General features: G+C 71.9%; 98 protein-coding genes, 1 tRNA gene and 2 pseudogenes (1 of these 101 only partly in view). 48 read left to right on the top strand and 53 right to left on the bottom strand.

Annotated elements, in window-relative coordinates:
* The 6 genes from MF605_RS01385 to MF605_RS01360 form a co-directional block, all read left to right on the top strand.
* Positions 1–375 carry the final stretch of an acetyl-CoA C-acetyltransferase gene (locus tag MF605_RS01385; protein WP_036336657.1) on the top strand. Its footprint begins 840 nt before the window's first position, so only the last 375 of its 1,215 coding nucleotides appear in the window; its start codon lies beyond the left edge, outside the window; the stop codon is at positions 373–375.
* Between the two features lie 46 nt (positions 376–421).
* Positions 422–2,599 (top strand): 3-hydroxyacyl-CoA dehydrogenase NAD-binding domain-containing protein, encoded by a 2,178-nt coding sequence (locus tag MF605_RS01380; protein ID WP_049147533.1) that lies wholly within the window; start codon positions 422–424, stop codon positions 2,597–2,599.
* On the top strand, positions 2,596–3,447 hold the full coding sequence (locus MF605_RS01375; RefSeq protein WP_044658735.1) for a CoA transferase: 852 nt from the start codon (positions 2,596–2,598) through the stop codon (positions 3,445–3,447). The genes MF605_RS01380 and MF605_RS01375 overlap by 4 nt, the downstream gene beginning before the upstream one ends.
* Positions 3,448–3,493: 46 nt before the next feature.
* A complete protein-coding gene (locus MF605_RS01370; RefSeq protein ID WP_134415994.1) occupies positions 3,494–4,675 on the top strand; it encodes an acyl-CoA dehydrogenase family protein in 1,182 nt (393 codons plus the stop codon).
* A gap of 40 nt (positions 4,676–4,715) precedes the next feature.
* Positions 4,716–6,296, top strand: a complete 1,581-nt coding sequence (locus MF605_RS01365; protein ID WP_242821223.1) for a long-chain-fatty-acid--CoA ligase — start codon at positions 4,716–4,718, stop codon at positions 6,294–6,296.
* A gap of 85 nt (positions 6,297–6,381) precedes the next feature.
* Positions 6,382–7,476 carry a S66 family peptidase gene (locus tag MF605_RS01360; RefSeq protein WP_134415996.1) on the top strand — a complete coding sequence of 365 codons (1,095 nt, stop codon included), beginning with the start codon at positions 6,382–6,384 and terminating at the stop codon, positions 7,474–7,476.
* 46 nt (positions 7,477–7,522) lie between these two features.
* Here the strand turns inward: MF605_RS01360 and MF605_RS01355 are convergent, their stop codons facing one another.
* The 6 genes from MF605_RS01355 to MF605_RS01330 form a co-directional block, all read right to left on the bottom strand.
* On the bottom strand, positions 7,523–10,639 hold the full coding sequence (locus MF605_RS01355) for a Z1 domain-containing protein (protein ID WP_134415998.1): 3,117 nt from the start codon (positions 10,637–10,639) through the stop codon (positions 7,523–7,525).
* Entirely contained in the window at positions 10,636–11,610 is a 975-nt protein-coding gene (locus MF605_RS01350) for a PD-(D/E)XK motif protein (protein ID WP_166795240.1), read from the bottom strand. Before MF605_RS01350 ends, MF605_RS01355 begins: the two co-directional genes overlap by 4 nt.
* 12 nt (positions 11,611–11,622) lie before the next feature.
* Positions 11,623–13,131, bottom strand: coding sequence for an ATP-binding protein (locus MF605_RS01345; protein ID WP_134416001.1), 1,509 nt, complete (start codon positions 13,129–13,131; stop codon positions 11,623–11,625).
* 6 nt (positions 13,132–13,137) lie between these two features.
* Positions 13,138–16,611 (bottom strand): DUF499 family protein, encoded by a 3,474-nt coding sequence (locus MF605_RS01340; protein WP_134416003.1) that lies wholly within the window; start codon positions 16,609–16,611, stop codon positions 13,138–13,140.
* Entirely contained in the window at positions 16,611–19,457 is a 2,847-nt protein-coding gene (locus MF605_RS01335; protein ID WP_134416005.1) for a DUF1156 domain-containing protein, read from the bottom strand. The genes MF605_RS01340 and MF605_RS01335 overlap by 1 nt, the downstream gene beginning before the upstream one ends.
* A 99-nt stretch (positions 19,458–19,556) precedes the next feature.
* Positions 19,557–20,678, bottom strand: coding sequence for a DNA cytosine methyltransferase (locus MF605_RS01330; RefSeq protein WP_134416007.1), 1,122 nt, complete (start codon positions 20,676–20,678; stop codon positions 19,557–19,559).
* A 105-nt stretch (positions 20,679–20,783) separates the two neighbouring features.
* On the opposite strand from MF605_RS01330, the gene MF605_RS01325 reads away from it, so the two are divergent.
* Positions 20,784–21,176: a very short patch repair endonuclease gene (locus MF605_RS01325; RefSeq protein ID WP_339328583.1), complete on the top strand. Its 393-nt coding sequence runs from the start codon at positions 20,784–20,786 to the stop codon at positions 21,174–21,176.
* Positions 21,177–21,187: 11 nt separating this feature from the next.
* Here the strand turns inward: MF605_RS01325 and MF605_RS01320 are convergent, their stop codons facing one another.
* From MF605_RS01320 to purB, 5 genes are all read right to left on the bottom strand, one after another.
* Positions 21,188–21,547 (bottom strand): hypothetical protein, encoded by a 360-nt coding sequence (locus MF605_RS01320; protein WP_134416011.1) that lies wholly within the window; start codon positions 21,545–21,547, stop codon positions 21,188–21,190.
* A 314-nt stretch (positions 21,548–21,861) separates the two neighbouring features.
* Positions 21,862–23,418 (bottom strand): DUF1846 domain-containing protein, encoded by a 1,557-nt coding sequence (locus MF605_RS01315; protein ID WP_002858124.1) that lies wholly within the window; start codon positions 23,416–23,418, stop codon positions 21,862–21,864.
* Positions 23,419–23,479: 61 nt separating this feature from the next.
* On the bottom strand, positions 23,480–24,493 hold the full coding sequence (locus MF605_RS01310; RefSeq protein ID WP_134416013.1) for a trimeric intracellular cation channel family protein: 1,014 nt from the start codon (positions 24,491–24,493) through the stop codon (positions 23,480–23,482).
* Positions 24,494–24,565: 72 nt separating this feature from the next.
* The gene (locus tag MF605_RS01305; RefSeq protein WP_134416015.1) at positions 24,566–25,465 is read right to left on the bottom strand and encodes a trimeric intracellular cation channel family protein; all 900 of its coding nucleotides are present in this window, start codon (positions 25,463–25,465) and stop codon (positions 24,566–24,568) included.
* A gap of 31 nt (positions 25,466–25,496) precedes the next feature.
* On the bottom strand, positions 25,497–26,930 hold the full coding sequence (purB, locus tag MF605_RS01300; protein ID WP_134416017.1) for an adenylosuccinate lyase: 1,434 nt from the start codon (positions 26,928–26,930) through the stop codon (positions 25,497–25,499).
* A 196-nt stretch (positions 26,931–27,126) separates the two neighbouring features.
* Here purB and MF605_RS01295 point away from each other — a divergent pair, with 196 nt between their 5' ends.
* Positions 27,127–28,707: an AMP-binding protein gene (locus MF605_RS01295; protein WP_134416019.1), complete on the top strand. Its 1,581-nt coding sequence runs from the start codon at positions 27,127–27,129 to the stop codon at positions 28,705–28,707.
* Position 28,708: 1 nt separating this feature from the next.
* On the opposite strand, the gene MF605_RS01290 is transcribed toward MF605_RS01295, so the two are convergent.
* Positions 28,709–32,251 carry a TM0106 family RecB-like putative nuclease gene (locus MF605_RS01290; protein ID WP_134416021.1) on the bottom strand — a complete coding sequence of 1,181 codons (3,543 nt, stop codon included), beginning with the start codon at positions 32,249–32,251 and terminating at the stop codon, positions 28,709–28,711.
* 210 nt (positions 32,252–32,461) lie between these two features.
* Between MF605_RS01290 and MF605_RS01285 the strand changes: the two genes are divergently transcribed.
* The 3 genes from MF605_RS01285 (at position 32,462) to MF605_RS01275 (ending at position 35,009) form a co-directional block, all read left to right on the top strand.
* Positions 32,462–32,878 carry a PaaI family thioesterase gene (locus MF605_RS01285; protein WP_134416023.1) on the top strand — a complete coding sequence of 139 codons (417 nt, stop codon included), beginning with the start codon at positions 32,462–32,464 and terminating at the stop codon, positions 32,876–32,878.
* A 71-nt stretch (positions 32,879–32,949) separates the two neighbouring features.
* Complete coding sequence (locus MF605_RS01280; RefSeq protein ID WP_134416025.1) at positions 32,950–34,299, top strand: phenylacetate--CoA ligase family protein; 1,350 nt, start codon at positions 32,950–32,952, stop codon at positions 34,297–34,299.
* Between the two features lie 98 nt (positions 34,300–34,397).
* A complete protein-coding gene (locus MF605_RS01275; RefSeq protein WP_069941100.1) occupies positions 34,398–35,009 on the top strand; it encodes a TetR/AcrR family transcriptional regulator in 612 nt (203 codons plus the stop codon).
* Between the two features lie 13 nt (positions 35,010–35,022).
* On the opposite strand, the gene MF605_RS01270 is transcribed toward MF605_RS01275, so the two are convergent.
* The 3 genes from MF605_RS01270 to paaZ form a co-directional block, all read right to left on the bottom strand.
* Positions 35,023–35,958 carry a hypothetical protein gene (locus MF605_RS01270; RefSeq protein WP_036313913.1) on the bottom strand — a complete coding sequence of 312 codons (936 nt, stop codon included), beginning with the start codon at positions 35,956–35,958 and terminating at the stop codon, positions 35,023–35,025.
* 115 nt (positions 35,959–36,073) lie between these two features.
* On the bottom strand, positions 36,074–37,006 hold the full coding sequence (locus tag MF605_RS01265; protein WP_010080087.1) for a 3-hydroxyacyl-CoA dehydrogenase: 933 nt from the start codon (positions 37,004–37,006) through the stop codon (positions 36,074–36,076).
* A gap of 138 nt (positions 37,007–37,144) precedes the next feature.
* On the bottom strand, positions 37,145–39,265 hold the full coding sequence (gene paaZ, locus MF605_RS01260; RefSeq protein WP_134416027.1) for a phenylacetic acid degradation bifunctional protein PaaZ: 2,121 nt from the start codon (positions 39,263–39,265) through the stop codon (positions 37,145–37,147).
* Positions 39,266–39,542: 277 nt separating this feature from the next.
* Between paaZ and MF605_RS01255 the strand changes: the two genes are divergently transcribed.
* Both MF605_RS01255 and panD read left to right on the top strand, forming a co-directional pair.
* Positions 39,543–40,535: a DUF559 domain-containing protein gene (locus tag MF605_RS01255; protein ID WP_134416029.1), complete on the top strand. Its 993-nt coding sequence runs from the start codon at positions 39,543–39,545 to the stop codon at positions 40,533–40,535.
* A gap of 184 nt (positions 40,536–40,719) precedes the next feature.
* The gene (gene panD / locus MF605_RS01250; RefSeq protein ID WP_036340758.1) at positions 40,720–41,157 is read left to right on the top strand and encodes an aspartate 1-decarboxylase; all 438 of its coding nucleotides are present in this window, start codon (positions 40,720–40,722) and stop codon (positions 41,155–41,157) included.
* A gap of 36 nt (positions 41,158–41,193) precedes the next feature.
* On the opposite strand, the gene MF605_RS01245 is transcribed toward panD, so the two are convergent.
* From MF605_RS01245 to paaA, 12 genes and pseudogenes are all read right to left on the bottom strand, one after another.
* Entirely contained in the window at positions 41,194–41,673 is a 480-nt protein-coding gene (locus MF605_RS01245) for an SRPBCC family protein (RefSeq protein ID WP_134416031.1), read from the bottom strand.
* Positions 41,673–41,801 (bottom strand): hypothetical protein, encoded by a 129-nt coding sequence (locus tag MF605_RS11940; protein ID WP_255502815.1) that lies wholly within the window; start codon positions 41,799–41,801, stop codon positions 41,673–41,675. Before MF605_RS11940 ends, MF605_RS01245 begins: the two co-directional genes overlap by 1 nt.
* A 115-nt stretch (positions 41,802–41,916) precedes the next feature.
* The gene (locus MF605_RS01240; RefSeq protein ID WP_134416033.1) at positions 41,917–42,804 is read right to left on the bottom strand and encodes a 3-hydroxyacyl-CoA dehydrogenase family protein; all 888 of its coding nucleotides are present in this window, start codon (positions 42,802–42,804) and stop codon (positions 41,917–41,919) included.
* An 8-nt stretch (positions 42,805–42,812) separates the two neighbouring features.
* Complete coding sequence (locus tag MF605_RS01235) at positions 42,813–43,598, bottom strand: enoyl-CoA hydratase/isomerase family protein (RefSeq protein ID WP_044658762.1); 786 nt, start codon at positions 43,596–43,598, stop codon at positions 42,813–42,815.
* A 4-nt stretch (positions 43,599–43,602) separates the two neighbouring features.
* Positions 43,603–44,820, bottom strand: a complete 1,218-nt coding sequence (locus MF605_RS01230; protein ID WP_134416035.1) for a thiolase family protein — start codon at positions 44,818–44,820, stop codon at positions 43,603–43,605.
* Between the two features lie 347 nt (positions 44,821–45,167).
* Positions 45,168–46,527: pseudogene (locus tag MF605_RS01225) on the bottom strand (MFS transporter).
* A 231-nt stretch (positions 46,528–46,758) separates the two neighbouring features.
* Positions 46,759–47,544 (bottom strand): enoyl-CoA hydratase/isomerase family protein, encoded by a 786-nt coding sequence (locus MF605_RS01220; RefSeq protein WP_041102594.1) that lies wholly within the window; start codon positions 47,542–47,544, stop codon positions 46,759–46,761.
* Between the two features lie 31 nt (positions 47,545–47,575).
* The gene (gene paaE / locus MF605_RS01215) at positions 47,576–48,745 is read right to left on the bottom strand and encodes a 1,2-phenylacetyl-CoA epoxidase subunit PaaE (RefSeq protein ID WP_134416037.1); all 1,170 of its coding nucleotides are present in this window, start codon (positions 48,743–48,745) and stop codon (positions 47,576–47,578) included.
* On the bottom strand, positions 48,745–49,254 hold the full coding sequence (gene paaD / locus MF605_RS01210; RefSeq protein WP_044658766.1) for a 1,2-phenylacetyl-CoA epoxidase subunit PaaD: 510 nt from the start codon (positions 49,252–49,254) through the stop codon (positions 48,745–48,747). Before paaD ends, paaE begins: the two co-directional genes overlap by 1 nt.
* Positions 49,251–50,084: a 1,2-phenylacetyl-CoA epoxidase subunit PaaC gene (gene paaC / locus MF605_RS01205; protein WP_134377425.1), complete on the bottom strand. Its 834-nt coding sequence runs from the start codon at positions 50,082–50,084 to the stop codon at positions 49,251–49,253. Before paaC ends, paaD begins: the two co-directional genes overlap by 4 nt.
* Positions 50,081–50,383 (bottom strand): 1,2-phenylacetyl-CoA epoxidase subunit PaaB, encoded by a 303-nt coding sequence (gene paaB / locus MF605_RS01200; RefSeq protein WP_020624884.1) that lies wholly within the window; start codon positions 50,381–50,383, stop codon positions 50,081–50,083. The genes paaC and paaB overlap by 4 nt, the downstream gene beginning before the upstream one ends.
* A 3-nt stretch (positions 50,384–50,386) precedes the next feature.
* A complete protein-coding gene (paaA, locus tag MF605_RS01195; RefSeq protein ID WP_041102601.1) occupies positions 50,387–51,394 on the bottom strand; it encodes a 1,2-phenylacetyl-CoA epoxidase subunit PaaA in 1,008 nt (335 codons plus the stop codon).
* A gap of 259 nt (positions 51,395–51,653) precedes the next feature.
* Between paaA and MF605_RS01190 the strand changes: the two genes are divergently transcribed.
* Positions 51,654–52,091, top strand: a complete 438-nt coding sequence (locus MF605_RS01190) for a hypothetical protein (protein WP_041102602.1) — start codon at positions 51,654–51,656, stop codon at positions 52,089–52,091.
* Positions 52,092–52,120: 29 nt separating this feature from the next.
* Positions 52,121–53,620 carry a hypothetical protein gene (locus tag MF605_RS01185; protein WP_223247474.1) on the top strand — a complete coding sequence of 500 codons (1,500 nt, stop codon included), beginning with the start codon at positions 52,121–52,123 and terminating at the stop codon, positions 53,618–53,620.
* 30 nt (positions 53,621–53,650) lie between these two features.
* Here the strand turns inward: MF605_RS01185 and MF605_RS01180 are convergent, their stop codons facing one another.
* Positions 53,651–55,564: an FAD-binding monooxygenase gene (locus MF605_RS01180; RefSeq protein WP_060973454.1), complete on the bottom strand. Its 1,914-nt coding sequence runs from the start codon at positions 55,562–55,564 to the stop codon at positions 53,651–53,653.
* A gap of 198 nt (positions 55,565–55,762) precedes the next feature.
* Here MF605_RS01180 and MF605_RS01175 point away from each other — a divergent pair, with 198 nt between their 5' ends.
* On the top strand, positions 55,763–56,491 hold the full coding sequence (locus tag MF605_RS01175; RefSeq protein ID WP_020624880.1) for an IclR family transcriptional regulator: 729 nt from the start codon (positions 55,763–55,765) through the stop codon (positions 56,489–56,491).
* A gap of 56 nt (positions 56,492–56,547) precedes the next feature.
* Positions 56,548–57,678, top strand: a complete 1,131-nt coding sequence (locus MF605_RS01170) for a histidinol-phosphate transaminase (RefSeq protein WP_181743472.1) — start codon at positions 56,548–56,550, stop codon at positions 57,676–57,678.
* 16 nt (positions 57,679–57,694) lie between these two features.
* Here the strand turns inward: MF605_RS01170 and MF605_RS01165 are convergent, their stop codons facing one another.
* Positions 57,695–58,216: an HPP family protein gene (locus tag MF605_RS01165; protein WP_063188632.1), complete on the bottom strand. Its 522-nt coding sequence runs from the start codon at positions 58,214–58,216 to the stop codon at positions 57,695–57,697.
* 286 nt (positions 58,217–58,502) lie between these two features.
* On the bottom strand, positions 58,503–60,566 hold the full coding sequence (locus MF605_RS01160; RefSeq protein WP_063188630.1) for a LysM peptidoglycan-binding domain-containing protein: 2,064 nt from the start codon (positions 60,564–60,566) through the stop codon (positions 58,503–58,505).
* A gap of 320 nt (positions 60,567–60,886) precedes the next feature.
* On the opposite strand from MF605_RS01160, the gene MF605_RS01155 reads away from it, so the two are divergent.
* Together MF605_RS01155 and MF605_RS01150 are read left to right on the top strand one after the other, a co-directional pair.
* Positions 60,887–61,216 (top strand): bifunctional 3-phenylpropionate/cinnamic acid dioxygenase ferredoxin subunit, encoded by a 330-nt coding sequence (locus MF605_RS01155; RefSeq protein ID WP_002857882.1) that lies wholly within the window; start codon positions 60,887–60,889, stop codon positions 61,214–61,216.
* Positions 61,213–62,502 (top strand): NAD(P)/FAD-dependent oxidoreductase, encoded by a 1,290-nt coding sequence (locus MF605_RS01150; protein ID WP_063188628.1) that lies wholly within the window; start codon positions 61,213–61,215, stop codon positions 62,500–62,502. The genes MF605_RS01155 and MF605_RS01150 overlap by 4 nt, the downstream gene beginning before the upstream one ends.
* Before the next feature lie 27 nt (positions 62,503–62,529).
* Here MF605_RS01150 and MF605_RS01145 read toward each other — a convergent pair whose 3' ends face one another.
* The 8 genes from MF605_RS01145 to MF605_RS01110 form a co-directional block, all read right to left on the bottom strand.
* Complete coding sequence (locus tag MF605_RS01145) at positions 62,530–64,026, bottom strand: protein adenylyltransferase SelO (protein ID WP_063188626.1); 1,497 nt, start codon at positions 64,024–64,026, stop codon at positions 62,530–62,532.
* Positions 64,027–64,198: 172 nt separating this feature from the next.
* Positions 64,199–65,149, bottom strand: coding sequence for a hypothetical protein (locus MF605_RS01140; RefSeq protein ID WP_063188624.1), 951 nt, complete (start codon positions 65,147–65,149; stop codon positions 64,199–64,201).
* A gap of 209 nt (positions 65,150–65,358) precedes the next feature.
* Positions 65,359–66,219: an HpcH/HpaI aldolase family protein gene (locus tag MF605_RS01135; RefSeq protein WP_063188622.1), complete on the bottom strand. Its 861-nt coding sequence runs from the start codon at positions 66,217–66,219 to the stop codon at positions 65,359–65,361.
* A gap of 132 nt (positions 66,220–66,351) precedes the next feature.
* A complete protein-coding gene (locus tag MF605_RS01130; RefSeq protein ID WP_063188620.1) occupies positions 66,352–67,137 on the bottom strand; it encodes a fumarylacetoacetate hydrolase family protein in 786 nt (261 codons plus the stop codon).
* A gap of 394 nt (positions 67,138–67,531) precedes the next feature.
* Complete coding sequence (hpaD, locus tag MF605_RS01125; RefSeq protein WP_134416039.1) at positions 67,532–68,698, bottom strand: 3,4-dihydroxyphenylacetate 2,3-dioxygenase; 1,167 nt, start codon at positions 68,696–68,698, stop codon at positions 67,532–67,534.
* A 260-nt stretch (positions 68,699–68,958) separates the two neighbouring features.
* Positions 68,959–70,503: a 5-carboxymethyl-2-hydroxymuconate semialdehyde dehydrogenase gene (gene hpaE / locus MF605_RS01120; protein ID WP_134416041.1), complete on the bottom strand. Its 1,545-nt coding sequence runs from the start codon at positions 70,501–70,503 to the stop codon at positions 68,959–68,961.
* An 80-nt stretch (positions 70,504–70,583) separates the two neighbouring features.
* Positions 70,584–71,285 (bottom strand): GntR family transcriptional regulator, encoded by a 702-nt coding sequence (locus tag MF605_RS01115; RefSeq protein WP_036383628.1) that lies wholly within the window; start codon positions 71,283–71,285, stop codon positions 70,584–70,586.
* A gap of 2 nt (positions 71,286–71,287) precedes the next feature.
* Complete coding sequence (locus tag MF605_RS01110; protein ID WP_134416043.1) at positions 71,288–72,880, bottom strand: fumarylacetoacetate hydrolase family protein; 1,593 nt, start codon at positions 72,878–72,880, stop codon at positions 71,288–71,290.
* Between the two features lie 353 nt (positions 72,881–73,233).
* On the opposite strand from MF605_RS01110, the gene fucP reads away from it, so the two are divergent.
* Positions 73,234–74,532: an L-fucose:H+ symporter permease gene (gene fucP, locus MF605_RS01105; RefSeq protein WP_102708696.1), complete on the top strand. Its 1,299-nt coding sequence runs from the start codon at positions 73,234–73,236 to the stop codon at positions 74,530–74,532.
* Positions 74,533–74,644: 112 nt separating this feature from the next.
* Here fucP and MF605_RS01100 read toward each other — a convergent pair whose 3' ends face one another.
* The gene (locus MF605_RS01100; RefSeq protein WP_134416045.1) at positions 74,645–75,400 is read right to left on the bottom strand and encodes a FadR/GntR family transcriptional regulator; all 756 of its coding nucleotides are present in this window, start codon (positions 75,398–75,400) and stop codon (positions 74,645–74,647) included.
* Positions 75,401–75,496: 96 nt separating this feature from the next.
* Here MF605_RS01100 and MF605_RS01095 point away from each other — a divergent pair, with 96 nt between their 5' ends.
* The 8 genes from MF605_RS01095 to MF605_RS01060 all read left to right on the top strand — a co-directional run bounded on the left by MF605_RS01095 (position 75,497) and on the right by MF605_RS01060 (position 81,916).
* Positions 75,497–76,819, top strand: coding sequence for an enolase C-terminal domain-like protein (locus MF605_RS01095; protein ID WP_119217768.1), 1,323 nt, complete (start codon positions 75,497–75,499; stop codon positions 76,817–76,819).
* Positions 76,786–77,250, top strand: coding sequence for an RbsD/FucU family protein (locus MF605_RS01090; RefSeq protein WP_102708678.1), 465 nt, complete (start codon positions 76,786–76,788; stop codon positions 77,248–77,250). Before MF605_RS01095 ends, MF605_RS01090 begins: the two co-directional genes overlap by 34 nt.
* Positions 77,247–77,582, top strand: a complete 336-nt coding sequence (locus MF605_RS01085; protein WP_242821222.1) for a hypothetical protein — start codon at positions 77,247–77,249, stop codon at positions 77,580–77,582. Before MF605_RS01090 ends, MF605_RS01085 begins: the two co-directional genes overlap by 4 nt.
* A gap of 67 nt (positions 77,583–77,649) precedes the next feature.
* Positions 77,650–78,657, top strand: coding sequence for an IS481 family transposase (locus MF605_RS01080; protein ID WP_134416049.1), 1,008 nt, complete (start codon positions 77,650–77,652; stop codon positions 78,655–78,657).
* Positions 78,549–79,232, top strand: coding sequence for an amidohydrolase family protein (locus MF605_RS01075; protein WP_134416051.1), 684 nt, complete (start codon positions 78,549–78,551; stop codon positions 79,230–79,232). Before MF605_RS01080 ends, MF605_RS01075 begins: the two co-directional genes overlap by 109 nt.
* Complete coding sequence (locus MF605_RS01070; protein WP_134416053.1) at positions 79,229–80,266, top strand: aldo/keto reductase; 1,038 nt, start codon at positions 79,229–79,231, stop codon at positions 80,264–80,266. Before MF605_RS01075 ends, MF605_RS01070 begins: the two co-directional genes overlap by 4 nt.
* A 46-nt stretch (positions 80,267–80,312) precedes the next feature.
* Positions 80,313–81,167, top strand: coding sequence for a fumarylacetoacetate hydrolase family protein (locus MF605_RS01065; protein WP_134416055.1), 855 nt, complete (start codon positions 80,313–80,315; stop codon positions 81,165–81,167).
* A complete protein-coding gene (locus MF605_RS01060) occupies positions 81,167–81,916 on the top strand; it encodes an SDR family NAD(P)-dependent oxidoreductase (RefSeq protein ID WP_134416057.1) in 750 nt (249 codons plus the stop codon). Before MF605_RS01065 ends, MF605_RS01060 begins: the two co-directional genes overlap by 1 nt.
* A gap of 298 nt (positions 81,917–82,214) precedes the next feature.
* Here MF605_RS01060 and MF605_RS01055 read toward each other — a convergent pair whose 3' ends face one another.
* Together MF605_RS01055 and MF605_RS01050 are read right to left on the bottom strand one after the other, a co-directional pair.
* A complete protein-coding gene (locus tag MF605_RS01055; RefSeq protein WP_134416059.1) occupies positions 82,215–83,429 on the bottom strand; it encodes an aminotransferase-like domain-containing protein in 1,215 nt (404 codons plus the stop codon).
* A 72-nt stretch (positions 83,430–83,501) separates the two neighbouring features.
* Positions 83,502–84,299 (bottom strand): GerMN domain-containing protein, encoded by a 798-nt coding sequence (locus MF605_RS01050; RefSeq protein ID WP_134416061.1) that lies wholly within the window; start codon positions 84,297–84,299, stop codon positions 83,502–83,504.
* Between the two features lie 158 nt (positions 84,300–84,457).
* Here MF605_RS01050 and MF605_RS01045 point away from each other — a divergent pair, with 158 nt between their 5' ends.
* The 4 genes from MF605_RS01045 (at position 84,458) to pdxT (ending at position 87,529) form a co-directional block, all read left to right on the top strand.
* Positions 84,458–85,303: an HpcH/HpaI aldolase/citrate lyase family protein gene (locus MF605_RS01045; RefSeq protein WP_113914326.1), complete on the top strand. Its 846-nt coding sequence runs from the start codon at positions 84,458–84,460 to the stop codon at positions 85,301–85,303.
* Positions 85,304–85,354: 51 nt separating this feature from the next.
* Positions 85,355–85,840: a DedA family protein gene (locus tag MF605_RS01040; RefSeq protein ID WP_041102620.1), complete on the top strand. Its 486-nt coding sequence runs from the start codon at positions 85,355–85,357 to the stop codon at positions 85,838–85,840.
* Positions 85,841–85,955: 115 nt separating this feature from the next.
* Positions 85,956–86,900, top strand: a complete 945-nt coding sequence (pdxS, locus tag MF605_RS01035; protein ID WP_044658791.1) for a pyridoxal 5'-phosphate synthase lyase subunit PdxS — start codon at positions 85,956–85,958, stop codon at positions 86,898–86,900.
* On the top strand, positions 86,897–87,529 hold the full coding sequence (gene pdxT / locus MF605_RS01030; RefSeq protein WP_200891082.1) for a pyridoxal 5'-phosphate synthase glutaminase subunit PdxT: 633 nt from the start codon (positions 86,897–86,899) through the stop codon (positions 87,527–87,529). Before pdxS ends, pdxT begins: the two co-directional genes overlap by 4 nt.
* A gap of 36 nt (positions 87,530–87,565) precedes the next feature.
* Here the strand turns inward: pdxT and ald are convergent, their stop codons facing one another.
* The gene (ald, locus tag MF605_RS01025; protein WP_044658793.1) at positions 87,566–88,708 is read right to left on the bottom strand and encodes an alanine dehydrogenase; all 1,143 of its coding nucleotides are present in this window, start codon (positions 88,706–88,708) and stop codon (positions 87,566–87,568) included.
* 105 nt (positions 88,709–88,813) lie between these two features.
* Between ald and MF605_RS01020 the strand changes: the two genes are divergently transcribed.
* The gene (locus MF605_RS01020; protein WP_044658794.1) at positions 88,814–89,311 is read left to right on the top strand and encodes a DUF456 domain-containing protein; all 498 of its coding nucleotides are present in this window, start codon (positions 88,814–88,816) and stop codon (positions 89,309–89,311) included.
* 55 nt (positions 89,312–89,366) lie between these two features.
* Here the strand turns inward: MF605_RS01020 and MF605_RS01015 are convergent, their stop codons facing one another.
* Both MF605_RS01015 and MF605_RS01010 read right to left on the bottom strand, forming a co-directional pair.
* On the bottom strand, positions 89,367–90,095 hold the full coding sequence (locus tag MF605_RS01015; RefSeq protein WP_002857917.1) for a FadR/GntR family transcriptional regulator: 729 nt from the start codon (positions 90,093–90,095) through the stop codon (positions 89,367–89,369).
* A gap of 100 nt (positions 90,096–90,195) precedes the next feature.
* Entirely contained in the window at positions 90,196–91,857 is a 1,662-nt protein-coding gene (locus MF605_RS01010) for an L-lactate permease (RefSeq protein ID WP_122054690.1), read from the bottom strand.
* Positions 91,858–92,058: 201 nt separating this feature from the next.
* Here MF605_RS01010 and MF605_RS01005 point away from each other — a divergent pair, with 201 nt between their 5' ends.
* The 3 genes from MF605_RS01005 to MF605_RS00995 are packed head-to-tail and all read left to right on the top strand — an operon-like array spanning position 92,059 to position 95,251.
* Complete coding sequence (locus MF605_RS01005) at positions 92,059–92,922, top strand: (Fe-S)-binding protein (protein ID WP_122054688.1); 864 nt, start codon at positions 92,059–92,061, stop codon at positions 92,920–92,922.
* Positions 92,919–94,559, top strand: coding sequence for a LutB/LldF family L-lactate oxidation iron-sulfur protein (locus MF605_RS01000; protein ID WP_122054686.1), 1,641 nt, complete (start codon positions 92,919–92,921; stop codon positions 94,557–94,559). The genes MF605_RS01005 and MF605_RS01000 overlap by 4 nt, the downstream gene beginning before the upstream one ends.
* Complete coding sequence (locus MF605_RS00995) at positions 94,556–95,251, top strand: LutC/YkgG family protein (protein WP_044658796.1); 696 nt, start codon at positions 94,556–94,558, stop codon at positions 95,249–95,251. Before MF605_RS01000 ends, MF605_RS00995 begins: the two co-directional genes overlap by 4 nt.
* A gap of 32 nt (positions 95,252–95,283) precedes the next feature.
* Here the strand turns inward: MF605_RS00995 and MF605_RS00990 are convergent, their stop codons facing one another.
* The 3 genes from MF605_RS00990 to MF605_RS00980 are packed head-to-tail and all read right to left on the bottom strand — an operon-like array spanning position 95,284 to position 97,375.
* Positions 95,284–95,493, bottom strand: a complete 210-nt coding sequence (locus MF605_RS00990) for a hypothetical protein (RefSeq protein WP_020624127.1) — start codon at positions 95,491–95,493, stop codon at positions 95,284–95,286.
* A 21-nt stretch (positions 95,494–95,514) separates the two neighbouring features.
* Positions 95,515–95,643 carry a putative transporter small subunit gene (locus tag MF605_RS00985; protein ID WP_208857705.1) on the bottom strand — a complete coding sequence of 43 codons (129 nt, stop codon included), beginning with the start codon at positions 95,641–95,643 and terminating at the stop codon, positions 95,515–95,517.
* Positions 95,644–95,677: 34 nt separating this feature from the next.
* Complete coding sequence (locus MF605_RS00980) at positions 95,678–97,375, bottom strand: sodium:solute symporter family protein (RefSeq protein WP_122054683.1); 1,698 nt, start codon at positions 97,373–97,375, stop codon at positions 95,678–95,680.
* A gap of 352 nt (positions 97,376–97,727) precedes the next feature.
* Between MF605_RS00980 and MF605_RS00975 the strand changes: the two genes are divergently transcribed.
* The 4 genes from MF605_RS00975 to MF605_RS00960 all read left to right on the top strand — a co-directional run bounded on the left by MF605_RS00975 (position 97,728) and on the right by MF605_RS00960 (position 100,707).
* The gene (locus tag MF605_RS00975; protein WP_122054681.1) at positions 97,728–98,138 is read left to right on the top strand and encodes a VanZ family protein; all 411 of its coding nucleotides are present in this window, start codon (positions 97,728–97,730) and stop codon (positions 98,136–98,138) included.
* Between the two features lie 34 nt (positions 98,139–98,172).
* A tRNA-Ala gene (locus MF605_RS00970) sits at positions 98,173–98,245 on the top strand.
* A 243-nt stretch (positions 98,246–98,488) separates the two neighbouring features.
* Positions 98,489–99,616, top strand: a complete 1,128-nt coding sequence (locus MF605_RS00965; RefSeq protein WP_122054678.1) for a glycosyltransferase — start codon at positions 98,489–98,491, stop codon at positions 99,614–99,616.
* Entirely contained in the window at positions 99,616–100,707 is a 1,092-nt protein-coding gene (locus MF605_RS00960; RefSeq protein ID WP_122054675.1) for a glycosyl transferase, read from the top strand. The genes MF605_RS00965 and MF605_RS00960 overlap by 1 nt, the downstream gene beginning before the upstream one ends.
* Positions 100,708–100,735: 28 nt before the next feature.
* Here MF605_RS00960 and MF605_RS00955 read toward each other — a convergent pair whose 3' ends face one another.
* Entirely contained in the window at positions 100,736–102,742 is a 2,007-nt protein-coding gene (locus MF605_RS00955) for a glycosyltransferase (protein WP_134416063.1), read from the bottom strand.
* Positions 102,743–102,907: 165 nt separating this feature from the next.
* Here MF605_RS00955 and MF605_RS00950 point away from each other — a divergent pair, with 165 nt between their 5' ends.
* From MF605_RS00950 to MF605_RS00935, 4 genes are all read left to right on the top strand, one after another.
* On the top strand, positions 102,908–104,020 hold the full coding sequence (locus MF605_RS00950; protein ID WP_134416065.1) for a glycosyltransferase family protein: 1,113 nt from the start codon (positions 102,908–102,910) through the stop codon (positions 104,018–104,020).
* Positions 104,017–105,396 carry a glycosyltransferase gene (locus tag MF605_RS00945; RefSeq protein ID WP_230282006.1) on the top strand — a complete coding sequence of 460 codons (1,380 nt, stop codon included), beginning with the start codon at positions 104,017–104,019 and terminating at the stop codon, positions 105,394–105,396. The genes MF605_RS00950 and MF605_RS00945 overlap by 4 nt, the downstream gene beginning before the upstream one ends.
* A 183-nt stretch (positions 105,397–105,579) precedes the next feature.
* The gene (locus MF605_RS00940) at positions 105,580–106,533 is read left to right on the top strand and encodes a WcbI family polysaccharide biosynthesis putative acetyltransferase (protein WP_134416069.1); all 954 of its coding nucleotides are present in this window, start codon (positions 105,580–105,582) and stop codon (positions 106,531–106,533) included.
* A 112-nt stretch (positions 106,534–106,645) separates the two neighbouring features.
* Complete coding sequence (locus tag MF605_RS00935) at positions 106,646–107,827, top strand: NAD(P)/FAD-dependent oxidoreductase (protein WP_134416071.1); 1,182 nt, start codon at positions 106,646–106,648, stop codon at positions 107,825–107,827.
* Positions 107,828–107,997: 170 nt separating this feature from the next.
* Here MF605_RS00935 and MF605_RS00930 read toward each other — a convergent pair whose 3' ends face one another.
* Positions 107,998–108,759, bottom strand: coding sequence for an OBAP family protein (locus MF605_RS00930; RefSeq protein ID WP_044658517.1), 762 nt, complete (start codon positions 108,757–108,759; stop codon positions 107,998–108,000).
* 327 nt (positions 108,760–109,086) lie between these two features.
* Here MF605_RS00930 and MF605_RS00925 point away from each other — a divergent pair, with 327 nt between their 5' ends.
* A complete protein-coding gene (locus MF605_RS00925; protein ID WP_041102637.1) occupies positions 109,087–109,362 on the top strand; it encodes a DUF1540 domain-containing protein in 276 nt (91 codons plus the stop codon).
* Positions 109,363–109,371: 9 nt separating this feature from the next.
* Here the strand turns inward: MF605_RS00925 and MF605_RS00920 are convergent, their stop codons facing one another.
* Positions 109,372–110,199 carry a hypothetical protein gene (locus MF605_RS00920; protein WP_134416073.1) on the bottom strand — a complete coding sequence of 276 codons (828 nt, stop codon included), beginning with the start codon at positions 110,197–110,199 and terminating at the stop codon, positions 109,372–109,374.
* A 160-nt stretch (positions 110,200–110,359) separates the two neighbouring features.
* Here MF605_RS00920 and MF605_RS00915 point away from each other — a divergent pair, with 160 nt between their 5' ends.
* Entirely contained in the window at positions 110,360–111,217 is an 858-nt protein-coding gene (locus tag MF605_RS00915; RefSeq protein ID WP_134416075.1) for a transporter substrate-binding domain-containing protein, read from the top strand.
* 90 nt (positions 111,218–111,307) lie between these two features.
* Here MF605_RS00915 and MF605_RS00910 read toward each other — a convergent pair whose 3' ends face one another.
* Positions 111,308–111,535, bottom strand: a complete 228-nt coding sequence (locus MF605_RS00910; RefSeq protein WP_242821221.1) for a type II toxin-antitoxin system RelB family anti-toxin — start codon at positions 111,533–111,535, stop codon at positions 111,308–111,310.
* Between the two features lie 258 nt (positions 111,536–111,793).
* Between MF605_RS00910 and MF605_RS00905 the strand changes: the two genes are divergently transcribed.
* Positions 111,794–112,009, top strand: coding sequence for a type I restriction-modification system subunit M N-terminal domain-containing protein (locus MF605_RS00905; RefSeq protein ID WP_145950689.1), 216 nt, complete (start codon positions 111,794–111,796; stop codon positions 112,007–112,009).
* A gap of 496 nt (positions 112,010–112,505) precedes the next feature.
* Entirely contained in the window at positions 112,506–113,378 is an 873-nt protein-coding gene (locus MF605_RS00900) for an Ltp family lipoprotein (RefSeq protein WP_242821220.1), read from the top strand.
* A 171-nt stretch (positions 113,379–113,549) separates the two neighbouring features.
* Here MF605_RS00900 and MF605_RS00895 read toward each other — a convergent pair whose 3' ends face one another.
* Together MF605_RS00895 and MF605_RS00890 are read right to left on the bottom strand one after the other, a co-directional pair.
* The gene (locus MF605_RS00895; RefSeq protein ID WP_242821219.1) at positions 113,550–113,888 is read right to left on the bottom strand and encodes a DUF3800 domain-containing protein; all 339 of its coding nucleotides are present in this window, start codon (positions 113,886–113,888) and stop codon (positions 113,550–113,552) included.
* A gap of 77 nt (positions 113,889–113,965) precedes the next feature.
* Positions 113,966–114,171: pseudogene (locus tag MF605_RS00890) on the bottom strand (IS256 family transposase); the annotation flags it as partial.

Below are 114,171 nucleotides of genomic sequence, written 5' to 3'. Positions count from 1 at the left end.
ATGAGTCCGCGGGCCCGGATCGTCTCCGCCGCCGTCGTCGGCTCCGAGCCCACCATCATGCTCACCGGCCCCACCCCGGCGTGCCGCAAGGCCCTCGAGGTGGCCGGCATGACCGCCGCGGACATCGACCTCGTGGAGATCAACGAGGCGTTCGCGGCCGTGCCGCTGCTGCTGATGAAGGAGATGGGCTGGACCGAGGAGCAGACCAACGTCAACGGCGGCGCGATCGCCATGGGCCACCCCCTGGGGGCCACCGGCGCCATGATCCTCGGCACCCTCGTGGACGAACTCGAGCGGCGCGACCTGCGGACCGGCATCGCCACGCTCTGCATCGGCGCCGGCATGGGCGTCGCCACGATCGTCGAGCGCGTCTGAGCGCCCCACCCACCCGACCGACCAGCACGGCAGGAAGAGCACCGGCATGAGTGAGCACATGATCACCTGGGACCAGGACGCCGACGGCGTCGTCACGCTGACCATGGACGACCCGCAGGCGCGGGTCAACACGATGAACGAGCGGTACCAGGACGCGATGGACGCCGTCGTGGACCGCCTGGAGGCGGAGCGGGACACGGTGACCGGCGTCGTCCTGACCAGCGCGAAGAAGACCTTCTTCGCCGGCGGCGACCTGGACTCCCTGGCCCAGGCCGGCCCCGAGGACGTGGAGTCCGTGTTCGCGCTGACGCAGCGGGTCAAGGGCCAGCTGCGCCGCCTCGAGACCCTCGGCCGCCCCGTGGTCGCCGCGATCAACGGCACGGCGCTCGGCGGCGGCCTGGAGATCGCCCTGGCCTGCCACCGGCGCATCGCCGTGGACGACCCGGGGCTGAAGGTCGGCCTCCCGGAGGTCACCCTGGGCCTGCTGCCCGGAGGCGGCGGCATCACCCGCCTGGTGCGCATGGTGGGCGTGGAGCGCGCCCTGATGGAGTGGCTGCTGCAGGGCACCGCCCGCGACGCCCGGGCCGCGATGGAGAAGGGGATCATCGACGAGGTCGTGACCGACCCCGCGGACCTGGTGCCCGCCGCCAAGCGCTGGATCCTGGAGCACCGCGACGACGCCGACGCCGCCGCGAAGCCCTGGGACGTCAAGGGCTTCAGGATCCCCGGCGGCACCCCCGCCCAGGCCTCCTTCGCCTCCCGCCTGCCCGCGTTCGCCGCCACCCTGCGCCGGCAGCTCCACGGCGCGGACCTGCCCGCCCCGAAGGCGATCCTCAGCGCCGCGGTGGAGGGCTCGCAGGTGGACTTCGACACCGCCTCGCGCATCGAGACCCGGTACTTCGTGTCCCTCGTGACGGGCCACACCTCCTCCGCCATGATCCAGGCGTTCCACTCGGACATGCAGGCGCTGCGCTCCGGCGCGGCCCTGGGCGGTCCCTCCCGCGAGCGCAGCACGATCACCACGGCGGCGGTGCTGGGCGCCGGGATGATGGGCGTGGGCATCGCCCACGCGCTCGCGCTCAACGGCGTGGACGTGATGCTCAAGGACGTCAGCCTGGAGGCCGCCGAGCGCGGCCGTGAGCGGGTGGGCGCCCTCCTCGAGGGGCGCGTGGCGAAGGGGCGCATGAGCCGCGAGGACGCCGACGCCGTCCTGGCCCGCGTGCAGCCCACCGAGGACTATCAGGACCTCGCGCACGTGGACGCGGTGATCGAGGCCGTGTTCGAGGACGTCGAGCTCAAGGACTCGGTGTTCGCCGAGGTGGAGAAGGTGGTCGGCCCGGACACCCTGCTGTGCAGCAACACCTCCACGCTGCCGATCACCCTGCTGCAGGGCCCGCGGGAGCGCTCCCAGGACTTCATCGGCCTGCACTTCTTCTCCCCGGTGGACCGGATGAAGCTCGTGGAGATCATCCGTGGTGAGCAGACCTCCCCGCGCACGGTGGAGCGCGCCTACGACCTGGTGCAGCAGATCCGCAAGCTGCCCATCCTGGTCAACGACGGGCGCGGCTTCTACACCTCCCGCGTCTACGGCACGCTCGTGCTCGAGGCCGCGGCCCTCGTGGAGGAGGGCGTGGACGCGCAGCGGATCGAGCGGGCGGCCCGCCACGCCGGCTTCCCGGCCTCCCCGCTGGCCATGATGGACGAGGTCTCCCTGACCCTGATCCAGCACATCCGCCGCGAGGAGGAGAAGGCCGTCGCCGAGGCCGGCGGTGAGCGTCCGGTGCGTCCGGGCGAGCGCGTGGTGGAGCGCATGGTGGACGAGTTCGGCCGCCCGGGCCGCGCTCAGGGCGCCGGCTTCTACGAGTACCCGGAACAGGGCCCCAAGCACCTGTGGCCAGGCCTGGCCGAGCACTTCGCCACCGGGGCGGACGTGCCCGAGCAGGACCTGCAGGACCGCCTGCTGTACCGCATGGCCATCGAGACGGCCCGCTGCTTCGACGACGGCGTCCTCACCGACGCCCCCTCGGCGAACCTCGGCGGCGTGTTCGGCATCGGCTTCCCGCCGCACACCGGTGGGCCAGTGACGTTCATGACGCACCGCGAGGGCGGACCGGCCGCGTTCGTGGCCCGCGCCGACGAGCTGGCCGACCGCTACGGCGAGCGGTTCCGTCCCGGCGACACCCTCCGGCAGCTGGCCGAGCGAGGCGAGGGGCCGGGCCGATGAGCGCCGCACCGCTGGCCGGGGTGCGCGTGGTGACCATCGCGCTGAACCTGCCCGGGCCCGTCGCCGCGGCCCGCCTGCAGGAGCTGGGCGCCGACATCGTCACGGTGCTCCCGCCCAGCGGGGACCCCGTGGCCACCCTGGTGCCGGCCCTCTACGAGGAGCTGCACCGCGGGCAGTCGGTGCGCACCGTGGACATGAAGTCCCAGGCCGGGGCTGCCGAGATGGAGCAGATCCTGGCCGAGGCGGACGTGTTCCTCACCTCCCACCGCTCCGGGGCGCTGCGCCGGCTGGGCCTGGACGCCGACGCCGTCCGCGCCCGCCACCGGCGGATCTGCCAGGTGGACATCACCGGATACGACGGGGACCGCACGGACGTGCCAGGCCATGACATCAACTACCAGGCCGCGGCGGGCCTGCTGGCGCCGGGGGCTCCACCGCGGATCCTCGCGGCGGATCTGCACGGTGCCGAGCGGGCCGTCTCCGCCGCGCTGGCCCTGCTGTGGGCCCGCGGCGCGGACGGGGACGGCGGGCATGCCACGGTGGCGCTCGCCGATGCGGCGCACGCCCTGGCCCTGCCCAACCGGCACCGCATGACGGGCCCGCGCAGCCCCCTGGGCGGGGCCCTGCCCCACTACGGGGTGTATCCGGCGGCCGAGGGCCATGTGGCCGTCGGCGCGCTCGAGCCGCACTTCGCGGCCGCGCTTGTCGAGGGCCTCGGGCTGGACGCGGACGGGGACGTCCGCGCGCAGCTCACCGAGGCCCTCTCCCGGCACGACGCCGCCCACTGGCAGGCATGGGGGGAGGAGCGGGGCATCCCGCTCACCGCCCTGGCCAGCCCCACCGCCTGACCCCCACGACTCAGCACCCCCCTCGAACGACCTCCAGGAGCCCCTCATGACCACCACGGATTCCCGCACCCGCTCGCTGATCGACGTCGACGTCCTCGAGTACCACCGCCTCCTGACGCCCGAGCAGCAGGAGGAGCTCACGGAGATCCGCGCCGCCCTGGCCGAGATCGTCACCCCGCACGTGGCGGAGGCCTGGAGCCGGGACGAGTTCCCGCACGAGATCGCCCGCCGCGTCGGGGAGCTGGGCTACAACCACATCAGCGGCATGACCGAGGACCCGTTGTTCCGCGGGCACCTGATGGCCGAGCTGGCCCGCGCGGACATCTCCCTCAGCGTTTACTTCGCCCTGCACAACGACCTCGTCGGGGCCACCCTGGAGGCCCTGGGCTCGGCGGAGCAGAAGCAGACGTGGCTGCCGGGCCTGTACGCGATGGAGTACACCGGCTGCTTCGCGCTGACCGAGCCGGAGCACGGCTCCGACGTCGCCGGCGGCATGGCCACCACGGCCCGCCGGGAGGGGGACGAGTGGGTGATCAACGGGGCCAAGCGGTGGATCGGCAACGGCACCATGTCCCGCATCGCGATCGTGTGGGCCCGGGACGAGGAGGACGACCAGGTCAAGGGCTTCATCGTGGAGACCGACACCCCCGGCTATGAGGCCACCAAGATCGAGCACAAGACCGCGGTGAAGATCGTCCAGAACGCGGACATCACCTTCACGGACGTGCGCATCCCGGCGGAGAACAAGCTGGAGAAGGCCAACACCTTCGCGGACACCAACGTGATCCTGCTGGGCTCCCGCAACGGCCTGGGCTGGCAGGCCGTGGGCGCGCAGCAGGGCATCCTCGACGCCGCCCGCCGCTACGCGCTGGAGCGCACCCAGTTCGGCCGCCCGATCGCCGGGCACCAGCTGGTGCAGTCCCTGCTCGTGCAGATCGCGGCCAACCTGGCGGCCACCCTGGGCATGGCGCACCGGGCGGTGCAGCTGGAGGCCGCCGGCGAGGTGTCCATGACGCAGGCCTCCCTGGTGAAGCTGAAGACCTCCCAGATGTGCCGCGAGTCGGCCGCGCTGGGCCGGCAGATGATGGGCGGCAACGGCATCCTCGCCGACGTCGGGCTCGGCCGGTTCTTCTGCGACGTCGAGGCGATCTTCACGTACGAGGGCACCTACGAGGTGAACTCGCTGATCGTGGGCCGCGGCCTCACCGGTCACTCCGCCTTCCTCTGAACCCCCTCCGACGACCATCCCCACCAGATCAGGAGCCACCGTGACCACCTCCGAGACCCCCGACACCTCCGCGACCACCCAAGGCCGGCCCACCGAGCGCCGGGGCCATGTGGCCGAGCTGCTCTCGGCCACCGTGGCCCGGCAGTCGGATGCCGTGGCCCTGCGGATCGGCGAGGCCAGCATGACCTACCGCGAACTGGACCAGGTCACGGCCGCGACGGCCGGCTGGCTGCGCCACCGCGGGGTGGGCCCGGGGGACCGGGTGGCCGTGCTGCTGCCCAACGTCCCGGCCTTCGTGGCGGTCTACGAGGCGCTCATGCGTCTGGGTGCGGTGATGGTGCCGCTCAACCCGCTGTTCACCGCCCGTGAGCTGGGGTACTTCCTCGAGGACTCCGGGGCGCGCATGCTCTGGGCCATGCCCGGGCTGCCGGCCGTGGACGAGGTGGCCGGGAACGTCGACGTCGAGGTGGTCACCCTGGACTTGGAGGCGGTCGGGCGGGAGTGCGCCGCCGAGGGCATCGCCCCGGTCACGGAGATCACCCCGCGCGACCCCGACGACGACGCCGTGCTGCTCTACACCTCGGGCACCACGGGGCGACCCAAGGGTGCCCGACTGACACACACGAACCTGCGTTCCAACGCCATGGCGACGGCGACCGGCCTGGGCCGGCTCGGCCCGGACGACGTCGTGTTCGCGGCGCTGCCGATGTTCCACGTGTTCGGGCTCTCGGTGGTGCTCAACGGCGCGGTGTTCGCCGGGTCCACCCTGTCCCTGATGCCGCGGTTCGAGCCGGCGGCCGCCTACGACCAGCTGCAGGACCACGGTGTCACGTTCCTGCCCGGCGTGCCCACCATGCACGGGGCGTTCCTCGCAGTGGCCCGGGCCCGCCGTGAGGCCGGGGCCGAGCCGGCGGACTTCTCGAGGCTGCGCATGCCCCTCTCCGGCGGTGCGAGCCTGCCGGTGGAGACGCTGCGCGCGGCGGAGAAGCTGTACGGCGTGCCCGTGTTGGAGGGCTACGGGCTGTCCGAGAACGCGGGTGCGTGCTTCTTCAACCCCGTGGACGCGCCGACCCGCCCGGGCACCGTGGGCCGGCCGGTGGACGGCTTCGAGTTCCGGATCGTCGCGATGGACGGCACCGAGGTGCCGGAGGAGGACCGCGAGACCTCCGGTGAGCTGCGCATCCGGGGTGAGGGCATCATGGCCGGCTACTGGGGCCGCCCGGAGGACACGGAGGCGGCGTTCGACGAGGACGGCTGGTTCCGCACCGGGGACATCGCCCGCCGGGACGAGGCCGGGTACGTGATGATCGTGGACCGGCTCAAGGACGTGATCATCCGCGGCGGCATGAACGTGTACCCCCGCGAGGTGGAGGAGGTCCTCTACGAGCACCCGGACGTGGTCGAGGCGGCTGTGGTGGGTATGCCGGACGAGCGGCTGGGCGAGGAGATCGCCGCCTTCGTCTCGCTGGCCCCGGGCAGCGCCGTCACGGGGGAGCAGCTCCAGGCGTTCGCGGCCGAGCGGCTGGCCCGCTACAAGCAGCCGCGGGAGGTGACCGTCCTGGACGGGTTGCCGAAGAACGCCACGGGCAAGATCCTGCGCCGCGAGCTGCGTCAGGGGTGAGGGGCGTGCCGGGCGGTCTGGGCGCGGGTGGTCTGGTCTGAGTGAGAGGAACGACGGACAGATGGCCTCTCGCTACGCTCCCGGTATGACTCAGCCGCTCGTCCACCCGCCCAAGGCCCAGCCGGGCGACAGGATCGCCGTCGTCTCGCCGTCGTTCGCGGCTCCCGGCTTCGCGCCCGCGGTGCACGAGCAGGCGATGCGCCGCCTGGCCGAGATGACCGGACTGGAGCCGGTCGAGTACCCCACCACCCGGCAGCTCGGGGCGAGCGCCGAGGACCGGGCGCGGGACCTGAACGCGGCGTTCGCGGACCCCCAGATCCGTGCGGTGATCGCCACGGTGGGCGGGGAGGACCAGATCACCGTGATCGGTCACCTGGACGCGGACGCCGTGCGCGCGGACCCCAAGCCGTTCCTCGGCTACAGCGACAACACCAACCTGCACCAGTGGCTGTGGGCGAACGGCGTGGCGAGCTTCTACGGCGGCTCCACCCAGGTGCACCTGGGGCCGGGGCCGGCTGTGGATGAGGTGCACGCCGCGTCCCTGCGGGTCGCCCTGCTGACGGGAGGGCGGCTGGAGATCACGGAGCCGGGAGAGTCGGAGGACCATGGCGTCGACTGGCTGGACCCGCGGGCGCTCACCGAGTTCGGGACGCGCGAGCCGGTGCCGGGCCCGCACGACGACGGCGCGCGCGGCGTCGGCGAGGGCGCCTCACCCTGGCGCTGGGCCGGGCCGCGGCGCGCGGTGACCGGCCGGACGTGGGGCGGCTGCCTCGAGGTGCTGCCGTGGGTGATGGCGGCCGGCCGCGGGCCTGCGGACATGGCGGTGCTCGAGGGCGGTGTGCTGCTCATCGAGACCAGCGAGGAGCTGCCGAGCGCCGGCGAGGTGCGGCGGCTGCTGCGGATCCTGGGGGAGCGCGGCGTGCTCGGCGCCGTGGACGCCGTGCTGGCGGCCCGCCCGCCGACGAGTTCCTTCGAAGCGCCGCGGGGTGCGGAGGAGCGGGCGCGGCTGCGCGCGGAGCAGGGTGATGTGGTGCTGGAGGAGGTCGGGCGCTACAATCCGGACGCGGTGGTGTGCGTGGGCGTCCCGTTCGGCCACACGCGGCCGCAGTGGGTGCTGCCGCATGGCGGCATGATGACCGTGGACGGGGTCGAGCGGCGGGTGTGGGCGGAGTACGGGTGAGCGGGCCACCTCACGATGACCCGCTCCCGAAGGGCACGTGGAGTCGTCAGAGGCCCGTGTCTTCTTCACCCTCCTTGTAAGTGGCCTTACCGTCGTCCCCCTTCACCTTCGCGGTGAAGGCGATGCGCCCGCTTGGCGCGGACTTGTACGGCATGGCCAGGGAGAACAGGGATGCGATGTCGCCCGCGGGCACCGGGTCCGGCAGATCCTTCGGCTCGGTTCCGGCCCCGTCGTCGGCTGCGAACGTCAGTAGGAGCGCCCCACGCGTGCCGGCGCCCGAGATCAGCTCGTGCTTCATGAAGGCGAATTCGCTATGGGTCTTCAGCAGTTCCTTCACCTGGTTCCGCCGTGAGTGCGTCGGGGCCATCGCTCCTCCGGAGATGATCTCCAAAGCGAGGCGCTGGCGAGGGGACGAGCCGGAGAACATGTCGTCGCGCTCTTCCCGGCGCGTACGGCGTAGGACGTCGACCTTGCGACCGTCGACATATCTGGTCGCCACCGATGTGTTCCCGGGGCTGGCCAAGTCGGGGACGATCACGGCCCAGTCCTGCAGTGTCTCCTCCGCCATGGCGTGCTGGATGAAGTCCAGCGTCGGTTCGAAGGAGAAGTTCTTGCCCCAGGAGAACATGGCCAGGATCTGCAGCATCGTCTCGGTGTCGACGATGCCGTAGCGACCGGACCATCGGCTGACTCGATCGGTGGCGGATGCTGTGGGCTTCGGTGGATTGATGGTGAAGAAGGTCCCGCGGGCCACGGCCGCGTCCAGCAGAGGGGACACGGCGTGGAAGTGACGCGCGTTGATGTCGGGGTCGCGTCGCGGGTGCTGGAAGAAGTCACGCACCTTCCCGCCTTCGCCCTTCCTCGTCAGCTCGGCGTTGAACATCTTGTTCCGGCCGGTCGGGGTCAGCCAAGGCAGGCTCTGGAAGACCAAAGGTGGGACGTCGATCGGGCGGACACGGGGCCGGCCGTCGGCGTCGAGCCCCCGATATTGCCTGAGCTGCTCCCGGAAGTCCTCCTCGTCCCGCACGACGGCCTCGAAAGCCTTGTACAGGTCCACTGTCGTCCCCTTCCTCGGCCCGGGGACGTTGCGACCGATGTACAACCGGACGAGGTCACCGTAACCCGGCCGATAGCCGAACCAGCGACCCATCTGCATCAACGTGTCCGCAGTCGTGGTGCGTCGGGTGTAGTACGTCGTGGTCAGGCCCTCCACGGTGAACCCGCGGCTCAACTTGGCGCCTCCCACAAGGACTTTCCAGACGTCGTCCGCTTGGAAGTCGAGGTCAGGCTGCGTGTAGTCCTTCTCAGCGGCACCGTTGACGATGATCACGGGGCGGGTTCCGCCGTTGATCCGGGTGACGGATTCCCCAATGAATGGAAGGAGTTCCCTGAAGTCCGCCGGCGTCGGTGCCTGGGACGCACGGGCCGCCGTCACAGGGGCGAAATCGTCCTTGTACAGCTGGTGGAGGCGGCGCATTCCTTCGGGTGTCGAGTAGCCCGCGGACTTCCACACGTCTTCGACGGTGTCCGCGAGCTCCTTGTGGTCCTGCTGCCGGACGGACTCGTGGACGAGCATCGTGTGGTGTCGATAGTCACCGGGATGCCCGACCGAACGTCGGTGGAGCTTCATCGCACCGCTCAGGACGAAGGAGTCCAAGGCGGAGCGGAGTTCGTCGCGTCGCTTCTGGTGGTCATTGTCGAGGTCGGCGGTCAGGTCCCTGATGTAGGCGCGTTCGTTGGACAGCGCCAAGCTGTTCTCCGGAGCCGAGACATCGACCTCGTCGAGGCCGTCGGGATCCCGATCCAAGTCGTGGAATGCCTTCCCACCCATGTATGCCGTCGGCGGCTCGAGGCTGACGATGAAGTCCTTCGGGAAAATGTCATCCACATCGTCCGGGTCGACGAAGACATTGGCGAACGGTGTCGCGGTGTAGGCGACGTATTGTGCCCGCGGCAGTTCATGGAGCAGTTCCGCGATCAACTTGTTGATGGTGGTCCTCGTCCGGTCTTCAGGCGACTTCTTCCGGTTGTCCTTGGTGTTGACCGAGGCCTGGTCGGCCTCGTCGTCGATGATCAAGGTGGGGATCTCGGCGAGTTTTACGCGCGTCGCCTTCAGGTCCTTGATCAGCTTCTCCAGGACGTTCTTCTGCTTCTTGACGACTGCCAGCCGGATGTCCGTGCCGAAGAGGTTCGAGGAGTCGTGAAGCGGTAGCTCCGGATGCACCAGGTGGTCACTGTCCCGGAAATCCAGGTACCCGAGGCCGTTCCTGAGGCTCTTGTAGTCTCCCTTGGCATTGGTGAGCCTGCGGATGCCGGGCTTGCCGAGGTCCTTCGGGTGCTTGCCATGACGGAGGAACTTCCCGTCACGCCAGTCCTTGTCCCCGATCCCGGCGTAGTCGACGTCCTGGATCTGCTCGGGGTCGTCCTTGTCCCGTCCCCCGAGGATGTTCTCCTCACCCACCAGTTCCATGTCGATACGCCGCTGGGTCTGTCCCCGCAGGAGCTCGATGGTGCCGGTCAAGACGATGACGAGGCGGTACCCGGCGTCGACGGCCTTCGCCAAGACTCCTGTGAAGTTGGCCGTCTTACCGGACTGGACGTGACCGACGACCAGGCCCTTGGACTGGTACGGCTCCTTGCGAGTGGGATCCGCCAGCCGACGGACGACCTCATAGGTCACGCGGTCCAGTTCATTGGTGGCCGCGCCGCCGATCTTCTTCTCGACGACCTTCCGGTAGGCGGTCCAGTAGAACGCCCGTTCCGCGGCGACCTCTTCGGTGTACCAGGGGTCCCACTCCGCCGCCTTGGCGATCACCACCGCACCGACGTCGAGAGGATAGGCGGTGTCGATGCGTGCACGGGATTCCTCACCCAGCCCCAGCAGAGACATGATCAGGGCCCTCCGCTGCTCACCGTAGGGAGCAGTGCCGTCGACCCAGTTTTCGTCGTCGGAGGCGTCCCATCGACTGAGTTGCACGTGGAACGCGAGTCGGGCCTTGTCGTTCGGATCTGCGACGGTCACCATCTCGACCAGTTCCGACTCGGATACAGACTGGCCCGTCCTGCGCAGGTAGTGGTCCACGTCCTCCAGCAGCGGGGAGGGGCCGAACCCCTCCATCGCCCGCAGGGTCCTGACGATCGCCTCGGTGTAGCTGTCGTTCATCGCTCGATGCCTTCGATCTGGAGGAATGAATGGAGTTCGCGGCCCGGGTCGCCTGCAGTTCGATCGGAGACGTCAACCCGGTAGGTGATGTCACTGATCAGCTCCGGATGGGGGACGCCGGAACGGACCCGTTCGCTGGTGATGGCGGGGAAGTCGTCGTCCACGAGATAGGCCCTGGGCGTGGACCGGAGCATGTGGCCGCGGGTGTAGAGGTCTGCGTCCTCGTCCCGCCAGCCCACTTCCCGCAGCGCGGCGAGCAGCCGGTCGTCACCGGACGCGAGGCTGCGGACGCGGGCGACGAGCTCGGCGAGGGTGCGCCCTTCCGCTCCGCCGGCCCGGGTGACTTGGATGGAGACGAGCCAGAGGGGGCGCCCCGGGTTGGGCTTCAGCTGGTCGACCCCGGAGATGGTATGGCGTCGCTTCTCGGCGCTGGTGGTCTTCACCTCCAGGTCATAGGAGGGGCAGGCGAAGTCGTGTTGCTCAGCTGCCGGGCCCAGCCACCACTCGAGGGCCGTTGGCCCGTGCTCCAGCAGCAGCCGCTCCAGCAGGAGCAGTTCGCCCAGGAGCCCGCGCTGCTGTTCCTCACTCAGCCGCGTGCGGGCAGCCAGGAGATTGCGGAGGTTGGCGACCGCGGCGTTGACGGCACCTGCGAACGAGGCCCCGCCTCTGAGGGCGTCGACCACCGACATGGTGACGCCGTATGCCTCGTAACGCATCTCAAGCGTGTCGATGTGGACCAGGGACCACGTGGTGCCGTCCTCGTGGTCCTCCACATCCACCGACACGTGGCGGAGTTCCCGGAGGTCCGGGACGGACCCGTCGGCCGGCGTGCGTAGTGTGAAGCGCTCGGCGGCCGGGTCGATGGTGAGGACCACCTCCGGATCCGTGCATTGGAGGTGCTGGCTTGGGACACCCGTGGCGAAGTACTCGTCCAGGGACTCTTGGCTCAGCCTGTCGTCGTTGAGGGCCATGCTGTCCTTCCGTCAGGCTTCGGCCGTCGGCTCAGGCAGTGTCCGCACCGCGGCCACGAGGATCGTCTGCCAGGCGGCCTGTAGACGGCGCTCTCGTGCACCCGTCACGCTACCTGAGAGATGGCTGTTCAGCAGCAGGAAGAGGAGTGACTTCACGAGCGCGGCGTCCCCGGGGTCCATGCTCTTCGTCCGCCCGACGACGACGGACCGGTACCTCAAGTTCAGGGTGAGACACCGTCCTTCGAGGTCGACCTCGAAGAACTCGTCCTCCGGTAGGGAGCGCCACCGGATGTCGAACGGGTCGGCGTGTTCGATGAAGCCGGTGGCCTCTTCGAACGCCTGGTGCACCGTGGCGGGCAGACCTCCGCGAGGCTCGACCACGGAGATGGGGCGGGGTCTCCTGCTGCGGGTGTCCTGTGCATGGCCGCTGGCAGCGTCGAGGAAGTCCTGGATGCTGCGGCCTTCCGAGTCCTGGGCTGCCAGCATGGCGTCGGCCAGTGTCGCGTCAAGGACGATGCCGGTCTTCTCCGGGTTGATGGCCGTGTGTGAGGCGAGGGGGCCGTCGACGTCCACTGAGATCCGGGCATAGGCGAGGTCCGGGTCTGCCCGGACGAGGTCACACCAGCCGCCGGCTTGAAGCAGCCGGTCGTGGCGGTAGACGTACAGCCCCTGCGTCTCGAGGGGGCCGCCGCCGTCGAGTACGAACTGTCGCAACGAGGCCCCCGTCGACGGCCAGACATGGGCGCGTATCGAGGCGTGGCCTCCCGGGACGGTCAGAGCGAAGTCGGAGGGGAAGCCCGGAGCTCCGGTGTTCGGGTAATCGAAGGGGTCGAGGGCGTGAACGGGCCGGGGGGCGCCCGACGTGCCGCCTTCTGCGACTTCCACCGTGATGTCCACCGTGCCCCGTTCGAGGAGACGATGGAAGACCACCCCGAGGTGGCGGAGGACCGCCTCCACGGTCTTCTCGAGCCACTTGGTCTGCTCGGTCGGGTCGTCGTCGTGGAGGAAGGTGCGCACGTCCTCCCATTCGACGAGCGTCCCGCTTCGGGAGTCGGAAAGGGCGTCCGTCGACGAGAGCCTGCGCTCGGCATCCTGTGTGGAGAAGGACTCGACGACCGGTCCAGAGTCCAACGTGGACCGGCGGAGCCGTCTGCCGACCGCGGGGGCCCCGAACCGTCGGGACCAGACCAGGAGGGTCTCCGCCTGGCTGAGGGAGGCGGCCTTGAGACCCACTCCGAAGTGGCCCAGCGCGGACTCGGCACGCTCGTGGCGATGGGCATATCGCATGGCGTCGTCGACACCCATGGTGTCCATGCCGCAGCCGTCGTCCAACACCTGCAGGCCGGCGGCCACGCCGCCCTCGAGCACGAACCGGACCTGAACAGTCCGAGCCCCTGCGTCGATGCTGTTGTCCACCAGGTCCGCGATCGCCGTCTCCAACGAGTGGTGGCGGCCGATCGCCGAGGTGATGGCCGGGTCGGGCGGCACTCGGATGCTGGAGACGGGGACGGCCGCGCGCACGTCGGTTCAGCCGTCCAGGAAGTGGGTCTTGATGAACCCCAGCTGTCGGGCGTTCTCCCCGACGGTGCGGGACGTCGCGGTGCTGAACCCAGAGAACTTCTCTGCCTGGACCTCCACCAGGATCTCGAGGGTGTCGGGGTCGGCGTTCTGGAGATGGGACAGCACCTCGTCGATGAGGGTCTGGAAGGTGGACGACAGGTCCGCGTCCCCTGCGATCTCCACCCGCCCGGAGTAGCGCGCATTGGACACAGTCCGGGCAGCGGACGTCTGAGTCTCCGGACGGGGCGCCCCGCCTGGCCCGGCGGGTGACGGTCCCCCCGTGGGGGAGGGCTGAACGCCGGGGCTTTGGCCCGGGGCGCCCGTCGGGGTTTCGCTGCGGTGTCGCCTCTCCCTCTCACGCTGGGCGACGGCCAGGTCCGGGCGCACCAACAACGTGCCGTCGAGGATCTCGCCGAATTCCAGGTCCTCCAGAGGGACGGCGAGCCCCGAGTAGAGGCCGGTCTCCTCGTCGTACCCGGTGGCCAGGGCGAAGCCTTGCTGCATGAACGCCGCGTCGTAGAGGACCGAGGCGACGGCCTTCGCCAGCACGTCCCGGTCCCGGAGTCGGGACATGTAGGGGAAGCGGGTGTGGATGTCCCACAGCTCACCGAAGCGGATGTGCCCGCTGTTCCACCGCGGGAGCAGGAACTCCTGCACATCCATGCGGACCAACGCCCCCGCCGACTCCACCCGCAGCAGATCCTCCTTCACGAACTTCCCACCCGTGCGCTCGGCGAGGGACTTCTTCATCTGCCCGTCGCATTTGACGTGTGCCACGTCGAAGGGGAGACGCGGGTCGGGCTGGACGGCGTGGAGCCCCCAGATCCAGGTCGCCGTGATCTGGTCCTCTATCGTCCTGTTGGTGGTCTCCACCTGACGCTGGGCCTGGGCCTCGTTCGTCGGAGTGAGGTCCAGTGCGGTCCGCTCCTCGTGGATCGAACGCCACGCCAGATGGGACCGGACGGTCGACTCGAGGTCCTTCCAGCGCCCGGCGTCACCGGCCAGCATGATCAGCGTGTTCGGCATGGCCCGTGCCGAGGATCCCCGGGAGGTCAGCAGCTGCCGGGAGAACTCCGTGGCGGGGCTCGACGTGTCCTTGGCCTGGTGTAGATGTTCGGGGTGCAAGACGACGAGGCGGACGGAGTCGTCCTCCGGAGCGTCCGCGGTGGAACGTGGGGCGACCACGACCGCGCCGAACTCGGGGGTGTTCCGCGGACTGGACCGTTTCAGCCGCGCGACGACCTCGTCCCAGACGAGGCCGATGTCCAGCTGCCTTGCCCGATCGGCCGCGGCCCGGTTGAGGGACGGCTGCGTGTCGTACCAGAAGCGGTCGTCGGCGGAGTAGAAGTACGAAGATGCGTCGTGCAGGGCGTTCAGCGCCGAGGACACGTTGCCCACTACGTCCTTCGGCATGGCCAGGGACAGCAGGAGCTGCTTTCTGGGCACACCCTTGTGGGTGGTCGTCACGGTCGGGGCGGACTCGATCAGCACTGCTCGGGAGACGCGCACGGTGAGGGACCGGTTCCCGAGGTTCGGGCGTTCCCGGTCCACGCGGCGGGCCACGGACTCGTCGCCGTCCACGTCGTTCTGGACGACCGGGTCCCATCCGTGGGGGAGGTACTGCACCAGTTCGCGGCGGACGACGGCCGAGTCCAGCGGGACCGTGCCGGCGGTGATCAGCGGTGAGGGGTCCTCGGCCGTCCACAGCTGGTGGACCACCGTGCTCATCAGGCGGAGCACGCCCCGGGTGCGCTGGAACTTCTCCAACGTCGACCACTCGGCGTACAGGCGGTCCAGGAGCTCGGGGTGGACGGGGTAGGAGGCGCGGATCCGGGCCTCGTAGGCGCCGTCCAGGACGTTGGACGGGAACTCCCCGGGATGGCGCCTGTAGAACTCGCGGAAGGTCCTGGCGGTGGCGGCGATCTGCTCCAGCTGGTCCGCCGTCGGCTGCTCGAAGAGCCGGCGACGCACGATCTCGTAGGACTCGTCCCGGGCCGCGGGGGCCCATTGGTAGGCGACGCGACGGACCACGTTGTCGAGACGGGAGAGCGCCTCATGGCCGAAGTCGCCACCCACCTCGAGATCCGAGGCGTGGGAGACGTCGTCCTCCGTGCCGTCCTCCCTCCGGGTGCTCGCGGGGATGGAAACCAGGAGAAGGATGCCCGGCACGGCCGCCGCGGCCTGGGTCAGCGCCTGGGCGAAGGTGAACTGCGTCTCGAAGTCGCCGGCCGGCAGGGGGGAGCGGGTGCCGTCCTCGTCGATCCGGTGGGTGTTGAGCTGTCGCGCGTAGGCCACCCACTCGTCGATCAGGATGACGGCGGGGCCGTAGGCGGCGAAGAGGTCACGGAGCGCGCCTCCGGGGTTGGTGCCGCTGCGATCCGCGTCGGCCACATGGGCGTAGGCCGCGGCGCCGTCCCCGGTGGCGTCTCCCAGCTGCCAGGCGATCTCGCCCCACAGCGTGCTGACCACCGTGCCGTCCGGCTTGGTGACCGGCTGCCCCGGAGAGATCTCGTTGCCCACGATGGTCACCCGGCGGATCGGGGCACCGACGGCCTCGTCATGGTGACCGGCCAGGACGTCTTGGACGTCTTGGGGGAACTCGTGCAGCGGGCGTCCGGAGAACAGGTGCCACACGGCCAGCATGGAGTGGGTCTTGCCCCCGCCGAAGGTGGTCTGAAGGTTGATGACGGCGTCCGCGTTCCTGTCCCCGGCCAGTCGGGCGGCTGCCCGCTGCAGGAGCTCGCGCAGCCCTTCGGTGAGATAGGTGCGCCGGAAGAACTCGACGGCGTCGGTGTACTCGGTCGCCGGTTCGTCGGCGGCCCCACGGGTGTCCTTGACGGCCACCCGGTACAGGTCGGCCGCGAACTCGGCGGAGGCGAAGTCCCCGCTGCGGACGTCCGGGTGGGGGCGGAGCACCTCACGCCACGGGCGGAGACCCGTGTCGTCGGTCCGCACCAGGGTGGAGCGGGCGCGGGTGGCCTGCCGGGTCTCCTTCTCGAACTCCGCCCGTTCGATCTCCCGCCGGATGAGGCGCACCCGGTCCGCCTCCGGGGCTGCGCCGACCGCGCGGAGCAGCAGTTCCACGGTCTCCAGCGCCCGACGCGCCTGGTCCGCGGTGAACGGCTTATGGTGGGCGACGGCGTTGCGCACCTCCCGCAGCTCTCCCGCATATCCCTGTTCGGTCCGGGAGAGGACGCCGTTGAAGGCGTAACCGAGCCCGGGGAGGGACTCCGTGAGGACACGGAACTGGCTCTGAGGGTCAGTGCGTTCGTGGATCGCGCCCGTCCGGCCGTTCTCCGCGTCCTTGGCGGTCAGGACGACGGTCCAGTCCTTCGCCCCGGCGGGGAGCTTGGTCATGAGCACCTTGGCGATGAAGGGGTCCAGGACGCCGGCGAGGACGCCGAGGGCCGTGTCGACGTGTTCCCGGTTGCTGGTGGCCATCATTCTCCTCCGAAATCGAACGTCCCCTGGGACGGGGTGGTGGGGACGGTGCGTGCTTCGTCCTGGATCTCCGTCCAGGTGCCACCCAGGGCGTTGAAGAGGCGGGCGTCCTCAGGGCGTCTGTCCTGCGTCAGTTCGTAGAGGCGGTAGGCGAGGAGTTGGACCGCGTCCATGTCCACATCCCCGCGGTCCTGGACGACGGCGCTGAGTCGGGCGGCGGCTGTGACGCCGCCGTCCTCAGCGGAGAGGACCCGCGCGAGGTGGCACGTGACCTCCCAGACGGAGATGCGGTCGTCCTCCGCCGGGTTCCAGGTCTGGGGGAGCGCCGACGGCCGCACCAACGCCACCTTCCCCGATCCCGAGGTCAGGACGCCGGCGGAGCGCAGCCCGTCCACGGAGGTGTTGATGGCCGTGGCCAGGACGTCCGCGGCCCCGTAGGGGGCCGCATCCCAGCCGTACTGGAGGTACCACTTGAGACAGAAGCGGCTATCCGCGTCCAGGTCACCGTCGTTCTCCGAGAGGACCTCGTCCAAGACCTGGTTGATGAGACCGAGGGCGGTCTTCACGCTCATGGGAGTGCCGTCGTTCTCCAACACGGAGCTGTACCGGGAGAAGATCGCCATTCCCGGGCCGATGGTGGACTGGGCCAGGTCTACAGGGGCGATGGCCCCCTGCTGCATCTCCGACAAAGCGGTAGGCAGTTCCGACTTGAGGGCGGAGACGAAGCCGCGGCGGCTGGCCGGTGCGGCGGTGACCGCACGGGGGCGGAGCGAGAGCACGATGGACGACGCGAGGGCGTTGGTCCCCACGCTGATCATCCGGCCGGCCCGTTCCGAGCGCACGGGCCAGGTGGCGGTGATGGTCCAGCCTGCTCCGATCATGCCCTCGAGGAGGGTGGCCCAGCCGGTGGAGGTCACGCCTTCGGACGCCAATTCCTGCTGCTTGAATGCGTAGTAGACCGCGATGGGGAAGGCCTCCGAGGCGCTCTCGCGGGCGCGCGCGAAGACGCGCTGGAAGCCCTCCTCGAAGAACTTCGACGCCCCTTCCTTCCCGGCATGGCGGTAGGGGTTCGCCACGAGCTCCTCTGCTTTAGGAACCAGCATGGTCGCGAAGAGGTCGGGATGGACGTCCCGGAGTGATCGGCGCAGCCAGACGTAGAAGAAGTCTGAGAGATCGGAGTAGCCGATGTTGTCGTAATACGGGGGGTCTGTCGCCACCAGAAGTCCAGCGTATGAGCGTTCCGATGCATCTGCCTGAACCGCTTCCGAGAACTTTTTGCCCGTGAAAGTGTCCAGCACTCGGGCGATTCCGCGAATCATGAAGCCGAAATTCCCTGAGCTCTCGCTGAACGGATTTACCTCAGCAAAATCCCACGTCATGGGGATTGCTTGACGAGCGAATGTGTTTCGGATTCCCTCGTTCTTAGGGTCCGGCATCCAAGTCGAAATCGAGGAGCTGTAATCGGAGAGCCTGCCGACTGACATGCCCAGATAGGTGGCTATGGCATCGGCATAGGCGGCTGCGCCAGAACCGCCGTCGGTGAGTCGGTCACCCTGAGGCAGCCCGCTCGCCAGTGCATCTGCGAGCACCTGTTCACGTGCTTCGGCGACAAGATCGCTGAACGTGGTCAGCGCGACCAGCTGGCGATTGGTGAACAGGTCCGCATGCTTCGTCATGCCGTAGGCCTGCACGCGGAAGCTGGGCGCCTGTGGCGGCATCGGGGTGTTCGGGGCTGACGAGGGAGCCGCCTGATGAGCAGCTCGTGCGTGTTCTTCGGACGGAGACGTGTAAGTGCGCCTGCGTGCTCCCTCGGCAACGACAGCCATCAGCGCGGTCCCGAGGCGGCCGGATCGGCCCTCCTCCCGGACGTACTTGAGAGGGACGGCCGTCCCGCACGCGATGCATTCGGCTCCGGTTCGTCCTACCGTTCCATCGGTCTCCGGCGCCGTGCTCAGATCGTGGCCGATGGAGAAGCGCACGCTGCGGCCCGTGGGGGCGTCGGGGTCCTCCAAGACCTCGGGAACCACATACGCCTCCTTCCCCTTCTTCTTGCCCAGCCACCAGGACCGGACGAGGGGCATCTCGATGCCGCAGGCGGGGTTGAGACAGGTGACCGTCCGCGCCCAGATCCATGCGATGGCCGTGGCCTCAGCCGCCGCCCCCGTGCGCTCGTCGCTGACCGTGACCGTGGGGTAGAGATGCCCGATGCGTTCCAGCGCGCGGTCGCGCATCCACGCGCCGTAGCGGCGTACGTCCTCCGCCAGGCCGCCGGCCCCAGGCCAGTCGCTTAGACGTTCCTCGGCGGCGCCGGGATAGACGGGGGGAAGGCCGGCGAACTTTGGGGGGATCTCGATCTGGGCCTTGTTGATCAGGACGGCCACGGGGTTGAGGTCGCTCGCATGGGCCTTGAGGCCCAGCCGCTGCGCCTCGAGCGGGATCGTCCCGCCGCCAGCGAAGGGATCCAGGATGGCCGGCGGGTTCCCGTCTGTGGAGGCCAGGATCTCGGCGTGGGCCTCGGCGAGGAGGCGCTCGTCGTCGATGTTCTCCCACACCACGAGCCGCCGGATGATGTCATGGAGCCGTTCCCGTTCCCGCCGCTGGTCCTCCTCGGTGGGGAAGCGGTCAGGGTGGGAGGAGGGGTCGTCCACGAGTTGGGCGAACAGCACCGCGCGGGCGGATGCCAACGGGCGCCGGGCCCACCAGAGGTGGAGCGTGGACGGGTGACCGTGACGGATCGACTTCTCGCGGGCGGACTCTCGGTTGATGTCCTCGAGAGGGAGGGAGACCTCGATGAGCTTCCGCCGCGGGATGGCTCCTGCTCCAGCGGGGGACGTGTCCGTGGTCATCCAAGGGCTCCAGACGAATCGTGCTCAGACGCCGCCGGTCGGCGACGCTCCGAACACTATAGAAGCCCTGTGCCGGGCTTCCGCGGGGTGGACCGGACGTCAGCGATCGGCCCAGTGCGGCAGGAGCAGCCTGCCGATCGCGGCTCCGAGCGGGATCGGCACGGCGTTGCCGATCTGCTTCACGATCTGCGTCACTGACCCCACGAAGAGATACTCCTCCGTGAATCCCTGGAGCAACGCCCCCTCCCGCGGCGTGATGGCCCTGTCGAGCACGGGGTGGAGATAACGACCCTTCTCCGGTTTGGTGAACTCGGTCCGGATGGTCACCGAGGGCTGGTCCCAGTGGAGGCGGCCCATGACGTCACCGCTGCCCGTGGTGTGTTTCTTCCAGGCCTCGCACTTGAGGTCTTCGGGCAGGTCGAAGCGATTCCCGCCTAGGGGGATCTTCTTGAAGCGATCCAGGGACCGCTGAGTGTAGGTGCGGTCTACATGCAGCTCGGAGGTCTGGAAGGGACCGCGGAGGGACTTCCCCTCGAACTCATAGATCCGGTTCTCGGGGAGGATCGTCGTCGGGGGGAGGCCGCCAATGACGTTCCGGACGGTCCTGTACATGGCCCGCGTGGTGGGGCCGTGCGTCACGAGCGGCCGTCCAGGGTCCCCCACGTCCTTCCTATATCCGATGACGATGGCGCGACGCCGCTTCTGTGCAGCCCCGTAGTCGGCGGCGTTCACGACCTCCGCCGTGAAGTCGTACTCCTTCAGTGGGCCATCCTCCTCCACTAGCTCCTTGAACAACGCATACTCCGGGGAGGTCATGAACTGGGGGACGTTCTCCATGACGAAGAAGCGGGGCCTCGCCGCGGCGACCGCCGCGGCGTAGTGACGCCACATCGAGTTCCGCTCATCGTCGAGCGCCTGTTTCCCCAGCGCGGAGAACCCCTGGCACGGTGGCCCCCCGACCACCAAGTCGACGTGGGGGACATCCTCCTCCTGCAGCCAGTCCTCGATGCGGCCGCAGTGGACGTGCGCGCCAGGGTGGTTGGCCTGGAACGTCGCGGCAGCCCGCGGCTCCATCTCCACGGCGGTGACGGTCCGGAACCGCTTGGACGCCGACTGGAGACCCGCGCTCAGCCCTCCGGCGCCAGCGAAGAGATCCAGGACCGTGATGATGTTCCCCTCCTCCGGAGTGGGTGAGGAGACGGAGGAAGGGGCGGCAGGCATGCCGAACACCTTAGCCGGCCTGCGGCGTGTGGCGGACCACCTGGCACGGCCATCGCGGCGTCTACCATCACCTGCATGGCGTCGTCATGGGCATCTACTCCCGGCGTGCGGGCCTCCATGCGGGCGAACAAGGGCCGTGACACGAAGCCTGAACTGGCCGTGCGTCGACTCGTCCACGCCTCCGGTCTTCGCTACCGGGTGAACGCCACACCGGAGAAGGAGCTGCGACGTACTGCCGACTTGCTTTTCCGCCCGTCCCGGGTCGCCGTGTTCATCGACGGTTGCTACTGGCATGGCTGCCCAGAGCACTACACCGCGCCGAAGGCCAACGGTGGGTTCTGGGCGAACAAGGTGGCGCGGAACAGGGAGCGCGATGCGGAGACTACCTTGGTCCTGGAGGAGCGTGGTTGGGAGGTCCTCCGCTTCTGGGAACACGAGGATCCGGCGGAGGTGGCGTCGATCATCATCGAGGTGGTCTGCCGTCGTCGTGACGGCTGACAGGCAGCGGGTCAGGCCTCGGGGTAGGTCTGGCCGTATGCCCGAAGGATCCCCTTTGCCTGACGGAGCATCGCAGGCTGGTCCGCGAGGAACCGCTTTGTCACCTCGGCCTCCATCGCGGTGACTCTGAGTCCGACACCGTCGTAGTCCGGTCGCGCGGACCGGAGGCTGTTGATCTTCCGCCCCACGCTGCCGACGGAACGGAAATCCCCACGGCGGTCGGTAAGAGGGTGGATGGGCAGCGCCTGCAGGACATCCGAGAGCTCCAGGACAATCGGCGAGCGCATGTTCACGCCCCGCCACTCGTTGCGGGCCGCAGCCCAGCCGGCGAGGACGGTCTCCTCCCAGGTCCATGCCAGTCGCTTGCTCATCCCCCTACCGTAGCCTCGAGGGCAGCCCGAAGCCCGTCGGCGTGCATGCGTCCCGCTCATGCGCGGACGGTTCCCAGCGCCCCCGAGGCTCACCGCCAAAGTACCGGCTGGGTCCTTTTAGGGGGGCGCCGCAGCGTTTCATCTGCCTCTTGCCGTGCTTATCTACCGCCTTACTACGAGAGGAGGCCCCGGCGCACCGCCGGGGCCTCCTGAGCGGGCCGCGACCCACGCGCGGCCCGCTCCCACTTCTCGAACGAAAACGCCTCGAGGTCGCCCGTTTCGTCAACGAAAGCGACCGCCCGGATCGCCCCGCCTCACCGCTTCCGGTACAGCCCCTTCTTCTGGAACTTCGGCTCGCTCGTCACGAGCATCCCCAGGGACCGGAAGATGCCCTCGTCCACGGAGCCGAGGATCGTCGTCGTGTGCACGTCGCAGCCCTCGAGGCTCGCCAGCTGCTCGACGGCCGCCTTCGCGTTCTCGTCGGTCGCCGCGGACACGGACAGCGCGATCAGCACCTCATCCGTGTGCAGCCGCGGGTTCTTGGAGCCCAGATGCACGGTCTTGAGTGTCTGGATCGGCTCGATCGAGGCGGGGGAGAGCAGGTGCACGTCGTCCTCGATGCCGGCCAGCACCTTGAGGGCGTTGAGCAGCACCGCGGCGGAGCAGCCCAGCAGCTCCGAGGTCTTGCCGGTCACCAGGGTGCCGTCCGCCAGCTGCACGGCCGCGCCGGGCTCACCGGTGCGCTCGGCCACCAGCTGCGCGGCACCCACCACCGGGCGGTCCTCCGAGCTCAGGCCCAGCTTGGACATCACCAGGGCCACACGCTCGGACTCGGTGTCGTCCGCGCCCTCCAGGGCCTCGTTGACCTGAGCCTTGTAGTAGCGCCGGATGATCTCCTGCTTCGCGGCCTCCTGGCACACCTCGTCGTCCACGATCGCCGCGCCGGCCATGTTCACGCCCATGTCCGTGGGGGACTTGTACGGGGTGGTGCCCGTGACCTTCTCCAGCAGCGCGGACAGCAGCGGGAACACCTCGACGTCGCGGTTGTAGCTGGTCACCCGCTCGCCGTACTCGGCCAGATGGAACGGGTCGATCAGGTTGATGTCGTCCAGGTCCACGGTGGCGGCCTCGTAGGCGGCGTTCACCGGGTGCTCGAGCGGCAGGTTCCAGATGGGGAACGTCTCGAACTTCGCGTAGCCGGCCGGGATGCCCCGCTGCCGATCGTTGTACACCTGGCTCAGGCACGTCGCCAGCTTGCCGGAGCCCGGGCCGGGGGCCGTCACGACGACGAGGTCCCGCGTGGTCTCGGACCACTCGTTGGCGCCGAAGCCCTGCTCCGAGACGATCGTGGACATGGCGTGCGGGTAGCCGGGGATCACGCGGTGGCGGGCCACCTTCAGGCCGAGGCGTTCGAGCTTCTCGAGGAACGCCAGCGCGCGGTGGTTGGCGTCCTCCAGCTGCGTGACCACCACGTGCTCCACCAGGAACCCGCGCTCCCGGAACACGTCCACGAGGCGCAGGACGTCGTCCTCGTACGTGATGCCCAGGTCCGCGCGGACCTTGTTCCGCTCGAGGTCCTTGGCGTTGAAGCACACCAGGATCTCGGTCTCGTCCTTGATGCGGTCGAGCATCGCGATCTTGTTGTCCGGGGTGAAGCCGGGCAGGACGCGGGAGGCGTGCAGGTCGTCGAAGAGCTTGCCGCCCATCTCCAGGTACAGCTTCCCGCCGATCTGGCGGCGGCGCTCCTGGATGTGCTGGGACTGGAGCTCGATGTACTTCGCGCGGTCGAATCCGACGCGGTGGAGGGGGCCGGAGGCCGCGGCCTCCGTGGTCGTGCTGGCGGGGCGGGCGGTCTCATGCGTGCCGGTCATGGACTCTCAGCATAGACCTGTTCGCGGGGTGCGCGGCCCGGCGTCGGGCCCACCGCATCCCTCAGTCCCTCGGGTCCTCCGGGTCGTCCGCGATCCAGTCGTGTTCGGGGTCGTCGAAGCTGCGCGTGCGCCCGGTGCGCAGGTCGGTGACGTCCATGACACCGGTGCCGCGGTCCAGGCGCACCTGCTGGTGTGAGGCGGGGTCGATGACGGTGATCGTCTGGGTCTGCGGGTCGTAGTCGTCCACCCGCACCTGGTCCTCGTATTCCTCCCGCGGTCCGTAGGATCCGTGCGTGTCGTCGTCGGGGAAGGCGGGGGCGCCGGGGGAGCGCAGCCGGCGTTCGAGGGTGCGCTCCACCCGGCGTGCGGCCGCCTCCTGCGCCTGCGTGGCCAGGCGCCGCAGACGTTCGAGGGACTCCTTGTCCTGGGAGATCTCCGCGCCGAAGAACCGCCACTGGTAGCGGTAGGCGATCATCCGCACCGCGAAGATCAGGAACGCGATGAGGAAGCCCGTGAACGCGTTGAGCGCGCCGTTCATCGCCACCACGGTCGCCAGCACCGCGCCCAGGAACGTGGGGAGCACGTAGACGCCGCGGGGGTCGAAGATGGACGGGACCTCGTTGGCGACGATGTCCCGCAGCACGCCGCCACCCAGCGCCGTGACCATCGCGATCACGACTGTGGACACCGGGTGCACGCCCATCGAGTGCGCCAGCAGCACACCGGACACCGTGAACAGGGCGAGCCCGGCGGCGTCGAACAGGGTGATGGTCAGGTTCAGCCGATTCGGGTGGATCACCTTGACGTACACGAGCAGGGACACCAGCACGGGCGGGGCCAGGTAGACCGGGTTCTCCAGGGACGCGGGCAGACCGCGGTCCAGCAGGATGTCCCGCGTGAAGCCGCCGCCCAGGCCCGCCAGCAGGGACAGCGCCAGCGAGCCCACCAGGTCGAACTGCTTGCGTGCCGCCAGCAGTGCCCCCGAGGTGGCGAAGAAGAAGATCCCGATCAGGTCCAGGGTCGTGAGCAGCCACGGGACGTCGGTGAGGGTGGCGAAGAACTGCTGCACGTCCACGGCGGCTCCTTCCGTTGGGTCCGGGGATTCACCGGCCATTGTCCCGGGCGGCCCGCGCAGTGGCTCGTTTGTTCACCCGGGTGTCCCCGGAGGTGTGACGTCTTCGTCGGTTCCGGGCGTCTCCTCGTTCGCCGGGGGGCCGTCCTCGCCGGGGTCGGCGGGCGGCCCGTCCCTGCCCTTGCGGTCGCGGATGTCCGGCACGGGCGGCTCGTCGTGCGGATCCAGGCGCTGGCGCTGGGTCTCCCCCGAGATCTCGGCCCCCGGGGCGAGCCACTCCCTGCGCAGCGACACCACGCGCAGCACGAGCACGAGCACCATCACCGCCGCCGAGGTCAGCGGGCCGAGGAGCTCCGCCTGGCCGAGGGCCGCCGTCGTGCCCGCGCCGAGGATGGCCGGCAGCGCGTACCAGCCGCGCCCGCCGAACACGGCGGGCGGTTCCCCGGCGACGACGTCGCGCAGGATGCCGCCGCCGACGGCGGTCACCAGGCCCAGCACCGCGGCGGCGACCGGGCTCAGGCCGGCGAGCAGGGCGATGCGCGTGCCCACCACGCAGTACACGGCCAGGCCGATGGCGTCGAAGGCCATGACGGCGTGGTGGCCGCGCTCGCCGTCGAAGATGCGGAGGAACACCGCTAGCGACGCGACCGCCGGCAGGATCAGGTACCAGGGGTTGTCGAAGGCCGCGGGCACGTCCCGGCCGACCACGAGGTCCCGGACGACACCGCCGCCCGTGCCCACCATGAGGGCCAGCAGCAGGGAGCCGACGATGTCGTAGCCCTTGCGCACGGCGAGGACGGCACCCGAGATCGCGAAGAAGAACACGCCCACGAGGTCCACGGCGGTGATCGCCGCGGTGATCGCGTCGGCGAGCTCGCCGTGCGCGTCGATCGGCTCGGGCACGTCCCGTTCGAGTTCGGCGGGGTCCTTGGGGGCGGCGGACAGCAGCCACACGGGGAGAAGTGGAAGCAGCACCCGCCCATCGTCCCCCGTCAGGCGGCCCGGGTCAGTCCTGCGCGGGGCCGAACTCCTTGGCCAGCTCCGCCGCCACGCCGGTGTACCCGGCCGGGGTCAGCTCCAGCAGGCGCGCCTGGGCCGCCTCCGACAGGCCGAGGCCCTGCACGAACTCGCGCATGCGCGCCCCGTCCACGCGGTGGCCGCGGGTCAGCTCCTTGAGGCGCTCGTAGGGGTTGTCCATGCCCTCGACGCCGGCGATCGCCTCGGCACGCATCACGGTCTGGACGGCCTCGCCGAGCACCTCCCAGTTCGTGTCGAGGTCCTCCGCCAGTACGGGCGCGGCGACCTGGAGCTGGCCCATGCCCTTGGTGATGTTGGTCAGGGCGAGCACCGAGTGGCCGAGGGCCACGCCGATGTTGCGCTGCGACGTCGAGTCCGTGAGGTCGCGCTGCCAACGGGACTCCACGAGGGTGGCGCCCAGCGAGTCGAGCAGGGCGCAGGAGAGCTCGAGGTTGGCCTCCGCGTTCTCGAAGCGGATCGGGTTCACCTTGTGCGGCATGGTGGAGGAGCCGGTCGCGCCGGCCACGGGGATCTGCGCGAAGTAGCCGATGGAGATGTAGCTCCACACGTCCACGCAGAAGCCGTGGAGGATCCGGTTGAAGCGCGCGACGTCGGCGTACAGCTCCGCCTGCCAGTCGTGGGACTCGATCTGGGTGGTCAGCGGGTTCCAGGTGAGGCCGAGGTGCTCCACGAAGGACCGGGACAGGGCCGGCCAGTCCGCGTCCGGGGCGGCGGCGAGGTGGGCGGCGTAGGTGCCGGTGGCGCCGTTGATCTTGCCCAGGTACTCCTGGCCGGCGATGCGCCGGGTCTGGCGGGTCAGACGGTGCACGAACACGGCCATCTCCTTGCCCAGCGTGGTGGGCGTGGCCGGCTGGCCGTGCGTGCGGGAGAGCATGGGGGTCTCGGCGGCCTCGGCGGCCATCGCGGAGACGGTGGCCACGGCGGCGCGGGCGGCCGGCAGCCAGACCTGCTCGACGGCGTCGCGCACGCCCACCGCGTAGGCGAGGTTGTTGATGTCCTCGGAGGTGCACGCGAAGTGCACGAGCGGCTTCAGCCGGCCCAGACCCAGCCCCTCGAGGCGGTCGGCGATGAAGTACTCGACGGCCTTCACGTCGTGCACCGTGACCTTCTCGGTGGCCGCCAGCTCGGCCACGGACTCCGCGTCGAAGTCCGTGACGATCGCCCGCAGGCCCGCCTGCTGCTCGGCCGTGAGGGGCGTCAGACCCGGCAGCACACGGTGCTCGGCCAGGTGGATGAACCACTCGACCTCCACGTGGATGCGGTTGCGGTTCAGCGCCGCCTCGGACAGGTGCTCCACGAGCGGCTCCACCGCCGCACGGTAGCGGCCGTCCAGGGGGCCGAGGGCGATGCCGGCCTCGGCGAGGGAACGGCGGTGGGCGGTGGACGCGGGCTGTGAGGTCATGGCCCCCATTCTGGCAGGCGCCGCGGACGCCCGACGAAGGCGACGACCGGGTCCGTCCTCGACCGCGACGGGGTGGCGAGTGCAACATCGAGTGCAACATGCGGACGCGCCCGGTGGCCCGGGGCGCGGTGGACCTACCGTGGCTGACGTCGCCGTCGCCCGGCGTCGGCGTGCCGAGAGGGATGAGGAGACCGAGATGACGGAACGGACCGGGCAGGCCAGCGAGGCCGGGACGATCGACCGGCTGATGGCCGGGTGGGTCGCCGACGTCGAGGCCCCGGACGCCTGCGCCGCCCACCTGCTCTGCGACCGCTGGCCGGCCGACGCGGTGGCGTTCCGGTTCGTGGCGGAGGACATGTCCGCCGTCGACCTCACCTTCGGCGAGCTGGCCGACCGCTCCCGCCGCCTCGCCACCGGCCTCGCCGCCCGCGGCGTCACGCGCGGCGACCGCGTGCCCGTGATGATGTCCAAACGGGAGGAGCTCGTCATCACGCTGCTGGCCCTCTGGCGGCTCGGCGCCGTGCACGTGCCGCTGTTCACCGCGTTCGCAGAGGGCGCCGCACGGATGCGCATCGAGGGCGCGGCGGCGCGGCTCGTCGTCGCCGAGCCCCGCCAGGCCGAGAAGCTCACGGACATCCCGGGCATCGAGATCATCCGCACCGGCCCGGAGTGGGACGCGCTCGCGGACTCCGCGCCGCTGGCCGAGGACGTCGCCGTCGGCGGGGACGGGCCGATCGCCCTGCTGTTCACCTCCGGCACCACCGGCCGCCCCAAGGGGGTGCCTGTGCCGCTGCGCGCGGCCGCCGCGTTCGCCGTCTACCTCACGTGCGCGGTGGACCTGCGCCCCGAGGACCTGTTCTGGAACGCGGCCGACCACGGCTGGGCGTACGGGCTGTACTACGGGATCGTCGGCACGCTGATGCTCGGGGCGACCTCGGTCCAGTACCGCGGCGCCTTCTCCCCGGCGACCATGGTCGAGGTGATCCGCTCGCAGGGCATCACGAACCTCGCCGGCGCCCCCACGATGTTCCGCGCGCTGGCCAAGGCCGGGGAGGTCACCGAGGACGCCCCGCTGCGGCTGCGGCGCGTGTCCACGGCGGGGGAGCCGCTGCCGCCGTCCGTGCTCGAGTGGGGCCGGTCGGCCCTCGGCACGGAGATCCGCGACCACTACGGCCAGACCGAGCTGGGCATGGTCATCTGCACCCCCGCGCACCCCGAGCTGGCCGCGCCGCCCCGCCCGGGTTCGATGGGTGTGCCCCTGCCGGGGATCGCCGCGGAGATCCGGGACGGGCAGATCGCGATCGACGCGGCCTCGCCCCTGTTCTGGTTCCCCGGCTACCTCGGGGAGCCGGAGAAGACCGCGGAGCGCTTCACCCCGGACGGGCGCTGGTACCTGACCGGGGACACCGCCCGGCAGGACGACGACGGCTGGTTCTTCTTCTCCTCCCGGGACGACGACGTGATCCTCGCCGCCGGGTACCGGATCGGCCCGTTCGATGTGGAGTCCGTGCTCATCGACCACCCGCGGGTGCAGGAGGTCGCCGTCGTCGGCCTGCCGGACCCGGAGGGGGTGCGCGGCGAGGAGGTCGTGGCGTTCGTGGTGCCCGCCGGGGCCGTCGCGGACCCGGACGCCCTGGCGGCCGAGCTGCAGGCGAAGGTCCGCGACGAGTACTCCAAGCACGCCTACCCGCGCCGGGTGCACTTCGTGGACCGGCTGCCCAAGACCCCCTCCGGCAAGCTGCAGCGGTTCCTGCTGCGCCAGGGCGCCACCGACTGAGTCAGCGGTGCACGAGCCGCAGGAACGCGCCGATCATCGGCAGGTCCTCGGGGCTGGTGGGCAGCGCGTCCGCGAGGGCGGGGGAGTGGACGAGGTAGGCGGCCCACTGTCCGCGCGAGATCGACACGTTGAGCCGGTTCCGGTTCAGGAGGAAGTCCAGCCCGCGCGGCACCTCCTGCGGTGAGGACGCCGCCATCGTCAGGATCGCGACGGCGGCCTCCCGGCCCTGGAACTTGTCCACGGTGCCGACGGCGGTGCCCTCGAGACCGGCGGCATCGAGCGCCTCCCGGACCGCGGCGACCTGCGCGTTGTACGGGGCCACCACGATCACGTCGGACGGCTCGAGCGGTCGGCCGGGGTCGTCCGGGCCGGTGGACCAGGTGCGGCCGAGCAGTGACCGGATGATCTCGACGACGGCCGCGGCCTCCTCCGGCGAGGACACCGCGTTGCCCGTGTGGGAGACCGGCCACGGGTGCAGCCCGGGCTCCACGCCGTCGAGCCGGCGGGCGTCCGTGCGCGGGGTGTGCGAGCGCAGGCGGCCGGCGTAGGAGAGCTCGGAGACCGCGTGGGTGAGCGTCGAGTGCATGCGCCACGAGGTGTCCAGGAAGAAGCCGCGGTCGGCGCGGAGGGTGGCCTGCCCCTCAATCAGCCAGTCCAGGGCGGCATCACCCACCGGTTCCGGGTGGATGCCCTGGGTGACCTGGGGGAGCTGGCGGGGATCGCCGAGCAGGAGCAGCGTCTCGGCCGCGGATCCGGCGGCGAGGGTGTGCGCGAGGGAGAACTGGCCCGCCTCATCGATCACGAGCAGGTCGACGCCGGGGAACGTGCCGTGCGCGAACGTCCAGGGGGTGCCCCCGACGACGCGGCCGGGGCCGGCGAGGCCACCGGCGTCTTTGTTGTGGACCTCCTCCCACGGGGCGTCCGGGTTCGGCCTCGCCCGGCTGGAGATCGCCTTGACGACGCGTTCGGCGGGCACCCCGATCGAGAGGAGCTTCTGCAGGAAGTTCTCCACGACCGCGTGGGACTGCGCGGTGACGCCCACGCTCCAGCCGCGCTCGAGGAGCGCCTTCACGGCGTGACTGCCCACGTGCGTCTTGCCTGTGCCGGGAGGGCCCTGCACCGCCACGTAGGAGCCGCGGGCGGACTCGAGGGCCTCTACGAGCAGCGCGGTGCGGTCGAGCTCGCCCTCCGCGTCGGCGACGATCTCCGGCAGGGGGCGGCCCGTCGTCGCGGGGGTGCGTCGGGCGAGGATGTCCACGCACGCGGACGCGCCGGGTGCGGGCAGTGCGCCCACCGCGTCCGTGGCAACCGCGAGCTCGCGGATGCGCGCCTCGAGGCTGTCCGTGGGGACCTTCGCGTAGTGGAAGGCCGCCATGGGCAGCTGGTCGAACGGCTCGGCGCCGCGGGTCAGCTTCTCACGCAGCCGCAACACGGAGCGCCCGTCCGGCAGATCCTCCACCTCCTCCACGTCCATGTTCAGGCCGATCCAGCGCACCGCGTTCGGCTGCAGCTCGGCGTGAACCGGAAGGTCCTCGTAGACGGACTTCACGGTGGCGCCCGGCACGAACAGGGTGCCGGGCTCGAGGGAACCGGTCACCCGGAGCACCCGCTGCAGGGCGTGCCGGCTGGTCGGCCGGTTCCAGTCCTCCACGACGTCGACCCGGTCCACGACCACGTTGGCACGGGGCTCCTGCCACTCGTCCACGGGGGAGACGCCCCGGTCGAAGTACGCCCACCACATGGGCTTTTCCTCGCGACGGTAGAACCCGAGGCCGGCCGCGAGCAGGGCGACGCCGCGCTCCTCCGGCCCAGGCAATGCCTCCGCGCCCGGCGCGGGCACCAACGCGAGCAACGCGGCCGTGAGGTCCTGCTCGGGCTCCGGGGCTGGCTCGACCAGCGGGGTCTCCGGCTCCGCCGCGGCTCCCTGCGGCGACCTCGGGGCATCCGGATCCTGTTCGACCTGCGCCAGCAGCCAGTCCCGCAGCCGCGCCGTGGAGACGCAGTCGTACCGGTTGTAGTCCTCGATGTCGGCGCGGATCGCCCTCGCGACCTCGGTGTCCCCGGCCTCCATCGCGGCGACGTACCGGTGGTACTCGGTGACGCTGTCCGCCGCCGTCGTGACGCCGTCCTCCGCCCGGTGCTCCGCCCCCATGTAGAGGGGCTCCAGCTTCTTGATGGAGTAGCTCGGCACACCGGCCCGCAGGGCGGCGCGGACCGTGGAGTAGAGGTCCACGAACAGCCCCGCGCGCAGCCAGTCGTCCAGCTCGCGCTCGCCCACGCCGTGGCGCACGGTCAGGCGTCTCAGCGCGGTGACCTCGTACGCGGCGTAGTGGTAGATCCGCATCCCCGGGTGGGCCGCGCGCCGCGCCTCCACGAACGCCACGAACTGCTCGAGCGCCGCCCGCTCGGCGGCACGGGTGTCCGCCCACAGGCCCGTGAACCGGAAGTCGGCCGAGGCGGTGCGCGCGGTGTCCCCGCCCGGCGCCTCGACCCAGCCCCACAGGTATTCGAGGCCCTCCATGCTCCCGTCCGCGGAGACCCACAGCGGGTCCCCCTCGAAGTCGAAGAAGACGTCTCCGGCGTCCGGCGCCGGCAGCCCCGTCACGGCGCGCGGGTCCACGATCCGATGCGGCGGCACCCCGCCCGCCCCGGCCGGCTCCAGCTGGATCGCCGCCTGTTCCCGCAGCGCCTCCCACGTGCGGCGGGCCATGCCCTCCGGCGGTGCGACGGACGCCGCGAGCTGCTCGATGGTCGTGATGCCGGCCTCGCGCAGCCGGGTGCGCTGCAACCGCGTGGCCCCCGCCGTGAGCAGCACGTCCCGGTGCTCGGCGACGGCCTCCTCGCACGCCTCGCATGCGCCGCAGACGCTCAGGCGGTCGTCGCCCCAGCGGGCGGGCTCCCCGGCGGCCACGTGATCCTGCAGCAGCGCCTCCAGCCGGGCGCGCTGGTGCCGGTACACCGGGATCACCTCGTCCAGGTCCGCGACGTGCCGGGAACCGTCCCCGAGCCACAGGCTGCCCCGCCGCGCCCGCGGCACGCCCATGCCGTCCAGCAGGTCCGCGTACGCGGCGATCTGCAGCAGCGCCGTCACCCGCGCATGCCGGGCCAGCTTCGTGTCCACCACCTCGTACGCACCCTCGGGGTGCTCCTCGTCCGTGCGGAGCACGAGGAAGTCGGCCAGGCCGCCGAACGCGCCGTCGTGCAGCATCCCCTGGAACACGACGGCGGGACGCGCGGCCAACGCCGCCGCGGTGCGCTCGCGGGCGGCCCGCACGCCCTCGGGCGTGTAGCGCTCCGGGCGGGCGAGCCGGACCACCTGGTCTGCGCCCTGCTCCGCCTCAAGTCGCGCGAGCACGCGGGACTCGTGTTCGTCCCCGAGGCGGGAGACCCGCTCGAGGAACGCGTCCGCCACGCCGATCCGCGGGGCGCGCCCGAGCGCGGGGTCCACCGTCCCGCGCAGCCACCCGTACGTGCACGTCGCGGCGGCGGTGATGTCCGAGGGGCTGAGCATGAAGGAGGCGCGGTCCGGCGCGAAGGTCACCATGCCGTCACCCTAGACAGGAGTCGCGGACGCGATGGGCAGGGCCCGCGCACAGGGTCCCGGTGCGCCTCGCCCCGGCGGCGGCGGGGGCGGCGAGCGTCACACACCGGACCGGACTTGACGTGGATCACATCCAGAGAGTTACCTAATGATCGTTCAGTAATTCTCTGCGCCGCCGCGCCGGCGCGCCCGTGCCGGCAGGGAGGCCCGCCCATGACCGAGACCGCCCACCACCCCATGCTCGCGGAGGACCGCGTGGCGCGGTGGCTCGGCGTCACCCTCGAGGCCGCCGAGAAGGACCACACGCGCATTCGGATGACGCTCACCGAGGACCAGCACAACGGCTTCGGCCTGGCCCACGGCGGCGCCGTCTTCGCGTTCGCGGACACGTGCTTCGCGCTGACCTGCAACGACCCCGCCTCGGACGGCTCCACCCTCACCGTGGCCTCCGGCGTGGACGTCAACTTCCTCGCGGCCACCCGCGCCGGGCAGACCCTCGTCGCCGAGGGCCGCCTGGTCACCGCCGCCGGCCGCTCGGCCGTCTACGACATCACCGTCACCACCGACGACGGCACCCCGGTGGCCGCCTTCCGCGGCCGCTCCCGCACCATCCCCGCCCCCGGACGCTGACCGACGGGCGCACCCGCCGGTGCGCCGCCGTCGTCGACCGCCGCCCGCCCCCGCATCCCCAGGAGGACGCCATGCTCGAGGCCTCGATCCCCAACCCGTACACGCCGGCACCCCTGCCCGCCCCCGCCGACCGCGGGGCCCCGGACCCCGAGGAGATGATGAGCCGGGACCAGATCGAGGCGCTTCAGTTCGAACGCCTCCGCTGGACCCTGCACCACGCCTACGAGAACGTGCCCGCGTATCGGGAGCACTTCGACGCGCACGGCGTCCACCCCTCGGACTTCAGGGAGCTCGGGGACCTCGCCAAGTTCCCGTACACGGACAAGGAGTTCCTGCGGAAGAGCTACCCGTTCGGCGCGTTCGCCGCCACGGGCCCCGAGCTGCGCCGCATCCACGCCTCCTCCGGCACCACCGGCCAGCCCACCGTGGTCGGCTACACCGACGACGACCTGGCCACGTGGACCACCCTCGTCGCCCGCTGCTTCCGCGCCGGCGGCATCCGCCCCGGTGACCGCGTGCACAACGCGTACGGCTACGGCCTGTTCACCGGCGGCCTCGGCGCCCACTACGGCGCCGAGCGCATCGGGGCGGCCGTGATCCCGATGTCCGGCGGGCAGACGGAGAAGCAGGTGCAGCTGATCACCGACTTCCAGCCGCGCGCCATCCTCTCCACGCCCACCTACCTGCTGACCATCGCGGACGGCTTCAAGAAGCTCGGCCTGGACCCCCGCGAGTCCTCCCTCGAGGTCGCGATCCTCGGCGCCGAGCCGTGGACCGAGGAGATGCGCCGCGAGATCGAGCAGACCTTCGACCTCGACGCCCTGGACATCTACGGCCTCTCCGAGGTCATGGGCCCGGGCGTGGCCGGCGAGTCCGCGGCCACCAAGGACGGCTCCCACATCTGGGAGGACCACTTCCGCCCCGAGATCATCGACCCGCTCACGGACGAGGTCCTCGAGACCGGCCGCCACGGCGAGCTCGTCTTCACCTCGCTCACCAAGCAGGCGCTGCCGATCATCCGGTACCGCACCCACGACCTCACCCGCCTGCTGCCGGGCACCACGCACCCGGGCCACCGCCGCATGGGCCGCATCACCGGCCGCTCGGACGACATGATCATCCTGCGCGGTGTGAACCTGTTCCCGTCGCAGATCGAGGAGCTGGCCCTCAAGGAGCCGGCCCTGTCGCCGCACTTCACCCTCGAGATCACCCGCCCGGACCGCATGGACCAGATGGCCGTGAACATCGAGCGCCGCGATCATGCGACCCTCGAGGAGGCCCAGGCCTGCGCCGCGCACCTGCGCATGGAGATCAAGACGAAGATCGGCTCCTCGTGCGTGATCAACGTGGTGGAGCCGGAGACCCTCGCCCGCTCCTCCGGCAAGCTCAAGCGCATCTACGACCTGCGCGACCAGGCCTGATCCCGCCCCCGCGGCCGAACCCGACGCCGGCGTGCCCGGTAGAGTGGACCGGTGCACCGTCGTCGTCGTCGGCGTCCGCCCGCCCCCGAAGGAGCCCCGTGCCCCAGAGCAGCCCCACCCCGCGCCGCGGCCGGCCCGGCTATGACCGGCAGACGCTGCTGGCCGAGTGCGTCGAGCTTTTCAACCGGCACGGCTACGAGGCGACCTCCATGGGCATGCTCGCCACCCACCTGGGCATCTCCAAGTCCGCGATCTACCACCACGTGGAGTCCAAGGAGGCGATCCTCGACCACGCGGTGACGGAGGCGCTCGACGCCCTCGAGGCGTGCCTGGACGATGTGGTGGCCAGCGGGGTCGACGCCGGCGCGCAGGTCGAGGCGGCCATCCGCGGCACGCTCGGGGTGCTGGCGGAGAAGCAGCCCGAGGTGACCCTGCTGCTGCGCCTGCGCGGGAACTCGGCGGTCGAGGTGGCCGCCGTCGAGCGCCGTCGTGAGATCACCCGGCGCTTCGGTGACCTGCTCGAGGCCGCCCAGGCCGCGGGTGCGGTGCGCTCCGACGTGACCCCGCGCAACCTCGCCCGTCTGGCGCTCGGGATGATCAACTCGATCGTCGACTGGTACCGGCCGGATCGCGGCGTCCCCGGCCAGGAGGGACCGGGCCAGATGATCGACGCCGTCACGGGCGTGGTGCTCGGGGGCCTGCGGGGCTGAGGGCCCGCTGTCCTCAGCCCTCGCCGTCCAGCGCGGCGAGCACGTCGGCCACGATCGAGGCCGCGCGGTCCTCCGCGTCCGCGGGCACCCCGCCGTCCGCGTCGGCCTGGGCCACGGCCACGGTGCGGGCGCCGTCCTGCACGGCCGTCAGGTGAGAGTAGACGGACCCCCCGGGGGCCGGGAGCGCCGTGTACGCGGTGCCGCCCTCGTGCTCGGTCCGCGTCACGCTCTCCACGTCGAGCCCGGCCAGGTCCACCCCGGTGCAGGCCTGCGCCGCCGCTCGGGCGTCCTCCAGGGCGGCGCGGGCGGCCTCCTCCGTGGGGTACACGGTGACGCGCACGCCGAGCGGAGTGACCTCGGCGTCGGGGGACGCCGTGAAGGAGGGCGCCGGTGTCGTGGTGGGCCCGCCGCCGGTCGTGGCGGCCGTCTCCGGCTGGGCCGTGAGCCCCAGGTCCGCCGCCCCGGCCTCGGCGTCCCGCTCCAGATCGGAGCGGGTGGCGTCCAGGCAGGCCTGCTGTTCCGCGCTGCGGGTGGAAGCCGGGCTCGCACCGGCGTCGACCGCCTGCTCCAGGCCGGCGGCCCGCTGGCGCAGCTCCGTCTGCCGCTCCAGCGGCGAGGCGGCGCTCAGCCCCACCTCGGACCCCGGCCCCGCGGCCCGTTGGACGGCGGCCTGCACGGCCAGGGTCCGCTGCCCGTCCAGCGCGGGGGGCATCTCGAGGGACAGGCTGCCCGAGGCGGAGGCGCCGGCCGTGCTCTCCGCCGCGCCCGTGCTCTCCGTGGAGCTGCTGGCCGCGGGCGACGTGGGGGCGGACGAGGCCGCCGTCGTCGTGGACGACGCCGACGAGGGGGCGGGGGAGGAGGGCTCCGCGCCGCCGCCGCCCGCGCACCCGGCGAGGGCGAGCGCGCCCACGGCGAGGGCGCCGAGCAGGGGGAGTCGGGAGGTCGTCATGGCCCGACTCTACGTGCGCTGTGACGGATGCCACAAGGAAGCGGCGGGGGCACGCAACGGGGCCGCCCGATGCGTGGTGCGCACCGGACGGCCCCTGATCCGTCAGCGGAGGAGGTCAGCCGAGCGGGGTGTCCTTGTCGCCCAGGTTCCAGTCCTCCACCGGGCCGAGGTTCTCCCCGTCCGGCCCGTAGCGGTAGAACCCCTGGCCGTCGGCCACGCCGCTGTGGCCCTCGGCGATGCTCTTCTCGAGCAGCTCAGCGAAGCCGAGCTGCCAGTCGACGCCCGTGTTGCGGGAGACGTTGGCGGCCACGTGGAAGCCCACGATGTCATAGGTCTGGAACGGGCCGCGCTCGTTGCCGGTGGCCACGCGCCAGGTGCGGTCGATGTCCGCCGGGTTGCCCACTCCGTGCATGTACAGCTTGGAGCCGGCCTGCAGCCACGGGATGAGCAGGGAGTTGAGGAAGTAGCCCGGGATCTCCTTGCGCACGTGCACGGGGACCATGCCGGTCTCCTCGGCGAACTGCAGGGCTCCCGCGACGGCCTCCGGCGAGGTCGCGGCGGTGCCCATGACCTCGGCGGTGTTCTGCGCCCAGATGCGGTTGGCGTAGTGCAGGGCCAGGAAGCGCTCCGGATGGCCGCTGGCGTCGGCGAAGTCCGAGGGCAGCAGGGAGGAGGTGTTCGTGGCGAACAGGGTCGTGGCGGGGGCGAGCTCGCCCACCTGGGCCCACACCTTGCGCTTGAGCTCCAGGTTCTCCGGGACGGCCTCGATCACGATGTCCGCATCCGCCAGGGCCTCGCCGAGGTCCGAGGTCGGCGTGATGCGGGCGATGGCCTCGTCGAAGCGCTGCGGGTCGTAGCCCTCCCCGAGGTCTGCTTCGTAGCCTTGGCGGATCCACGCCCAGCGGCGCTCGATCCCCTCGAGGGCGGCGGGCACGGCGTCGTAGGCCATCACCTTCTTGCCGTGGTACGCCGCCTGCATGATGATCTGCGAACCCAGCACGCCGGTGCCCAGCACGGCGACCTGCTCGAAACGGGTGAACTCGGACATGTGTGTCGACCTTCTTCTCTCGCGGTCCGAATGGGACGTACAGGTGAACGCCCCGGGCACGCTCCTTGTTCCCGGGGACGACGACGGGCCGCCCGGCGCGCAGCGGGCGCACGGGACGGCCCGTCGAAGCAGGGGGGCTCAGCCCTGGGAGGTCTCGGACGGGGCCATCGGCCAGGTCTTGGCCACGAGCGTCAGCACGTCGTACTGGGCGCAGAGCTCGTCCTTCTGGTTGTGGATCCGGCAGTCCCAGGCCACCTCGCCGTACTCGTCGCTCACGCGCGGGGTGATGCGCTTGGCCGTCAGGGTCACGCGGATGGCGTCGTCGTAGGTCACCGGCGTGATGAAGCGCAGGTTCTCCAGGCCGTAGTTGGCCAGCACCGGGCCCGGATCCGGGGCCACGAACAGCCCCGCGGCCCACGAGACCAGCAGGTAGCCGTGGGCCACCCGGCGCGGGAAGAACGGGTTGGCCATGGCGGCCTCCTCGTCCGTGTGGGCGTAGAACCTGTCCCCGGTCTCCTCCGCGAAGGCGGTGATGTCCTCCAGGGTGACGGTGCGCAGGCCGGAGGCGAACTGGTCGCCCACCGTCAGCTCGGCCAGGGACTTGTAGAACGGGTGCACGGCCGTGCCGGCCTCCACGTCCTCGCGCGTCACCGTGTGGGCCGCGGCGCCCTGATGCCACACGCCGGTGATGGCCGTGAGCATGTCCGGGGAGCCCTGGATCGCCGTGCGCTGCATGTAGTGCTTCACGGCGCGGACCCCGCCGAGCTCCTCGCCGCCGCCGGCGCGGCCGGGGCCGCCGTGGATCAGCACCGGCACGGGGGCGCCGTGACCGGTGGTGGTCGTGGCGGTCTGGCGGTTCAGGACGTGCACGCGGCCGTGGTGGGCGCCGATCCCGGCGGCGAACGCGCGGGCGGTCTCACCGTCGTTCGTGGCGACCGTGGCCACGAGCGATCCCGAGCCCAGGGCCGCCAGGGCCACGGCGTCGGCCACGTCCGTGTAGCCGATCACCGAGGTGACCGGACCGAACGCCTCGATGCTGTGCACCTCGGGGGTGCGCGCGTCCTCGAAGGTGAGCACCGTGGGGGCGAAGAACGCGCCGGACTCGGCGTCGGCGTCGCCGGTCGAGCCCTCGGGGCCGCCGAGGCGGACCTGACCGCCGGCGTCGACCAGGCGCTGCACCGCGCCGCGGACCTCGCCTTGCTGCTCCTTCGAGGCCAGGGCGCCCATGGTGGTGCCCTCGACGCGCGGGTCGCCCAGGACGACCTTCGCGGCCAGGCGCTCGGTGAGGGCGGCGGTCACGGCCTCGACGCGGTCCTGCGGGACGATCACCCGGCGGATGGCGGTGCACTTCTGGCCGGCCTTGACCGTCATCTCCTGGAAGACGGCCTTCACGAACGCCTCGAACTCGGGGGACTCCGGGTCCGCGTCCGGGCCGAGGATGGCGGCGTTGAGGGAGTCGGTCTCCGCGGTGAAGCGGACGCCGCCCTCCTGCACGTTCGGGTGCTTCTTCAGCGTGGCCGCGGTGGCGGCGGAGCCGGTGAACGCGACGTGGTCGCGGTAGTCCAGGTGGTCCAGCAGGTCGCGGGCGGAGCCGGAGATCAGCTGGATCGAGCCCTCGGGCAGCACGCCGGACTCGAGCATCAGCTCGACGCACTTCTGCGTGACGTAGCCGGTGGGGGTGGCCGGCTTGACCACGGTCGGCACGCCGGCGACGAAGGCCGGGGCGAACTTCTCCAGCATGCCCCACACAGGGAAGTTGAACGCGTTGATCTGCACGGCCACGCCCGGGATGCGCTGGTAGATGTGCTCGCCGATGAAGGAGCCGTCGCGGGAGAGGGGCTCCACGTCCCCGTCGATGATCACGGTGGAGTTCGGCAGCTCGCGGCGGCCCTTGCCGGAGAACGTGAAGAGGGTGCCGATGCCGCCGTCGACGTCGAAGGCGTGGTCGCGCTGCGTGGCGCCGGTGGCGAAGGAGACGTCGTAGAGCTCCTGAACGCGGGAGTTCAGGTAGAGCGCGAGCTCCTTGAGCTTGAGGGCGCGCTCGTGGATGGTCAGCTCGCCCAGGGCCTGCTGGCCGACGGTGCGGGCGTGCTCGATGGCGGCGGCCGTGTCGAGGCCGTCGGTGGAGACGCCGGTCAGGCGCGCGCCGGTGTTCGCGTCCGTCACGTCGGTGACCTTGGACGGGTGCGACGGCGTCCACCAGCTGCCGGCGACGTAGCTGGGGAGGATCTCCGGGAGGGAGGGGGCGGTGACGGTCACGGGGGCTCCTGGTGTCGGGGGCGCGGGCGGGTCCCGACCGATCGGTCGGTTATTGCTCCTCACCCTAGCCGAGACGTGCATCACGCGGGAGGGGGAGCCGGGCGGGTGACGCCGTCGTCGTGGGGAGGGCCTGGCGGCGCGGCCCGTGGCGCCGAAGCCCGCAGACGCGCCGCTACGGCCAGGACGTAGCGGCGTGTCTGCGGGCCTCGGTGGGGCGTCGTCCACAGATCCCGGCGGACGACGACGGCGGCGCGCCCGGATCGGGCACGCTCGGCCCATGCCCCGCTCGCCCGCGCCCCTGCCCCCGATGCGCTGCGGACTGGACGGCCTCCTCCGCGCTCCGACGGTGTTCTCGACCCCGGCCGCGCGCGAGGCGGGGGTGCGCGCGGCCCGGCTGCGGCGCGGGGACGTGGTCTCCCTCGGCTGGGGGCTCTGGGGCCTGCGCGGCGTCGAACCGGACCCCATGGACCATCTGCGGGCGCTGCAGGATCTGCACCCCGAGGGCGTGTTCAGCCACGTCACGGCCGCCCGGGTGCTCGGCCTGTGGCTGACCGGGCCGCTCGCCGCCGACCGGGCCGTGCACATCGCGACCCCGCGCGGCCACGGCACCGCGTCGAGCCGGGCCGGGATCCGCTCACACCGCCTCCGCGCCGACGCCCCGGTGCGGATCGTGGACGGGGTGCGCGTGACCGCGCCGGGGTGGATCTTCGTGGACCTCGCCGCGCACGCCGGGCCGCTCGACCATCTCGTCGCGCTGGGGGACAGCATGGTTCGGACCGCCCCGACGGAGGCCCGCCGCCGTCGGCTGCCTCCCGGGGTGACGGACGTGGCCGAGCTGCGCGCCGCCGTCGAGGAACGCGGACGGGTGCGCGGGATCCGCGCGGCCCGGGAGGCGCTGGAGCTCGTCCGCCCCGGGGCCGACTCGCCGCAGGAGAGCCGACTGCGGGCGCGGCTCGTCCTGGACGGCGTCCCCGAGCCCGCAGTGAACCCGTGCATCCGGCTCGCCACGGGACAGCGGCTCCGCGTGGATCTGGTGTGGGCGGACGCCAAGGTGGCCGTCGAGTACGACGGCGATCAGCACCGCACGGATCGCCGGCAGTGGCGTGAGGACCGCGAGCGGGACGCGGCCCTGCGCGCGGAGGGGTGGGAGGTGATCCGGGTGACCGCCGACGTGTTCCGGCCGGGGCACTGGGAGCTCTTCGTACGGCAGCTGCGGGGCCTGGTGGCTGCGCGGACGATGCCGGGCCGAGTGCCGCCGTCGTGGATCTGACCCGCCCAGGCCCGCAGACGCGCCGCTTCCGCCGGGACGTGGCGGCGCGTCTGCGGGCCTCGGCGAGAGGGGCGGGAGCCTCGGGCCGGCGCCGACCCCCTGCCCCTCGTCTCCGGACCGGCGTAGAATCGGGCACCGGTCCCCTCGGACCCGCCCCACCCCCTCATCCGGAGAGTTCTGCCGCATGCTGCGCACCATGTTCCACGCCAAGATCCACCGGGCCACCGTGACCCAGGCGGACCTGCACTACGTGGGCTCCGTGACCGTGGACCAGGACCTGCTGGACGCCGCGGACATCCTCCCCGGCGAGCTCGTGTCCATCGTGGACGTCACCAACGGCGCGCGACTGGAGACCTACACCATCGCGGGCGAACGGGGCTCCGGCGTGCTCGGCATCAACGGCGCCGCCGCCCACCTGGTGCATCCGGGGGACATCGTCATCCTCATCGCCTACGGGCAGATGGACGACGACGAGGCCCGCCACTTCCAGCCCAAGGTCGTCCACGTGGACGCGGACAACAGGATCGTGGAGCTCGGCGTCGACCCCGCCGACGGCCTCCTCGACGGCCTCTCCCGCCCGCCGCTGTCCCGCGAGTGGAACGAGGCCCAGGCCGAGCTCTGAGCCGGCCGACGCGCCGGGCCGTCATGGACGAGCCGTTCAAGCGGGATCAGCGGTCGCCGCGGCCTTCGCCCCGAGTGCCCGACGCGCGGAGCGCATCGCGGCCGCGTGGCTGAGGCCCATCGCGGCGCGGGCGCCCGGCACACGGGCCACGGCGCGCATCCACGGCGAGGTCAGCACCACTTCCTGCTCCCACGCCACGATGCAGCGCGGCGCGTGTCCGGCCGGGGCGCCGTCGTCGTGGACGGTGACCCGCACGGTGCCCGTCAGGTCCCCGCTCAGGCGGGCGACCAGAAGGCCGCGGGCGCGGTCGTCGATGAGACGCTCCATCGTCAGACGCACCGGCACGAACCCGCGCAGCCGGACGGCGGCGCGGCCGGGGCCCAGGTGACGGACGCGCGGGACGGCCGGCCACCAGCGTGGGTAGCCGGCCGGGTCGGCGAGCAGGGCCAGCACGGACCGGGCGTCCGCGGGGACGGCCCAGCGGTGGGTGAAGCGGAAGGGGCGGTCGGCCGACATCAGGCCCGGCCGAAGGTCTCGGGGTCCACGGGGCGCGCGGCCCGGCTGAGCCAGAGCCGCTGGTCCAGGTGATGGCCGGGCGTGTTCGCCACGGGCAGGGCCGTGCGCAGCAGCGTGGGCTCGTCCATGCCAGTCACGTTAGCTGCGCCGGCCCCGCACTTTCGAACGTGATATCGGGGGAATGGGCGCTTTCGAACGGGAGATAGGCCCTATCTCACGTTCGAAAGCGCTCGCCCCGGGGGCTCAGCGGTAATCGAAGAAGCCCTTGCCGGACTTCCGGCCGAGCTCGCCGCGGGCCACCATGTCCCGCATGAGCTGCGGCGGGGCGAAGCGCTCACCCAGCTGGGACTCGAGGTACTCGGCGATGCCCAGGCGCACGTCCAGGCCCACGATGTCGGTCAGGGCCAGCGGGCCGACCGGGAACTTGTAGCCGAGCACCATGGCGGCGTCGATGTCCTCGGGGGAGGCCACGCCCTCCTCGACCATGCGGATGGCCTCGAGCGCGATCGCCACGCCCAGGCGCGACGAGGCGAAGCCCGGGGCGTCCTTGACGACGACCGGGGTCTTGCCGAGCCCGCGGACCCACTCGGTGGACAGGGCCTGGAGCTCCGCACCGGTCTGCTCGCCGATCACGACCTCCACGAGCTTCGAGGCGGGCACCGGGTTGAAGTAGTGCAGGCCGCAGAAGCGCTCGGGGCGCTGCAGATGCGTGGCGATCTCGTCGATGGACAGGGAGGAGGTGTTGCTGGCGAGCCACGCGTCCTCGCGCAGGTGGGCCTCGACGTCGGTGAGCGCGTCGATCTTCACTTGCATGTCCTCGAACACGGCCTCGACCACGAGGTCGCAGCGGGCGAAGTCGGCACGGTCCACGGAGACGGTCAGGCGCTGCGCCCATTCGTCCAGGTCGCCGTCGATCTTGCCGCGCTCGAGGGAGGCGGCCAAGTCGGCCTCGATGCGTTCCTTGGCCGCCTCGGCCGACTGCGGGTCGCGCTCGGCGACGACCACATCGGACGATCCGGAGACGAGGAACGCGTGGGCGATGCCGCCGCCCATCCGGCCGCCGCCGAGGACGCCGACGACGGCGGGCACGGAGGACGGAACGGTATCAGGGGTGTGCTGCTGGTCGGTCATGTCGGTCCTCACTTCTTCTTGCGGTCCAGGAACGCCTGCATGCGCTCGAACTTGGCGTCGGACTCGAACAGGATGGCCTGCGCGATCTCGTCCACGTGGGGGTGGGCCTCGCGAGGGAGGTGGAAGACGCGCTTGGACAGCCGCACCGCCAGCGGGTCCTGCTGCGCGATGCGGTCGGCGAGGGCGTCGGCGGCGTCGAGGAGGGCGTCCGGCTCGTGCAGCTCGGTGACGAGCTTGAGCTCGAGGGCCTCCTGCGCGTCCAGGATCCGTCCGGCGAGCAACAGCTCGAGGGCCACCGGCTCACCCACCAGCTCCTTGAGCCGCCACTGGGCGCCCGCAGCGGCCGTGATCCCCAGACTCGTCTCGGGCTGGCCCATCTTCAGTGCCGGGGTGGCGATGCGGAAGTCGGCCGCGTAGGCCAGTTCCGCGCCGCCGCCGAGGGCGAAGCCGTCGATCGCCGCGATCACGGGCATGGGCAGCCGGTGGATGCGGTCGAAGACCTGCGAGTTCACGCCGCGCAGGGCGTCGTCGCGGCGGCGCTCGCGCAGCTGTCCGATGTCCGCGCCGGAGGCGAAGATGCCGGAGAACCTCCCCGGTTCGCGCGTCGACTCCACCTGCGTGCCCGAGATGATCAGGATCTTCGGCTCGCGTTCGAGGTGGGCGCAGAGCTCGTGGAACTCGTCGACCATGGTCTGGTCGATCGCGTTGCGCACGCCCGGGCGGTCCATGCGCGCGTGGACGCGGTCCTCGCGCTCCTCGACGCGCAGTGCCGTGAAGTGGTCGAAGTCGGTCATCCGCTCAGACCCTCTCGACGAGCATCGCGGCGCCCTGGCCCACGCCCACGCACATCGTGGCCAGGCCCCTGTCCGCGCCCTCACGCTCCATCCGACCGAGCAGCGTGACCACGAGACGCGACCCCGAGGAGCCCAGCGGATGGCCCAGGGCGATCGCGCCGCCGTCGGCGTTGACGGTCTCCGGGTCCAGGCCGAGGCGCCGCATCGAGGCCAGGGACTGGGTGGCGAAGGCCTCGTTGAGCTCGACGGCGCCCAGGTCCGCCACGGACCAGCCGGAGCGCGCGAGGGCCTTCTCGGTGGCCGGGACGGGGCCCAGGCCCATGATCTCGGGGGCCAGGCCCGCCGAGGTGGACTCCACGACGCGGGCGCGCGGGGTCAGGCCGTACTTCTGCGCGGCCCGCTCGGAGACGACGAGGATCGCCGAGGCGCCGTCGTTGAGGGAGGAGGAGTTGCCGGCGGTGACCACGCCGTCCTTCTTGATGATCGGGCGCAGGCCGGCGAGCACCTCGGGGGTGGAGCCGGGACGGGGGCCCTCGTCCGTGTCCACGATCGTCTCGGCGCCCTTGCGGCCCGTGACGACGACGGGCACGATCTCGTCCGCGAAGCGGCCGGCCTCGATGGCGGCCAGCGCACGCTCGTGCGAGCGGGCGGCGAAGGCGTCGGCGTCCTCGCGGGTGATGCCGTCCACCTCGCCGACCTCCTCGGCGGTCTCCGGCATGGAGAAGGTGAACTTCTCCCCGAACTCGCCGTCCGCGAAGCGCGGGTTCACGAAGCGCCAGCCGATCGCGGTGTCGAAGGCCGCGCCGGGCTTGGCGAACGCCGTCGTCGGCTTCTCCATCACCCAGGGGGCGCGGGACATGGACTCCACGCCTCCGGCCACGACGACGTCGGCCATCCCGGAGCGCACCATCGCGGTGGCGATGCCGATCGCGGACATGCCGGAGGCGCAGAGGCGGTTCACGGTGATGCCCGGGACGGTGTCCGGGAAGCCGGCCAGCAGCCAGGCCATGCGGGCGACGTTGCGGTTCTCCTCGCCGGCGCCGTTGGCGTTGCCGAGGATGACGTCGTCCACGACCGACGGGTCGATGCCGGCGTCCTCGATCACGGCCTTGATGGTCGGGGCGGCGAGGTCGTCGGGGCGGACGGAGGAGAGGGCGCCGCCGTACTTGCCGACGGGCGTGCGGCGACCGCCGACGAGCAGGGCCTGGGACTGTGCGGACATGGAGACTCCTTGAGTGACCGACGACGGGGCGGGGCGGGCGCGGCGAATTACCGACCGTGCGTTCAGGTTCAGTATTCCGGGCCGGTGTGACGGGGGTCAACTGCGGGGGCGGGGTGTGACGGGGTGGAGACGGAGCCGGGCGGCTGCGCCGAGGCCAAGTCGATCGGCGTCTGACCCGGCGCACCCCGCGCCAAGGCCCGCAGACGCGCCGTTACGTCCCCGAGGTAGCGGCGTGTCTGCGGGCCTCGGCGCCGGTCCGGTCGCCCACGACGACGGCGCGCCCTTCCGGAGGAGGACGCGCCGTCGTCGTGGGGTGGGGACGGGCGGAGCCCGTCAGGCGGGCCGGATCAGGCCGGGGCCACCGGGTGGGAGCGGGTGGCGACGACCTGCTCGTCGTGCAGCTCGCGGTCCTGGATGCTCTTGGGGACGAACAGGACGGCGATGAGCGAGACCGCGGAGATCGCGATGATGTACCAGGCCACGTTCTCCCAGCCGGTCTTCACGAGCTGGTCGGCGATCAGCGGGGCGAAGGCGCCGCCGATGATGGTGCCGAGCGCGTAGCCGATGGAGACGCCGGAGAAGCGGACGCGCGCCGGGAACATCTCGGCGTACATCGCCGACTGCGGGCCGTAGGACGGACCCAGGCCGAGCGTCAGGACGAACAGGCCCAGCGAGAACAGCGGCAGAGACGCGGTGTTCAGCAGCCCGAACAGCGGGAAGGCCCAGACGATCAGGAACCCGTAGCCGAGGACGAAGGTCAGCTTGCGGCCGATCTTGTCCGAGACCCAGCCGCCGAGCAGGGTGAAGATGAACCAGCCGACGCCGCTGACGAGGCTCGCGATGAGCACCTCGGAGGAGGTCATGCCCAGGCCCTTCGGACCGCCGTACTTCGAGAACCACGCGATGAGCAGGTAGCCGACGCCGTTGTTCGCGGCGAAGATCACTGCGGCGAGGATGACCTCCTTGGTGTGGTGCCGGAAGAGCTCGCCCAGCGGGGCGGACTCGTCCGCCTTGAGCTGCTGCATCTCCTTGAAGACCGGGGACTCCTCGACGGCCTTGCGGATCAGGTAGCCGACGACGATCAGCACCACGGAGATCAGGAACGGGATGCGCCAGCCCCAGGTGAGGAACTGCTCCTCGGACATGGTGGAACGCACGATGAACAGCACGCCGGTGGCCAGGATCATGCCCAGCGGCACGCCGACCTGCGGGGCGGAGCCGAACAGGCCGCGCTTGCCGTGGGGGGGCGTGCTCCACGGCCAGCAGCGCCGCGCCGCCCCACTCGCCGCCGGCGGACAGGCCCTGCAGCAGGCGCAGCGCGACGAGCAGGATCGGGGCCCACACGCCGATCTGGGCGTAGGTGGGCAGCAGGCCGATGAGGGTGGTGGCCAGGCCCATGCCGATCAGCGTGAGGGACAGGACGAGCTTGCGGCCGAAGCGGTCGCCGAGGTGGCCGGCGACGATCGCGCCGAGCGGGCGGACGAGGAAGGAGATGCCGAGGGTGACCCACGCGGCGATCTGGGAGCCGTTCTCGCCCATCGGCTGGAAGAAGAGGGCGGCGAAGACCAGGGCGGTGGCCTGGGCGAAGATGAAGAAGTCGTACCACTCGATGGTGGTGCCGACGACGGTGCCGGCGATGACCTTGCGCTCCTCGCGGCGATCGCGCGCGGGGGCGGGCGCCGCGGGGGATGCGACGGTGTGGCTCATGGGTGCTCCTGGGATGCGGGGCGGCGGCCGACCGTGAGACGGCGGCGGGACGGTGTGGTTCCCGACCGATCGGTCGGGAAGTGACACCCGTCACCGTATACGATCCTCTGTGACTCACGCCACGATCCGGGCTGATGACGGGAATGTGACGCGGCCGGGCCGGGACGACGACGGCGCCGCGCCCCTCGTGCGAAGGGTGCGGCGCCGTCGTCGGTGGCGGGGTGCGGCGGCTCAGCCGCGGCCGGTGAACTCCGGCTTCCGCTTCTCCTGGAAGGCCTGGAAGCCCTCGGCGTAGTCGGCGGTGCCGCAGAGCTCGCCCTGGGCGATGTTCTCCGCGTCGAGGGACTCCCACAGGCCCACGCGCCGGTCGCGGACCTGGGCCACGAGCTCCTTCGACGCGCGGAACGCGAGGGTCGCGCCGGAGGCCACCTGGGCGACCTTCGCACGGGTGAACTCGAGCAGCTCGTCCGCGGGCAGGGCCCGGGAGAACAGCCCGGCCTGGACGGCCTCGGCGCCCGAGAGGAGCTCGGCCGTGTAGATCAGGTCCAGGGTGCGGTGCGCGCCCAGGCGCTCGGTGAACAGCCAGTGACCGCCCGAGTCCAGGGTGGCCCCGAGGTTCGCGAACGGAGAGCCGACCTTCGCGTTCTCGGCCACGTACACCACGTCCGTGGCGATCGCGAGGCCCAGGCCCACGCCCAGGCAGGCGCCCTGCACCGCCGCGAAGGTGGGGACCGGGATCGCGGACATGGCCCGGAGCACCGGGGTGACCTTGTCCCTCAGGTAGGCGGTGGCGTCGTCCTCGGCCGGGACCACGGCGGAGATGTCGCGGCCCGCGCAGAAGCCGCGGCCCTCACCGCGCAGCAGCACGGCCCGCACCTCGCCGGACTCGACGCCGGCGGCGGCCCGCTCGTAGGCGGCCTGGAGCTCGGCCAGCGCGGCCTCGTCCAGGGCGTTCATCTTCTGCGGGGCGTCCAGCACGATCTCGGCGACGCCGTTCTCGACGGTGATCTCGATCATCGGGGGCTCCTTCGGTCTCGTGGGCGGGCGCTCAGGCGTCGAAGTCGAGGGTGATGGCGTCGGAGGTCGGGCGGGTCTGGCACGTGAGCACGTAGCCCTTCTCCACCTCGTCCTTCTCGAGCGCGTAGTTCTCGTCCATCTCGTACGCGCCGTCGGTGACCTTGGCGCGGCAGGTGCCACACACGCCGCCGGCGCACGCGAAGGGCACGTCCGAGCGGACGCGCAACGCCGCGTTGAGGACGGTCTCGTGGGCGGACTTGGGGGACTCGACCTTGGCGGTGAGGCCGTCGAGGTTGAACTCGATGGTCACGTTGTCACCCTTCGGGTCCACCTCCACCACACGGCCGGAGTGGCCCTGGGGGTTCTCCGGGCGGCCGGTGGTGAACAGCTCGAAGCGCACGTCGTCCTCGGACACGCCGCGGGCGGCGAGCGTCTCACGGGTGAGCTGCACGAGCTCGAACGGGCCGCAGAGGAACCACTCGTCGGTGCCCTCCACGTCGATCACGCGGTCCAGGAGGGTGGTGAGCTTGTCCTCGTCGATGCGACCGGAGAGCAGCGGGGACACGCGCTGCTCGCGGGAGAGCACGTGGTGCACCGTGAACCGGGCCGGGTACTTGTCCTTGAGGTCGCCGATCTCCTCGGCGAACATCACGTCCATGGCGGAGCGGTTCGCGTAGACCAGGTCGAAGCGCGAGGTCTCGGAGGCCGCGAGCACGGCCTTGGCGATCGCCATGATCGGGGTGATGCCCGAGCCGGCCGCGAACGCCACCAGGTGCGTGTCCTTCTTCTCCGCGACCTTCTCCGCCGCCACCCTCTGGGCGTCGTTGAGGGAGGTGACGTGCGTGCGGGACGTGAACGCGCCCTGCGGGTTCATCACGTCGATCCTCTCGCCGACCTCGAGGCTCTCGTTGGCCCACGTGGAGAACGTGCCGCCGATGTCCTTCTTCACGGCCACGCGGATCTCGCCGCGCTTCGGGACGGCGCAGATCGAGTAGGACCGGCGCACCTCGGCGCCGTCGAGCTCCTTGCGCAGGGCCACGTACTGACCCGGCACGTAGTCGTAGTCGTCGGCGAGCTCCTCGGGCACCGCGAAGGTGACCTCCACGGAGTCGTCGGTCAGGCGGCGCAGCTCGGACACCTCGAGGGTGTTGAACGTGGCGCGGCGCTTGCCGGTGGTGGGGGCGTCGGTGGTCTCGGTCATCAGTGCACCTTGAAGTAGTCGAAGGGCTCGAGGCACTCCCGGCAGGTGTAGAGGGCCTTGCAGGAGGTGGAGCCGAAGCGGGTGATCTCGCGGGTGTTCAGGGAGTGGCAGCGCGGGCACTTCACGGCCATGCCGATCCTGATCGGGCCGTCCGTGGTGCGCGCGACGGGCGGGGCGATGCCGTACTCGTTGAGCTTGGCCTTGCCCTCGTCCGTCATCCAGTCCGTGGTCCACGCCGGCTGGAGCACCAGGCGCACCTCGGCGTCGGGGAATCCGGCGCGCTCGAGCGCGCGGGTGACGTCCGTGGTGATGGTGTCCATGGCGGGGCAGCCGGAATAGGTGGGCGTGATGACGACGACGGCCCTCTCGCCATCGGCCCGTGCCTCCCGGAGGATCCCGAGGTCCGCGATGGACAGCACGGGGATCTCCGGGTCGTGCACGGTGGAGGCCGCATCCCAGACCCGCGCGTCGGCGGGATCGGCGGGGCGCAGCTCGCTGGCGGTGGTCACCAGGTCGCTCCCGGGTGACGGCGCGCCAGGGACTGCATCTCCGCGAGGATGTACCCGCGGTACTCGCTCATGGCGCCGGAACGGTCGCCGCCGCGGGCGGTGCCCGTCGTCGGGACGGTCAGGCCGGCCTCCTCGATGGCCGCGCGGATGCGGGTCATCGTGGGCTCCTCGAGCGAGGACGGCAGCACGGCGACGCCCTGCTCGGCGAGGGCGCGGACGACGTCGTCGTCGTGGAAGAGCTCGGCCACGTAGGGCCACAGCTCGTCCAGGCCGCGCTGCATGCGGCGCTTCGACTCCTCGGTGCCCAGGCCCAGGCGCTGCAGCCACAGGGCGGCGTGGTCCTGGTGGTACAGGACCTCCTTGAGGGCCTTGTCCGCGATGGCGGCGAGCGTGGGGTCCGTGGACTCGCGCAGGCGGGTGTACAGCTCGTACGAGTAGAACGAGTAGTACAGCTGGCGGGCGATGGTCTTGGCGAAGTCGCCGTTCTCGGCCTCCACGAGGCGGACGGAGCGGAACTCCTCCTCGTCGCGGAAGTACGCGAGCTCGTCCTCGGTCTTGCCCCACGCGGTGCCGGCGTAGGAGAGGAGGAAGCGGGCGTGGCCCACGAGGTCCAGGGCGATGTTGCCCAGGGCGATGTCCTCCTCGAGCTCCGGGGCGCGCGAGATCCACCAGGACAGGCGCTGGCCGAGCATCAGGGCGTCGTCGCCGAGGGCGAGGGCGTAGCGGGCGACGTCGTCGCTCGCCTTCTGTTCGCCCGCCGCGATCTCCTCCGCGGTGATGGCCACGCCCGCGGAGTGCTTCGTGGCGGAGTCGTTGGTCGCGAAGCTCACAGGTGCGGCACCCCCTCGGACTGCTGGTAGTAGGTGGCGTGACGGTAGGACTTGCCCTGCGCGGACTCGAAGAAGCCGCCCTTGGAGTCCGGGTCGGAGGCCGCGATGGCCTCGGCCGGGACGACCCACACGGAGGTGCCCTCATTGCGGCGGGTGTACAGGTCACGCGCATTGCGCAGCGCCAGGGTGGCGTCCGGGGCGTGCAGCGAGCCGGCGTGCACGTGGGAGAGGCCGCGGTTGGCGCGGACGAAGACCTCCCACAGGGGCCAGGCGTGGGAGGCGGCGGTGGTCTCGCTCATGGGTCAGGCTCCGATCAGGTGGGTCTCGGCCGGCGCGTTCTGCTCGGCCTGGCGGCGGGCGTAGGCGGCGGCGGCCTCGCGGACCCAGGCGCCGTCCTCGTGGGCCTGGATGCGGCGGGCCATGCGCTGGGTGTTCATGGGGCCGTCGCCCTTGATCACGGACATGAACTCGTCCCAGTCCAGCTCGCCGAAGTCGTAGTGGCCGCGCTCCTCGTTCCACTTCAGGTCCGGGTCCGGCAGGGTGAGGCCGAGGGCCTCGGCCTGCGGGACGATCATGTCCACGAAGCGCTGGCGCAGGTCGTCGTTGGAGAAGCGCTTGACCTTCCACGCCATGGACTGGCGGGAGTTGGGGGAGTCCTCGTCCGGCGGGCCGAACATCTGCAGGGCCGGGCCGTAGAAGCGGTTCACGGCGTCCTGGGCCATCTGCTTCTGCTCCGGGGTGCCGTGCGAGAGCTCGTAGAGGATCTCCCAGCCCTGGCGCTGGTGGAACGACTCCTCCTTGCAGATGCGCACCATCGCGCGGCCGTACGGGCCGTAGGAGGCGCGGCACAGCGGCACCTGGTTGCAGATCGCGGCGCCGTCGACGAGCCAGCCGATCGCGCCCATGTCCGCCCAGGTGCGGGCCGGGTAGTTGAAGATCGAGGAGTACTTCGCGCGGCCGGAGAGCAGCTGCTCGTTCAGCTCGTCCCGCGGGGTGCCGAGGGTCTCGGCGGCGGAGTACAGGTACAGGCCGTGGCCGGCCTCGTCCTGGACCTTGGCCATGAGGATCGCCTTGCGCTTCAGGGAGGGGGCGCGGGTGATCCAGTTGGCCTCCGGCTGCATGCCGATGATCTCGGAGTGCGCGTGCTGGGAGACCTGGCGGGTCAGGGACTTGCGGTACGCCTCGGGCATCCAGTCGCGGGGCTCGATGCGCGAGTCCTCCGCGATCAGGCGATCGAAGTTCTCCTGGCCGGCCGCATCCTCGGGGGACGGGACGGAGGCCAGGTGCTGGGGGGAGCTGGTCTGCGTCATGGGGATCACCTCACGCTGAGTGCGGGCTGGTTCCGTGGTCAGGGCGCACCGGGGCGCACCGAATTACTGACCGCTCGTTCAGGATAGGCCAGGGTGTGACCTCGGTCAACACGCCGGGGCATGCGGGGCCCGGGTGCGATGCGGCCGTCGGGACGGTGCGGGACGGTTCTCTCCTGCACAGGCGTCCCGACGGCGTCCCCCATCCCCGGATCGTCCCTCGCCGCGGTCGCGGGACCCGGGTCCTCCCTACGGTGGCCGCATGTCACCCCTCATCGGACCTCAGCAGATCGCCACGGCCCTGCGGGCCGTCGGACTCGACGACGACGCCGCCCGCCTGGCCGCGTGGGCCGACCCCGCCCGGCGCGAGCGGGAGGCCGCCGAGCAGGCCCTCGCCGACCTCGCCGCGGCCCAGACGCAGCTGCGCACGGCGCTGGGCGGGCTGGTCAGCGCCGCCACGGACGTGCGCTCGGCGATGCACACGGCATGGCGCGGGGAGGCCGCCGGCGCCTATGGGGAGGCCGTCCGGCGGGCGGCGACCCTGGCGGCGGAGCTCGAACGGGAGGCCGGGGAGTGGCTCGCCCTGCGGGCCACCGCCGAGCGGGACGCCGAGGACGCGCGCCGGAACGCGGAGGCCCGGCAGCGGGCGGCCGAGGAGACCGCGCTGGCCGTCCTGCGCTCGCTGGCGGTGGCGGCATGACCGGCGGGCGGGGTGCGAGCCCGGGGGCGGTGGCCTTCAGCACGCACGGCGGCCCGGGCTCGATCTACGCGGAGGCCGAGGAGATGCGCGTCGTGGCCGGCCGGCACGAGCACGCCGCCGAAGAGGCGGCCGGAGCCTCGTGGCAGGTCGACGCGGCCGCCTTCGGGCTGGGCCGGTCGGCCGCGTGGCTCGCCTCCGCCGCCCTGCTGCAGGACCGGCTGGCGGAGGCGGTCGGCCGGGTGCGGAGCCTGTCGGAGCAGTGCGCCGAGCTGCACCGTGACCTGCTCTCCGCGGCGGCCCGCTACGAGGAGGCCGAGCGCGCGGCGGCCGGCATCATGGCCGCCGAGGACGCCTCCCTGGAGGAGCTGCCGGCGCTGCTCTGGCGGGACGGCCATGACGGCCTCACCACCCGCGAGGCGGAGCGGCTCGTGCAGGACGTCGTCCAGGCGGTGCCCGAGGCCATCGTGGCCGCCATGCTCGCGGCCGCCGGGTTCCCCCTGCTCGCGGCGCTGGCGCGGATCGACGTGAAGATGCTGACGAGGGCGCAGAAGCGCGTGCTGAAGCGGCCCGTCTCCTCCGCGGCGAAGAAGGGGACGGATGCCGCGTCGGACCTCACCGAGGCGCTGCGGGTCTCCCCGGACGAGGCATGGACCGTGGCGGCGGACGCCCTGACCCTCGCCGGTGCGGCGCCCCGGGGCGCGGTGACCCCGCACGGGGCGCCGCAGGACCGGCCGACGGCGCCCGCCCTGCTGGACGGCTCGGCCACGGGGCTGGCCTCGCTCATCCCGCGTGAGGAGGGGGACGGGGACCTCACGGTCACGGAGGTGGTGCGAGAGAACGGGAGCCGCGCCTGGGTGGTGGGCCTGCCGGGCACCCGCGGCGGCCTGATCCCGGATCCCGAGTCGACCGACCCGTGGGACGCCGGCGGGCTGCTGGACGCCCTCGGCTCCGAGTCCGAGGTCACGGCCCCGGCGGTGCGGGCGGCGCTCGAGGCGGCCGGCGTCCCGCACGGCGCCCCGCTCGTCCTGGCCGGCTACTCCCAGGGCGGGGTGCACGCCGTCAACCTGGCCGGGCGCGAGGACTTCACGTCCGTGTACCCCGTGGCCGGCGTCATGACGGTCGCGGCACCGTCCGGCAACGCGGTGGAGACCGGACGGACCGAGGTGCTGGAGTTCTCCTCGGACGGGGACCTGGCCGTCGCCGCGGACGGGGCGCCCGCCCCCGTCTCGGCGCGCCGGGCCGAGGTGGTCTTCCACCCGGCCGGACACGGGTGGGATGCGCCCGGGGGTGGCTTCCGGCCCACGTCTCCGCTGGCGGCCGAGGACGACCTGGGCGCCGCCCACGCCTTCGACGCCCAGGTGGACCTGATCCGGCAGTTCGAGACCGCCGAGCCCGCATCCCGGGCGGAGGTCGCCGGGCTCTCCGCCGCGTTGGCCGGGCTGACCGCCGGCACCGTGGCCTCGAGCCGGGCGGTGCGCCTGCGCCGCACGCCGCCCGAGCGGGACCACCTGCCCCCGGGATCCCGGTGAGCGCACCGGCGGGGGGCGCCCGCCACCTGCTCAGTTCGCGTCGAGCAGCACGCCCGCGAAGAACGCGTTCAGGCGGTCGACCTCGTCCAGGCCGAAGACGCCGGAGACGTACTGGTCTGGGCGGACCACGACGACGGCGCCGTCACGGCTGATGCCGCGGGCCTCGAAGATGTCCTCGCCGTGCTTGGGCTGACACGTGGCGAAGATGTTGTTCAGGTCGTGCAGGCCGAGGGGGCCGGTGGTCGGCCGGAAGATCGACGGCACGTCCGGGTGGGCGAACTCGGTCTGCTTCTGCTGGTACACGACCTTGATGTCGAAGCGGGCGTCTTCCGGTCCGTCCGACGGGGTGTGGCGGTTGCGGAAGGACCGCGGGTCCTCCACGATCGCCTTCGCCCACGCCGCGACCTTCGAATCCTCGGCGCGCGGGGAGGCGGTGTCGGCGAACACGTAGACGCGCCAGCGGCCGTCCGCGCGGTGCAGGTGGCCCAGGTGCTTCACGTTGGTGTCGCACGAGCGCTCCACCAGCCCCGACTTGAAGCGCTTGCCGATGGGGTAGCCCTGCGCCAGCGCCTGACCGGTGGCGTCCGTGGTGAGGAGGGAGGGTTGGTACTCCGTCATGAAGCCGGCCGGGAACTCGGCGGTCTTCGTGTAGAACTCGGCCACCTCGTTCGGGTCGCCCAGCTCGGAGGTGGGCTTGGCCATGAGCGTCGACCACTCCTTGTCGAAGTCGATCAGGTTCTTGGCGATCTCCTTGCGCTCCTCCGAGTAGGTCGGCACGAGCTCGACCGGGGCCATCCCGGAGAGCACCTGGCCCAGCTTCCAGCCGAGGTTCCAGCCGTCCTGCATGGACACGTTCATGCCCTGGCCGGCCTTCGCGGAGTGGGTGTGACAGGCGTCGCCGAGCAGGAACACGTTGGGGTGGGCCACGCGCTCGCGGTTGTCGAAGCCCGAGGTGAGGCGGTGGCCCACCTCGTACACCGAATGCCAGGCGACCTCCTTCACGTCCAGCGTGTAGGGGCGCAGGATCTGCTGGGCCCGGCGGATGATCTCCTCGAGCGGGGTCTGGCGCACCTTGTGGTTGTCGTCCGCCGGGACCTCGCCGAGGTCCACGTACATGCGGAACAGGTGCCCGCCTTCGCGGGGGATCAGGAGGATCGAGCCGCTGGACGAGTGGATCGCGCACTTGGTGCGGATGTCCGGGAAGTCCGTGTCGGCCAGCGCGTCCATGACGCCCCACGCGTGGTTCGCGGCGTCGCCGGTCAGGGTGTGGCCGATCGCCTTGCGGACGCGAGAGCCCGCGCCGTCCGCGCCCACCACGTACTTGGCGCGCACCTGGCGGGTTGGTCCCGAGGCGGGGTCCTCGAGGGCGTTGCCCTGGGCGTCCACGGTGCGGCGCAGGGTCACGAGCACGGGGTGCTCGCCGTCGTTCGTGTCCTCGAGGGTCTCGAACGCCCAGCCGTAGTCCGGCCGCGCACGGGTGGGGGAGTTCTTCATGTACTCGGCGAACCAGTCCAGGATGCGGGCCTGGTTCACGATCAGGTGCGGGAACTCGGAGACGCCCTCCGGGTCGTCCTCGGCCAGCGAGGTGCGCACGATCGTGTCCGCGTCGTCCTCGGCCGGGTTCCAGAACGCCATGGAGGTCAGGTCGAAGGCCTCGTCGATGATCTCGCTCGCGAAGCCGAAGGCCTGGAAGGTCTCCACGGAGCGGGCCTGGATGCCGTCCGCCTGGCCGATCTCGAGGCGGTGGGGGCGGCGCTCGATGATGCGGGTGTGGACGTCCGGGAACATCGCGAGCTGGGCGGCGGCGATCATGCCGGCCGGGCCGGAGCCGACGATCAGCACGTCCATCTCGTCCGGCAGCTCGGCGGGGCGGTCCAGGCCGATGCCGGCCGCCACCTGGACGCGCGGGTTCGTGGAGACATAGCCGTGGTGGTGGAAGAGCATGGGGGTCCTTTCGCTGCGGGGGATGTCGCTGCGCGGCGCGCGTGCCACCCGACGGCGTGTTCTCTCAGAGAACACGGTGTTCCCCCTGGGAACACATGTGTGCCAGACTGTACGCGGACGTGACAGGGTTCACAACCGGTGCGCGGGCCGACCACGCCCCGGGCGCGTCACGTCCGGCACGCGAGGCGAGGAGCACGGATGGCAGAGCACGACGGCGGCCCGGTCCGGGAGGGCGCACCCTCCCAGACGCTCTCCCGCGCGCTCACCCTGCTCGAGACCGTCGTGGAGGCGCCCGAGCCGCCCACCATCGCCGACCTCGCCGACGGCCTGGGCGTCCATCGCTCGGTCGCCTACCGCATGCTGCGCACCTTCGAGGCCCACGGCCTGCTGCGCCGCGACGGCCTCGGCCGCGTCCACGCCGCCCCCGGCCTGGCCGTCCTCGCCCGCCGGGTGGAGCAGGATCTGCGCGCGGCGGCCATGCCGCACCTGACCGCCGTCTCCACCGACCTGGGCATGACCGCGTTCCTGGTGGTGTGGGACGGGGCCCACTGCCTCACCCTGGCCACGGCCGAGCCGCCCAGCGGCAACCTCGTCACGCAGCGGCCGGGGACCCGGCACCCCCTCGGGGTCGGTGCGCCGGGGATGGCGATCGCCGTCGCCCTGACCGGACAGGAGTGGGCGCGGCTGCCCGGTGAGGCCCCGCCCGAGCGACCCGAGCTCGACGACGTGCGGGAGCGCGGCTGGGCCGTCAGCTCCGACGAGGTCATCACCGGCGTCTCCTCGGTGGCCGTGCCGCTGCGGGTCCCGGGCCAGCTGCCCGCCGCCCTCGCCGTGGTCTACGCGACGCGGCCGGAGGACCCGGCGCGCCTCGGGGACCGGCTCGGTGAGGCGGCCCGGGCCGTCGCCGTCGCCTTCGGCGCAGCCTGAGCCCGGGTCCCGTGGTGCCGCTCACGGCGTCCGCAGCCCGCATTACCCTGGTGGCCATGACTGATGACGCACAGCAGACGCCCGCCGTGGTCGCGCCCCACAAGAAGGTCGGCATGCTGCCGCCGTACGCCGCCGGCAAGCCGCCGGTCGCCGTCCCGGGCCTGCACCCCTACAAGCTCTCCTCGAACGAGAACCCCTACGCGCCCGTGCCCGGCGTGATCGACCGGGTGCGTCAGGTCGTGACCGGCCCGGAGGGCGCGCCCAGCACCCTCTGCCGCTACCCGGACACCCTCTCCACCGGCCTGCGCCAGGCCCTGGCCGCGCACCTGGACGTCCCGGCGGACGACGTCGTGACCGGTGCCGGCTCCCTCGGCGCCCTGGCCCAGGTCATCACCGCCTTCGCCGGCCACGGCGAGGCCGGGGAGGGCGACGAGGTGATCTTCGCGTGGCGCTCCTTCGAGGCCTACCCGATCGTGGTCCGCACCGCCGGTGCCGTGGACGTGCAGGTGCCGCTCACCGCGGACCACCGCCACGACCTGCCGGCCATGCTGGAGGCGATCACGGAGCGGACCCGCGTGATCCTGCTCTGCACCCCCAACAACCCGACCGGCCCCGTGCTCACGACCGCCGAGGTCGAGGACTTCCTGGCGCGCGTGCCCGCGCACATCCTCGTGGTCATCGACGAGGCGTACGTGGAGTTCGTCCGCGACGAGGACGCGGTCAAGGGTCTGGAGATGTACCGCAAGCACGCGAACGTCGTCGTGCTGCGCACCTTCTCGAAGGCGCACGGCCTGGCCAACCTGCGCGTGGGCTACTCGGTCTCGCAGCCGGAGATCACCAAGGCCCTGCGCACCGTGGCCACCCCGTTCGCGGTGTCCACGGTGGCCGAGGAGGCCGCGATCGCCTCGCTCGAGCACCTGGACGAGGTCCTCGAGCGCGTGCAGGTCGTCGTCGACGAGCGCGAGCGCGTCGCCGCCGCCCTGGCCGAGGCTGGCTGGGACCTGCCCTCCTCGCAGGCCAACTTCGTGTGGCTGCCGCTCGGCGAGCGCACGCAGGCCTTCGCCGAGGCCGCCCAGGCCCGGGCCCTGTCCGTCCGGGCGTTCGCGGACGAGGGCGTGCGCGTGAGCATCGGCGAGCAGGAGGCCAACGACCGCTTCCTCGAGGTGGCGCGCGACTTCCTGACGTGAGCGGCCCGGCGTGAGCTCACTCCGCCGGCCCGATCACCCGCCACATCAGGCGGCGGTACAGCAGCGCGCACCCGGTGAGGACCAGCGCCCCGGCGAGCACCGGGGTGACCAGGTAGTCCCAGTCCGCGTTGCTCAGCATGACCGTCAGCGCGGTGGCGCCCGCGGGGGCGTGGATCACGCGGAGCCCGGCCATGGCGGCCATGGCCAGGCCCATGCCGGCCGCGAGCGAGTACCAGGCCAGGGGCAGCATGGAGATCACGGCGATCCCGCATGCGGCCGAGACCACGTGCCCCACGAGCACGTTGGCGGGGTGGGAGTGCGGGCCGTGCGGCACGAGGAACACGAGCACGCAGGAGGAGCCGAAGGCGCCCACCAGCAGCGGCGCGGAGGCCAGGTCCTCGCCGAGGCTGAGGGTGGCGATGGTCAGTGCCCCCGCGATCGAGGCCGCGAGGACCACGTGCCAGGGCAGACGAGGGGCCAGCGGGCGACGCCACGGGTCCAGGAACCGCGGGCGACGCAGACCGGGCAGGCGGGTCATGCGCTCGTCTCATCTCCTCGTGACTCGGTCGCTTCCCGGGTCGGGCTCCTCCAGGGTAGGCCGCGGGCGGGGCCCGGGGCCGTCCGGGGGCCGAGGGGGAGGGACTGTGACGGCCGCTCAGCGGCGCGGCGCCACGAGGGCGTCTTCGGCGTGCCACTCGTGCCTCGGGGGAACGCCGGTTGACTTATCCCGGGTGCGGCGGCCTACGACCGGTGATAACTCAACCGACGACGTCGGCCCGCACCTTCACGCGCAGGCGCGGGCCGACGTCGTCCCGGCGGGGTGCTCAGGCGGTGCGCAGCACCATGCCCGGGTGGAGCATGGTCGAGACCGTCATACCGTTAAGGCGCTGCAGGCGCTCCATGGAGACGCCCGTGCGCTGGGCGATGAGCCACCAGCCGTCGTTCGCCTGGACCACGTACGTGGCGGGCGAGGGCGCCGGGGCGGAGGCGGTCTGGCCGGTCCGCAGCACCGTCTCCGGGTGCAGCACGGTGGTCGCGGTCATGCCGTTGAGGCGCTGGAGGGTCTCCATCGTCACGCCGGTGCGGTGGGCGATGATCCACCAGCCGTCGCCCTCGCGGACCGTGTACGTGCCCGGGGCCGGGGCGGGCGCGGGCGGGGAGGCCGGCGCCGTGGCGGCCGTGATGAGCACCATCCCCGGGTGCAGGACGGTCGACGCCGTCATGCCGTTGAGCCGCTGGAGCTCCGCGGCGGACACGCCGGTCCGTCGGGCGATGACCCACCAGCCGTCGTTCGGCTGCACCGTGTACGTGCCGGTGGTGATGGGGGTGGGCTCCGGGGCGGTCGGGTCGGCGACGGTGCGCAGCACCATGCCCGGGTGGAGCACGGTCGACTCGGTCATGCCGTTGAGCTCCTGGAGGGTGGCCGCGGGCACGCCGGTGCGGCGGGCGATGGTCCACCAGCCGTCGTTCGGCTGCACCGTGTACGTGCCGGCGGTCGACGGCTCGGTCGACGGGGCCGGCATCGGCGCCGGGGTGGCCGGTGCCGGCGGCTGGCCGGCCGCCGTCGCGATGGCCTCGGCGCGGTCGCGCAGGTCGTCGAAGCGGGCCATCAGGTGCTGCCCCGGGCACGCGGTCGCGGACGTGGCCCGGTGCGGGAAGATCGTGTCCACGGTGACGGGCGTGCCCGCGGCGTACTTCGTGCTGCCGCCCGAGGTCAGGGTGACTCGGCCCCGCGCGTCGATGCTGTCGCGGTACAGGTAGTAGGCGGTGGCGCGGGCCATCGCGTCCACGACCTCCTCGGACGGGGCGACCACGTCGTAGTTGCCCATCGTGGAGATGCCCATCGTGCCCCGGTTGAACCCGCCCGCGTGCGTGCCCAGCGGGTTCGAGTCCAGGGCGCCGCGGCGGCCCTCGTAGATGTTGCCGAAGCGGTCCGTGATCAGGTGGTACGGGAAGTCGCCCCAGCCGAGGGTCTTCGTGTAGTACGCGTAGATGCCGCGCATCTGCTCCACGGCCTGGGCGCGCGTGTAGTCGTTGGTGCCGGCCGTGTGGTGGATGGTCAGCGCGCGCACCTGGTCGAACTGCGGGGAGGACTCGGCCCAGGACTCGTCAGCGCCCCACTGCGCGCGGGTGATCACGTCCGGGAGGATCTTCGCGCGCGCATCCGAGGCCGTGGCCACGGTGTGGGCCTCGGCGGGTGCGGCGCCCCCGACGACGGCGCTCGACTTCACGCCCCGGGGCAGGCCGGCGGTCTCGGCTGCCTGCTCGGCGGCCACCGCCGGGTGCGCGCTCGCGACGGTCTCGTCCGTGGCGGCCGTGCCCGGGTCGATGAGGGACAGCTCGAGGCCGGCCGGGGCTGCGCCGTCGACGGTGGTCACGCGCAGCTGGGCGCCGTCCGCGCCGAACGCGACGAACGGGTCCGTGCCGGTGCGCGCGGGGGCGGCGCCCTCGGGCAGGACGGGCCGATCCAGGACCTGCCACGGGCCCCAGGCCCCGTCCTGACGCACGCGGATCTCCACGCGCTCGACGGCGTCGTCCGCCGCGGCGTCCCACACGGCGGCGGCCACCGTGAACGGGCGGTCCACCACGGGCTCGCCGAGCACGACGCCGGCCGGAGCCTCCTCGGCCGGGACGAGGTTCTCGCCCTCCTGCGGGACGGTCGCGACGCCGGCGCCCTCGACGGGAGCGGCCGACGCGGGGGTCGCGGCCGTGCCGGCGGTCGTGGCGCGGGCGGCGTCGTCGCGAGGGCGTGTGTCGGGGGCGCCCTCCGTGGTCGCGGACGGCTGCTGCGGGAGCAGGCCGCCGACGAGGACGGAGAGCGCGGCGACCGCGACGGCGGGCGCGAGCGGGCGGGGGGACGCGGCGGAGCGCGGCGGGAGAATCTTCATGCGGATGCCTTCGGAAGGTGGAGTGCCCGAGGAACGACAGGCGCAGGCCGTGTCGCCTCCCCGGGTCGGTGACGTGGTGAGGGCGGGATGAGGGCCGGAGAGCCGTCGTGATCGTAGCGTGATCGGCCATTCCCGGGAACATCTTTCGGAGGCTTGTCGGGTCATTTCACGCCCCCGTGATGTCCGGTTCATCCATTCACAGGTGGGCACGGCATGGCGCCGGGGCGGAACACAGCGGAGGGGTGTCGGGTCCGCGCGGGGGATACGGTGACGGGAGACCACCACGGGCCGCTCGGCCCGGGAACCAGAGGAGGCAGACCATGGCGGAGCCGATCCACATCGGCGCGGCGGCGGACGTCCCGGAGGGCGAGGCGATCGTCGTCCCGGCGGCGACGGCGGGGACGAGGGACGACGTCGCGGTGTTCCACACGGACGCGGGGGAGTTCCACGCGATCGACGACACGTGCACCCACGAGGACGCCTCGCTGGCCGAGGGCTGGCTCGAGGACGACCGCGTGGAGTGCCCGCTGCACGCCGCACAGTTCTGCCTGCGCACCGGCGAGGCGCTCTGCCTGCCCGCCACCAAGGGCGTCGGCGTGCACCGCGTCGAGGAGCGCGAGGGCCAGCTCTACCTCGTCCCCGGCGCATGAGCCACGACGTCGAGGCCCCGGCGGGCGTGCCCGGCTCGGTCGTCGTGGTGGGCGGCGGCGTCGCGGGCTTCGCCGTGGTCCGCGAGCTGCGGCGCCGCGGTTTCGCGGGCGGGATCTCCCTCGTGGACCCGCAGGGCGTGCCCTATGACCGGCCACCCCTGAGCAAGGAGTTCCTGACCGGCGACGCGGACGCGCACCGCCTGCTGCTCGCCCCGCCGACGTGGTTCGCCGAGCACGGGGTGGAGCTGGTGGAGGACGAGGCGGTCCGGGTGGTGCCGGGCGGCGTCCACCCCGACGGCGGCCCCGCGCCCCACCGGGTGGAGACGGCCTCCGGGCGGGTCCTGGAGGCGGACGCGGTCGTGCTCGCCACGGGCGGGCGACCCCGGGCCCTCGACGTCGCCGGCGCCGACCACCCGGACCTGATCACCCTGCGCACCCGCTCCGACGCCGAGGCCCTGCGCGACCGCCTGACGTTCGGGGCCGAGGTGGCGGTCGTGGGCGGCGGCTTCACGGGAGCGGAGGTTGCGGCCGCGGCGCGTCGCTCGCTCGCCGCGGTGACGCTCGTGACCGGGACGGACGCCCCGGCTCGCGCGGCGGTCGGGCCGGCGCTGGCCGCGCGCCTGCACCGGATGCACGCCGAGCACGGCGTCGCGGTCGAGGTCGGCCGGGCGGCCTGGATCGAGCACCGGGACGCCGACGGCGGCGCCGCGCTGCCGGCCGCCCACCGGCTCCACCTCCACGACGGGCGGACCGTGGACGCCGACGTCGTGGTGCTGGCCGGAGGCACCGTGCCGGACACCGCCCTCGCCGAGGACGCCGGGCTGGAGGTGGCCGACGGCGTGCTCACGGACGCGATGGGCCGCACGGCCGTGCCCGGGATCCTGGCCGTGGGTGACGCCGCGCGCGCCCGGGAGTCCGCGTGGGCGCCGTCGCGGCACTGGGAGCCGGCCCTGCGGTCCGGTGCGGCCGCCGCGGCGGCGCTCCTGGGGGAGCAGGCGGACGCCCCGGGCGCCCCGTGGTTCTGGTCCGACCGGTACGACGCACACGTGGAGGCCGTGGGGGACATGACGGTGCCGGCCGGTGGGCGGATCGTGGATCGCGAAGTGCGCGGCGTCGTGGTGGCGAGCTTCGCGCTGGCCGCGGACGGGACCCTGCGCGGGGCCGCGTCGATTGACGACCCCATGACCGTCAAGGCCGCCCGGCGCATCATCGACCGGGGGATCGTGGTGGACCCTGCCGCGCTCGCGGACCCGGCCGTGCCGGTGAAGTCGCTGGCGCGGGGGTGAGGGCGCCCGTTTCGTCAACGAAAGCGGTCAGGTGCCGCAGTAGGTGACGAACGGGGCCCCGTCCGCCGGACCCGGCTCCGCGTACCGCTCGAACCCGGGGCGCGGGGTGAAGGGATCCGTGACGGCCTCGAGCAGCCGGTGGACCGGGGCGAGGTCCCCGCCCTCCGCGGCCGTCAGGGCCTCGTCGAGCAGGTGGTTCCGCGGGATGTAGACGGGGTTCACCGCGCGCATGCGGGCCGGATCGGGACCCATCGCCCGCCAGTCCGCGAGCCAGGCGGCGAGCCCCGCGGGGTCCGGGGCGCCGGGGACGAGTCGTGCCGCTTCGGTGCGCGCCGCGTCGTCGTCCACGGGCGCCGCCGTGTGCTCGGCCAGCCGCACCCAGAACGAGGTCCAGTCGGTCCGCGCCGCGGCCAGCCACGGGAACAGGCGGTCGGTGAGCGCGGCGACGTCGTCCTCCGCCACCGATGCCGGGAGGCCGAGCTTGTCCCGCAGTCCGCCCCGCCACGCCGCGAGATGGGCGCCGTGGAACCTGCCCAGCGCCTCCTGGGCGAGTGCGACGGCGCGGTCGGGGTCGTCGTCGAGCACGGGCACGAGGGCCTCGCCGAGCCGGGCGAGGTTCCACGCGGCGATGGGCCCCTGGTTGCCGTACGCGTACCGGCCCTGGGTGTCGATCGAGGAGAAGCTCGCGGCCGGGTCGAAGGCGTCGATGAACGCGCAGGGGCCGTAGTCGATGGTCTCGCCGGACAGGGTCATGTTGTCCGTGTTCATCACACCGTGCACGAAGCCGACGAGCATCCAGCGGGAGATGAGCTCGGCCTGCGCGGCGATCACCGCCTCGTAGAGCGCGAGCGCGGGGTGCTCGGCGTCGGTGGCGTGCGGGTGGTGGCGGGCGATGGCCTCGTCGACGATCCGGCGCAGCACCTCCGTGGGGTGCGCCTGCTCGGGGAGGGCCGCGGCGTACTGGGCCGTGCCGACGCGCAGGTGCGACGCGGCCGTCCGGGCCAGCACCGCGCCTGGCAGCACGGTCTCGCGGCGGACCGGGTGGCCCGTGGCGACGACGGCCAGCGCCCGCGTGGTCGGCACGCCGAGGGCGTGCATCGCCTCGGAGACCACGTACTCGCGGAGCATGGGGCCGAGCACGGCCTGCCCGTCGGCGGTGCCGCGCGCGAAGGGCGTGCGACCGGAGCCCTTGAGATGCAGGTCGTGGAGCCGACCGTCCGGAGCCGTGAGCTCGCCGAGGAGGAGGGCGCGCCCGTCGCCCAGGCGGGGGGAGTAGTGGCCGAACTGGTGGCCCGCGTACGCCTGCGCGACCGGCCGTGCGTCCGGGCCGGGCTGCTCGCCGGTGAGGAAGCGGACGCCGTCGTCGGTGGCGAGCCACTCGGCGTCGAGGCCGAGCTCCGCCGCGAGGCCGGCGTTGAGCAGGACGAGCTGCGGGCCGTCCGTGGCCTGGGCCTGCCAGGGCAGGGCGAGCTCGGGGAAGGTGTCGGCGAAATGCGAGCTCAGGGTGGGGGCGGACGTGGTCATGGGGCCACGCTACGTGGGGGAGGCCGGGTGTTCACGGGCCGACTCCCACCGCACCCGTCCTTTCGAGGCGGGAAATCGACCCCACGGGTGTGGACCAGAGCGCTTTGACCTGGATTTCCCGCCTCGAAACGGGGGGCCGTGGCGGACTGCGGTGACCGTGGATCTCACCGGGTCACCCACCGAACGCGGCCGCCCGGCGCCGCACCCGGGCGACGACGTCCGCGTAGTCGTCCCGGGCGTCGGCCCACATGACCTTGATCGAGAGCCAGTCGCGGTCGGCGCACCAGCGGTCGCGCAGCACGTCCCGGGCCTGCTGCTCGGCGGTGCGGTGGTGCTCGCCCTCGTATTGCAACGCGAGGCGCCACGGCCGATACCCGAGGTCGACCGTCGGAGCGCGGCGGTCTGACGGGTCCAGCCGGCACTGCACCTCGGGCTCCGGCAGCCCGGCATCGACGAGCGCCAGCCGCAGACGTGTCTCGCGCGGCGAATCCGCCCCCACGCGCATCCTCGCCAGCGCCGCCCGGGCCAGTCCTCGCCCCTGGAAACGTCCCCGTTCGGCCAGCGATCGGACGAGCTCCTCCGGGGTGTAGGCGGGATCCCCGCGTCCGCCGCCGGGCAGCCACGGCGGGCAGAGCAGGGCGTCACCGGCGACGACGACGTCCCGCTCCGTGAGCGCCGCCCGTGCCGCGCACAGGTCCCACAGGGTGCGGGCCGGCGTCGTCACAAGCACGCCGCCCCGCGTCATCCGCTGTCCCTCCGGCACCTCGATGCGGTGGGGCACCAGACCCGCCTGGACCGGCCGGCCGCCCGAGGTGCCGACGCTGACGTGCACCGCACCGGGGGCCAACAGCCGTGCGGGCACGGTCAGGCCGTGCAGGCGCGCGGCGGTCTCATGGCTGACGACGACGTCGGGATGGCGCCGCTGATACGCGCGGATCTCATCCATCGTCCACTCACGGAAGGAGACCGCCGCAGGGCCGGCCGGCCCGTAGATGCCGTGGCGCAGCCGCCGCAGGTCTGAGGACTGCAGTCGGGACCACGTCACACCCGCCCGGCGCGCGTCATCGACCGTGAAGGCGGTGGGGTCGATCGACGGCGGCAGCGGGGCGGGACGACGGGGCATGCGGCGAGCGTGCTCCGTCGCTCCGCGTCCCGAGACGGACGAGCGGGGGCCTGGGGACGCACGAGGGGGCCCGGCGTGGTTGTGCAGGAGGCGGTGACGTCCCCCGGGGCGCCGGCCCCGAGCCATTCGAGGCGGGAAATCCACGTCATGGGCCAGGATCGGACGTCCATGGGGTGGATTTCGCGCCCCGAAGTGAGGGGATGACCAGGTCAGTACGACGCGCGGGGCGCGCCCTCCCCGCCGGCCGCGACGTCGCTCGGCGCCGGGCACCAGCGGTCGGCGAGGGCCTCGGCGGCGCGGGCCAGCAGGGCGACGTCGGCGCCCACGTTGACGTAGTCCGCACCGGCGGCGGCGTAGGCGTCGGCCTGCGCGGGCACGAACGCGTTGACGCCCACGATCTTCCCGGCGGCCTTGACCTTCGCGATGACCTCCTCCACCGCCGCCACCACCTCCGGATGTGACTGCTGGCCGAGCAGGCCCAGGGACGCGGAGAGGTCCGAGGGACCGATGAAGACGCCGTCGATCCCGTCCACCGCCGCGATCTCGTCCGCGTTCCGCACGCCGGCGGCCGTCTCGATCTGCACGATCACGGAGACGTGGTCCGCCGCGCCGGGCAGGTAGCCGGGGATCCGGTTCCAGCGGCCGGAGCGTGCCAGGGCGGAGCCCACGCCGCGCACCCCGCCCTCGGCGGAGCCGTCCGGGTAGCGGGCGGCGGCCACGGCGCGGCGGGCCATCGCGGCGTCGTCGACCATGGGCACCAGCAGCGTCTGGGCGCCCAGGTCCAGGAACTGCTTGATGGCCACGGTGTCCAGCGCCGGCACGCGCACCAGGGTGGGCACGCGGTAGCCGGCGATCGTGCGCAGCTGGGTGAGGACGTCCTGCAGGGTCAGCGGGGCATGCTCGGCGTCGATGAGCAGGTAGTCGAGGCCCGCGCCGGCGCAGATCTCCGCCGTCGTCGGGTCCCCGGAGGAGAGGAACATGCCGGCGGCGGGGCGGCCCCCACGGGCGGCGACGGCCTCGGGCGTGAAGAGGTCGCGGAACAGCGGCTGCGGGTTGTGGCGGACGGGCATGGGACGTTCCTCCGGGGTTCTCCGCGCCCTCCACCCGACGCGGGTTGAGTTGTCGCGGGTGGAGCGGGGTCGTACTGGTGATAGGTCAACCCGCGTTGCGGGCAGGCGGGCGGGGCGACGACGGCGGCCGGCTCAGGCGAAGCGGCAGGTGATGGTGCCGAGCGGGCCGTAGTCGGCGTAGACGGTGTCGCCCTGGTACACCCACATCGGGCGGGTGAAGGAGCCGGCGAGCACGATCTCACCGGCTTCGAGCGCGTCTCCGTGCCCGGCGATGCGGTTGGCCAGCCAGTGCACGCCGTTGGCCGGGTGGTTCAGCACGCCCGCGGCCACGCCGGTCTCGATGATCTCCTCGTTGCGGGAGAGGATGCCGGAGACCCAGCGCAGGTCCACGTCGTGCACGCCCACGGGGCGGCCGCCGATCACCAGGGAGCCCAGGGCGGCGTTGTCCGAGATGGTGTCCGTGATGGTGCGGCCGGCCATCTCGATGCGCGAGTCCAGCACCTCCAGCGCGGGCACCACGTACTCGGTGGCGCGCAGCACGTCCATCAGGTTCAGACCGGGCCCGCGCAGCTCGTCCCGCAGCACGAACGCCAGCTCCATCTCGATGCGGGGGTGGGTGTACTTCTTCCACTCGTACACGTGGCCGGACTCGAACACCTGGTCGTCGAAGATCACGCCGTAGTCCGGTTCGTCGATCCCGGTCGCGTCCTGCATGGCCTTGGAGGTCAGGCCGATCTTGTGGCCCACCTTGCGGCGGCCCGCCTCGACCTGACGCTCGGCCCAGATGCGCTGGATGGCGTACGAGTCCTCGATCTCCATCTCCGGGTAGCGCGCGGTCAGCCGCGGCACGGGCACGCGGTCGATGCCCGCGCGGTGCAGCTCGTCGGCGATCTTGAGGTGGGTCTCGTGGTCCAGCACAGCGGTCTCCTTCACGACGACGGGCAGGGGCCTGGCCTTGATCGTATACGATTACGCGGCTCGGCCCCCGGCCCCGTCGCCATCCTGTCACCGCCCCGGATCAGTCCGGGGCGCGCGTCCCGATGCCCAGCCCGGGCTTGCGGCGGTGCACCGTGAGCCAGGCCAGCCCCCCGACGCCCGTCTGCGAGGCGGGACACCCCTGCTCCCCACGCTTTGAGGCGGGAAATCGAGCTCAAACTGGCCCTCCCGGCTCGAATGAGGTGGATTTTCCGCCTCGAACGGCGTGGGGCGGGGAGACGCGGAGGATGGCAGGGAGGGCGGACGCCGACGGCGGGCACCTGCGTTGGGTGCCCGCCGTCGTCGTGGTGTCCCGAAGCGGCGCCCGGCAGTGCCGTCAGAGCTGGTTGCCGAGCTTGTACTCGCCCTGCTTCCACTCCGGCATGGACTCCTCGCCCTGCCCCTCGCGGGTGTAGGAGAAGCCGTCGGCGCCGATGGTCACGGCCATCTCCGAGTCGTCGGTGCGGGAGACCAGCGGCTGCAGGTTGCCGTCGAGGTCCAGTACGCGGGAGGCGTCGGTGTACCAGGACGGCACGACCGGGGTGCCCCACCAGTCGCGACGCTGGTTGTCGTGCACGTCCCAGGTGACCACGGGGTTGTCCGGGTCGCCGGTGTAGTAGTCCTGGGTGTAGACCTCCACGCGGTGGCCGTCCGGGTCGCGCAGGTAGAGGTAGAACGCGTTGGAGACGCCGTGGCGTCCCGGGCCGCGCTCGATGTGGTCGGACATGCGCAGGGCGCCGAGCTTGTCGCAGATCGCCAGGATGTTGTGCTTCTCGTGCGTGGCGAAGCACACGTGGTGCATCCGGGGGCCGTCGCCGCCGGTCATGGCGGTGTCGTGCACGGTGGGCTTGCGGCGCATCCACGCGGCGTAGACGGTGCCGTTCTCGTCCTGGATGTCTTCGGTGATGCGGAAGCCCAGGTCCTGCATGTAGCGGGCGGCGCGCGGCACATCCGGGGTCACCTGATTGAAGTGGTCCAGGCGGACCAGGGCGCCCGGGGTGTAGAGGTCATAGCGCCAGGCCAGGCGCTCCACGTGCTCGACGTCGTGGAAGAACTCGTAGGGGAAGCCCAGCGGGTCCTCGACGCGCACGGAGTCGCCGACGCCCTTGACGAAGCCGTCCCTCCGGCGCTCGACACGGCAGCCCAGCTCCTCGTAGAAGGCGACCGCCTTGTCCAGGTCCTCGGGGGTGCGCACGCGGTAGGAGAACGCGGCCACGGCGGCGGTCTCGCCCTGGCGCAGCACCAGGTTGTGGTGGATGAACTCCTCCATGGAGCGCAGGTAGACGGTCTCCTCGTCCTCCTCGGTGACCACGAGGCCGAGCACGTCCACGTAGAACTCGCGGGAGGCGGCGAGGTCCGTGACCACGAGCTCCATCGAGGCGCAGCGCAGGATGTCCGGCACCTCGGACGTCGGGGTGGGGAGGGGGTTCTCCGGGTCGATGGGGGCTTCCTTCGTGACGAAGAAGCCGGAGGAGGTCTTCTGGCGGCTCTCGAGGTTGGTCATCGGTGCTCCTTGGTGATGGCGGTGCGCTGTGGCCTGGGACACGGTCGCTCACTCGATCGTATACGATCCGGGCGGCCGACGGGAAGGCCGTCGAGGAACGCGGGGTGAGTTGTCGCGGGTCCGGGGCGCCCGCACCCGCGACAACTCAACCCGCGTCGGGTGGGCCGGGGGAGAGACCCGGCGCGGCCCCACCACGACGACGGCGCCCGCACCGTCGCGGGGACGGTGCGGGCGCCGTCGTGGTCACCGGTCAGTGCGGGTCAGCCGTCGATCTTCGCCGCGGCCTGCTCCTGCTTGCCGAACACCGGGTTGTGGACCTCGCCGAGGTTGATGTGCACGGCCTGCTGATCGGTGTAGAAGTCGATCGAGCGGTAGCCGCCCTCGTGGCCCAGGCCGGAGGCCTTCACCCCGCCGAACGGGGTGCGCAGGTCCCGCACATTGTTGGAGTTCAGCCACACCATGCCGGCCTCCACGTTCTGCGCGACGTTGTGGGCGCGCTTGAGGTCGTTCGTCCAGATGTACGCCGCGAGGCCGTACTTGGTGTTGTTGGCCAGCTCGAGGGCCTCCTCCTCCGTGTCGAAGGGGGTGATGGCCACGACCGGGCCGAAGATCTCCTCCTGGAAGATCCGGGCGTCCGGGGCCACGTCCGCGAACACGGTGGGCTGCACGAAGTTGCCCTCGGGGAAGCCCTCCGGGCGGCCGCCGCCGGCCACCAGGCGGGCCTCGGTCTTGCCGATCTCCACGTAGGACATGACCTTCTCGAAGTGCTCCGGGTGCACGATGGCGCCGACCTCGGTGGTCTCGTCGTCCGGCAGGCCGACCTTCACGCGGGAGGCCTGGGCGGCGTAGCGCTCCACGAACTCGTCGTAGACGGAACGCTGGACCAGGATGCGGGAGCCTGCGGTGCAGCGCTCGCCGTTCAGGGAGAACACGCCGAAGATGGTCGCGTCGATCGCCGCGTCCAGGTCCGCATCCTCGAACACCACGGCCGGGGACTTGCCGCCGAGCTCCATGGACAGGCCCTTCAGGTGCGGGGCGGCGTTGGCGAAGATGATCTGGCCGGTGCGGGACTCGCCGGTGAAGGAGATCAGCGGCACGTCCGGGTGCTTCACGAGCGGGTCGCCCGCGTAGCCCTCCTCACCGAAGCCGTGCACCATGTTGAACACGCCCTTCGGCAGGCCGGCCTCCTCGAAGATCCCGCCCCACAGGGAGGCCGAGAGCGGGGTGAACTCCGCCGGCTTCAGGACCACCGAGTTGCCGGTGGCGATGGCCGGGGCCAGCTTCCAGGACTCCAGCATGAACGGGGTGTTCCACGGGGTGATCAGGCCGGCGACGCCGATCGGCTTGCGGTTCACGTAGTTGATCTGGCGGCCCGGCACCTTGAAGGTGTCGTCGTGCTGGGCCACGATCAGGTCCGCGAAGAAGCGGAAGTTCTCGGCGGCGCGCGCGGCCTGGCCCCTCGCCTGCTTGATCGGCAGGCCGGTGTCGAAGCACTCCATGGCGGCCAGCTGGTCGCCGCGGGTCTCCATGATGTCCGCGATCCTGTGCAGCACGCGGGAGCGCTGGCGCGGCAGGGCCTGGGACCATTCGCCGGACTCGAAGGCCCGCTTCGCGGCGGCGACGGCGCGGTCGATGTCCGCGGCCTTGCCGGAGGCGGCCGTCAGGTACGGCTCGTTGGTCACCGGGTCGAGCACCTCGAAGGTGTCGCCGTCGATCGAGTCGACGAACTCGCCGTCGATGTAGTGGCGCAGGACGTCGGGCAGGCCCTCGGGCGTGCGGGCCTCGATGCTGGTCTTCTCCGTCATGGTGTCTCTTTCGCTGAGTGCTTCGGGGGCGGATGGTCGGGGTCTGGCGCCGACGACGTCGGCGCCGGTCCGGCCGGCGGTCACGCGGACGGCTCGGCGCTGTGCTCCAGGTAGGCGCGCAGGGTGTTCAGGCGGTGGGCGCGGGCGGCGGCCTCGATCTCCTCGAAGCGCGCCCCGTCCTCGATCAGGCGCAGCAGGTGCTCGTGCTCGTCCACGGAGGCCACCGCCCGGCCGGGCACGTACGCGAACGTGGAGGAGCGCAGCGCGGCCAGGCGGTTCCAGCCGCGGTGCACCAGGTCGTGCACGTGCTCGTTCTGGTGATGCTCGAACAGGATCGAGTGGAAGCGGCGGTTGAGCTCGGTGAACGTCACCGGGTCCCAGGCCGTCTCCGACTCCGTCATCGCGCGCATGGTCGCGTTCACCTCGCGGGCCGCCGCGAGGTCCTCGGCGGTCACGTGCGGGGCGCACTGGGCGGTGGAGAACCCCTCCACCAGCGCCAGCGTCTCCATGGTGTGGCGGTACTCGACCGGGTCGATGCCCACCACGGTGGCGCCCACGTTGCGCTCGTAGGCCACCAGCTTCTCGGACTGCAGGCGGCGGATCGCCTCCCGCACGGGCACCACGGACATGCCCAGCTCCGCGGCGATCTGGGACAGCACCAGCCGGTCGCCCGGCTCGTGGCGCTGGTCCCGGATCCCCTCGAGGATCGCCTGGTAGGCGCGGTCCGCCTTGGAGACGGGGGCGCCTGCGAGGCCGACCGTTCCGATGTCCGTGCGGCGCATGCTCAGGCGTCGCCCTCCGGGGCCGGGGCGTCCGGCAGGGTCTTGCGGTACTCGGCGAACTTGGCCTTCCACTCGGCGTTCGGGGGGAACATCCCGTCCACCGGGTAGCCGGCCTTGACCTGCTCGTACGCCCAGGCGTCCTGGAGCTCCTGCTCGTAGGCGTCGTCCACGACCTCCTGGAGCAGGGACGGCGGGATGACCACCACACCGTCGTCGTCGCCGACGATGATGTCGCCGGGCTGCACGGTGGTGCCGCCGCAGGCGATGGTGCCGCCGACCTCCCACGGGATGTGACGGCGGCCCAGCACCGCCGGGTGCGTGGCGCCGGCGTACACCTGGAGGCCGACCTCGGCGACGGCGGCGGAGTCGCGGATGCCGCCGTCCGTGATCACGGCGTTCGCGCCGTTCACCTGGGCGCGCAGGGCCAGGACGTCCCCGAGGGTGCCGGTGCCGTGCTCGCCACGGGCCTCCATGACCACCACGTCGTCCGGCTGCACCGAGTCGATGGCCCGCTTCTGGGCGTTGAAGCCGCCGCCGAACTCCTTGGCCAGGTCCTCGCGCTTGGGGATGTAGCGCAGGGTCTTGGCGTAGCCGAGGACGCGCCGACCCCGGTGGATCGGGCGCGGGCCGTCGATGGTCGCGTTCTGGACGCCGCGCTTCTGCAGCTGGGCGGTGAGGGTGGCCACCGCGATGGCGTCGATCTTGGCGCGCAGCTCGGGGGTCAGCAGGGAGCGGTCCGGCTGCGGGGCGCTCGCGACCCAGTGGCCGTTCTCGTCCACCGCGGACGACGACGGCGCCGCGGCCTGCGGGCCCAGACCGGCGGCCTCGCGGGAGCCCCAGGCCTCCTCGCGCTGCACGTCGTCCACCTGCGGCTGCGCGCCGAACGGGGCCAGGGAGTGCTCCGAGTCGACGACCGTCGTCACCAAGCGGCCGGTGGTCGGTGCGCCGGGGGCGCTGGGGGCGTCCACCTCCACCTCGACGACGTCGCCCGGCTGGGCCACGGAGGACCCGGCGGGGGTGCCGGTGAGGATGACGTCGCCCTCCTCGAGCGTCATGAGCTGCGAGAGGTCGGCCACGAGCCGGCCGAACGGGAAGACGAGGCCCTCGGTGGTGTCGTCCTGGACGATCTCGCCGTTGACCCAGGTGCGCACGCGCAGGGCGGCCGGGTCCAGGCCCGCGGCGGAGATCACCGCGGGGCCGAGCGGGGTGTAGCCGTCGCCGGACTTGTTCTTGACGTTGGAGCCCTTGTCCGCGTGGCGGAGGTCGTAGAGGCCCCAGTCGTTGGCGGCAGTGATGCCGGAGACGTGCGACCAGCCCTCCTCCGGGCTGACGCGCCGGGCGGTGCGGCCGATGATCAGCGCGATCTCGCCCTCGTAGGCGAGCAGCTCGGTGCCGGCGGGGCGCTCGATCGTGTCGCCGCTGCGGGCGATGGAGGTGCCGGCCTTGAGGAAGTAGCCGGGGGTCTGCGGGGACCGGCCCCGCTGGGCGATGCGGGAGGGGTAGTTCAGGTGAACGGCGAGCACCTTGCCCGGCCGGTTCTCCCGGACGGTGAAGTCGACGGGCTGGGGGGTGATCTGCTCGGACGTGGAGGCCACCTCAGGGACACCTACTTCCTGCTAGCGGAGGGCGGGCATGCGGTTGCGATACCGCTCACTCGCGACCGTATACGATTTCCGACCGCTTGCCTGCCCCGCCTGTCGAGGTGCCCTAGGTTCAGGCTTCGGAGTTCCCCTAGGGCACAGCGACCGTGATGGTCGGATCCCGGAAGATTCTATGTGTTGTAAGTCACCACCTTGAAGCGTACTCTGACCAGCAGATTCATCCGATCTATCAGTCTGCGCTTTGCAGGGACTACAGGAGACCAGCTATGAGCCGTGTCACCAGCACTGCCACTCAGGGTCGCGGGGGTGCCCCGGGATGCGGACGGGACCGCTTCCTCTATCCAGGCATGATCCTGCCTTTCGCCGTCATCGTCCTGTGCTTCGCCGCATGGGGCCTGGCCGGAAATATGACGGACCCGCTCGTCGCGGTTTTCGGCTCCGTGTTCTCTATGAGTGCGTTCCAGTCCTCACTCGTGCAGTTCGCCTACTACGGCGCCTACTTCATGCTGGCGATCCCGGCGGCCTGGCTTAATGCACGCCTGGGTTACAAGGGTGGCGTACTGATCGGGTTGGGACTGGCCGCCGTGGGTGGATACCTCTTCTTTCCTGCGGCCAGCCTGATGACCTACGGCTGGTTCTTGGCGGCGCTCTTCACGCTTGCGGCGGGCCTTTCGATACTCGAGACCTCGGCCAACCCATATGTGATGGCCATGGGCCCTGAGTCCACCGCTACCCGGCGCCTGAACTTTGCCCAGGCCTTCAATCCGGTCGGTTCGAACCTGGGCGTAATGATCGCCGGCGTCGCCATCCTGCCGTTCATTTCCGAGGCCACGGTTGAGCAGCGGGCGGCCATGGGACCGGACGCCCTTCGCCAGATGCAGTCGGGTGAGCTTCAGGCCGTCATGGGGCCCTACCTCGGACTGGCCACGCTATACCTGATTATTGCCGTTGCGATTGCCCTGGTGAAGGTGCCAAAAAACGAGAAACTTGTGGGCATGAATCATCCAATGGCCCCGGCTGCAGAGAACCTTCCCGGCACCGTATTCTCACGCCTGATCAGCAACCGCCTGTACCGTTTCGGTGTCATCGCTCAATTCTTCAACATCGCTGTCCAGACCTGCGTGTGGACGTTCATTATCCACTACGGCACCCAGGTCGTCGGCCTGGACAACACCGATGCTGGCAAGTGGCTGCAGGCCTCGGTGCTGATCTTCCTCGTGGGCCGCTTCGCCATGGTCGTCCTGATGGGTCGCTTCGATCCGCGCAAGCTCATGTTGCTGATGACTGTCATCGGTCTGGGACTGAGCATCGTCGCTGTGGTGTCGGCCAATATCGTAGGCATGATTGCCGTGGTCCTTCTCTCGGGTTGCTTCGCGCTGCTGTTTCCCACCATCTATGCCGTCTCCCTGCAGGGCGTGGGCGCGGATGTAAAGTGGGGCGCGGCCGGTCTGGTGATGGCGATTATCGGAGGCGCTGTGGTGCCGCCGCTCCAGGGCGCCCTGTTGGATGCCACCTCGGTGCCGGTTTCATTCTTGATCGTGGTGGGCGGTTTCGCCGCTATCGTCGCCTTCGCGCTCTACACCCTGAAGGGCGGTGCCGAGCGCCCCTCCGTGGAGGGGGAGCCCGCCCGAGAGCAGACCGCCTGATCCTCGCCCCGCCAGCTCGGCCCGGCGGTCGGGGAGGCTTGACAGCGACGCCCGCAGAGTCGTCTCGGTGGCTGCGCGGGCGTCGCCGCGTCGGGGATGATAATGCTTGAGATCAAGGGTGGTCGTTGTTCGCCTCGTTGGCGTCGAGGGCCATCGTGACCTGGGTCAGGTGGGTGTGCATGGCGCTAGAGGCGAACTGGACGTCGCCGGCCGCCACCGCGTCCAGGATGCTCAGATGCTCCTGGTGCGTCGCGTCGAGGCGCTCGCTGCGGTGCAGGGACTGCCACATGCGCACTCGAAGGGTGGGCTGAGACAGGGAGTCGAGCAGCGCTGACAGAATGGTATTGCCACCCGACCTTGCCAGCATGGCGTGAAACTCCAGGTCGGCCTTCATGGCGGCCTCGTGGTCGCGGGACCGGATGGCCGGCTCCGCCTTCCTCAGGATCGCCCGGAGCGCGGTGATATCCGCAGGAGTGCGGCGACGTGCGGCCAGGGCGGCGGACTCGACTTCCAGTGCGCGTCGCACCGTGTGCAGGTCGCCGGTGGTGCGGTCCTCCTGGATATCGACCCAGAAGGTCAGGGGGCCCAGCAGCAGCTCCGGGGTCAGTGGGGTGACGGTGGTGCCGGACCCCTGGCGGGTCTCCAAGATGCCCATGGCAACCAGGGCGCGCACGCCTTCACGCAGGGTATTGCGGGAGATGTCGAGCCGCTCGGCTAGCGTCGACTCGATCGGTAGCCGGTCGCCGGGTCCGAGTTCACCGCAGCGGATCATCTCCTGTACCGCATGAACCACGGTCAGATGACGGGCGGCGCGGGCCGGTGGCGCGTCCGGGACCGCACCCCCCTGGCCGGACTCCTGAACGCTCAACTGACCTCCTGCTCGACGACGGGTCCTCCGTGCCTCTGGATTCTCGCACGCGAGGGCGGTAGTGTCCCATACATCCGATGAATTGGAGAACTAGCTATGAGTGTCATCACGTCGATAGACTTCGTGGACCTGAGGTTCCCCACCTCAGAGTCCGCAGACGGCTCGGACGCCGTAAACAAGGACGCCGACTACTCCGCCGCGTACCTGCGCATCAACACTAGCGACGATGCTCTCTACGGCTGCGGCTTCACGTTCACCATCGGCCGGGGCAACGACATATGCCTATCTGTCATGGAAGAGATGACGGCCGACTGGATCGGCCGCGACGCCGTCGCCCTCGCCGACGACCCTGGAGCGGTCTACCGGTGCATAGCTGAGGATTCCCAGCTGCGCTGGCTAGGCCCGGACAAGGGCGTGGTTCACCTCGCCCGCGCCGCCGTGCTTAACGCCGTCTGGGACATGGCTGCCCGCCATGCTGGTCAGCCACTATGGAAGTACATCGCTGAGATGGACCCTGAGCGCCTCGTGGACGCGTTCGACCTCAGCTATCTCTCAGACGTGCTGACTCGCGACGAGGCTGTGGCCCTGCTCGCCGAGCAACGTCCGCAGCACGCCGAGCGAATCGCGGAACTCGAGTCCCGTGGCTTTCCCTGCTACACGACTTCCGCTGGCTGGCTGGGTTACTCGGACGAGAAATTGGCCCGCCTGGCGAAGGAGGCCGTCGACCAGGGCTTCCAGCACGTCAAGCTTAAGGTCGGCCTGGACATAGATGAAGACCAGCGCCGCCTGTCCGTTGCCAGGAAGGCCATCGGCCCGGACGTGCATCTGATGATCGACGCCAACCAGATCTGGGACGTCCCGGAGGCCATCGAGAAGGTCACGGCGCTCTCCGACCACGGTCTGCTGTGGATCGAGGAGCCCACCAGCCCGGATGACGTCCTGGGTCATAAAGAGATCGCCGAGGCGGTGCGTCCTCTAGGCATTGGTGTGGCCACCGGCGAGCACGGTATGAACCGCGTCCTGTTCAAACAGTTGCTACAAGCCGACGCCGTGGACTATGTCCAAATCGACTCCTGCCGCCTGGCCTCGATCAACGAGATCCTGCCGGTGCTGCTCATGGCCAAGAAATTCGGCAAACCTGTTTGCCCTCACGCCGGCGGCGTGGGGCTGTGCGAGCTGGTCAGCCACCTGATCATGATCGATTATGTGGCCGTCTCCGGTGAGGTCGAGGGCCGAGTCGCGGAGTTCGTGGACCACCTGCATGAGCACTTCGTGGATCCTTGCTTGGTCCGCAACGGCGCCTACGTCCTGCCGTCCCAGCCGGGTTACTCATCCGAGATCAGGACGGAGACTATTCGGGACTGGGCCTACCCGCACGGCACCGAATGGGCGGCCCGTCGAACGGCGGTCGAAGCATGATCCGGGGCGGGCTTCTGCATCCGGAGCTCCTCAGCGCCCTGGCGGCGGCCGGGCACGGGACGAAGGTGCTGATCGCTGACGCCCTGTTCCCCCAGGACACTGCCGTAAGGCCTGGGGCCCGTCGGGTGTTCCTCAACCTGACACCGGGGACAGTCTCCGCCCGCGAGATCCTCCGCGCTGTGGCCGTCACGGTAGACCTCGAAGCTGCCGTATCCATGTCCGACGCCGACGGCGGGGACTCTCCCTCAGTGCTTGAGATGCGTGAGGACCTGGCCGACTATCGCCACGGCGGCGGCCAGGAGGTGGCGTTGTCCTCAATGGAGCGGTTCGCGTTCTACGAGGCCACCGCCGCCGAGGACGTGAGCATGGTGGTCGTCTCCGGCGAGACCCGCCCCTATTCGAACCTGTTATTGACCATCGGAGTGCCGTGATTGAGCTGTCGAAGGCCGCCTCGAACCGCGTGGTGGATGCCCACCTGCACGTGTGGGACACCGCCGAGGTGGACATCCCTTGGATCCGACGGGCGGGCCTGCCCGCGCGCGCTGACATCCCGGAGGCTCGGGCCGCCTGCATCCTGGTGGAGGCCGACGCGGCCGACCCGGTGCAGGAGACCGACTGGCTCCTGGGCCTATGGCGCAGCCGCCCCGAGGTGCTGGGGGTGGTGGCCGGAGTCGACCTTTTGCACCGCGGCGCCGAAGAACGCCTGGGCGTACTAGCTGTTGTGGGTCATGAGGTTCTTGGCACGAGGGCCGGGCTGAGATGAGACGAGCGGGCCCCGCCCGGCAGGATGGAAGTTCCTCAACAACCCATCCGCTGGAAAGAGCCCGCTCATGACCCACGCTAACGCACCCCTGACCCCCACCGGCCGTCTCAGGATGGTCCACCGCCACCTGAACGACGGGATCCCCCAAGCCCATGTCGCCGCCGAGTTCCGCGTCAGCCGCCCCACGGTGGCCACCTGGGTGGCCCGCTACCGCGCCGAGGGCGAGGCAGGACTGCAGGACCGCTCCTGCCGGCCACGACGCTCTCCCGCCCAGCTCGACCCCGAGGTGGTGGCCCAGATCCAGACCCTGCGTCGCAGGGAGAAGTGGTCAGCCCGCCGCATCCATCACCACCTCGTCTCTGAAGGCCACCGGGTGTGCCTCCGAACGGTGGGCAGGTGGCTGCACCGGCTGGGCATCTCCCGGTTGCCAGACCTCGCGCCCACGGGTGAGGACCTGCGCCAACGACCGCAGAAGATCACCGCCCGCGGCCCGGGGCACATGGTGCACCTGGACGTGAAGAAGATCGGGCGCATCCCTGACGGGGGCGGCTGGCGTGCTCACGGCCGGGACTCCGAGAACGCGCGAGCAGCCAAGCGCGGGCCTGGCCGACGGGTCGGCTACACCTACCTGCACTCGGCGATCGACGGGTTCACCCGCCTGGCCTACACCGAAGCCTTGCCCGATGAGCGGGCAGCTACGACCGTGAGCTTCTTCTGCCGGGCGCGGGCGTTCTTCGCCGCCCACGGCATCCGGATCGACAGGGTGATCACGGACAACGGCAACAACTACCGGGCCGTGGACTTCACCGCGAAGGTGGTCTCGCTCGGGGGCCGGCACCACCGGATCCGGCCCTACACGCCCCGCCATAACGGGAAGGTCGAACGCTACAACCGGCTGATGGTGGACGAGGTCCTCTACGCCCGCCCGTATACCTCAGAGACGGCCCGGCGTGAGGCGTTGGCAGTGTGGGTGAACCACTACAACTACCATCGGCCTCATACCTCCTGCGGGGACGCCCCGCCGGCCTCGTTGGCACCGGCCCGAGTCAACAACGTCATGACCTCTTACAACTAGCCCGGACCGAGGGTGTGGTGGGCGTCCGCCAGGTCCTCCAGGACCGCTCGGACGCCGAGCTGGAGGCCGCGTTCACCGCCCTGGTCGCGCTCCGGGATACCGAGCTCGCCGTGGACGTGTGCGTCCGATCGCACCAGCTGCGCCATTGCGCGGACCTGCTCGGCCGCATGGACGGACAGCGTGTGGTCCTCGATCACCTGGGCAAACCGCCGCTGGCCGACTCAGCGGGACTGAAGGCGTGGCGTGAGGATCTAACCGCCGTGGCGGCGCACGGACAAGTGAGGGTCAAGTTGTCCGGGTTGCCGGCTGAGGCCGATCTGGCCGCCGCGGACCCCGAACATTCCGCCGCGCTGCTGGACGAGCACACCGCGCCGCTGCTGGAGACGGCGCTGGAGCTGTTCGGCCCCGAACGGTGCATGGTTGGCACGGATGCCCCTGTCAGCCAGGACCCCCGCGGCTGGATGGCTCGCGCACACGAGGTGCTTGAACACCTTCTGACGCCCGATGAGCTGCGTCAGGTCGAAGCCGAGACGGCAACCGACACCTACCGCCGATGCCGAGGAGCACACCTATGAATGATCGGGAGATCAACGGTACCCCGTTTGCCGGGGAGCCCCGGCGACGTATCGCCGAGCTCCTGGGCGAGACCGGTGTCGGGGCCTTCGACCGCCTGGGCGTCGGCACGGCACAGTTCGGGAATCTGGGCCAGGCCACCACTGAGGAGCAGGTCGACGCTGTGATGGAGAGCGCGTGGGAGGCCGGCCTTCGGTACTTCGACACTGCACCCCACTACGGCCTCGGCCTCTCGGAACGGCGCCTCGGCCAGCGTCTCGGCGACCTGCCACGGGAGGAGTACATACTCTCCACCAAGGTGGGGAGGCTGCTACGCCCCCACCCTTGGCCCACCGAGACCGATCTGGACAACGGCTTCGCGGTCGCCGGCGACCTGTACCGCGAGCGCGACTACACCGGGGCCGGCATGCGTCGGAGTCTCGAGGAATCACTGAAGCGGCTGGGCCTTGACCGTGTGGATATCTTGTGGATCCACGACCCGGAGGAGACCGAGGACCAGACCGACATTGCCCTGGCCTCCGGTGCCCCGGAGCTGGAACGAATGCGGCAGGAAGGACTGTTCAGCGCTTGGGGCGTGGGGTCCAAGGACGCCGCCGTCCTGCGTCGGTTCGTGGACGAATCCACCCCGGACCTGCTCATGGTATCCGGGCGCCATACCCTGCTGGAGCAGGATCAGGTCGGCTTGATGGGCCGCTGCCTCGATCAGGGCGTCGGCGTCGTGGCCGTCAGCGTGTTCAACTCGGGGGTGCTTGCCTCCCCGTGGCCGAAGGACGGCGTCTGGTACGAGTACGGGCCCGCGCCTCGCGAGGTCCTGGAGCGGGCCCGGACACTGGCCCGGATCGCCGAGGGGTACGGCATCGACCTGCCGACGGCGGCCCTGCAGTTCCCTCTCCGCCATCCAGCCGTGGTCAACGTGACCGTCGGAATGCGCACCGCCGACCACGTGACCTCCAACTTGCACCGCGCCGGAACGGCCGTCCCCGAGGCCTTCTGGGACCAGCTCCACCGCGACGGCCTGTTGCCCGCCGACGCCTGAGCACTCTGCCCATCACCCCTTCGACCACGACCGAGGAGAACCACGCATGAAGCTATACCGCATCGGAGCGATCGGCGCCGAGACCCCCGTCGCAGAGATCGCCGGCGCCCGTTATGACGTGAGCAGCTTCGGGGACTTCACCCCAAAGTTCTGGGCGGAAGACGGTGTCGCCCGCATCCGCCGGGCCGTCGAGGACGGCAGGCTGACCCCGCTGGAGTCTGCGGATGACGCCCGCTACGGCAGCCCCGTCGTGGCACCGTGTTCGGTGATCTGCATTGGTCAGAACTACGCCGCCCACGCCGCGGAGTCTGGCGCCGAGCCGCCGCAGCACCCCATCGTCTTCTTCAAGACTCCCAACACAGTCGCCGGCCCCCACGACCCGGTCGCCATTCCCACGGGCTCGGTCAAGACCGATTGGGAGGTCGAGCTCTGCATTGTCGTCGGACGCCAGGCCTTTGCCCTCCAATCTATGGAGGATGCCCGTGAGTGCATCGGAGGCTACGTGCTGGCCAACGACCTCTCCGAGCGTACTTACCAGATGGAGGTCTCCGGTGGGCAGTGGTCCAAGGGCAAGTGTCTGCCCGGTTACATGCCGTTGGGTCCCTATATTGTGACCCCGGATGAGTTCGACCCGTCCGACGTGGCCATCCGCTCCTGGGTTAACGGCGAGCCCCGCCAGGACTCCCGCACCTCGGACATGATCTTCGACTGCGCCACTCTGGTTCAGGATCTCTCCCAGTACATGCAGTTGGAGCCGGGAGACGTGATCTCCACCGGCACCCCTGAGGGAGTCGCCTTCTCAGGCCGCTTCCCCTACCTGGCACCCGGTGACACCGTCCGCCTCGAGATCGAGGGCCTGGGCGTCCAGGAACAGCAGTTCACCTCCTGGAAGGAGCAGTGATGATCGCACGATTCACCGACCGCGTCGCGCTCGTGACCGGAGGGGCCTCCGGTATCGGAGCCGCCATCGCCGACGCCTTGGGCGCTGAAGGCGCCCAGGTGGCTGTGCTGGATTTGACAGAGAACGACACCCCCCATCACTGGATCCGCACCGATGTCTCCGACCGTGCCTCCGTGGAGGAGGCGGTGGCAGCCGTGGTAGAGCGCTTTGGGCGACTGGACATCGTGGTGAACAACGCCGGGATCGGCTCCCAGGGGAACGTCCAGGCCAACGACGATGCGGAGTGGATCCGCGCTTGGGACATCAACGTGGTCGGTATGGCTCGCGTGGCAGCGGCCGCTCTGCCGCACCTGCGCAGAGTTGAGGGCGCCAGCATCACCAACACCGCGTCGATCGCCTCAACCGTCGGCCTGCCCGACCGGGTGCTCTACTCGGCCACGAAGGGTGCCGTCGCCGCGATGACCCGGGCCATGGCGGCAGATCACGTGCGCGATGGGATCCGGGTGAACTGCGTAGCCCCCGGCACTGCCGACACCCCGTGGATCGGACGGCTGCTTGACGCCGCCGACGACCCGGCCGCAGAGCGGAACGCTCTGGAAGCACGGCAGCCTCATGGCCGCCTCGTCTCCGCCGAAGAGGTGGCCAACGCCGTGCTGTACCTGGCCGACCCTCGGAACCTCTCCACGGTGGGTGTGACACTGGCCGTTGACGGCGGCATGGACGCCCTACGGCTGCGCCCGGTGGAGTGATTCTGTTGTCGTGTTGACCCCTAGAATGTGCGGTGTCCGTCCCTGTGACCCCGAATGTCCATGCGCCGGGCCACCCTACCCGGCGCACGACAACGTGGGGGCCGCAAGTCGTCATTGCAGGGCCCGCGCCTCGTCGTTGCTTCCCTCGAGTCGGATGTTTGGACCGCAATTTGGCCCGGATTCCGGTCCAAACATCCGATTCGACGAGGAGAGCGCGCGGAACAGGCTCGAACGGCGCGCAGCGGGGGATTAGCCCGGTGCGGTACGTGCCATAGCGTCCCGATCCGCCCGCCGCGGCTCAGCGGGCCCGTGCGATCGACTCGTTCACCGCGGGGGCCAGGCGCCGCACGCCCTCCACGAGCTTCTCGGCCTCCACGAACGAGTACGCCAGGCGCAGGGTGGAGTGTGTGCCCTCGACGGGGGTGAAGGCCGCCCCCGGCACGAACACCGCGCCCGCCTCGATGCCGCGGTGCATCACCTCGAGGGTGTCCACCCCGGCTGGCAGGGTGGCCCACAGGAAGAAGCCGCCCTGCGGGGTGATGAACTCGACCGCCGGGTCCCAGTGCTCACGCACCGCGTCCACGAGCGCCGCGGCCCGCTCGCGGTACAGCCCGGTCACGTGGCGGACGTGGCCCTGCCAGTCCAGCTGCGTGACGAAGGCGGTGGAGAGCATCTGCGAGTACGTGGACGCGTGGATGTAGGCCGACTCCGCGCACAGGTAGAACTCGCGCTTGAGCGCGGCCGGCACGAGCGCCCAGCCGATGCGCACGCCCGGGGAGAAGATCTTGGACATCGTGCCGAGGTGGACCACGTTGTCCCGGTGGTCGGCGGCGATCGGGGCGACGGGCTCGCCGTCGAATGCGATCTGCCCGTACGGGTTGTCCTCCACGATGAGCACGCCGTGCTTCTCGCAGATCGCGCCCACCTCGGCGCGGCGGCCCGGGGGCAGGAGGGCGCCCGAGGGGTTCGCGAACGAGGGGATCGTGTAGAGGAAGGCCACGCGGCGGCCCTCGGCGGCCAGGCGGGTCAGGGTCTCGTCGAGGGCCGCGGGCACCAGGCCGTGGTCGTCGGTGCCCGTGGCCACGGCCTCGAGCTGCCAGGTGGTGAAGGTGGTCAACGCGCCCACGAATGTGGGGTCCTCCACCACGACAACGTCGCCCGGGTTCGCGAACGCCCGGCAGGCGGTGTCGATCGCGGCCTGCGAGCCGGGGGTGATGACCACGAGGTCGGGATCCGCGTCCGGGATGCCGTCGGCGGCCATCACGGCGGTCGCGGCGGCACGCATCTCCTCGGTGCCCTGGCCCGGGCCGTACTGCAGGGACTCCGTGCCGAACCGGGTCATCAGGTCGGAGGCGATCCGGCCCAGCTCGTCGAGGGGCAGGTCGGCGAGCCACGGGTTCCCGCCCGCGAGCGAGACGAGGTTCGGGTCCATCGCGATGTCGAAGACGTCGCGGACCGCGGACTGCTTCACGCCGACGGCGCGCTGGGACAGGTGATCTCGGAGGTTCCGCACGCTCGGCACCCTATAGCACGACGCGGCCGACGATGCAGGCCCGATGACGGGCGACGACGGCGGGTCGCCCGGTCAGGGGGTGCTCGGCTCCTGGGCGGGGGACCACGTGCCCTGGGTCGGCTCGGCGGGACCCCAGGACGACTCCTCGGCCGGCGCCCACGTGTCGTCCGAGGGCTCGGCCGGAGCCCACGTGTCCCCCGACGACTCGCCCTCCGGCGCCCACGTCTGCTCGCCGGATCCGTCGCTCGGCTCCCCACTCGGCGTGGGCTCCCCCTGCGGGACGTCCACGGACTCGCCGAGGCGGAGCGGCTCGAGCCCCAGCACGTCGTCGAGGTCCCGGCCGTCCACCTCGAGCCGGACCTGTCCCGCTGACGTGAAGGCGGCGGCGGTCGCCTGCAGCTGGGCGCGGATCCGCTCGGCCGTGCAGTCGTCCTCCGGCGTCACGGCGCCGGTGAAGGTGAAGATCTCCACGTCGCCCTCGCGGCGGTGCCCGGTCGGGGTGAGGGTCTCGCGCGCGTCGAACACGGCGTTCCACAGCGACGGGTCGCCGTGCCAGCCCTGCTCATCCGCGAACAGGAAGTCCAGGGCGGCGTCCGCCTCGTCCTCGGTGTCCGTCGGCACGGTCTGCACGGGCACCAGCAGGTCGCCGCAGCCGAAGGGCCGGCCGCTCGTCCCCGGGACCGCCTCCGCCTCCGCGACGGCGAGGTAGACCGTCAGCGGCTGATACCCCTCCGTCGCGGGCAGGGGCACGCCGTCGTCGGACGCCGAGTCCTCGGCCAGGCCGGGGTCGACCGCGCAGCCGGCCAGCAGGCACACGGCGGCCACGGCACCCGTGAGCCGCAGGGCGCGGGAAGGGGAGGGCGGGCGCATCGGGTACTCCTGGCGGTCGGGGCTCGGCGGTGTCGGACGGGCCGACGGCCTCTCCATGCTACGGCCGTCCGCCTCGCCCGCCGCGAGCGGATGTGAGGCCTCCCACGGGTGGGAAGGGGCCCGCGGGCGGACGGCCGCGGCGGGCTAGGCTGGAGGCCATGCCCGTGAGGAACCGTCGCGCCGCCGCCCTGCCCGCCAAGCTCAGCCGCTCCTGGCTGCTGGTCAACGCGGCCACCCCCGACGCGTTCGCCCCCGCCCTGGCCTCCGAGGCCGACTCCGTCATCTTCGACCTCGAGGCCGCCGTGCCGGAGGAGCAGAAGGACGCGGCCCGCCAGCACGTCGTGGACGCCCTCTCCGGCGGCATGACGGCGTGGGTGCGCATCTCCGCGACCTCCACGGACCACTGGCAGCGGGACCTCGAGGCGCTCGCGGGCCTCGACGGCGTGCGCGGCGTCGTGCTGGCCGAGACCGAGGAGCCGGAGCAGGTCACGTTCACCGCCATGCGGCTGCGCGCCGGCACCCCGGTGATCGCCCTGCTGGAGTCCGCCCTGGGCATCGAGAACGCCACGGCCGTGGCCAAGGCGCCGGGCACGTTCCGTCTCGCCTTCGGCGTGAACGACTTCCGCAAGGACGTCGGCGTCGGCGAGGACCCGCTGGCCATGGCCTACGCCCGCTCCCGCATGGTGATCGCCTCCCGCGTGGGCGGTCTGCCCGGGGCGATCGACGGACCGCCCGGCAACGCGGACGGTGAGGACGCGGTCGTCGACTCCAGCGCCGTCACCGCCTCGATGGGCATGACCGGCCGCCTCGTCCTGAACCGGGATCAGGTGGACTGGGTCAACCGGGCGATGTCCCCGTCCGAGGACGAGCTCGCGTGGGCCCGCGACCTGCTCGAGAAGCATGCTCAGGGCGCCGCCGTCGGCGACGGTTCGTACCTGCCCCGCGTGCTGCGCGCCCAGAAGATCGCGGACCTCGCGGACTCGTACGGGCTCTGGAACGCGTGAGCACGGCCGGGGCGCGCGCATGAGTCCCCGCACCGACGGGTGGCTCCGCCCATGATGGCGTGGATCGACGGGCTGCCGCTGCTGTGGTCCATCGGGTTCTTCTGGATGCTGGCGATCCTGCGCACCCTGATCGTGTTCTCGCTCGGGCGGGGGCTGGCCTCCGGCGTCGAGCGGACCCGCTGGTTCGCCCGCGTGATGGAGGGGCCCGTCTATGTCCGGGCCCAGCGCTTCATCCAGCGCCACGGGGTGTGGGCCATCCCGTTCTGCTACCTCACGGTGGGCATCCAGACGGCGGTGATCGGCTCCGCCGGCGTCGCCCGCATGCCCTGGCGCCGGTTCCTGCCGGCGGCCGCGCTCGGCACGTTCCTGTGGGGCGTGGTGTACGGGACCGTCGGGATGGCCGTGGTGTGGGCCGTCATCGGCGCGGCGCTCGGAGAGGGCCGGGGTGTCCTCGCCCTCGTGCTGATTCTCGCGGCCGTGGCTGCGTTCGTCGTGTGGCGCCGACGCCGCACGCTGCGCCGGCACGGGGCCGGGTGACGTCGTCGTCCGTGACGCGGGCCGGGCTTCGCCGCCGGGGGACTAGAGTTGACCGCGTCTTCGCCCCGGCCAGCCGCCCCGCGGCCGGGGCCGCCACCCCTTCGGAAGGACCACCATGAGCGACGAGCGCGCCCGCAGCTTCTCCGCCTCCACCGCCTCCGCCGCCGACGACGGCGCCCGCGGCACCGGCACGACCCGCGTCAAGCGCGGCCTGGCGGACATGATGAAGGGCGGCGTGATCATGGACGTCGTCAACGCGGAGCAGGCGCGCATCGCCGAGGATGCCGGCGCCGTGGCCGTCATGGCGCTCGAGCGGGTCCCGGCCGACATCCGCGCCCAGGGCGGCGTGGCCCGCATGTCCGACCCCGACCTGATCGACGGCATCGTCGAGGCGGTGTCCATCCCCGTGATGGCCAAGGCGCGCATCGGCCACTTCGTGGAGGCCCAGGTGCTGCAGGCGCTCAAGGTGGACTTCATCGACGAGTCCGAGGTGCTCTCCCCGGCGGATTACGTGAACCACATCGACAAGTGGGACTTCGACGTGCCCTTCGTGTGCGGCGCCACCAACCTCGGCGAGGCCCTGCGCCGCATCACCGAGGGTGCGGCCATGATCCGGTCCAAGGGCGAGGCCGGCACCGGCGACGTCTCCGAGGCCGTGAAGCACATCCGCACCATCCGCAAGGAGATCGCCCAGCTCCAGGGCCTGGCCCAGGATGAGCTGTACGTGGCCGCGAAGGAGCTGCGGGCGCCGTACGAGCTGGTGCGCGAGGTCGCCGAGACCGGCACCCTGCCCGTCGTGATGTTCACCGCCGGCGGTGTGGCCACCCCGGCCGACGCGGCCCTGATGATGCAGATGGGCGCCGACGGCGTGTTCGTGGGCTCCGGCATCTTCAAGTCCGGCAACCCGGCCGAGCGCGCCCGCGCCATCGTCAAGGCCACCGCCCAGTTCGACGACCCGATGGCGGTCGCCGAGGCCTCCCGCGGCCTGGGCGAGGCCATGGTGGGCATCAACGTGGGCGACCTGCCCGCCCCGCACCGCCTGGCCGAGCGCGGCTGGTGAGTCCACAGAAGACCGTCGGCGTGTTCGCCCTCCAGGGCGACGTGCGGGAGCACGTGCACGTGCTCGAGGCCCTCGGCGCGCGCACGCGCCCGGTGCGCCGCCCCGCGGACCTCGAGGGTCTGGACGGCATCGTGCTGCCCGGCGGCGAGTCCTCCGTGATGGACCGCCTCGCCCGGATCATGGGGCTGAAGGACCCGCTCATCGCCGCCCTCCGCGACGGCCTGCCCGCCTACGGCACGTGCGCGGGGCTGATCATGCTGGCCCGGGAGATCCGCAACCCGGCGCCGGATCAGGGCGGGCTCGGCGTGCTGGACGTGGCCGTGCGGCGCAACGCCTTCGGCGCGCAGGTCGACTCGTTCGAGGAGGACCTGGACGTCCCCGCGGTCGCGGCGGAGCCGGTGCACGCCGTGTTCATCCGCGCCCCCGCCGTCCTCCAGGCGGGGGAGGGCGTCGAGGTCCTGGCGAGCGTGCCGACGTCGCGTCTGTCCGTGCCCGCGGCGGAACCGGGGCTCGACGGCGACGCGCGGCTGCCCGTGGCCGTGCGGCAGGGCCACCTGCTCGCCACGGCCTTCCACCCTGAGGTGACCGGCGACTGGTCGTTCCACCGGGCGTTCCTCGCGGGGCTCTGAGCGGCCGGCCGGCCCCGCGCGCGACGGGCGCGGGGCTCAGGCCTCCGCGAGCACCTCGGAGGTGACGCGGACGTCCTTCTGGGGGTCCAGGCCGAGCTCGTCGGCCACGGCCGTGGCGACGGAGGGCAGGGTGAGCGCGCCGTCGTGGGCGTTGAGGCCGCCGGCGAAGCCCTCGTCCGCGGCCAGCGCCGCACGCCATCCGAGGTCGGCGATGCGCTTGATGCAGGGCAGCGTCGCGTTGGTCAGGGCCGAGGTGGAGGTCTGGGGCACGGCGCCGGGCATGTTGGAGACGCAGTAGTAGATCTTGTCCCCCACGAGGTACGTCGGGTCCTGGTGGGTGGTGGCCCGCGAGTTCTCGAAGCAGCCGCCCTGGTCGATCGCGATGTCCACCAGCACCGAGCCGGGCCGCATGGACTCCACCATCTCGGCGGTCACCAGCTTCGGGGCCGCGGCGCCGGGGATCAGCACGGAGCCGATCACGAGGTCCGCGTCCGCCACGGTCTCACCGATGTTCAGGTGGGACGAGGCCAGCGTGCGGATCCGGCCCTGGTGGACGGCGTCCAGCTGCGCGAGCCGCTCGAGGGAGATGTCCAGGACGGTCACGTCCGCGCCCATGCCCGCGGCGATCACGGCCGCCGCCTCGCCGGCCACCCCTCCGCCGATCACGGCCACCCGGGCGCGGCGGGTGCCGGGCACGCCGCCCATCAGCACGCCCGAGCCGCCCTGCGGCTGGAGGAGGTGGTAGGCGCCCGCGGCGGGGGCCAGGCGGCCGGCCACCTGGCTCATGGGGGCCAGCAGCGGCAGGGAGCGGCCGCGGGTGACCGTCTCGTAGGCGATCGCCGTCGTGCCGGCGTCCAGGATCGCCCGCGTGCACGCGGGGGAGGCGGCCAGGTGCAGATAGGTGAAGAGGACCTGGCCGCGGCGCAGGCGACCGTACTCCTCCGGCTGCGGCTCCTTGACCTTGAGGACCAGCTCGGCGCGCTCCCAGAGCTCGTCGACGTCGTCGACCAGCTCGGCGCCGGCGTCGCGGTAGTCCTGGTCCGAGGCGCCGGAGCCGGCGCCGGCCCCCGACTGCACGAGGACCTGGTGGCCCGCTCGCACCAGCTCCTGGACCCCGCCCTGCGTCAGGGCCACACGGAACTCGTTGTTCTTCACTTCGGTGGGCACGGCGACCAACATGCGGCGAATCTAGCCCATCCGGCACGTTCCAGCGAGGGCGCGGGGGCCGCTGCGCGATCGCCCATGCATACGTCACCGCGGTGCCCGTCCCGTCATACTGGTGCGGTGACTCCCGCGCTGATCTCCCTCGTGGCCGTGCTCCTGCTCCTGGTGGGGCTGGTGGGCACCGTGTACCCCGTCCTGCCCGGCTCGCTGCTCAACCTCGTGACGGCTCTCGGCTGGGCCGCGCTGCTGGGCTCCCCCGCGTCCTGGACGTTCGGCGTCATCGCGGCCGGTCTCGCCGTGGCGGGGCTGAGCGCGTCCGCGGTGCTGACCGGCCGACGGCTGCGACGTGAACGCGTCACCCGCGGCCCGATCCTGTGGGGGGTGGCCGGCGCCGCCGTCGGGTTCTTCGTGATCCCGGTGGTGGGTCTGTTCCTCGGCTTCGCCGTCGGCCTGTTCGCCTCCCAGTGGGCCCGCACCCGGGACGCCCGGGCCGCCCTGAGCAGCTCGATCGGCGCGCTCACGGCCATGGGCATGGGCATGCTCGTGGAGTTCTGCTGTGCGCTGGGCTCGCTGACCGCCGTGGGCGTGGGCGCCCTGGTGCACGGCCTCACCGCCTGAACCGCCGGAGCCGTCCGTCCGGCGGGACCCCGCGCGCGCCGGACCCTTCGCCGGCTCAGCCGCCGGCGGGCACCCTGCCGGCCTGGGCGAGGGCGGCGAAGCCGAGGACGTGCTCCCGCAGCTCCTGCGCGGCCGCCCGGCCGTCCCCGGCGGCGGAGGCGGCGAGGATCCGCCGATGGTCGGCCTGCAGGCCGGCGCGCACGGCGGGCCAGTCGGACAGCCCGGCCACGGTCTCGGTCACGTAGCCGATGGTCGCCTGGCGCAGGGAGTCCAGCATCATCGCCGTCACGACGTTCCCGCCCAGGGTGGCCAGCCGCACATGGAACTCGGTGTCGAGCAGGTGGAAGTCCTCTTCCGGCAGCGCGGGGTCGTCCATCCGGTCCAGCAGGGTTTCCACCTCGGCCAGGACGGCGACGCTCTCGGGGTCGCCGGAGGTGGCGGCGGCCGCCTGCGCCGCATCGGTCTCGAGGAGCACGCGCGCGGCGACGACGTCGGCCATCGGCAGGGACCGGGTGGCGATGTGCAGGCGCAGCGCCCAGCCCAGCGCCGCGGACGGCTCGGAGACGACGACGGCCCCCGAGTTCGGCCCGGAGCCGGCGCTGGCGCGGATCAGGCCCATGGCCTCGAGCATCCGGGTGGCCTCCCGCACGGACGCCCGGGAGATCCCGAAGCGTTCGGCCAGGGTGCGTTCGCCGGGCAGCTTGTCCCCCACGACCACGGCGCCGGAGCGCAGCTCGGCCTCGAGCCAGTCGAGCACGATGGTGTAGGCGGGGGCAGCGGTCATGGACGGACCTTCCGAGGGGGCGGGGCGGCGACCCGAGGGGGCGGGGCGGCGACCGTCCATCCTACCGACGGACGCCGCCCCGCTCGGGTGGTGCAGGCGGTCAGCCCGCCGCCGGCAGCATCCACGCCAGCACGTTGGACTGCAGGTACACGAGCGTGCACACCGCCAGCAGGAGCACGAGCGACCACACCACCACGCGGCGCAGGATCTCGGACTCCCGGCCCTCCATGCCGACCGCCGTCGCGGCGATCGCCAGGGACTGCGGGGAGATCATCTTGCCCACGACGCCGCCGGAGGTGTTGGCGGCCACCAGCAGGGCCGGATCGGCGCCGATGTTCGTGGCGGCGGTCTGCTGCAGGGTGGAGAACAGCGCGTTCGCGGAGGTGTCCGAACCGGTCACGGCGGTGCCGAGCCAGCCGAGCACCGGGGACAGGAACACGAAGGCCGCGCCCAGGCCGGCCACCCACGTGCCCATGGCGACCGTCTGGCCCGAGAAGTTCATGACGTAGGCCAGGGAGAGCACGATCACGATCGTCAGGGCGGACCAGCGCATGCGGGCGAAGCAGCGGCCGATCTCGGCGAGCGCGTTCCCCACCGAGAGCGGGAACCGGCCGTCGTGGTCGAACCGGGAGTAGACCACGGCCATGATCAGGCCGGCGATCAGCAGCAGCGTGCCGGGGGAGGCCAGCCACTCGAACTTGTACACGGTGCTCGCCAGGGGCGCGCCGGAGGCGTCGACGAGGTGCCCGTCGAGCCCGGGCCACGGGATCTTGGCGGTGGCGGCGTTCAGGGCCGCGGTGATCGAGGGGACCAGCTTGGCCAGGGCGAACACGGCCACGACCACGATGTAGGGCAGCACGGCCATGAAGATCCGGCCGGGGGTGAGGTCCTGCGCCGCCGCGCGGGCGGGGGCGTCGAGGCGCTGGCGGGCCTCCTCGGCGCCCCGCGGCCGCCAGAAGCGCAGCAGCAGGACGGCGGCGGCGAGGGAGACCAGGGAGGCCACGACGTCGGTGAGCTCGTAGGAGAAGTAGGTCGAGGCCAGCCAGATGGCGACGGCGAAGCTCGCGCCGATCACGATCAGTGCCGGCCACGTCTGCCGCACGCCGCGCAGCCCGTCGATGATGAACACGAGCAGGAACGGCACGAACACGGCCACGAACGGGGCCTGGTGGCCGACGATCGCGCCGATGTGCGAGGCGGGGATGCCGGTGAGCGTGCCGGCGGTGGTGATGGGGGTGCCCACGGCGCCGAAGGCCACGGGCGCGGTGTTCGCCAGCAGCACGGCGGTGGCCGCCCGCAGCGGGGGCACACCCAGGCCGAGCACCATGGTGGCCGTGATGGCCACGGGGGCGCCGAAGCCGGCGAGGGCCTCGAGCAGGCCGCCGAAGCAGAACGCGATGAGCACGGCCTGGATGCGGATGTCTCCGCCGCCGAGCGAGTCGAAGATCGCGCGCATGTCGTCGAATCGCCCGGAGAGCACGGTGACCTGGTAGAACCACAGCGCCATCACGACGATCCAGACGATCGGGAACAGGCCGAAGGTCGCTCCCTGGGCGGCGGCCAGCGCCGCCAGGTGGGCCGGCATGTGGAAGCCCAGCACGGCCACGAGCAGGGCCACCACGAGGGCGGCGAGGCCCGACTGCCAGGCCTTGAGGCGCAGACCGAGGAGGGTGGCGAAGAACGTCAGCAGGGGCAGGACGCCGAGCGCGGCGGAGAGCGCGACGCTGCCGGCGGCATCGGGGGTGGGGGTGAAGGTGTGCACGGGGGTCTCCCGGTGGGCGAGGGGACGGGGCGGGATCCGGTCGGGCCGGTGATGGTCGGACCACTGTGGTCAGACCAAGGAGCGTACTGTGAGGGCGGTCACCTCGCAAGCGGCTGGCATGATATGGTCTGACCACTACGGCACCCGTGTGCTGCCGCACCGCACGGCGCCCCAGGCGCCCCGTCCGGAACGGAGACCGGCATGAGAATCGCCCTGTTCGCCACATGCATCGTGGACGCGATGTACCCCAAGGTGGCCCTCGCCACCGTCCGCATCCTCGAGCGGCTCGGCCATGAGGTGGTCTTCCCGCCCGGCCAGGTCTGCTGCTCGCAGATGCACGTCAACAGCGGATACATGGAGGACGCCCTCCCCGTCGTGCGCAACCACGTCCGCACCTTCATGAAGGCCGACTACGACCTCGCCGTCGCCCCCTCCGCCTCCTGCGTGGCCTCGCTCGGCCACCAGCAGCCGGACGTCGCCCGCTCCGGCGGGGACGAGGGGCTGGCCCGCGACGCCGAGGTCGTCGCCTCCCGCACCCTCGAGCTGTCCCAGCTGCTCACGGACGTCCTCGGGGTGACGGACGCCGCGGCCCAGCTCGGCTCCTGGTTCCCGCACACCGTGACCTACCACCCCTCCTGCCACGGCATGCGCCTGCTGCGCCTGGGCTCGCGTCAGGAGGACCTGCTGCGCACCGTCGCGGACATCGATCTGCGCCCGCTGCCGGACGCCGAGGAGTGCTGCGGCTTCGGCGGCACCTTCTCCCTGAAGAACCCGGACGTCTCCGCCGCCATCGCGGAGGAGAAGATCGAGAAGGTCACCGCGTCCGGCGCCTCCCTCTGCACGGGCGGCGACGCCTCCTGTCTGCTCCACCTGGACGGGGCCATGCACCGTCGAGAGGCGCGCGGTCAGGACGGCCGCCCGCTGCGCACCGTCCACCTCGCCGAGATCCTCGCGGCCACCCGGGAGAACCCGCTCGAGGTCGACGGCCCCGTCGAACTGTCCATCCCCACGTCCGCCGGCGTCCGCCGCGGACCGTCCGCCCGTGTCGAGGAGGCCCGCCGATGAGCACCGCACCCACCCGCGTGCGCCTGGGAATGCCCACCGTCCGCCCCGTCCACGGCGAGGGCGAGGTCCTGCTGAAGACCCCGTTCCCCGAGTCTGCCCGCGAGCAGCTGGGGAACGACCAGATGCGCGCCAACATCCGCCGGGCCACCCACACCATCCGTGCCAAGCGTGCCGGCGTCGTCGAGGAGCTGCCGGACTGGCAGGAGCTGCGCGCCGCCGGCTCCGCGCTGAAGCAGTCCGTCATGGCGGACCTGCCCGCGCTCCTCGAACGGCTCGAGTCCGAGGTCACCGCGCGCGGCGGCGTCGTGCACTGGGCCCGGGACGCGGCCGAGGCCAACCGCATCATCACGGAGCTCGTCACCGCCAAGGGCGTGGACGAGGTGATCAAGGTCAAGTCCATGGCCACCCAGGAGATCGGCCTGGACGCCGCGCTCGAGCATGCCGGTGTGGCCGCCGTCGAGACGGACCTGGCCGAGCTCATCGTCCAGCTCGGCCACGACCGGCCCAGCCACATCCTCGTCCCGGCGATCCACCGCAACCGCCGGGAGATCCGGGACATCTTCCTCCGGGAGATGCCGGAGACGGACGAGAGCCTCACCTCCGAGCCGGCCGACCTGGCCGAGGCCGCACGCCGGCACCTGCGCGAGAAGTTCCTGAGCACGAAGGTGGCGATCTCCGGGGCGAACTTCGGCGTCGCCGAGACGGGCACGCTCTCCGTCGTCGAGTCGGAGGGCAACGGCCGCATGTGCCTGACCCTGCCGGAGACGCTGATCACCGTGATGGGCATCGAGAAGCTCGTGCCCACCTTCGAGGACCTCGAGGTGTTCCTGCAGCTGCTGCCGCGCTCGTCCACGGGCGAGCGGATGAACCCGTACACCTCCATGTGGACGGGCGTCACCGAGGGCGACGGTCCCCAGGAGTTCCACCTGGTCCTGCTGGACAACGGCCGCTCCGCCGTGCTGTCCGACCCGAAGGGCCGTTCCGCGCTGCACTGCATCCGCTGCTCGGCGTGCATGAACGTGTGCCCCGTGTACGAGCAGACCGGCGGCCACGCCTACGGCTCGGTCTACCCGGGCCCGATCGGCGCGATCCTCTCCCCGCAGCTCACCGGTGTGGACGCGGGGGAGAACGGCACCCTGCCCTACGCCTCCACGCTGTGCGGCGCGTGCTACGACGTGTGCCCCGTGGCCATCGACATCCCCTCGATCCTCATCCACCTCCGGGACGAGGACGTGCAGGCCACCCACGCCGCCCGGAAGGCCCTGCGCACGGAGAAGGACGCCGCCGGCGGCCCCCTGGCCCGCGCCAAGACGGCGGTGGAGTCCGTCACGCCCTCGCAGATGGACGTGGCGATGAAGGGCGCCTCCGTGGTGATGTCCTCGGGTCGGCGCATGTCGCTGGCCGAGCGGGGCCTGGGGTTGGGCCGGGTCGCGGCCGGGCCGGACCGGGTGCTCGGCTGGCTGCCGGGCATCGCCGGCGGCTGGACCGACGAGCGTGACGTGCCGGCGCCCCCGCGGGAGTCCTTCCGCAACTGGTGGGCCCGCCACAAGGATGAGACCGAGCACCGGACCGCCCTGGACGGCGTCGCAGGGCTGGACCGCCAGGAGGACGAGCACGTCGAGGAGGACGGACGATGAGCGAGGCGAAGGCCGAGATCCTGCGGCGCATCCGCGAGGCGACGGCGGACGGCCCGGTCGCGGACCCGGTGCAGCGCACCTACCGGCGGACCTCCTCCCGGGACCGGGCCGAGGTGGTGGAGATGCTGCGTGACCGGCTGATCGACTACCGCGCCTCCGTGCGGGACGAGACCGAGGAGACGGTGGCCGCGGCCATCGCCGAGCTGCTCGGCCCGGACGCCCGGTACGTGGTGCCGGCCGGTCTGGAGCCGGACTGGCTCCCCGCGGACTCGCGCGGGGCCGGCCGGGAGCGCATCACGGAGCCCGCGGTGGGCCACACGGGGGAGCGGGCCGCGGTCCGCGGCGCCCACGACGGCGAGCGCGAGCCCCTCAGCGTGGACGCGCTGAACGAGGTGGACGCGGTGGTGACGTCCTCGACGGTCTCCTGCGCGGAGACCGGGACGATCTTCCTCAGCGGCCGCCCGGACGAGGGCCGCCGGGCGATCACCCTGGTCCCGGACCACCACGTGTGCATCGTGCCGCTGGACTCCGTGGTGGAGCTCTTCCCGGAGGCGCTGGCCCGCGTGGAGGCGACGGCGCCGATCACCATGATCTCCGGTCCCTCGGCCACGAGCGACATCGAGCTCGAGCGCGTCGAAGGCGTGCACGGGCCGCGCCGCCTGGACGTGATCCTGCTCGACCGCGCTCGCTGACGCGGGCGCGGTATAGCAGGGGATCGAGCGGGTCAGGCCCCCTCGACGACGGCGCCGCCGGCGCGGCCCGTCTCGAGGTGGGCCTGACGCTCCCGCACGCCGCCGTACAGGGCGACGAACAGCAGCGCGAGACCGGCGGTCACGAGCAAGTGTTCGAGCCCGGCGATGCCCGGGATGGCGGCCGAGGTCTCGGCGGGCGTCAGGCGGAAGACCGTGTCGAGGGCGAGGACCACCAGGGTCACGGACCGCCCCCGGCGGAGGCCTCAGATGATCGAGCGGCCCTGGCGGCGGGCCGCGGCCCAGTCGGCGACGAAGCCGCGGGCGATCGCGACGAGGACGGCCAGCACGAGGACGGGCCACATCAGGACGTACAGGGTCAGACCGACGGTCATGCGGATGCTCCTTGCGAGTCGGGGGACGGAGGGATCAGGACACGGAGGCCGAGGCACGCTCGACCTGCGGCAGGTCCTCGGTCGCGGGGTCGAAGTCGCCGGTCACGCGCGCGATCCGGTCGAAGTCGAAGTCCTGGCCGGAGCGGACGGAGAGCCCCCAGCAGACGAGGAAGGACACGGCGTAGGCCACGAGCGAGCCCGTGAGGGTGGCGTAGTCCCGCAGGAAGCCGTAGCCGAGGAACAGCATCACGACCGAGGCGATCGCGCCGACCACGACCGCCGGACGCAGGCCGAAGAAGCCGAAGCACATGATGCCCAGCACGACGCCCACGCCGAGGATCGCGAGGGTCTCCACCACGAACGCCCAGGCGCCCTCGAGCGGGATCCACTCGAAGCGCACGGGCAGGAACACGGCCAGCGCGGCGAGCACGGACGCCGTGAACGCGACGTTGGTGATCCTGCCCCAGTAGAAGGACGCGATCACGGGGAACACGAGGCAGCCCCACAGGGCGCCCACGAAGACCAGCAGGTCGAGGATGTCGAACTTGGCGGTGGCGAAGTACAGGGCCGCCGCCGTCGCCACGATCATGGTGATGCGGCCGATCAGCAGCATGGTCTTCGGGTCGGCGTTCTGGCGGCCGACCGACTGGCCGTAGACGTCCGTCATCACGATCGACGAGAGGGCGGACAGGTCCGAGTCGGCGGTGGAGGACAGCGAGCCGATGATCATCAGGAACGCCAGGGCCACGAGCGCCAGCGGCAGGTGGTCGGCGACCATCTGTGGCAGGAGGTTGTTGACGTCGCCGTCGAGCGGCTCGACGCCCAGGTAGAGCGCCATGACGCCGAGCATGCCGACGCCGATCACGGTGCCGCCGTAGCCGAGGGTGGCCGTGATGAAGGTGGGCTTGATGAGGTCCTCACGCACGGCGAAGAGGCGCTGGGCGATGGTCTGGTTGCCGATCGCGTAGGCCAGCACGGCGGCGATGTACGGCGCCCCCTGGTTCATGAACGCCTCGGAGGAGAAGAAGCTCTGCTGCTGGGCCGTGACGTGGCCGGCCTCGACGCCGGCCTGGAACATGCCCGGGCCGCCCGCGGCGAAGAACACGGCGGGGATGATGATGACGGTCGCGCCGAGCATGGCCATCACCTGGGCGAAGTCGGTGAGCACGGAGGCGCGGAAGCCGGACCACAGGGTGTACAGCAGCACGCCCGCGGCCACGATCAGGATGCCCGCGCCGAAGGACAGCGGGGACAGCAGGGAGATCAGGGCGCCGCCGGCGATGAAGTTGGAGGTCAGGGAGATGACGGAGCCGAGCACGTTGGAACCGGCCAGCATGAGCTGCGACGAGCGGCCGTGCCGGGCGTACATCACCTCGGCGAGGGTGTGGGCGCGCGGCGCGACCGCGCGGATGCGGCGGCCGAACGGGTAGATGAACAGGATCATCAGGGCGCCCCAGAGGCCGTAGTGGAGGGGGCCGGAGACGCCGTACGTGTAGCCGGCGGTCACGGAGGCGTACATGGAGGCGGCCCAGATCCAGGTGGCCGTCATGGAGGCGGCGGACACGCCGAAGCCGATCTGATTGCCGGCCGTCATGTAGGCGTCGGCGTTCTCCTTCTTCTTGGAGATGGCCACGGACATGATCATGGTCCCGCCGTAGAACAGCGCGACGAGCAGGATCACCCCGATCACGCCGAGCTGGGTCAGGGATGCTGCGTCCTGGGAGGGCGGCATCGGACTTCCTTTCGCACGAGTGACTGTGGACGTCCCGGTCCCCCGGCGCGGTCCGGTCAGGGCACGGCTCCGCAGGGCGGAGGGTGGCGTACCGATCACGTCGCGGCCAGGGGGCCGGGGAGGTGGAGGGCATCCCGCCGGGTCCCGAGTCCACGAACGGCGAGCTCTCTGCTCAAGCCATCGCGGTCCCTCGGCCCTGGGCGGCGCTGTCAACACCGGCATCCTGGCGGAACGAGCCCACCCGGATGGCGCGATCATCACATGATCGGCGCAGAAATGGCAAAAACATAGAGCCTTTTCAGCAGGGCGGGGACCATGAGTGCCCGGCGCAGAAGCCGGACAGAATGGGCGGATGACCGTTCCTTCCGGCTCCCCGGCCGCTCCCTCCGCCCCCGCTTCCCCACGACGGCGCCGCGCCCTGGCGGCGGCGCTGGCCGTCGCCGTCGCGGTGCAGCTGGTGGTGCTGTACCTGCCGGGCGAGCAGGTGCCGGAGGCCGGGTTCACCGTGCCGGGACTGGACAAGGCGATCCACGTGGCCGTGTTCGCGCTGCCCGCGTTCCTCGCCGTGGGGCGGGGGCGGAGCGCGTGGTGGGCCCTGCCGTTCGCGGTGCACGCGCCGGTGAGTGAGCTCGTGCAGCACGCGTGGGTGCCGCTGCGGACGGGGGACCCGGTGGACGTCGTCGCGGACCTGGCGGGGGTGGTGCTCGGCGTGGTCGCCGCGCGGAGTCGCCGGATTGGAGGATCGGGGGCGTCGGGCGTATGATGGTCCGGTGCGCTCCTGCGGGAGGGCATGACCTGGGGCTATAGCTCAGTTGGTAGAGCGTTTCGTTCGCAATGAAAAGGTCAGGGGTTCAATTCCCCTTAGCTCCACGGACCGTCCCGGTCCGCGATCCTCGTGGTCGCGGGCCGGGACTTTCTCGTGACGGGGGCGTGTGCGCCTTCCCCGCCCTCACCCGGGAGGGGGTCGGCGCTTCCGGGGGGACCCCCCGGGTGTCTACAGTGCCGGGGTACGTCAGCGCGGACGTGATGCGGCCGTCTCACCGCAGGTCAGTCGCGCTTCTGCCGCCCCGCACGGGGCCGTTCGGCCCGGCCCGGGCCGGGAAGGGGACGCCGATGCGCATCAGCGTGCTCACCCACATGCTCCACCCCATCCGTTCGCCCTACGAGGGCGGGCTGGAGATGCACACGGCCATGACCGTGGAGCACCTCGTGCGCCGGGGCCACGACGTCACCGTCTACGCGCGGGAGGGCACCCGGCTGCCGGGCGACGTCGTCGCCGTGCTGCCCGCCGAGGGCGCCGGCCCGGGCCGCGCGGGCGCCCGCGTGCGCGAGGCGGCCGCCCGCCGGGCCTGCGCGCTGATCCTCGACGACGACTCCGACGCCGTCCTGAACAACTCCCTCTCCCCGGCGCCGCTCGAGCTGCTGCGCGCCCGCCCCGTGGTCACCGTCCTGCACACGCCGGCCACGCTGGCGGAGGTGCTGGCCGTCGTCGACGCCCCGGGCTGGACGGCTCCCGACCACCACCGGTGGGCCTCGGTGTCCGCGTCGAACGCGCTGGCCTGGCAGCACCGGCTGCCGCGCGTGGACGTGGTGCCCAACGGGATCGAGCTGCACCACTGGGTCTCCGACGCCGTCCCCGTGCGCGGCCGCGCCGTGTGGTCGGGCCGGATCACGGCGGAGAAGGGCCTGCACGTGGCGATCGACGCCGCCCGGATCGCGGGCATGGAGCTGCACTTCGCCGGGCCGATCTCGGACGAGGAATACCACGCCCGGGAGGTCGTGCCGCGGCTCGGCCCGGACACCGTCTACCACGGCCACCTCGACCATCACGCGCTGCCGCACATGCTCGCCACGGGCGAGGTCTTCCTGGCCACCCCCCTGTGGGCCGAGCCGTTCGGGCTCGCCGTGGTCGAGGCCATGGCGCTCGGCGTGCCGGTGGCCGCGCTGCTCAGCGGCGCGATGGGGGAGATCGTCGCCCCGCAGGCCGGCGCACTGGCCGTGCACCACACGGCGCAGGAGCTCGCGGTCTCGATCCGTCACGCCCGCCGCAAGGACCGGGGACGCGTGCGCGCGTGGGCCTGCCGGTTCAGCGCGGAGACCATGGTGGAGGGCTACGTGGACCTGCTCGAGCAGGCCGCCGAGGACGCCCGTGACCTCGCCGCCGCCGAGGACGCGTATGGGTTCGACCCGCAGGGGGTCCCGCGCCCGTCCGCCGACGCGGCGGACCTGGAGTCCCTCTGATGGCCCCGGCCCGCAGGCGGGTCCTCTACTACGCCCACCAGCACGGGGCGGGGCACCTGCGGCACGCCGCCGGCCTGGCGTCGACCGGGGCGTTCGACGTGACGGTCGTGACCGCCCATCCCCGGGCGGCCGAACTGCTGCCCGCGGACGTCCCCGTCATCCCGCTGCCCTCGGACCTCGTGCCCGGCCACCAGCAGCCGGCCCGCTCACCCCTGCACTGGTCCCCGGTGGGGACCGAGATCCGGGCGCGCTTCGACGCCCTCCACGCGGCGGCGCAACGGGTGGACCCGGACGTGTGCGTGGTGGACGTGTCCGTGGAGGCGGCCCTGTTCCTGCGCCTGGCGGGCTGGCCCGTGCTGCACCGCCGCATGCACGGCGAGCGCACCGACCCCGCGCACGCCCTCGTCTACGCCGAGGCCGACGGCCTCTTCGCCCACTACGCCGCCGAGCTCGAGGTCCCCGCCTGGCGCGCCGCCCACGCGGACCGGGTCACCTACCTCGGGGTCGCGGACGTCACCGGCCGGCTCGGCACCCGCGCCACGACGACGTCGTCCGCCGGCGCCGCCCCACGCGTCGCCGTGATCGCCGGGACAGGCGGCGGCGGGGTGCGGGCCGCGGACCTGGCCCGGGCGGCGTCCGCCGTGCCGGAGGCGACGTGGGAGGTGTACGGCCCGATCGCCGGGGTGGGCGAGCCGGAGGCGCCGGGCGGGCTCGCGGCGGAGGCGATGCCCGCCACTGTGACGCTGCACGGCTGGGTCCAGGCGCCGGCCCGCCGGGCCGCGGACGCCGACGTCGTGGTGGTCTCGGCCGGGCACAACGCCGTGGTGGACGCCGCCCGCTCCGGCCGCCCCGTGGTGCTCGCCCCCGAGCCGCGGCCGTTCGACGAGCAGCGCGTGTTCGTCCGCGAGATCCACCGGGCCGCGGGCGTGCCGTGGTGCGCGTGGGAGGACCCGGACGCGGACTGGGCCGGCGCGGTGCGCGGCGCCCTCGCGGACCCGGCCGCCGCCGATCGGCTCGCGGGCCTGCTGCTCGTGGCGCCGGGCGAGTACCGGCGGCGCTGGGAGGCGGCGATCGAGGGTGCCCTGGGCTGAGTCCGGCACGCCCCCGGCGCCTCGCCCCTCAGTACGCGGCGTCGTCGCGGCGGGCGGCCGTCAGCTCCGCCTCCGTGGGGTGACGCAGCAGCTCGAGCCGCTCGCCCTCGGGGTCCCACGCGATCAGCCCCGCGTCCGCGAACGCGCGCAGCCACCCCTCCATGGCCCATCGGCCGTGCACCTGCCGGAAGCGGCGGGCGTTGACCAGGATGTCCTCGAGGTGGTGCAGCGGCGGGGTCATCACGCCGTGGTGCTGGTGGAACGCCTCGGCGGGGCTGAACCGCAGCGTCAGGCCGGCGTCGCGGGCGCGGAAGGCCAGGTCCGTGTCCTCGGCGCCGTAGCCGGTGAAGCCCGCGTCGAAACCGCCGATGCGGGCCAGGTCCGCGCGCCGCAGCGCCAGGATCAGCGTCCACACGAGGTGCCACTCGTCCGAGGGCCCGGCGGTCAGGTGCGCGCGCGCCCGGTGGGGCACGGAGAGGCGGCGCAGCAGGGCGTCGGCGCGATGCGAGGTCAGGTCGGCCTCCCCGACGTCGCGGGTCCAGCCCGGCCGCAGGTAGCGGGGCCGGCCCATCACCACGGACCCGGGGTGGGCCGCGACCTCGGTGGCCAGCACGCCGACGGTCTCGGCGGCTGGGATGCAGTCCACGTCGAGGAAGACGAGGATCTCGCCGGTGGCGAGCTCGGCCGCGCGGTTGCGGGCCTGCGCCAGGGGCAGCCCGGCGTCGGCGGCCACGTGCCCCACGGTGACGGGCAGGTCCGTGGCCGGGACGCGCCCGTCCGGCTGGCCCATGAACACCACGACCACCTGGTCCGGGCGGCGGTGGGAGCGTTCCAGCCCGGCGATCACGCGGGACAGGTGCTCGTCCCGGTGCCCCGTGATGACCAGCACGGACACGCCCGGCAACGCCCCGCGCGCCCGGGCGAGGGCCTCGCGGTAGACGGCCACGTGGGCGGCGGCCACGCGACGACGCTGCCGGGCCCGGGCGGCCGGGTCGGCGGGGGCCGTGCGCGCGCGGGCGCGCACCAGCGTCTCGAGCGCGTCGGCGAGGGAGTCGGGGTCCTCCGGGTCGAACGCGGCGAGCGAGTCGGGGGTCAACCAGGCGCCGGACTGGTCCGCGATGTGCCCGATGTCCGCGACGGCCACCGGCACCCCCAGGTCCCGGCACATCTCCACCCAGCCCGAGTGGGTGCCGATGCGGTACGGCAGCACGGACACGTCCACGTCGCGCAGCAGCGCGTACAGGGCGGGGTCGTCGAGCCGGTCGTGCTGCCACAGCTCGAAGCCGTGGTGGGCACAGCCCGCGCGCAGCGCGGCCAGGGCGTCCTCGTCCTGCACGGTGTCCTGGACCTCCACGGTCACCCGCGCGTCGACGCCGCGGTCGGCCAGCGTCGCGACGGCGGCGGCGAGCACCGGCAGCAGCGCCACCGGGGCCACCTGGGCGCGCAGGTCCTTGGCGTGCACCAGCAGGCGGGCGGGGGCGGCCGCGCCGTCGCCGTCGTCGGACGCGTCGGGGGGCAGCAGGCCGGGCTCCGCGCCGGGGGCGTCGTCGTCGCCCTGCGCCACGAGGTCCTCGAGCGGGACGATGTGCGGGTGGGGGACCACGAGGGCGCGCACGCCGTAGTCGCGGGCGAGGGTCGCCGCGGCGCCGGGGGTGAGCGTGAGCACGGCGTCCGCGCGGCCCAGCAGCACGGCCAGGCGGTCTCGGTGGGGGCCCTGGTCCGTCAGGTGCGGGTTCTCGAGGTCGTGCACGGTCACGACGACGGCGCCCCCGTGCGCGTGCTGCGCGTCCAGGGCGGCGGCCAGCTGGGCGGGGCTGAAGTGCTCGAAGCCGAAGTGCACGTGCAGCACGTCCGGGCGGTGCTCGGCCAGCCACTCCGCGTGCAGGGCCCGGGGCGGCCACCACTGGTGCGCGGGCGCGCCCGGCACCGGCGGGTCCGGCAGGAACTCCACGTCCGGCGCGGCGCCCGGGTCGAGGGGGCGGATCGCGCGGGTGTACGGGTGCTGCGCGGGCACGTGCTGGACGGTGATGCTCACGGGGGAGGGCCTCCTGACCTGGGGGATGCGATGCCGCGCGGGCGGCGTGTCCCCGTCCCGGGTCGGGGGTCGCGGAATCTAGTCTGTCAGGGCAGGATCGGAGAATCGGAGCAGCGGCATCCTGTCCGTTCCGGCGCGCCGCCGCGTCGAGGAACGCCGCCGCAGGTGAAGGGGATCGTGGACGTGGACTCGCAGCCGCAGGGGCGTGTGCTGTACGTGACCGTGGGCGCGCCGGAGCACGGCGTGGTGCGCCATGGCCGGCAGACCGCCGCCGCCCTCCGTCGGGTGGGCGCCGAGGTGGAGCTGCTCACGGCGGAGGACGTCGCGGCGTTCCGGGGCCTCGTGCCCGTGCTGGAGGAGGCGCGCGCGCTGGGCGCCGCCGTGCACCTGGACGTCACGGACGCACTGTTCGGCCCCACCGCGACCGCCGCCGCGGACCTGCTCGTCGACGTCCTGCCCGAGGGCACCACGCTCACCCTGCACGACATCCCGCAGCCCGCCGAGGGCGACGGCCGCTACCGCCGCCGCGGCGAGGCATACGCGCGGCTCGCCCAGGCGGTGGACGGCGTCGTGGTCTCCTCGCAGCACGAGCGGGCGCTGCTGGCGGACCTGGTGGACGTGGCCGCGGACGTGGTCCCGCTGCCCGTGGAGGACCGCCGGGCCGCGGCCGCCCGCGCCGAGCCGGTGGTGCCGGAGAGCATGGCCGGCCTCGACCGGGACCTCGTGCTCTTCGGCTTCGTCTACCCGGGCAAGGGGCACGCCCTCGCCCTGGAGGCCCTCACCGAGCTGCACCGCCAGTGGGGCCCGGACTCCGGGGCGCCGCGCCGGCTGACGGCGCTCGGACCCGTCAGCATCGGGCATGACGACCTCGTGGCGGAGCTGACCCGCGACGCCGAGGCGCGCGGCCTGGAGTTCCGCGTCACCGGGTTCGTGCCGGACGAGTTCGCGGACGCGGCCCTGCTCTCGGCGGGCATCCCGTTCGCGGCGCACCGCAACGTGTCCGCGTCCGGGTCCCTGGCGGCGTGGACCTCGGTGGGGCGGCGGGCGATCGCCTCCGCGGGCCGCTACACGGAGGAGATGGAGCGCCTGCGCCCGGGCACTCTGCGGCTCGCGCACCCGAACGGGTCGCCGGCCTTCGCGATGGCCGAGGCGATCGCCGAGGCGGTCGAGGACCCCGAGCGCACGTGGCTCGACCCCGCCGTGGACCTCTCGCCCGGGGCCGAGGACTGCGCGCGGATGCTCTTCGACGTGCTCCGCCGCGTGCACAGGTGGACGTGAGCGCCGCCGTCTCCGTGGTGGTGCCCTACTACCGGGCCCAGGCGGACCTCGACCGGCTCACGGCCGCGCTCGCGGCCCAGCGCGGCCTGACCGGCGGGCTGCAGCTCGTGGTGGCCGACGACGGCTCGCCCGTCCCGCCCCGGGTGGACCCGGGCCTGCCGTTCGACGTGGTGACCGTGCGCCAGCCGGACCGCGGGTTCCGCGCCTCGGCGGCCCGGGCGCTCGGGGCGGAGGCGGCCGACGGCGATGTGCTCGCCTTCCTCGACGGGGACATGCTCCCCGAGCCCGGGTACCTCGCCGCGGCCCTGGCGGCGGTGGCCGAGGCGCCCCGGGACGCCGCGGTGGTGGGTCGGCGGCGGCACCTGGCCGAGGCCTGGCTGGAACGGGCCTGGGCGCACGGATGGCAGCCCGGGCACGAGGTGCCCGCGGACGCCCGCCTGGCCGAGCCGGCCTGGCTGCGCGAGGGGTACCGCGCCACGGACGACCTGCGCCGCGCCGACTCCACCGGCTACCGGTACGTCATCTCGGCCGTGTTCACGGTGGCGCGCGAGGTCTACGAGGACGCCGGCGGCTTCGACCCCGCCTTCGTGGGCTACGGCGGGGAGGACTGGGAGCTGGCGCACCGGCTGTGGCGCGTGGGGGCGGCCCTGCGCCACGCGCCGGACGCCGTGGCGTGGCAGGCCGGCGCCGACTTCGGCGGACGCGGCGACGCCGCCGAGGCCGCCCGGGTGAAGGCCCGCGAGGCGCTCGTGCTCGCCTCGCGCATCCCCGCGACGACGGCCCGCGGCCACGGCCTGTCCCTGGCCGGCCCGCTGCGGGTCGAGGCGCGCGTGCGGGTGCCGGAGGGCGCGGACGGCGCGGCGGCGGCCGTGGTGGCGGTGGACGCCGTGCTGTGCGCGGCACCGGGGGCGCGGGTCGGCGTCGTGGGCGGCCTCGACGAGGCGGCGGCGCGAGCGCTCGGCGACCCCCGCGTGCGGCTGCTGGGCGAGCCCGACGGCGGCGCGGCGGCGGCCGAGGACCTGCCGCCGACGCCGGCGCGCGGCGACCTCGACGCCGTGCGGTCGGTGCCCGACTGGTCCGTGGACGTGCACGTGCCGCTGCGGCCCGCCGCGGCCGGAGCCCGGCCTGACGCGGACGCCGTCGCCGCGTGGCTGCTGCGCCTGGAACGGGCCGGCGTCGAGCGCGTGGAGGTGCTGGGTGAGCCGGCCGAGCCGGGCGAGCGGGCCGTGCTCGCCGTGCTGACGTGTGCGCGGGCGCGGTGGCGGCACCGGCGGGGCGGGACGGCGCGGGTGTGGCGGGTGCCCGCCTCCCGGCTGGGCTGGGCGCCCGTGGCCACCGTGCCGGACCTCGAGGCGTGGTGGGGCGGCTGGGGCTGAGCGGGCCGGTGCCCGCGGGGCGGGGCTGGCACAATCGCGGACAGGACGGAGCACGGGAGGACCGATGAGCGAGCTGGACGAACTGGCCTTCGCGGCGCTCTCCGCGTTCCTGGCCTGGTGGTTCGGGAAGACGGGCGTCGACTGGATCCGTCGCGAGGACGGCTGAGGAGAGAGGACGCAGACGTGCACGAGGACGAGGGACGACGCCGGCACTATGGCCACTTCTACGGGCTCGAGGACCTGCCCGAGGGCGACCTGCTGCTGGTGTGGGGCAACTGCCAGGGCGAGTCGTACCGGCGGCTGCTCGGCGGGGAGCCCGGCACACCGCTGCACGGGGCGGACCTGGTGAGCGTGCGCGTGCCGCCCGCCTTCGAGGTCCAGCCGGACGAGGTCGAGCACCTGGAGCGGCTGCTGCCGCGCGTGAAGGCGCTCGTCACCCAGCCGATCCCCCACGACTACCGGGGCATGCCCATCGGCACGGACCAGCTCGTGGCCCGGCTGCCCGAGGACGCCGCCGTGGTGCGGATCCCCGTGGTGTACGACGTCTCGCGCTTCCCCTGGCAGGTCACCCTCCGCAACTGGAAGTTCGCGCCCGGGGCGGCCGAGCGGCCGGGGGAGGACCCGCCCGTCCTGCCGTACCACGACCTGCGCGTGCTGGCCGAGGCGGCGACGGGCCGTCGTCGGCAGGTGGCGCCGGCGGCGATCCGTGAGGCCGCCGCCGCGTCCGTGCAGGCGCTGCGGGCGCGGGAGGAGGCGAAGGGGACGCTGTCCATGGCGGACCTCGTGGCGGCGGAGCGGGGCGTCGGCTTCTACACCGTGAACCACCCGACCAACACGCTGCTGGCCCGCGTGGCCGAGCGCGTGGCCGGGCACCTGCCGGGCGACGTCGCCGTCCAGCCCGTGCCCGCCTCCCGCGTGCTCCTCGGCGGGGTGCGCGCGCCCCTCGAGGCGGTCGTGGTCGAGGCCCTCGACCTCGACGCCGAGCCGACCGAGGACTGGACCGTGGCCGGACAGACCATCCCGGCCGAGCAGCTGCGACAGACCCACCTGGACTGGTACGCGCAGAACCCGCAGGCCGTGGAGGTCGGGATGCGCAAGTACGCCGACCAGCTGCGACTGCTGGGCCTTGCGGCCTAGCGCCGGCCCCGGCCCCCAGTGGAGGATGGGCGGCACGTCCCGTCCGCCGCGGAACACGTCTGCGGGGGCGGCCGTACCGTTCCTTTGACCCCGTCACCCCACGGAGGACCACGTGACCGAGCAGTACGACATCCTGATCGTCGGCGGCGGCAACGCCGGCGTGTCCCTGGCCGCCGCACTGCGGCGGAAGCGGCAGGGGCGGGTCGCCATCGCCGACGGCCAACAGCTGCACCGCTACCGGCCGATGCTGAACTACGCGGCGGGCGGGCAGGCGGACATGGCCCGGTTCGAACGGCCGATGCGGGCCGTCATCCCGGACGGGGTCGAATGGATCCCGGACCACGTCGTGGCCGTGGACGCCGAGGAACGGACCGCGGTGACGACCACCGGGCTGACCGTGGGCTTCCGCCACCTCGTGCTCTGCCCGGGGCTGACCCCGTGGTGGGGTGCGATCGACGGGCTGCGTGAGGCCTACGCCGCCGGATGGGCGGCGAGTGCGCACGTGCCCGAGCACGTGGACGCCGCCCGGGCGCTGCTGTCGCGTGTGGCCGCGGGGGACCGTGTGGTGGCGAATGTGCCGGCTGAGCCCTCCTCGTGCGGCGGCACCGTGCTCAAGGCGCTGTTCCTGGCCTGCGCGGCATGGGAGCGCACGGGGATCCTGCCGGACGTGGACGTCCGCCTGGTGACCCCGTACGGCCGGATCCTGGACCGGCAGACCATCGACCCCGCTCTGGCCGAGGCCGTGGCGAGGTACGGCATCCATGTGCACGCCGGCGCAGAGGTGGACGCCGTGGACCACGAGGCCCGCGAGGTGGTGCTCAACACCGGTGAGCGGATCACCGACGTCGCGGCCGCGTACATCACGCCCGTGGTGCGGGCCCCGGAGTTCATCGCCGAGGCGGGCCTGGCGGACGACGGCGGGGCCGGCCTGGCGGCTGCGGATCCCGCGACCCTGCGGCATCCCGTGCACCCGCACGTGTGGGCGCTGGGCGACGCTGCCGCCCTGGGCACACGGCCCTCCGGCGGTGCCCTGCGCCGGCAGGTCAAGATCCTGGCCCAGAACATCCAGGCCGCGGACGCGGGGAAGCCGCTCCAGAAGTACGACGGCTACACCGTGATCCCCGTGATGGTCAGCCGGGACGAGCTGGTCCTGGACGAGCACGTCCGCGACGGCTCCGAGGACCGGTCGATCCCCGGCGTGGACCTGACGAAGCCGCGGAAGAGCACGGCGGCCTTCGACCGCTTCGGCCAGCCCCGGATCTACTGGCACCGACTGCTCAAGGGCAAGGTCTGAGCCCAGCGTTCTCGCTGTCGCGACACGTGCGGCGGACGTGCTGTCCCTCGCGGGGCGCGCCCGCCCGATCCAGATGACGGCGCCGGCCCGCCGAGCGTTTTCGTTCGGGAAACGGCGGCGTGTCGCACCGCTGTCGTTCGGGAAACGGCGCCCTCCCGACGACGCCGCCCTCAGTCGTCGCGGCCCCGCACCGGGCGCTCCTCGAGCGTGGTCTGCACGACCCGCCCGCGCTCCCAGCTGTTCGCGCCCGGCACCACGTCCGGGACCGGGATGTCCGCGCGGTTGCGTCGCTGGGCCGCGGTGTCCACGCCCACGCGCTCGTCGCGGGCGCGCAGGAGGGCCTCGTCCACCTGGCCGTCGCCGGTGAGGCCCATCATCAGCTGGGGGATGCCGTACGGGAAGTCGTCCCGGTCGTACTGCCAGGTGTGGAACGTCTTCCCGTAGGTGTGGATGAGGTCTTCGAAGTAACTGTGCTCGGCCAGCTCGGGCACCCCGGGGGCCGTGAGGGCGCCGGAGCTCACCTCGTAGTGGTGGCTGTGCCACAGGCGCCGCTCCTCGTCGGGGAGGCTGCGGAACCGCTCCTCGCTGATGATGTACTCGATGCCGATCAGCCGTGCGTCCGGCGCGTTGCGGTCGAAGATCACGCACTGGTGCAGGTCGTGGCGCAGGTGGATGCAGAAGTGGCTGGCTTCGACCTGCCGGCCGAGGTCGTCGGCGTAGAAGTGCAGTCCGTTGAGGTAGGTGCTCATCGCGCCCATGGGGTACTTCGGCTGGACCAGGCCGGATGCCGCGTCCAGGAGGCGGTGCTTGAGCGGGTGGCCCTTCCCGACGGCGGCCATGAGGGCGATCTTGCGGGCTGCGGTGACAGCGGCCGCGGTGCCCAGTCCGGCGGCGAACCCGAGGGCGGTGGAGGACAGGCGATGGGTGCTCATGGCCCCACGCTAGGAGTGCGGGGCGGACTCGGCCAGAGTGCCGGGGCTGCCGGGGCTGCTCAGGAGGCGGGGACGGCGGATCGTCTGCGCATCTGACCCTTCTGAGTGGGCGCGTGGTCGCCAGAAGGGCCAGAGATGCAGAAGATTCCGGGCGGCCGGCGGGCACGACGTCGGTCCATACGACACGCGACAATGCGCAAAATCCATTTGCGCTAATCGTCTATCGACTAAGGATCACCCCTCTTGTGCTATTCGTGGGCCGGAGTAATCTCGATTCCAGCAGCACCGTCCCAGTCCGGGGCGGGCCCGAACCGGGAGGATCACGCCATGACCACCGCCGTCCGCACCTGCGCCGCCAGCGCCTGCGCCTTCAATGCCGAGTCGTCCTGCAATGCCCTGGCCATCACCGTCGCCGGCTCCGACCGCACGCCCGGCTGCGGCACCTTCGTCCAGCTCGACGTCCGCCGCCCGGTGACCGAGGGTGCCTCGACCGTCGGTGCGTGCCACCGCCTCGAGTGCACCTACAACGCCGACCTCGCCTGCACCGCCGAGGGCATCGAGGTCACGGACGTGGCCACCTGCGCCACCTACACGATCGACTGACGCCGCCCCTCAGGGGTGGGCGACCCGCGCCGGGATCGCGTCCAGCAGCCGCCGCCAGGCGTGCCGGGGGCTGTGATCGAGCCGGCCCGCACCGGGCAGGGCCACGTGCACCGCTGCGGCCTCGCCGTCGCGGACGCGCAGCAGGGTCACCCCGGCTTCGTCCACGTCGAGGGCGTGGGCGGGGGACTCGGACAGGGGTTCGGTGTCGACCTGCAACGGGGTGCTCTCGCCCGGCAGCAGGCCCAGGGCGACGGCGTCGGCCAGGTCCGCGAGCACCTCGGGGGCGGTGCCCAGCACGTCATCCGCCAGGTCTGCGAGCTCGGCCTGGTCGACGAGCCCGCGCGACGTGAGCGGCAGGGTGTGGCGGCAGAACACGGCGACGCCGTCGACGTCGTGCAGCAGGATCCGCTGGGTCTCGACGACGCCCACGCGCACCCGCGGGCCGACGTCGGCCACGAGGTCCGCGACGCGACCGCGCAGCTTCAGCTCCGCGACCTCGGCCGAGTCCCGGCACCAGCGCAGGGTGCCGAGCAGATGCACGGATGCCAGGCGGGTGGGGAGCGTGAGGTCCAGGGCGTCGCGCAGGACGTCCACGCGCACGTCCAGCGGCGCGAGCGTGTGGAACGCGCCGAGCGACCCGAGGAGGTTGGGGACGTGGGCGACCACGAGGCGGCCGTCCGCGCTCACGCCGTGGACGGCCGTTGTGAGCGTCTCGCCGGCGCGGAAGGCCGTGACCTCGACGGAGCCCTCGCCGCGGAGCAGCCGCTGGGCCAGCAGCAGGCGACGGGGCGCCACGGGCGGCAGCGGATGAGCGGGGTGCGTGGAGGCGTGGGCCATGGGGGTCCTTCCGGCGGGGGTCCGAGAACCAGTAAGGCACACCTCAGTGAGATACGCAAGGTGAGTGTTGTGTATTTGTCATACGCGGGGCGGTGGGGGCGTGTGGTGCTGGGCTACGGTGACGGGACTCACATGCCGTCGTCGAGGGAGCCAGCCGATCATGACCTTCCGCCCTACCCACTACCGACTCACGACGGCGGCCCTCGGCGTCGCCCTGGCGCTCACCCTCACCTCCTGCGGCACGGCGCAGGATGCGGGCAGCTCATCGGAACCTGCCACCGCCACCGTCGCCGACTCCGCGCTCACACGCATCAAGGAGGCCGGCACGTTGCGCGTCTGCTCCACCGGTGACTATCCGCCCTTCACCGAGCAGACCGAGAGCGGCGACTGGAAGGGCATCGACGTGGACATGGCCCGGGATCTCGCCGAGACCATGGGCGTGGAGCCGGAGTTCGTGAAGACCAGCTGGAAGACACTCATGGACGACTACACGTCGGGGGCGTGCGACGTCGCCGTCGGGGGCATCTCCCTGAACCCGGAACGCGCCGAGCAGGTGTACTTCACCGTGCCCACGCAGGAGGACGGCAAGACGCCGATCACCCGCTGCGAGGACGTCGAGAAGTACGACACCGTGGCGGAGATCAATCAGCCGGGTGTGCGGTCGATCTTCCCGGAAGGCGGCACCAACGAGAAGTTCGCGCGGGAGCACTACCCGCAGGGCGAGCTGCTGACGCACGACAACCTCACGGTGTTCGACGCTCTCGCGGCCGGCGAGGCGGACGTGATGACCACGGACCGCTCCGAGGTGCTCTACATCGACCACGAGTACCCCGAGCTGTGCGCCGCGAACCCGGACGAGCCCTTCGACTACTTCCAGAAGGGGTACATGCTCCCGCAGGGCGACGAGGTGTTCAAGCACTACGTGGACCAGTGGCTGGCCATCGCGCTCAAGGACGGGACGTACGAAGGATTCGCGGAGCCGTGGGTCGGGGACGTGGAGCTGAGCCTGGAGGACTGAGCCGCAAGGGCGATCCCGTCCCCGCTGGGTCGCCGCCCTTGTAGACGTCCGAGGCGGTGACGCGCTTCAGGTCCTCGAGTGCGGGAGTCGTCAACCGGTGACCTCGAGCTCGAGGCCGAGCACCTCCATGACGGAGAGCACTGACTTCAGGGTGCTCTTGCCGGTGCCGCGCTCGATCTGGCGGACGGTCGCATCCGAGACTCCTGCCAGGTCTGCGAGCTGCTGCTGGGTCAGCAGGAGCTCTTTACGCATGGCGCGGACGCGATCGCTGATCTTCATCAGCGCCGCGGCGGAGGAGACTGCGCGTGCGGTGGCCACGGCTCCAGCGTGGCAGATGGGCAGTTGAAATCCGAAGGATTCTTCGGAATCGGTGACGTTCGACTGCTGCGGTGGCGAGTCGACATGGGAAACCGAAGAGAACTTCGGATTTGAGCCTCCGGGGTCGGTCGAAGAGGTGCCGGCCTCCTCATCCGAAGAATTCTTCGGAACCCGGCTCTCAGGCATCAGGCGTGCGACTTTTCAGTGCCAGAATGAGGGCGACTGCCACACCGCCGTGCTCCGAAAGGCTCTGCCACCATGCCCTCTCCCCAGAACCTCTCGAACTTCGTGTGGGGGATCGCGGATCAGCTCCGGGGCGTGTTCAAGCCGAATCAACACGGCACGCTCGTCCTTCCGCTCACCATCCTCCGCCGCATGGAGGCGGTCATGGCCCCGCACCGGCTCGTTCTCGCGGGATCCCTCGTAGTGATCGAACAGGCTTGGCGGGATGGTCTCGACGGCGGCGAGCACTGACTCGACATCGTCCGGGGTGGGGGTGCGAGAAATCACGAGATGATCCCCTTCGCAGGGCTGCGAGCAGCACCCCTCCAGCCGCGGGCTGTGAAGTGCGGCTGTGGCAGGTGATGCGGCTGTGGCAGGTGAAGTGGCCGTTCACCCTTCCGACGCGGAAACGCGACATGAGCATTCCTGCTCGACTCTCACATGTCCTCGGTGTGTCGCTCAATGGGTGCGTTGCTGTGCACAATATGCAGTTGAGGGCCTTCTCACCCTTCCTCGACAGACTCTCACTGGCACCCATTTCAGCCGCAAGAGCGCTTGGTTCGAGGCTCGCACATCAGTCACGGAGAGTTTTCTTATGCGCGCTCAGCGACTCCTCCTCTTCCTGCCCCTCCTGTTCGTGGCCACCGGCTGTTCCGGTCAGGAGGGACCGGGGCCGTCTAGCTCCCAATCCTCATCGTCCTCGTCTTCTTCGGCGGTGTCGCCGACGCCCGCCGCCTCGGAGAGCCCCATGCAGCTGACGGCGACCGAGACGTGCGAACAGCTGGCAGGCAACCGCGGTGGTCTGGCGTTAGACGTCCTGGACTTCAGCGTGGACTTCTACATGGAAGACCTCGTCATGAGCGATAGGGATCGTCGCGTGGCGGGGTTGGTGGAGCAGGGCGATCAGCTGCGCGCGGTCGCCCATCCCAAGTATCGCGACACCTTGGACCGTCTGATGGCCGAGCCTGAGGAGATCCAGCGCATTGTGAAGTCGGGCGGTGGCAGGTACACGATGCCAATGCAGGACATCGTGCAGTCTGTGACCGGTGCAGCCACCGACTGCTACCAGCCCGGTGAGGAACTCAACAGGTTCGTTGAGAACATGACGCCCATCATTAACCGCATCCCGGAGTATGCGGCGCTGGAGGTGGACGGCGCGTCCGGGGGCGCATCCTCCACGCCGGCTGCATCGTCGACCTCGACCCCTACTGCGGGGTCTGCTCCTGCATCGGAGCCCACGCCCACCCCTGAGCCCACGCCGACGCTCTCGGAGGAGACGGAAGCGGCAGCCGAGCATGAGGCCGGGGATGTGCCGATGGAGTACCAGTCGGCGCTTCGCAAGGCGTACAGCTACGAAGAGAACATGGACATGTCCAAGATGGGCATCTATGGCCAGCTGGTCTCCGAGTACGGTGAGCAGTTCTCACCAGAAGCGGCGCAGTACGCGATCGACAACATGACGGACGTGGACTGGAATGCCAATGCGCTGGCCAAAGCGAAGAGCTATCAGGAGATGATGGACATGTCGCCGTCTGCGATCTACGACCAACTGGTCTCGGAGTACGGCGAGGAGTTCACGCCCGACCAGGCGCAGTACGCGATCGACAACCTGTCCCAGTGACGCCCGGCCATGCCCGGCGCGTTGAATGAACGCGTCGGCAACGGTGTCGCCAGGTGGTCCACCCGCCGCCCGCATATTCTGGTCCTCCGCAGCCCGCGGAGGACCAGAATATGCGGGGCTGTGTTCCGCCTGACGCAGGGCGGGGGTGATCTCTAGCAGCGGCGCCAGGTCTTAGCGTCCCGAGCGCCAGATCTTCGCCATCTTCTCCGCCGCCGCGGGGTCCACCGAGGCCCCCAGAAGCTGTCCATGCGGGGTCGGGGCAAGTCGCCGTTCGCGGTGGAACAGCTCAGAGTGGTTGATGTCCTGCACGCCGCGGTTCCACAGGTGCAGTTTGGATTCGTAGGTGAAGCTGCCCCTCATGGATGCCAGCCGCTGGGGGTCGGTGACCCAGGCGTACTTGGACGAGTCGTTGAGCTGGTGATCGACAGCGCGTGTGACGGCGGCGGCGACCCAGTCGGCGAACTGCACGTTGGAGCTCAGCGAACTGTCCACGTGCATGGGCGGTTCCACGATGCACCGCATCTCCGGAAAGTCGCCGGCTCGGCTGAAGATGTGGGCGTGTCAACTTGTCTGTGTAAGCGGGGTGGTCACAGGTAGGGGTTGATCCGGTCGGGGTAGGCCGCGGCGAGCTGGGCGAGGGCCTGCTTCCAGTTCGTGACGGCCTGGCCTTCGACGAGCCGGCCCTGGGCTTTGCGCTGGCCGGCGGGTTTGCCCCGGTCCCGAGCGCGTTCGGCGGCGCGTTTGTCTTCGATGTTGCAGATCGCCAGCCAGAGCAGCTTCACCGCCGCCTCGG

The sequence above is a fragment of the Micrococcus luteus genome (genome assembly GCF_022664405.1).
In the GTDB taxonomy this organism is placed as follows: Bacteria; Actinomycetota; Actinomycetes; order Actinomycetales; family Micrococcaceae; genus Micrococcus; species Micrococcus luteus.
Note: the sequence above shows the minus strand (reverse complement) of the source record. Positions and strands in the feature narration are given on the sequence as shown.

Coding starts and splice junctions, on each gene's coding strand:
- MF605_RS01045 (WP_113914326.1), top strand. CDS start 84,458: ATGCCCGTGAGGAACCGTCGCGCCGCCGCCCTGCCCGCCAAGCTCAGC.
- MF605_RS00995 (WP_044658796.1), top strand. CDS start 94,556: ATGAGCGAGGCGAAGGCCGAGATCCTGCGGCGCATCCGCGAGGCGACG.
- MF605_RS01230 (WP_134416035.1), bottom strand. CDS start 44,820: ATGTCCGCACAGTCCCAGGCCCTGCTCGTCGGCGGTCGCCGCACGCCC.
- MF605_RS01115 (WP_036383628.1), bottom strand. CDS start 71,285: ATGCGCCGCACGGACATCGGAACGGTCGGCCTCGCAGGCGCCCCCGTC.
- MF605_RS01095 (WP_119217768.1), top strand. CDS start 75,497: ATGAGTGTCATCACGTCGATAGACTTCGTGGACCTGAGGTTCCCCACC.
- MF605_RS01040 (WP_041102620.1), top strand. CDS start 85,355: ATGATGGCGTGGATCGACGGGCTGCCGCTGCTGTGGTCCATCGGGTTC.
- MF605_RS01090 (WP_102708678.1), top strand. CDS start 76,786: ATGGGCGGCCCGTCGAACGGCGGTCGAAGCATGATCCGGGGCGGGCTT.
- MF605_RS00900 (WP_242821220.1), top strand. CDS start 112,506: ATGCAGCTGACGGCGACCGAGACGTGCGAACAGCTGGCAGGCAACCGC.
- MF605_RS01170 (WP_181743472.1), top strand. CDS start 56,548: ATGACTGATGACGCACAGCAGACGCCCGCCGTGGTCGCGCCCCACAAG.
- MF605_RS01080 (WP_134416049.1), top strand. CDS start 77,650: ATGACCCACGCTAACGCACCCCTGACCCCCACCGGCCGTCTCAGGATG.
- MF605_RS01375 (WP_044658735.1), top strand. CDS start 2,596: ATGAGCGCCGCACCGCTGGCCGGGGTGCGCGTGGTGACCATCGCGCTG.
- paaE (WP_134416037.1), bottom strand. CDS start 48,745: ATGACCGAGACCACCGACGCCCCCACCACCGGCAAGCGCCGCGCCACG.
- MF605_RS01155 (WP_002857882.1), top strand. CDS start 60,887: ATGGCGGAGCCGATCCACATCGGCGCGGCGGCGGACGTCCCGGAGGGC.
- MF605_RS01290 (WP_134416021.1), bottom strand. CDS start 32,251: ATGGTGACCTTCGCGCCGGACCGCGCCTCCTTCATGCTCAGCCCCTCG.
- MF605_RS01050 (WP_134416061.1), bottom strand. CDS start 84,299: ATGCGCCCGCCCTCCCCTTCCCGCGCCCTGCGGCTCACGGGTGCCGTG.
- purB (WP_134416017.1), bottom strand. CDS start 26,930: ATGACCTCACAGCCCGCGTCCACCGCCCACCGCCGTTCCCTCGCCGAG.
- MF605_RS01370 (WP_134415994.1), top strand. CDS start 3,494: ATGACCACCACGGATTCCCGCACCCGCTCGCTGATCGACGTCGACGTC.
- MF605_RS01285 (WP_134416023.1), top strand. CDS start 32,462: ATGACCGAGACCGCCCACCACCCCATGCTCGCGGAGGACCGCGTGGCG.
- MF605_RS01255 (WP_134416029.1), top strand. CDS start 39,543: ATGCCCCGCTCGCCCGCGCCCCTGCCCCCGATGCGCTGCGGACTGGAC.
- MF605_RS01240 (WP_134416033.1), bottom strand. CDS start 42,804: ATGACCGACCAGCAGCACACCCCTGATACCGTTCCGTCCTCCGTGCCC.
- MF605_RS01060 (WP_134416057.1), top strand. CDS start 81,167: ATGATCGCACGATTCACCGACCGCGTCGCGCTCGTGACCGGAGGGGCC.
- panD (WP_036340758.1), top strand. CDS start 40,720: ATGCTGCGCACCATGTTCCACGCCAAGATCCACCGGGCCACCGTGACC.
- MF605_RS01160 (WP_063188630.1), bottom strand. CDS start 60,566: ATGAAGATTCTCCCGCCGCGCTCCGCCGCGTCCCCCCGCCCGCTCGCG.
- MF605_RS01165 (WP_063188632.1), bottom strand. CDS start 58,216: ATGACCCGCCTGCCCGGTCTGCGTCGCCCGCGGTTCCTGGACCCGTGG.
- MF605_RS00930 (WP_044658517.1), bottom strand. CDS start 108,759: ATGAGCACCCATCGCCTGTCCTCCACCGCCCTCGGGTTCGCCGCCGGA.
- MF605_RS00985 (WP_208857705.1), bottom strand. CDS start 95,643: ATGACCGTCGGTCTGACCCTGTACGTCCTGATGTGGCCCGTCCTCGTG.
- MF605_RS00915 (WP_134416075.1), top strand. CDS start 110,360: ATGACCTTCCGCCCTACCCACTACCGACTCACGACGGCGGCCCTCGGC.
- MF605_RS00925 (WP_041102637.1), top strand. CDS start 109,087: ATGACCACCGCCGTCCGCACCTGCGCCGCCAGCGCCTGCGCCTTCAAT.
- ald (WP_044658793.1), bottom strand. CDS start 88,708: ATGTTGGTCGCCGTGCCCACCGAAGTGAAGAACAACGAGTTCCGTGTG.
- MF605_RS01175 (WP_020624880.1), top strand. CDS start 55,763: ATGGCAGAGCACGACGGCGGCCCGGTCCGGGAGGGCGCACCCTCCCAG.
- MF605_RS01000 (WP_122054686.1), top strand. CDS start 92,919: ATGAGCACCGCACCCACCCGCGTGCGCCTGGGAATGCCCACCGTCCGC.
- MF605_RS01005 (WP_122054688.1), top strand. CDS start 92,059: ATGAGAATCGCCCTGTTCGCCACATGCATCGTGGACGCGATGTACCCC.
- MF605_RS00920 (WP_134416073.1), bottom strand. CDS start 110,199: ATGGCCCACGCCTCCACGCACCCCGCTCATCCGCTGCCGCCCGTGGCG.
- MF605_RS01150 (WP_063188628.1), top strand. CDS start 61,213: ATGAGCCACGACGTCGAGGCCCCGGCGGGCGTGCCCGGCTCGGTCGTC.
- paaA (WP_041102601.1), bottom strand. CDS start 51,394: ATGACGCAGACCAGCTCCCCCCAGCACCTGGCCTCCGTCCCGTCCCCC.
- MF605_RS01245 (WP_134416031.1), bottom strand. CDS start 41,673: ATGTCGGCCGACCGCCCCTTCCGCTTCACCCACCGCTGGGCCGTCCCC.
- MF605_RS00975 (WP_122054681.1), top strand. CDS start 97,728: ATGACCGTTCCTTCCGGCTCCCCGGCCGCTCCCTCCGCCCCCGCTTCC.
- MF605_RS00905 (WP_145950689.1), top strand. CDS start 111,794: ATGCCCTCTCCCCAGAACCTCTCGAACTTCGTGTGGGGGATCGCGGAT.
- MF605_RS01315 (WP_002858124.1), bottom strand. CDS start 23,418: ATGACCGGCACGCATGAGACCGCCCGCCCCGCCAGCACGACCACGGAG.
- MF605_RS01320 (WP_134416011.1), bottom strand. CDS start 21,547: ATGAGCAAGCGACTGGCATGGACCTGGGAGGAGACCGTCCTCGCCGGC.
- MF605_RS00960 (WP_122054675.1), top strand. CDS start 99,616: ATGGCCCCGGCCCGCAGGCGGGTCCTCTACTACGCCCACCAGCACGGG.
- MF605_RS01295 (WP_134416019.1), top strand. CDS start 27,127: ATGACGGAACGGACCGGGCAGGCCAGCGAGGCCGGGACGATCGACCGG.
- pdxS (WP_044658791.1), top strand. CDS start 85,956: ATGAGCGACGAGCGCGCCCGCAGCTTCTCCGCCTCCACCGCCTCCGCC.
- MF605_RS01220 (WP_041102594.1), bottom strand. CDS start 47,544: ATGATCGAGATCACCGTCGAGAACGGCGTCGCCGAGATCGTGCTGGAC.
- paaB (WP_020624884.1), bottom strand. CDS start 50,383: ATGAGCGAGACCACCGCCGCCTCCCACGCCTGGCCCCTGTGGGAGGTC.
- MF605_RS01350 (WP_166795240.1), bottom strand. CDS start 11,610: ATGGCCCTCAACGACGACAGGCTGAGCCAAGAGTCCCTGGACGAGTAC.
- MF605_RS01135 (WP_063188622.1), bottom strand. CDS start 66,219: ATGCCCGTCCGCCACAACCCGCAGCCGCTGTTCCGCGACCTCTTCACG.
- hpaD (WP_134416039.1), bottom strand. CDS start 68,698: ATGACCAACCTCGAGAGCCGCCAGAAGACCTCCTCCGGCTTCTTCGTC.
- MF605_RS01190 (WP_041102602.1), top strand. CDS start 51,654: ATGTCACCCCTCATCGGACCTCAGCAGATCGCCACGGCCCTGCGGGCC.
- MF605_RS01355 (WP_134415998.1), bottom strand. CDS start 10,639: ATGAACGACAGCTACACCGAGGCGATCGTCAGGACCCTGCGGGCGATG.
- MF605_RS01070 (WP_134416053.1), top strand. CDS start 79,229: ATGAATGATCGGGAGATCAACGGTACCCCGTTTGCCGGGGAGCCCCGG.
- MF605_RS00980 (WP_122054683.1), bottom strand. CDS start 97,375: ATGCCGCCCTCCCAGGACGCAGCATCCCTGACCCAGCTCGGCGTGATC.
- MF605_RS01380 (WP_049147533.1), top strand. CDS start 422: ATGAGTGAGCACATGATCACCTGGGACCAGGACGCCGACGGCGTCGTC.
- MF605_RS01265 (WP_010080087.1), bottom strand. CDS start 37,006: ATGTCCGAGTTCACCCGTTTCGAGCAGGTCGCCGTGCTGGGCACCGGC.
- fucP (WP_102708696.1), top strand. CDS start 73,234: ATGATCCTGCCTTTCGCCGTCATCGTCCTGTGCTTCGCCGCATGGGGC.
- MF605_RS01235 (WP_044658762.1), bottom strand. CDS start 43,598: ATGACCGACTTCGACCACTTCACGGCACTGCGCGTCGAGGAGCGCGAG.
- MF605_RS01145 (WP_063188626.1), bottom strand. CDS start 64,026: ATGACCACGTCCGCCCCCACCCTGAGCTCGCATTTCGCCGACACCTTC.
- MF605_RS00965 (WP_122054678.1), top strand. CDS start 98,489: ATGCGCATCAGCGTGCTCACCCACATGCTCCACCCCATCCGTTCGCCC.
- MF605_RS01270 (WP_036313913.1), bottom strand. CDS start 35,958: ATGACGACCTCCCGACTCCCCCTGCTCGGCGCCCTCGCCGTGGGCGCG.
- hpaE (WP_134416041.1), bottom strand. CDS start 70,503: ATGACGGAGAAGACCAGCATCGAGGCCCGCACGCCCGAGGGCCTGCCC.
- MF605_RS01065 (WP_134416055.1), top strand. CDS start 80,313: ATGAAGCTATACCGCATCGGAGCGATCGGCGCCGAGACCCCCGTCGCA.
- MF605_RS01015 (WP_002857917.1), bottom strand. CDS start 90,095: ATGACCGCTGCCCCCGCCTACACCATCGTGCTCGACTGGCTCGAGGCC.
- MF605_RS01360 (WP_134415996.1), top strand. CDS start 6,382: ATGACTCAGCCGCTCGTCCACCCGCCCAAGGCCCAGCCGGGCGACAGG.
- MF605_RS01180 (WP_060973454.1), bottom strand. CDS start 55,564: ATGCTCTTCCACCACCACGGCTATGTCTCCACGAACCCGCGCGTCCAG.
- MF605_RS01140 (WP_063188624.1), bottom strand. CDS start 65,149: ATGCCCCGTCGTCCCGCCCCGCTGCCGCCGTCGATCGACCCCACCGCC.
- MF605_RS01335 (WP_134416005.1), bottom strand. CDS start 19,457: ATGACCACGGACACGTCCCCCGCTGGAGCAGGAGCCATCCCGCGGCGG.
- MF605_RS01280 (WP_134416025.1), top strand. CDS start 32,950: ATGCTCGAGGCCTCGATCCCCAACCCGTACACGCCGGCACCCCTGCCC.
- MF605_RS11940 (WP_255502815.1), bottom strand. CDS start 41,801: ATGGACGAGCCCACGCTGCTGCGCACGGCCCTGCCCGTGGCGAACACG.
- MF605_RS01330 (WP_134416007.1), bottom strand. CDS start 20,678: ATGCCTGCCGCCCCTTCCTCCGTCTCCTCACCCACTCCGGAGGAGGGG.
- MF605_RS01340 (WP_134416003.1), bottom strand. CDS start 16,611: ATGGCCACCAGCAACCGGGAACACGTCGACACGGCCCTCGGCGTCCTC.